The sequence below is a fragment of the Pseudomonas sp. CF161 genome (genome assembly GCF_000416215.1).
Lineage (GTDB): Bacteria > Pseudomonadota > Gammaproteobacteria > Pseudomonadales > Pseudomonadaceae > Aquipseudomonas.
Genome location: NZ_ATLP01000060.1, coordinates 56,385 through 171,727 on the forward strand (window position 1 = coordinate 56,385; position 115,343 = coordinate 171,727).

97 protein-coding genes and 1 pseudogene (2 of these 98 cut by a window edge) are annotated in these 115,343 nt (G+C 62.1%); 53 read left to right on the forward strand and 45 right to left on the reverse strand.

Annotated features, from left to right (window positions below):
• From aat to infA, 3 genes are all read left to right on the forward strand, one after another.
• Positions 1–305, forward strand: the final stretch of a protein-coding gene (gene aat / locus CF161_RS11405) for a leucyl/phenylalanyl-tRNA--protein transferase (RefSeq protein ID WP_020296729.1). 376 nt of this gene lie to the left of the window's left edge; only the last 305 of its 681 coding nucleotides appear in the window; its start codon lies beyond the left edge, outside the window; its stop codon occupies positions 303–305.
• Positions 306–362: 57 nt separating this feature from the next.
• Positions 363–1,070 (forward strand): arginyltransferase, encoded by a 708-nt coding sequence (locus tag CF161_RS11410; protein ID WP_020296730.1) that lies wholly within the window; start codon positions 363–365, stop codon positions 1,068–1,070.
• 100 nt (positions 1,071–1,170) lie between these two features.
• Positions 1,171–1,389, forward strand: coding sequence for a translation initiation factor IF-1 (gene infA, locus CF161_RS11415; protein ID WP_002553999.1), 219 nt, complete (start codon positions 1,171–1,173; stop codon positions 1,387–1,389).
• A 165-nt stretch (positions 1,390–1,554) separates the two neighbouring features.
• On the opposite strand, the gene clpA is transcribed toward infA, so the two are convergent.
• Both clpA and clpS read right to left on the reverse strand, forming a co-directional pair.
• On the reverse strand, positions 1,555–3,825 hold the full coding sequence (gene clpA, locus CF161_RS11420; RefSeq protein WP_020296731.1) for an ATP-dependent Clp protease ATP-binding subunit ClpA: 2,271 nt from the start codon (positions 3,823–3,825) through the stop codon (positions 1,555–1,557).
• A gap of 29 nt (positions 3,826–3,854) precedes the next feature.
• Positions 3,855–4,217, reverse strand: a complete 363-nt coding sequence (clpS, locus tag CF161_RS11425; RefSeq protein WP_020296732.1) for an ATP-dependent Clp protease adapter ClpS — start codon at positions 4,215–4,217, stop codon at positions 3,855–3,857.
• A gap of 224 nt (positions 4,218–4,441) precedes the next feature.
• On the opposite strand from clpS, the gene cspD reads away from it, so the two are divergent.
• Complete coding sequence (gene cspD / locus CF161_RS11430; RefSeq protein WP_043229223.1) at positions 4,442–4,696, forward strand: cold shock domain-containing protein CspD; 255 nt, start codon at positions 4,442–4,444, stop codon at positions 4,694–4,696.
• A gap of 80 nt (positions 4,697–4,776) precedes the next feature.
• On the opposite strand, the gene icd is transcribed toward cspD, so the two are convergent.
• On the reverse strand, positions 4,777–6,033 hold the full coding sequence (gene icd / locus CF161_RS11435; RefSeq protein ID WP_020296734.1) for an NADP-dependent isocitrate dehydrogenase: 1,257 nt from the start codon (positions 6,031–6,033) through the stop codon (positions 4,777–4,779).
• A gap of 490 nt (positions 6,034–6,523) precedes the next feature.
• On the opposite strand from icd, the gene CF161_RS11445 reads away from it, so the two are divergent.
• From CF161_RS11445 to nuoN, 22 genes are all read left to right on the forward strand, one after another.
• The gene (locus CF161_RS11445) at positions 6,524–8,749 is read left to right on the forward strand and encodes an NADP-dependent isocitrate dehydrogenase (RefSeq protein ID WP_020296736.1); all 2,226 of its coding nucleotides are present in this window, start codon (positions 6,524–6,526) and stop codon (positions 8,747–8,749) included.
• A 73-nt stretch (positions 8,750–8,822) separates the two neighbouring features.
• Positions 8,823–9,269 carry an NUDIX hydrolase gene (locus CF161_RS11450; protein ID WP_020296737.1) on the forward strand — a complete coding sequence of 149 codons (447 nt, stop codon included), beginning with the start codon at positions 8,823–8,825 and terminating at the stop codon, positions 9,267–9,269.
• A gap of 71 nt (positions 9,270–9,340) precedes the next feature.
• Positions 9,341–10,465: a tRNA 2-thiouridine(34) synthase MnmA gene (mnmA, locus tag CF161_RS11455; protein ID WP_020296738.1), complete on the forward strand. Its 1,125-nt coding sequence runs from the start codon at positions 9,341–9,343 to the stop codon at positions 10,463–10,465.
• The gene (gene hflD, locus CF161_RS11460; protein WP_020296739.1) at positions 10,462–11,085 is read left to right on the forward strand and encodes a high frequency lysogenization protein HflD; all 624 of its coding nucleotides are present in this window, start codon (positions 10,462–10,464) and stop codon (positions 11,083–11,085) included. The genes mnmA and hflD overlap by 4 nt, the downstream gene beginning before the upstream one ends.
• Positions 11,086–11,212: 127 nt before the next feature.
• Entirely contained in the window at positions 11,213–12,583 is a 1,371-nt protein-coding gene (gene purB, locus CF161_RS11465) for an adenylosuccinate lyase (RefSeq protein ID WP_020296740.1), read from the forward strand.
• An 86-nt stretch (positions 12,584–12,669) separates the two neighbouring features.
• Positions 12,670–13,836 carry a cupin domain-containing protein gene (locus tag CF161_RS11470; RefSeq protein WP_020296741.1) on the forward strand — a complete coding sequence of 389 codons (1,167 nt, stop codon included), beginning with the start codon at positions 12,670–12,672 and terminating at the stop codon, positions 13,834–13,836.
• On the forward strand, positions 13,829–14,251 hold the full coding sequence (locus CF161_RS11475; RefSeq protein WP_020296742.1) for a GNAT family N-acetyltransferase: 423 nt from the start codon (positions 13,829–13,831) through the stop codon (positions 14,249–14,251). Before CF161_RS11470 ends, CF161_RS11475 begins: the two co-directional genes overlap by 8 nt.
• A gap of 175 nt (positions 14,252–14,426) precedes the next feature.
• Complete coding sequence (locus CF161_RS11480; RefSeq protein ID WP_020296743.1) at positions 14,427–15,182, forward strand: secretin N-terminal domain-containing protein; 756 nt, start codon at positions 14,427–14,429, stop codon at positions 15,180–15,182.
• Between the two features lie 501 nt (positions 15,183–15,683).
• Positions 15,684–17,009: an isocitrate lyase gene (gene aceA, locus CF161_RS11485; protein ID WP_020296744.1), complete on the forward strand. Its 1,326-nt coding sequence runs from the start codon at positions 15,684–15,686 to the stop codon at positions 17,007–17,009.
• 590 nt (positions 17,010–17,599) lie between these two features.
• Positions 17,600–18,013: an NADH-quinone oxidoreductase subunit A gene (locus CF161_RS11490; protein ID WP_003223812.1), complete on the forward strand. Its 414-nt coding sequence runs from the start codon at positions 17,600–17,602 to the stop codon at positions 18,011–18,013.
• Between the two features lie 10 nt (positions 18,014–18,023).
• A complete protein-coding gene (locus CF161_RS11495; RefSeq protein ID WP_020296745.1) occupies positions 18,024–18,698 on the forward strand; it encodes an NADH-quinone oxidoreductase subunit B family protein in 675 nt (224 codons plus the stop codon).
• A gap of 72 nt (positions 18,699–18,770) precedes the next feature.
• Positions 18,771–20,552, forward strand: coding sequence for an NADH-quinone oxidoreductase subunit C/D (gene nuoC / locus CF161_RS11500; RefSeq protein ID WP_020296746.1), 1,782 nt, complete (start codon positions 18,771–18,773; stop codon positions 20,550–20,552).
• Between the two features lie 2 nt (positions 20,553–20,554).
• Positions 20,555–21,052 (forward strand): NADH-quinone oxidoreductase subunit NuoE, encoded by a 498-nt coding sequence (gene nuoE / locus CF161_RS11505; RefSeq protein ID WP_007970445.1) that lies wholly within the window; start codon positions 20,555–20,557, stop codon positions 21,050–21,052.
• Positions 21,049–22,404: an NADH-quinone oxidoreductase subunit NuoF gene (nuoF, locus tag CF161_RS11510; protein ID WP_020296747.1), complete on the forward strand. Its 1,356-nt coding sequence runs from the start codon at positions 21,049–21,051 to the stop codon at positions 22,402–22,404. Before nuoE ends, nuoF begins: the two co-directional genes overlap by 4 nt.
• Positions 22,405–22,539: 135 nt before the next feature.
• Complete coding sequence (gene nuoG / locus CF161_RS11515; RefSeq protein WP_020296748.1) at positions 22,540–25,254, forward strand: NADH-quinone oxidoreductase subunit NuoG; 2,715 nt, start codon at positions 22,540–22,542, stop codon at positions 25,252–25,254.
• Positions 25,251–26,258: an NADH-quinone oxidoreductase subunit NuoH gene (gene nuoH, locus CF161_RS11520; protein ID WP_020296749.1), complete on the forward strand. Its 1,008-nt coding sequence runs from the start codon at positions 25,251–25,253 to the stop codon at positions 26,256–26,258. The genes nuoG and nuoH overlap by 4 nt, the downstream gene beginning before the upstream one ends.
• 11 nt (positions 26,259–26,269) lie before the next feature.
• Positions 26,270–26,818, forward strand: a complete 549-nt coding sequence (nuoI, locus tag CF161_RS11525; RefSeq protein ID WP_007920177.1) for an NADH-quinone oxidoreductase subunit NuoI — start codon at positions 26,270–26,272, stop codon at positions 26,816–26,818.
• Positions 26,819–26,827: 9 nt separating this feature from the next.
• Positions 26,828–27,328 (forward strand): NADH-quinone oxidoreductase subunit J, encoded by a 501-nt coding sequence (gene nuoJ / locus CF161_RS11530; protein WP_020296750.1) that lies wholly within the window; start codon positions 26,828–26,830, stop codon positions 27,326–27,328.
• A gap of 18 nt (positions 27,329–27,346) precedes the next feature.
• Positions 27,347–27,655 (forward strand): NADH-quinone oxidoreductase subunit NuoK, encoded by a 309-nt coding sequence (gene nuoK / locus CF161_RS11535; RefSeq protein ID WP_020296751.1) that lies wholly within the window; start codon positions 27,347–27,349, stop codon positions 27,653–27,655.
• Entirely contained in the window at positions 27,652–29,505 is a 1,854-nt protein-coding gene (gene nuoL / locus CF161_RS11540; RefSeq protein ID WP_020296752.1) for an NADH-quinone oxidoreductase subunit L, read from the forward strand. Before nuoK ends, nuoL begins: the two co-directional genes overlap by 4 nt.
• A gap of 39 nt (positions 29,506–29,544) precedes the next feature.
• A complete protein-coding gene (gene nuoM, locus CF161_RS11545) occupies positions 29,545–31,077 on the forward strand; it encodes an NADH-quinone oxidoreductase subunit M (RefSeq protein WP_020296753.1) in 1,533 nt (510 codons plus the stop codon).
• Between the two features lie 7 nt (positions 31,078–31,084).
• The gene (gene nuoN, locus CF161_RS11550; protein ID WP_020296754.1) at positions 31,085–32,548 is read left to right on the forward strand and encodes an NADH-quinone oxidoreductase subunit NuoN; all 1,464 of its coding nucleotides are present in this window, start codon (positions 31,085–31,087) and stop codon (positions 32,546–32,548) included.
• Between the two features lie 356 nt (positions 32,549–32,904).
• Here the strand turns inward: nuoN and CF161_RS11555 are convergent, their stop codons facing one another.
• The 6 genes from CF161_RS11555 to CF161_RS11580 are packed head-to-tail and all read right to left on the reverse strand — an operon-like array spanning position 32,905 to position 38,841.
• A complete protein-coding gene (locus CF161_RS11555) occupies positions 32,905–34,647 on the reverse strand; it encodes an ABC transporter substrate-binding protein (RefSeq protein WP_020296755.1) in 1,743 nt (580 codons plus the stop codon).
• A gap of 49 nt (positions 34,648–34,696) precedes the next feature.
• Positions 34,697–34,969, reverse strand: coding sequence for a DUF2160 domain-containing protein (locus CF161_RS11560; protein WP_020296756.1), 273 nt, complete (start codon positions 34,967–34,969; stop codon positions 34,697–34,699).
• A 10-nt stretch (positions 34,970–34,979) separates the two neighbouring features.
• The gene (locus CF161_RS11565; RefSeq protein WP_020296757.1) at positions 34,980–35,774 is read right to left on the reverse strand and encodes a carbohydrate ABC transporter permease; all 795 of its coding nucleotides are present in this window, start codon (positions 35,772–35,774) and stop codon (positions 34,980–34,982) included.
• A 12-nt stretch (positions 35,775–35,786) separates the two neighbouring features.
• Positions 35,787–36,653 carry a carbohydrate ABC transporter permease gene (locus CF161_RS11570; RefSeq protein ID WP_020296758.1) on the reverse strand — a complete coding sequence of 289 codons (867 nt, stop codon included), beginning with the start codon at positions 36,651–36,653 and terminating at the stop codon, positions 35,787–35,789.
• A complete protein-coding gene (locus CF161_RS11575) occupies positions 36,650–37,747 on the reverse strand; it encodes an ABC transporter ATP-binding protein (protein WP_020296759.1) in 1,098 nt (365 codons plus the stop codon). The genes CF161_RS11570 and CF161_RS11575 overlap by 4 nt, the downstream gene beginning before the upstream one ends.
• Positions 37,747–38,841 carry an ABC transporter ATP-binding protein gene (locus tag CF161_RS11580; RefSeq protein WP_020296760.1) on the reverse strand — a complete coding sequence of 365 codons (1,095 nt, stop codon included), beginning with the start codon at positions 38,839–38,841 and terminating at the stop codon, positions 37,747–37,749. The genes CF161_RS11575 and CF161_RS11580 overlap by 1 nt, the downstream gene beginning before the upstream one ends.
• A gap of 317 nt (positions 38,842–39,158) precedes the next feature.
• Here CF161_RS11580 and CF161_RS11585 point away from each other — a divergent pair, with 317 nt between their 5' ends.
• Positions 39,159–40,997: a sigma-54-dependent Fis family transcriptional regulator gene (locus CF161_RS11585; protein ID WP_020296761.1), complete on the forward strand. Its 1,839-nt coding sequence runs from the start codon at positions 39,159–39,161 to the stop codon at positions 40,995–40,997.
• A 73-nt stretch (positions 40,998–41,070) separates the two neighbouring features.
• Here CF161_RS11585 and cysS read toward each other — a convergent pair whose 3' ends face one another.
• A complete protein-coding gene (gene cysS / locus CF161_RS11590) occupies positions 41,071–42,453 on the reverse strand; it encodes a cysteine--tRNA ligase (RefSeq protein ID WP_020296762.1) in 1,383 nt (460 codons plus the stop codon).
• Positions 42,454–42,471: 18 nt separating this feature from the next.
• Positions 42,472–44,172: a glutamine--tRNA ligase/YqeY domain fusion protein gene (locus tag CF161_RS11595; RefSeq protein ID WP_020296763.1), complete on the reverse strand. Its 1,701-nt coding sequence runs from the start codon at positions 44,170–44,172 to the stop codon at positions 42,472–42,474.
• 277 nt (positions 44,173–44,449) lie between these two features.
• On the opposite strand from CF161_RS11595, the gene CF161_RS11600 reads away from it, so the two are divergent.
• Positions 44,450–44,953 carry a peptidylprolyl isomerase gene (locus CF161_RS11600; protein WP_020296764.1) on the forward strand — a complete coding sequence of 168 codons (504 nt, stop codon included), beginning with the start codon at positions 44,450–44,452 and terminating at the stop codon, positions 44,951–44,953.
• Complete coding sequence (lpxH, locus tag CF161_RS11605; protein WP_020296765.1) at positions 44,950–45,699, forward strand: UDP-2,3-diacylglucosamine diphosphatase; 750 nt, start codon at positions 44,950–44,952, stop codon at positions 45,697–45,699. Before CF161_RS11600 ends, lpxH begins: the two co-directional genes overlap by 4 nt.
• Before the next feature lie 45 nt (positions 45,700–45,744).
• Here the strand turns inward: lpxH and CF161_RS11610 are convergent, their stop codons facing one another.
• From CF161_RS11610 to CF161_RS11640, 7 genes are all read right to left on the reverse strand, one after another.
• Positions 45,745–47,274 (reverse strand): DHA2 family efflux MFS transporter permease subunit, encoded by a 1,530-nt coding sequence (locus CF161_RS11610; RefSeq protein ID WP_020296766.1) that lies wholly within the window; start codon positions 47,272–47,274, stop codon positions 45,745–45,747.
• Between the two features lie 65 nt (positions 47,275–47,339).
• On the reverse strand, positions 47,340–48,542 hold the full coding sequence (locus tag CF161_RS11615; RefSeq protein ID WP_020296767.1) for an efflux RND transporter periplasmic adaptor subunit: 1,203 nt from the start codon (positions 48,540–48,542) through the stop codon (positions 47,340–47,342).
• A 14-nt stretch (positions 48,543–48,556) separates the two neighbouring features.
• On the reverse strand, positions 48,557–50,026 hold the full coding sequence (locus CF161_RS11620) for an efflux transporter outer membrane subunit (protein ID WP_020296768.1): 1,470 nt from the start codon (positions 50,024–50,026) through the stop codon (positions 48,557–48,559).
• Positions 50,023–50,496 carry a MarR family winged helix-turn-helix transcriptional regulator gene (locus CF161_RS11625; protein WP_020296769.1) on the reverse strand — a complete coding sequence of 158 codons (474 nt, stop codon included), beginning with the start codon at positions 50,494–50,496 and terminating at the stop codon, positions 50,023–50,025. The genes CF161_RS11620 and CF161_RS11625 overlap by 4 nt, the downstream gene beginning before the upstream one ends.
• Before the next feature lie 278 nt (positions 50,497–50,774).
• Positions 50,775–54,446 (reverse strand): translocation/assembly module TamB domain-containing protein, encoded by a 3,672-nt coding sequence (locus CF161_RS11630; RefSeq protein ID WP_020296770.1) that lies wholly within the window; start codon positions 54,444–54,446, stop codon positions 50,775–50,777.
• Positions 54,443–56,170 (reverse strand): autotransporter assembly complex family protein, encoded by a 1,728-nt coding sequence (locus CF161_RS11635; protein WP_020296771.1) that lies wholly within the window; start codon positions 56,168–56,170, stop codon positions 54,443–54,445. Before CF161_RS11635 ends, CF161_RS11630 begins: the two co-directional genes overlap by 4 nt.
• Before the next feature lie 65 nt (positions 56,171–56,235).
• Positions 56,236–56,886, reverse strand: coding sequence for an N-acetyltransferase (locus tag CF161_RS11640; protein WP_020296772.1), 651 nt, complete (start codon positions 56,884–56,886; stop codon positions 56,236–56,238).
• 174 nt (positions 56,887–57,060) lie between these two features.
• Between CF161_RS11640 and xthA the strand changes: the two genes are divergently transcribed.
• Complete coding sequence (gene xthA / locus CF161_RS11645) at positions 57,061–57,873, forward strand: exodeoxyribonuclease III (protein ID WP_020296773.1); 813 nt, start codon at positions 57,061–57,063, stop codon at positions 57,871–57,873.
• 59 nt (positions 57,874–57,932) lie between these two features.
• Here the strand turns inward: xthA and CF161_RS11650 are convergent, their stop codons facing one another.
• Positions 57,933–58,259, reverse strand: coding sequence for a YegP family protein (locus tag CF161_RS11650; RefSeq protein ID WP_020296774.1), 327 nt, complete (start codon positions 58,257–58,259; stop codon positions 57,933–57,935).
• Between the two features lie 253 nt (positions 58,260–58,512).
• On the opposite strand from CF161_RS11650, the gene CF161_RS11655 reads away from it, so the two are divergent.
• Positions 58,513–59,895: a substrate-binding domain-containing protein gene (locus CF161_RS11655; protein WP_043229192.1), complete on the forward strand. Its 1,383-nt coding sequence runs from the start codon at positions 58,513–58,515 to the stop codon at positions 59,893–59,895.
• Between the two features lie 53 nt (positions 59,896–59,948).
• Here the strand turns inward: CF161_RS11655 and CF161_RS11660 are convergent, their stop codons facing one another.
• A complete protein-coding gene (locus tag CF161_RS11660; RefSeq protein ID WP_020296776.1) occupies positions 59,949–61,178 on the reverse strand; it encodes an acyl-CoA dehydrogenase in 1,230 nt (409 codons plus the stop codon).
• A gap of 179 nt (positions 61,179–61,357) precedes the next feature.
• Between CF161_RS11660 and CF161_RS11665 the strand changes: the two genes are divergently transcribed.
• The 3 genes from CF161_RS11665 (at position 61,358) to CF161_RS11675 (ending at position 63,786) form a co-directional block, all read left to right on the forward strand.
• A complete protein-coding gene (locus tag CF161_RS11665; RefSeq protein ID WP_020296777.1) occupies positions 61,358–62,293 on the forward strand; it encodes a LysR family transcriptional regulator in 936 nt (311 codons plus the stop codon).
• Between the two features lie 115 nt (positions 62,294–62,408).
• Complete coding sequence (locus CF161_RS11670) at positions 62,409–62,813, forward strand: MerR family DNA-binding transcriptional regulator (RefSeq protein ID WP_020296778.1); 405 nt, start codon at positions 62,409–62,411, stop codon at positions 62,811–62,813.
• A 73-nt stretch (positions 62,814–62,886) separates the two neighbouring features.
• Positions 62,887–63,786 (forward strand): hydroxymethylglutaryl-CoA lyase, encoded by a 900-nt coding sequence (locus CF161_RS11675; RefSeq protein ID WP_020296779.1) that lies wholly within the window; start codon positions 62,887–62,889, stop codon positions 63,784–63,786.
• Positions 63,787–64,411: 625 nt separating this feature from the next.
• Here CF161_RS11675 and CF161_RS11680 read toward each other — a convergent pair.
• A complete protein-coding gene (locus CF161_RS11680) occupies positions 64,412–66,106 on the reverse strand; it encodes an AMP-binding protein (RefSeq protein ID WP_020296780.1) in 1,695 nt (564 codons plus the stop codon).
• Between the two features lie 258 nt (positions 66,107–66,364).
• On the opposite strand from CF161_RS11680, the gene CF161_RS11685 reads away from it, so the two are divergent.
• The 4 genes from CF161_RS11685 (at position 66,365) to CF161_RS11700 (ending at position 72,027) form a co-directional block, all read left to right on the forward strand.
• Positions 66,365–67,528 carry an isovaleryl-CoA dehydrogenase gene (locus CF161_RS11685; RefSeq protein WP_020296781.1) on the forward strand — a complete coding sequence of 388 codons (1,164 nt, stop codon included), beginning with the start codon at positions 66,365–66,367 and terminating at the stop codon, positions 67,526–67,528.
• A gap of 106 nt (positions 67,529–67,634) precedes the next feature.
• Positions 67,635–69,239 (forward strand): carboxyl transferase domain-containing protein, encoded by a 1,605-nt coding sequence (locus tag CF161_RS11690; protein ID WP_020296782.1) that lies wholly within the window; start codon positions 67,635–67,637, stop codon positions 69,237–69,239.
• 17 nt (positions 69,240–69,256) lie between these two features.
• Positions 69,257–70,072, forward strand: a complete 816-nt coding sequence (locus CF161_RS11695) for a gamma-carboxygeranoyl-CoA hydratase (RefSeq protein WP_020296783.1) — start codon at positions 69,257–69,259, stop codon at positions 70,070–70,072.
• A complete protein-coding gene (locus tag CF161_RS11700; protein ID WP_020296784.1) occupies positions 70,072–72,027 on the forward strand; it encodes an acetyl/propionyl/methylcrotonyl-CoA carboxylase subunit alpha in 1,956 nt (651 codons plus the stop codon). Before CF161_RS11695 ends, CF161_RS11700 begins: the two co-directional genes overlap by 1 nt.
• Before the next feature lie 52 nt (positions 72,028–72,079).
• On the opposite strand, the gene CF161_RS11705 is transcribed toward CF161_RS11700, so the two are convergent.
• Positions 72,080–72,745: a LexA family transcriptional regulator gene (locus CF161_RS11705; protein ID WP_020296785.1), complete on the reverse strand. Its 666-nt coding sequence runs from the start codon at positions 72,743–72,745 to the stop codon at positions 72,080–72,082.
• Positions 72,746–72,875: 130 nt separating this feature from the next.
• Here CF161_RS11705 and CF161_RS11710 point away from each other — a divergent pair, with 130 nt between their 5' ends.
• Together CF161_RS11710 and CF161_RS11715 are read left to right on the forward strand one after the other, a co-directional pair.
• Positions 72,876–73,217, forward strand: coding sequence for a DUF6124 family protein (locus tag CF161_RS11710; RefSeq protein WP_020296786.1), 342 nt, complete (start codon positions 72,876–72,878; stop codon positions 73,215–73,217).
• 490 nt (positions 73,218–73,707) lie between these two features.
• Positions 73,708–74,859 carry a M14-type cytosolic carboxypeptidase gene (locus CF161_RS11715; RefSeq protein WP_020296787.1) on the forward strand — a complete coding sequence of 384 codons (1,152 nt, stop codon included), beginning with the start codon at positions 73,708–73,710 and terminating at the stop codon, positions 74,857–74,859.
• 42 nt (positions 74,860–74,901) lie between these two features.
• Here CF161_RS11715 and CF161_RS11720 read toward each other — a convergent pair whose 3' ends face one another.
• Positions 74,902–75,348 carry a helix-turn-helix domain-containing protein gene (locus tag CF161_RS11720; protein ID WP_020296788.1) on the reverse strand — a complete coding sequence of 149 codons (447 nt, stop codon included), beginning with the start codon at positions 75,346–75,348 and terminating at the stop codon, positions 74,902–74,904.
• Positions 75,349–75,452: 104 nt separating this feature from the next.
• Between CF161_RS11720 and CF161_RS11725 the strand changes: the two are divergent.
• A pseudogene (locus tag CF161_RS11725) lies at positions 75,453–76,767 on the forward strand (MFS transporter); the annotation flags it as partial.
• Here the strand turns inward: CF161_RS11725 and CF161_RS11730 are convergent.
• Positions 76,672–77,211: a cytochrome b gene (locus CF161_RS11730; protein WP_020296790.1), complete on the reverse strand. Its 540-nt coding sequence runs from the start codon at positions 77,209–77,211 to the stop codon at positions 76,672–76,674. The pseudogene CF161_RS11725 and the gene CF161_RS11730 sit on opposite strands and share 96 nt — an antisense overlap.
• Positions 77,208–78,296, reverse strand: a complete 1,089-nt coding sequence (locus tag CF161_RS11735; protein ID WP_020296791.1) for a catalase family peroxidase — start codon at positions 78,294–78,296, stop codon at positions 77,208–77,210. The genes CF161_RS11730 and CF161_RS11735 overlap by 4 nt, the downstream gene beginning before the upstream one ends.
• 168 nt (positions 78,297–78,464) lie before the next feature.
• On the opposite strand from CF161_RS11735, the gene CF161_RS11740 reads away from it, so the two are divergent.
• Together CF161_RS11740 and CF161_RS11745 are read left to right on the forward strand one after the other, a co-directional pair.
• A complete protein-coding gene (locus CF161_RS11740; protein WP_020296792.1) occupies positions 78,465–78,971 on the forward strand; it encodes an RNA polymerase sigma factor in 507 nt (168 codons plus the stop codon).
• Positions 78,968–79,720 (forward strand): anti-sigma factor, encoded by a 753-nt coding sequence (locus CF161_RS11745; protein WP_020296793.1) that lies wholly within the window; start codon positions 78,968–78,970, stop codon positions 79,718–79,720. Before CF161_RS11740 ends, CF161_RS11745 begins: the two co-directional genes overlap by 4 nt.
• Before the next feature lie 15 nt (positions 79,721–79,735).
• On the opposite strand, the gene CF161_RS11750 is transcribed toward CF161_RS11745, so the two are convergent.
• The 7 genes from CF161_RS11750 to CF161_RS11780 all read right to left on the reverse strand — a co-directional run bounded on the left by CF161_RS11750 (position 79,736) and on the right by CF161_RS11780 (position 86,349).
• Positions 79,736–80,725, reverse strand: a complete 990-nt coding sequence (locus CF161_RS11750) for a spore coat U domain-containing protein (protein WP_020296794.1) — start codon at positions 80,723–80,725, stop codon at positions 79,736–79,738.
• A 28-nt stretch (positions 80,726–80,753) separates the two neighbouring features.
• The gene (locus CF161_RS11755; RefSeq protein WP_020296795.1) at positions 80,754–83,111 is read right to left on the reverse strand and encodes a fimbria/pilus outer membrane usher protein; all 2,358 of its coding nucleotides are present in this window, start codon (positions 83,109–83,111) and stop codon (positions 80,754–80,756) included.
• A gap of 196 nt (positions 83,112–83,307) precedes the next feature.
• Positions 83,308–84,102: a molecular chaperone gene (locus tag CF161_RS11760; protein ID WP_020296796.1), complete on the reverse strand. Its 795-nt coding sequence runs from the start codon at positions 84,100–84,102 to the stop codon at positions 83,308–83,310.
• Between the two features lie 43 nt (positions 84,103–84,145).
• Entirely contained in the window at positions 84,146–84,646 is a 501-nt protein-coding gene (locus tag CF161_RS11765; RefSeq protein ID WP_020296797.1) for a spore coat protein U domain-containing protein, read from the reverse strand.
• A 4-nt stretch (positions 84,647–84,650) separates the two neighbouring features.
• Entirely contained in the window at positions 84,651–85,187 is a 537-nt protein-coding gene (locus CF161_RS11770; RefSeq protein ID WP_020296798.1) for a spore coat U domain-containing protein, read from the reverse strand.
• A 20-nt stretch (positions 85,188–85,207) separates the two neighbouring features.
• Complete coding sequence (locus CF161_RS11775) at positions 85,208–85,747, reverse strand: spore coat U domain-containing protein (RefSeq protein ID WP_020296799.1); 540 nt, start codon at positions 85,745–85,747, stop codon at positions 85,208–85,210.
• A gap of 101 nt (positions 85,748–85,848) precedes the next feature.
• Positions 85,849–86,349, reverse strand: a complete 501-nt coding sequence (locus CF161_RS11780; protein ID WP_020296800.1) for a spore coat U domain-containing protein — start codon at positions 86,347–86,349, stop codon at positions 85,849–85,851.
• 307 nt (positions 86,350–86,656) lie between these two features.
• On the opposite strand from CF161_RS11780, the gene zapE reads away from it, so the two are divergent.
• Both zapE and CF161_RS11790 read left to right on the forward strand, forming a co-directional pair.
• The gene (zapE, locus tag CF161_RS11785; RefSeq protein WP_043229226.1) at positions 86,657–87,796 is read left to right on the forward strand and encodes a cell division protein ZapE; all 1,140 of its coding nucleotides are present in this window, start codon (positions 86,657–86,659) and stop codon (positions 87,794–87,796) included.
• A gap of 92 nt (positions 87,797–87,888) precedes the next feature.
• Positions 87,889–89,202, forward strand: a complete 1,314-nt coding sequence (locus tag CF161_RS11790; RefSeq protein WP_020296802.1) for a leucine-rich repeat-containing protein kinase family protein — start codon at positions 87,889–87,891, stop codon at positions 89,200–89,202.
• Positions 89,203–89,253: 51 nt separating this feature from the next.
• Here the strand turns inward: CF161_RS11790 and CF161_RS11795 are convergent, their stop codons facing one another.
• Together CF161_RS11795 and CF161_RS11800 are read right to left on the reverse strand one after the other, a co-directional pair.
• Positions 89,254–89,958: a YebC/PmpR family DNA-binding transcriptional regulator gene (locus tag CF161_RS11795; protein ID WP_020296803.1), complete on the reverse strand. Its 705-nt coding sequence runs from the start codon at positions 89,956–89,958 to the stop codon at positions 89,254–89,256.
• Positions 89,959–90,079: 121 nt separating this feature from the next.
• On the reverse strand, positions 90,080–90,940 hold the full coding sequence (locus tag CF161_RS11800) for a LysR substrate-binding domain-containing protein (RefSeq protein ID WP_020296804.1): 861 nt from the start codon (positions 90,938–90,940) through the stop codon (positions 90,080–90,082).
• A 115-nt stretch (positions 90,941–91,055) separates the two neighbouring features.
• Here CF161_RS11800 and CF161_RS11805 point away from each other — a divergent pair, with 115 nt between their 5' ends.
• The 3 genes from CF161_RS11805 (at position 91,056) to CF161_RS11815 (ending at position 93,812) form a co-directional block, all read left to right on the forward strand.
• Positions 91,056–92,165 (forward strand): 2-aminoethylphosphonate--pyruvate transaminase, encoded by a 1,110-nt coding sequence (locus CF161_RS11805; RefSeq protein ID WP_020296805.1) that lies wholly within the window; start codon positions 91,056–91,058, stop codon positions 92,163–92,165.
• Between the two features lie 88 nt (positions 92,166–92,253).
• Positions 92,254–93,081 (forward strand): phosphonoacetaldehyde hydrolase, encoded by an 828-nt coding sequence (phnX, locus tag CF161_RS11810; protein ID WP_020296806.1) that lies wholly within the window; start codon positions 92,254–92,256, stop codon positions 93,079–93,081.
• Positions 93,082–93,263: 182 nt separating this feature from the next.
• A complete protein-coding gene (locus tag CF161_RS11815; RefSeq protein ID WP_020296807.1) occupies positions 93,264–93,812 on the forward strand; it encodes a cytochrome b in 549 nt (182 codons plus the stop codon).
• Here the strand turns inward: CF161_RS11815 and CF161_RS11820 are convergent.
• Both CF161_RS11820 and CF161_RS11825 read right to left on the reverse strand, forming a co-directional pair.
• Complete coding sequence (locus CF161_RS11820) at positions 93,809–94,738, reverse strand: 1-aminocyclopropane-1-carboxylate deaminase/D-cysteine desulfhydrase (protein ID WP_020296808.1); 930 nt, start codon at positions 94,736–94,738, stop codon at positions 93,809–93,811. The two genes, CF161_RS11815 and CF161_RS11820, sit on opposite strands and share 4 nt — an antisense overlap.
• 155 nt (positions 94,739–94,893) lie before the next feature.
• Positions 94,894–96,933, reverse strand: a complete 2,040-nt coding sequence (locus CF161_RS11825; RefSeq protein ID WP_020296809.1) for an NADPH-dependent 2,4-dienoyl-CoA reductase — start codon at positions 96,931–96,933, stop codon at positions 94,894–94,896.
• Between the two features lie 210 nt (positions 96,934–97,143).
• On the opposite strand from CF161_RS11825, the gene CF161_RS11830 reads away from it, so the two are divergent.
• The 3 genes from CF161_RS11830 to CF161_RS11840 all read left to right on the forward strand — a co-directional run bounded on the left by CF161_RS11830 (position 97,144) and on the right by CF161_RS11840 (position 100,721).
• Positions 97,144–98,274 (forward strand): carbon-nitrogen hydrolase family protein, encoded by a 1,131-nt coding sequence (locus CF161_RS11830; RefSeq protein ID WP_020296810.1) that lies wholly within the window; start codon positions 97,144–97,146, stop codon positions 98,272–98,274.
• A gap of 3 nt (positions 98,275–98,277) precedes the next feature.
• Positions 98,278–99,318: an AraC family transcriptional regulator gene (locus CF161_RS11835; RefSeq protein ID WP_020296811.1), complete on the forward strand. Its 1,041-nt coding sequence runs from the start codon at positions 98,278–98,280 to the stop codon at positions 99,316–99,318.
• A gap of 332 nt (positions 99,319–99,650) precedes the next feature.
• A complete protein-coding gene (locus CF161_RS11840; protein ID WP_020296812.1) occupies positions 99,651–100,721 on the forward strand; it encodes a hypothetical protein in 1,071 nt (356 codons plus the stop codon).
• Here the strand turns inward: CF161_RS11840 and CF161_RS11845 are convergent.
• Entirely contained in the window at positions 100,718–101,206 is a 489-nt protein-coding gene (locus tag CF161_RS11845; protein ID WP_020296813.1) for a MarR family winged helix-turn-helix transcriptional regulator, read from the reverse strand. The genes CF161_RS11840 and CF161_RS11845 overlap by 4 nt on opposite strands.
• Positions 101,207–101,365: 159 nt before the next feature.
• On the opposite strand from CF161_RS11845, the gene aceE reads away from it, so the two are divergent.
• The gene (aceE, locus tag CF161_RS11850; RefSeq protein WP_020296814.1) at positions 101,366–104,038 is read left to right on the forward strand and encodes a pyruvate dehydrogenase (acetyl-transferring), homodimeric type; all 2,673 of its coding nucleotides are present in this window, start codon (positions 101,366–101,368) and stop codon (positions 104,036–104,038) included.
• A gap of 7 nt (positions 104,039–104,045) precedes the next feature.
• On the opposite strand, the gene CF161_RS11855 is transcribed toward aceE, so the two are convergent.
• Both CF161_RS11855 and CF161_RS11860 read right to left on the reverse strand, forming a co-directional pair.
• Complete coding sequence (locus CF161_RS11855) at positions 104,046–104,894, reverse strand: DUF2242 domain-containing protein (RefSeq protein ID WP_020296815.1); 849 nt, start codon at positions 104,892–104,894, stop codon at positions 104,046–104,048.
• Between the two features lie 81 nt (positions 104,895–104,975).
• On the reverse strand, positions 104,976–105,884 hold the full coding sequence (locus CF161_RS11860; RefSeq protein ID WP_020296816.1) for a LysR family transcriptional regulator: 909 nt from the start codon (positions 105,882–105,884) through the stop codon (positions 104,976–104,978).
• A gap of 124 nt (positions 105,885–106,008) precedes the next feature.
• On the opposite strand from CF161_RS11860, the gene CF161_RS11865 reads away from it, so the two are divergent.
• Positions 106,009–107,214, forward strand: coding sequence for an MFS transporter (locus CF161_RS11865; protein WP_020296817.1), 1,206 nt, complete (start codon positions 106,009–106,011; stop codon positions 107,212–107,214).
• 63 nt (positions 107,215–107,277) lie between these two features.
• On the opposite strand, the gene CF161_RS11870 is transcribed toward CF161_RS11865, so the two are convergent.
• From CF161_RS11870 to tig, 6 genes are all read right to left on the reverse strand, one after another.
• Positions 107,278–109,149, reverse strand: a complete 1,872-nt coding sequence (locus CF161_RS11870; protein ID WP_020296818.1) for a SurA N-terminal domain-containing protein — start codon at positions 109,147–109,149, stop codon at positions 107,278–107,280.
• Positions 109,150–109,378: 229 nt separating this feature from the next.
• A complete protein-coding gene (locus CF161_RS32215; protein ID WP_020296819.1) occupies positions 109,379–109,708 on the reverse strand; it encodes an HU family DNA-binding protein in 330 nt (109 codons plus the stop codon).
• A 94-nt stretch (positions 109,709–109,802) separates the two neighbouring features.
• The gene (gene lon / locus CF161_RS11885; protein WP_020296820.1) at positions 109,803–112,199 is read right to left on the reverse strand and encodes an endopeptidase La; all 2,397 of its coding nucleotides are present in this window, start codon (positions 112,197–112,199) and stop codon (positions 109,803–109,805) included.
• Positions 112,200–112,359: 160 nt separating this feature from the next.
• Positions 112,360–113,643: an ATP-dependent Clp protease ATP-binding subunit ClpX gene (gene clpX, locus CF161_RS11890; RefSeq protein WP_020296821.1), complete on the reverse strand. Its 1,284-nt coding sequence runs from the start codon at positions 113,641–113,643 to the stop codon at positions 112,360–112,362.
• 106 nt (positions 113,644–113,749) lie between these two features.
• Positions 113,750–114,391 (reverse strand): ATP-dependent Clp endopeptidase proteolytic subunit ClpP, encoded by a 642-nt coding sequence (gene clpP, locus CF161_RS11895; RefSeq protein ID WP_016965272.1) that lies wholly within the window; start codon positions 114,389–114,391, stop codon positions 113,750–113,752.
• A 93-nt stretch (positions 114,392–114,484) separates the two neighbouring features.
• Positions 114,485–115,343: the 3' portion of a trigger factor gene (tig, locus tag CF161_RS11900; RefSeq protein WP_020296822.1), read on the reverse strand. It continues 452 nt past the right edge of the window; only the last 859 of its 1,311 coding nucleotides appear in the window; the start codon falls outside the window, past its right edge; it ends in the stop codon at positions 114,485–114,487.

A 115,343-nucleotide genomic window follows, 5' to 3' on the forward strand; every position in this document is an offset into this window, starting at 1 on the left:
CACGGGGCCACGCCCACTCGGTGGAAGTCTGGGACCAGGGCGAACTGGTTGGCGGGCTGTACGGTTTGGCGATGGGCCAGCTGTTTTTTGGTGAGTCGATGTTCAGCCGAGCCGACAATGCATCGAAATTCGGCTTTGCCACCCTGGTCAAACACCTGCATGAGTGGGGATTTGTGCTGATCGACTGCCAGATGCACACCAGCCACCTGCAAAGCCTGGGTGCGCGCGCCATCACCCGCAGTGACTTTGCCGGCTATCTGCGTCAGCACCTGGATCAACCCAGCCGCGCCACGTGGGTTTGCTGAGCGATTTTTGCACCTGTGGCTTACACTTAATTCAAAGCTTATTCCGAGGGTTGACTCATGACCGAGTTGGCGCGTTTGAAGTTCTATGCCACTCAACCCCACTCTTGCAGCTACCTGCCCGATGAACAGGCCACCACCCTGTTTCTCGATCCTAGCCAGCCAATGGATGTGCATGTCTACGCAGACCTGTCGGAAATGGGCTTTCGCCGCAGTGGCGACCATCTGTATCGCCCGCATTGCCAGAACTGCAACGCCTGCGTTCCCGCGCGCATTCCCGTCGCGCAGTTTTTGCCCAATCGCCAGCAGAAACGCATTCTCAAGCGCAACAGCGAACTGAGCGTGAAGGCGGTGAAGCCTGCATTCAGCGAAGAATATTTCGAGCTGTACCGCCGCTACATCGAACAGCGCCATGCCGATGGCGATATGTTCCCGCCCAGCCGCGACCAGTTCTCCACGTTCCTGGTGCGCGACCTGCCGTTCTCCCGCTTCTACGAATTCCGCCTCGAAGGTCGCCTGCTGGCCGTGGCCGTGACCGATTTGCTGCCTAATGGCTTGTCGGCGGTCTACACCTTTTACGAGCCGGACGAAGAGCGTCGCAGCCTGGGACGCTACGCGATCCTGTGGCAGATCAGCGAAGCCCTGCGCCTGGGGCTGGAAGCGGTCTACCTCGGCTACTGGATCAAAAACTGCAAAAAGATGAACTATAAGACCCAATATCGCCCTATCGAGCTGCTGATTAACCAGAGATGGGCGACCCTCAGTTAGAAGGTCTTGGCTTAAACCCCATTTTTCGGGCACAATGCACGCCGCTTTTGCCTGGCGCAGTTGCACCGGGCCATTCATTGGATACCGAGGGCTTTACTGCATGTCGAAAGAAGACAGCTTCGAAATGGAAGGCACTGTCGTCGACACCCTGCCCAACACCATGTTTCGTGTGGAGTTGGAAAATGGGCACGTCGTAACCGCGCATATCTCCGGCAAGATGCGCAAGAACTACATTCGTATTCTTACCGGTGACAAAGTGCGCGTCGAGCTGACGCCCTATGACTTGAGCAAAGGGCGCATCACTTACCGCGCTCGCTAAGCAAGTCAATACAAGACGCCCGGTTATGCCGGGCGTTTTTGTTCGCGTCGAGAAAACCTGACAGGCGCCGGACCGGCTTACCCCGCGCAGATCAATGCGCTGCGCACGCCCCAGATAGCACAAAGGCACCTTGCGGTGCCTTTGGCTGTTTTGCATCGATTGCGATCACGCCATTTCTGCGGTGGTCTCGAAGTCGAAGGTCAGCTCGCCGTCCTTGATGTCGATGTGAACCACACCGCCATGATCGGCCAACTCGCCAAACAGGATCTCCTCTGCCAGCGGACGCTTGATCTTGTCCTGGATCAAGCGCGCCATTGGCCGCGCGCCCATGGTCACGTCGTAACCACCCGCCGCCAGCCAGCTGCGAGCAGCATCGGTTACTTCCAACTGCACGCGCTTGTCTTCCAACTGCGCCTGAAGCTCGGTAAGGAACTTGTCCACCACGCTTTTGATGACCTCATGACTGAGGCGACCAAACTGGATAATGGTGTCCAGGCGGTTGCGGAATTCCGGCGTGAAGCTCTTCTTGATCACTTCCATGGCATCGGAAGAGTGATCCTGATGAGTGAAGCCGATCGAGGCCCGCGCGGCCGTTTCGGCACCGGCGTTGGTGGTCATGATCACGATCACGTTACGGAAGTCAGCCTTGCGCCCGTTGTTATCGGTCAGGGTGCCGTGGTCCATCACCTGCAACAGCAGGTTGAAGACTTCCGGATGCGCCTTCTCGATCTCATCGAGCAGCAATACGCAATGCGGCTGCTTGGTAATCGCTTCGGTCAGCAAGCCGCCCTGGTCGAAACCGACATAGCCGGGAGGTGCACCGATCAAACGCGATACGGTGTGGCGCTCCATGTACTCGGACATGTCGAAACGGACCAGCTCGATCCCCAGCGCCTTGGCCAACTGCCGCGCCGCCTCGGTCTTGCCCACCCCGGTAGGACCGGCGAACAGGAAGGAACCGACCGGCTTGTCCGGCGACTTGAGGCCCGCACGGGACAGCTTGATGGCGGTAGACAGCGAGTCGATTGCAGCATCCTGACCGAAGACCGTCAGTTTCAGGTCGCGCTCAAGATTGCGTAACAGCTCCTTGTCGGAACTGGTGACGTGCTTTGGAGGAATACGCGCAATTTTCGCGACGATATCTTCCACCTGCGGCACTTCAATACGTTTGACGCGCTTTTCGACCGGTTGCAGGCGTTGATAGGCACCCGCCTCGTCGATCACATCAATGGCTTTGTCCGGCATGTGCCGATCATTGATATAGCGCGACGCCAACTCCGCGGCAGCGCGCAGCGCTTCATCGCTGTACTCGATGCCGTGGTGCTGCTCGAAGCGTCCTTTAAGGCCACGCAGGATACCGATGGTGTCTTCAACCGAAGGTTCGGACACATCGACTTTCTGGAAGCGCCGCGCCAAGGCACGGTCTTTCTCGAAGATCCCACGGAACTCCTGGAAGGTGGTCGAGCCAATGCAACGAATGTCACCCGAGGACAGCAGCGGTTTCAGCAAATTGGAGGCATCCATCACGCCGCCAGATGCCGCACCCGCACCAATAATGGTGTGGATTTCGTCGATAAACAGGATCGCTTGTGGGCGTTTTTTCAACTCGCCAAGCAACGCCTTGAAGCGTTTCTCGAAGTCGCCACGGTACTTGGTCCCGGCCAGCAAAGCGCCCAGGTCCAGGGAATAAACCACGCTATTGGCCAACAGATCAGGCACCTGATTGTCGACGATACGCTTGGCCAGGCCCTCGGCGATGGCTGTCTTGCCGACACCCGCCTCACCCACCAGCAACGGGTTGTTCTTGCGACGACGCGCAAGGATCTGCGCCACCCGCTCAACCTCAAGCTCACGCCCCACCAACGGATCGATCCGACCCTGGCGTGCGAGTTCATTGAGATTACTGGCATAGGCATCCAGAGGATTGCCCGAAGAAGAAGACTCACCACCCTCTTCGTCCTGCATATCTTGCTCACCTTCAGAGTGATCGCCATGCCCCGGCACCTTGGAGATGCCATGGGCGATGTAGTTGACGACATCGATGCGGGCAACGCTCTGCTGTTTCAGCAGGAACACGGCCTGACTCTCTTGCTCACTGAAGATTGCGACCAGCACATTGGCGCCGGTCACTTCCCGCTTGCCCGAGCTCTGTACGTGGAAGACAGCGCGCTGCAATACCCGCTGAAAGCCCAGGGTTGGCTGGGTTTCACGATCCTCGTCATGCACGGGGATCAAGGGCGTGGTGGAGTCGATGAACTCCTGCAGATCATGCTTGAGTTTGTCGAGGTTAGCTCCGCAGGCACGTAAAACAGTGGCGGCGGCCTCATTATCTAAAAGAGCCAACAAAAGGTGCTCAACCGTCATGAACTCATGACGCTTCGAGCGGGCCTCCTTGAAGGCGAGATTGAGGGTGACTTCGAGCTCGCGGTTTAACATAGCTTCACCTCATACCCAAGTGGTCGGCGTTAACCGTCCTTCTCGATTTCACAGAGTAGCGGATGCTGGCTTTCCCTGGCGTACTGGTTGACCTGCATGGCCTTGGTCTCGGCGATGTCGCGGGTAAACACTCCACATACTGCCCGTCCTTCTGTGTGAACGGCCAGCATTACCTTGGTCGCCAGCTCGCGATTCAGGTTAAAAAACACCTCGAGCACTTCGACGACGAAATCCATCGGTGTGTAGTCATCATTGAACAAAACCACCTTGTACATGGGCGGCGCCTGCAATGCAGGCTTAGCTTCCTGTACAGCCAAGCCAGCGGAATCGTCGTCGTGTAGATCCGGGCGATCCTGATTGAATGTTAGTCGAATCTGGCTGAATGCATGCATGGAAAGAAAGGTTCGTTAGTTGTGCAAATACAGTGGTGGGGGCACCTCAGGACGATTTCAACTCCGACCGCCGGGTCACCTTGACTATCGGCAAAACGGTGTTACAACCAATAGAGCCCACATTGGGTAAAAAAGGTCCGCGCAGTCAACCTTATTTATCAGGTCCCAGTGCGGATGAACGGATGATACTCCAGTGATGGAGTCTGTTGCAGAGGGATATGAGTATGGCAAGCGGCAAGGTCAAGTGGTTCAACAATGCCAAGGGCTACGGTTTTATCAATGAGGAAGGCAAGAGCGACGACCTTTTTGCCCATTACTCGGCCATCGACATGGATGGCTATAAAACCCTGAAAGCCGGGCAGCCCGTGAGCTTCGAGATCATTCAAGGCCCCAAGGGCTTGCATGCCGTGAAGATTACCGAGCTCAAGCTGCCAGGCGAAACCAGCCATGAAATACAGCATGAAACAGCCTTGAGCTGAGACTCGCCAGCATCCGGACATAAAAAAACCGGCCGACTCAAGGGATTGAGTCGGCCGGTTTTGTTTTAGCCGTCAATCACTCACATGTGCGAGATCAGCGCATCACCGAACGCGGAAGACGACAGCAGCTTGGCGCCGTCCATCAGACGCTCGAAATCATAGGTCACGGTCTTGGCCGAGATGGCGCCGTTGGTGCCCTTGATGATCAAGTCGGCCGCTTCGGTCCAACCCAGGTGGCGCAGCATCATTTCTGCGGAAAGAATCAGCGAACCCGGGTTCACCTGGTCTTTACCAGCGTACTTCGGTGCGGTGCCGTGGGTAGCCTCGAACATGGCGATGGTGTCGGACAGGTTGGCGCCTGGCGCGATACCGATACCCCCCACTTCTGCCGCCAGGGCGTCGGACAGGTAGTCGCCGTTGAGGTTGAGGGTCGCGATCACATCGTATTCGGCCGGGCGCAGCAGGATCTGCTGGAGCATGGCGTCGGCGATGGCGTCCTTGACGATAACGTTCTTGCCGGTTTTAGGGTTCTTGAACTGCATCCACGGGCCGCCGTCGAGCAGGGTCGCGCCGAACTCTTCGGCCGCCACTTCGTAGGCCCATTCCTTGAAGGCACCTTCGGTGAACTTCATGATGTTGCCTTTGTGCACGATGGTCAGCGAGTCGCGGTCATTGTCGACCACATACTGCAGCGCCTTGCGCGCCAGGCGCTTGGTGCCCTGCAGGGAAACCGGCTTGACGCCGATGCCGCAGTTTTCGTCGAAACGGATCTTGGTGACGCCCATTTCTTCTTTAAGGAATTTGATGACCTTGGTCGCTTCCGGCGAACCGGCTTTCCACTCGATGCCGGCGTAAATGTCTTCCGAGTTCTCACGGAAGATGGTCATGTCGACGTCGCCTGGTTTTTTCACCGGGCTTGGCACACCTTCGAACCAGCGTACCGGGCGCAGGCAGACATAAAGGTCGAGTTGCTGGCGCAGAGCTACGTTCAGGGAACGGATACCCCCACCAACCGGCGTGGTCAGCGGGCCCTTGATGGACACCACGTAATCCTTGACTGCGTCCAGGGTTTCCTGAGGGAGCCAGGTGTCCTGGTCGTACACTTGAGTAGCCTTCTCGCCGGCATAAACCTCCATCCAGGAAATTTTGCGCTCGCCGCCGTAAGCCTTCTTAACAGCAGCATCTACAACCTTGATCATGACCGGGCTGATATCAACGCCAATACCATCACCTTCAATAAAAGGGATGATCGGGTTGTTAGGAACATTGAGAGAATGGTCTGCGTTGACGGTGATTTTGTCGCCGACTGCTGGAACCTGAATCTTCTTGTATCCCATGCTGAACTCCGTTGTGTGGATTGAACATCTGGCTGCGTTCGAGCGTACCCCAGTTGAATCTGCACGGAAACCTCAGCTTCCCGTCATCTGCCGGGAAGTTGCACAGTTCGCCGCGTACAAGCCTGAAATCAAAGGGAAAAGCGCCAAACTTGAGCACATCGGTCAACTCTACGCCCCCACCGCGCCTGCGACCTTTAGACCAATGGACGAGCAGCGCCCTCTATGAACCATCGGCGTTTTGCCAGCTACCTATGTATAATGCCGCCGCTGACCACAGAGTCACGACGGCTGACCTCTCTAAGACGAGGCTTTCCGCCCGAAAAGCCGAGCTGTTACCGCAGCTCACCCGCTTGACGCTCGACTGATGCACCCAACATCACCGCGAAGAAATCTCGACATTCGGCTCATGGACGACTTTGAACGAACGCGCTTACCCGGCGCACCTCGAGTTTCTGCGCACGCTTTAGCAAAGAAGAGAGTTAATCCGAATATGCCCACCCGTTCGAAGATCATCTATACCTTCACCGACGAAGCCCCTGCACTCGCCACCTACTCACTGCTGCCTATCGTAGAAGCCTTCACCGCTTCCGCTGATATTGCCGTGGAAACCCGCGACATCTCGCTGGCTGGCCGCATCCTCGCAAGCTTCCCCGAGCAACTGGGCGCCAAAGCCGTGCCGGACCACCTCGCCGAACTGGGCGACCTGGCCGTTACGCCGGAAGCCAACATCATCAAGCTGCCGAACATCAGCGCCTCGGCTCCACAGCTGCAAGCCGCGATCAAAGAGCTGCAGGACCAGGGTTACGCCCTGCCGGACTACCCGGAGACTGTCACCAGCGACGCCGACAAAGAAACCAAGGCCCGTTACGACAAGGTCAAGGGCAGCGCGGTAAACCCGGTGCTGCGTGAAGGCAACTCCGACCGTCGCGCTCCACTGTCGGTCAAGAACTACGCGCGCAAGCACCCGCACAAAATGGGCGCCTGGGCCAAAGATTCCAAATCCCACGTGGCTCACATGAGCAATGGCGACTTCTACGGCAGCGAAAAAGCCGCCCTGATCGAAGCCGCCGACAGCGTTAAAATCGAGCTGATCGCTCAAGACGGCACCCACACCGTCCTGAAAGAAAAAACCGCCGTGCAAGCCGGCGAGATCCTCGATTGCGCGGTCATGAGCAAAAAGGCCCTGCGCGCCTTTGTCGCCGCCGAAATCGAAGACGCCAAGAAACAAGGCGTGCTGCTGTCGGTGCACCTCAAAGCCACCATGATGAAAGTCTCCGACCCGATCATGTTTGGTCAGATCGTTGCCGAGTTCTACCAGGACGCCCTGGCCAAGCACGCTGACGTACTGAAAGAAATCGGCTTCAACCTGAACAACGGTATCGGCGACCTGTACGCCCGCATCAAGGCCCTGCCAGCCGAGCAGCAGGCGCAGATCGAAGCTGACATCCAGGCCGTCTACGCTGCACGCCCTTCCCTGGCGATGGTCAACTCCGACAAAGGCATCACCAACCTGCACGTGCCGAGCGACGTGATCGTTGACGCCTCGATGCCGGCCATGATCCGTGACTCCGGCAAAATGTGGGGCACCGACGGCCAACTGCACGACACCAAGGCACTGATCCCGGATCGCTGCTACGCCACCATCTACCAGGCGGTGATCGAAGACTGCAAGCAACACGGCGCCTTCGACCCAACCACCATGGGCAGCGTGCCGAACGTCGGCCTGATGGCGAAAAAAGCCGAAGAGTACGGCTCCCACGACAAGACATTCCAGATCAAGGCTGACGGCGTGGTTCGCGTCACCGACGGCAAGGGCAACCTGCTGCTGGAACAGAAAGTCGAAGCCGGCGATATCTTCCGCATGTGCCAGACCAAAGACGCGCCGATCCAGGACTGGGTCAAGCTGGCCGTCAACCGTGCTCGCGCCAGCGCCACTCCGGCCATCTTCTGGCTGGACCCAATGCGCGCCCACGACGGTGTGATGATCGAGAAAGTTCAGGCCTACCTGAAGGATCACGACACCACCGGTCTCGACATCCGCGTGATGTCGCCGGTAGAAGCCATGAGCTTCACCCTGGCCCGCACCCGTGAAGGCAAAGACACCATCTCGGTCACCGGCAACGTGCTGCGCGACTACCTGACTGACCTGTTCCCGATCATGGAACTGGGCACCAGCGCCAAGATGCTGTCGATCGTGCCGCTGATGAATGGCGGCGGCCTGTTCGAAACCGGCGCCGGCGGTTCGGCTCCGAAGCACGTGCAACAGCTGCTGGAAGAGAACTTCCTGCGTTGGGACTCCCTGGGTGAGTTCCTGGCTCTGGCCGCTTCCCTGGAGCACCTGGGCAACACCTACAACAACCCCAAGGCGCTGGTACTGGCCAAGACCCTGGACCAGGCCACCGGCCAGTTCCTGGACAACAACAAGTCGCCTTCGCGCAAAGTCGGCAACATCGACAACCGCGGCAGCCACTTCTACCTGGCGCTGTACTGGGCTCAAGCCCTGGCGGCCCAGACCGAAGACGCCGCACTGCAAGCGCAGTTCAGCACCCTGGCCAAGACCCTGACCGCGAACGAGGCGACCATCGTTGCCGAGCTCAATGCGGTCCAGGGCAAGCCAGTGGACATCGGCGGCTACTACAGCGCCAAGCCTGAGCTGGTGAGCAAGGCCATGCGCCCTAGCGCCACCCTCAACGCGGCCATCGCCGCGCTGGTGTAAGCAAGACCGAACCCACAAACCCCGGCCGCGCGCCGGGGTTTGTGCTTCTGGCACCTTTTCAGGAGCGCCTTTCATGGAATGGCAACCCCACATCACCGTCGCCACCATTGTCGAAGACAACGGCCGCTTCCTGTTCGTCGAGGAATATCAGGACGAACAGGCCGTACTCAACCAGCCCGCCGGGCACCTGGATCCCAACGAAAGCCTGTCCCAGGCCGCCGTGCGCGAAACCCTGGAAGAAACCGGCTGGGACGTGGAGCTGACCGGCGTCGTCGGCCTCTACCTCTATACCGCCCCCAGCAATGGCGTGACCTACCAGCGCGTGTGCTTCGCCGCCAAGCCGCTCAAACATCACCCGGACTATCAGCTGGATGACGGCATAATCGGCCCGCGCTGGCTGACCCGTGACGAACTGCTCGAACAACGCGCACACTGGCGCAGCGAGCTGATCATCCGTTGTGTCGATGATTACCTGGGCGGCCAACTGCACAGCCTTGAGCTGATTCGCCCGGCGCTTTAACCGCAGTTTTAGCCTTGCAGGCCTCAGCCTGTTAGAATCGCGTCCTTTTTCAAGACACCCATTGAATTCCTATGCGTGATCCAGCCCCTTCTGACACCCAAAAGAAGCGCGTCATCGTCGGCATGTCCGGCGGCGTGGATTCTTCCGTTTCCGCCCTCCTGCTGATCGAGCAGGGCTACCAGGTGGAAGGCCTGTTCATGAAGAACTGGGAGGAAGACGACGGAACGGAATACTGCACCGCCATGGACGACCTCGCGGACGCCCAGGCCGTGTGCGACAAGATTGGCATCAAGCTGCACACCGCCAACTTCGCCGCCGAGTACTGGGACAACGTGTTCGAGCACTTCCTGGCCGAATATAAAGCCGGACGCACGCCGAACCCGGACATCCTCTGCAACCGGGAAATCAAGTTCAAGGCGTTCCTCGATTACGCCATGATGCTCGGTGCCGACCTGATCGCCACCGGCCACTATGTGCGCCGTCGCGACCTCGACGGCCGTACCGAACTGCTCAAGGGCCTGGACCCGAACAAGGACCAGAGCTACTTCCTGCACGCCGTCGGTGGTGAACAGATTGCCAAGACCCTGTTCCCCGTAGGCGAACTGGAAAAACCCGAAGTTCGGGCCATTGCCGAGAAACACGACCTGGCCACGGCCAAGAAAAAGGATTCCACCGGCATCTGCTTTATCGGCGAGCGCCGCTTCAGCGACTTCCTCAAGCAGTACCTGCCCGCCCAGCCCGGCGAAATCAAAACCACCGAAGGTGAAATCATCGGCCGCCACCACGGCCTGATGTACCACACCATCGGCCAGCGCCAGGGCCTGGGCATCGGCGGCCTGAAAGACGCCAGCGACGAGCCCTGGTACGTGCTGCTCAAGGACCTGGAGCACAACGAGCTGATCGTCGGCCAGGGCAATGATCACCCATGGCTGTTTTCCCGCGCCCTGCTCGCCTCCGAGATCTACTGGGTCAACCCGGTCGACCTCAGCGAACCACGGCGCCTGACGGCCAAAGTCCGCTATCGCCAGGGCGACCAGCCCTGCACCCTGGAAAAAACCGCCAACGGCTATCGTGCGACCTTCGACGACCCGCAACGCGCGGTGACCCCAGGCCAATCCGTAGTGTTCTATGACGGCGAAATTTGCCTGGGTGGTGGCGTGATCGAAGTAGCAGAGCCTTGGAGCAGCAAGGCATGAGCCCGACTCAGGAGCAACTGACGGCGCTGGGCGGCGTGTTTCTGGCGGCGGTCCTGGTCGACAAGATCGCCAAGACCGGCCAGGTCACCGAAGCCGGCCTGAGCTGCATGCTCGGCAGCCTGCTGATCCGCGACCCCAAGGACACCCTGGAAGTCTACGGCGGCGACGACATCAACCTGCGCGAAGGCTATCGTGCATTGATCGGCGCCCTGGAGCGCGACCCCAGCACCCTGCAGCGCGAGCCCCTGCGTTACGCGCTGTCGATGCTCGGCCTTGAGCGGCAACTGGCCAAGCGCGAAGACCTGTTGGAGACCATCGGTAAGCGCTTGCCGCAGATCCAATCCCAGGTTGAGCACTTCGGCCCGGCCCACGAAAACGTGATCGCCGCCTGCGGTGCGCTGTATCAGGACACCCTGAGCACCCTGCGCCAGCGGATCCAGGTACACGGCGACATGCGCAACCTGCAACAGCCAAGCAACGCCTCGAAAATCCGCGCCCTGCTGCTGGCCGGGATCCGCTCGGCACGTCTGTGGCGCCAATTGGGCGGCCACCGCTGGCAACTGGTCATCAGCCGTCGCAAATTACTCAAAGAGCTTTATCCGTTGATGCGCAGCAGCTGAGCTGCGCCCGCAAGCGCTGTTTGCACGTCGTTACGCGTAAGACGCTGGTCAGTTGGCAACGGACCAGCGGTTTTTTTCATGTATGATACGCGCCCCATTTCGTTGCCCGACTGTCCGAGAACACCCCATGCAGCTTTCTTCGCTCACTGCGGTTTCCCCTGTTGACGGCCGCTACGCCGGCAAAACCCAGGCCCTGCGCCCTATTTTCAGCGAGTACGGCCTGATCCGTGCCCGCGTCCTGGTTGAAGTGCGCTGGCTCCAGCGCCTGGCCGCTCACCCCGCAATCGGCGAAGTGCCGGCGTTCTCTGCCGAAGCCAATGCCGTGCTGAATGCCCTGGCCGAAAACTTCGCCCTGGAGCACGCCGAGCGCGTCAAGGAAATCGAGCGCACCACCAACCACGACGTCAAAGCCATTGAGTACCTGCTCAAGGAACAGGCCGCCAAGCTGCCTGAATTGGCCAATGTCAGCGAATTCATCCACTTTGCCTGCACCAGCGAGGACATCAACAACCTGTCCCACGCCCTGATGCTGCGCGAAGGCCGTGATGAAGTGATGCTGCCGCTGATGCGCCAGACCGCTGACGCCATTCGTGAGCTGGCCATCCGTTTCGCCGACGTACCGATGCTGTCGCGCACCCACGGCCAACCGGCTTCGCCGACCACCCTGGGCAAAGAACTGGCGAACGTGGTCTACCGCCTTGAGCGCCAGATCGCTCAGGTCGCTACCGTTCCGCTGCTGGGCAAGATCAACGGCGCCGTAGGCAACTACAACGCACACCTTTCGGCCTACCCGGAAATCGACTGGGAAGAAAACGCTCGCGCCTTTATCGAAGACGAGCTGGGCCTGGGCTTCAACCCCTACACCACCCAGATCGAACCCCACGACTATATTGCCGAGCTGTTCGACGCCATTGCCCGCTTCAACACCATCCTGATCGACTTCGATCGCGATATCTGGGGCTACATCTCCCTGGGCTACTTCAAGCAGCGCACCATCGCTGGTGAAATCGGCTCGTCGACCATGCCGCACAAGGTCAACCCGATCGACTTCGAAAACTCCGAAGGCAACCTGGGCATCGCCAACGCGCTGTTCCAGCACCTGGCGAGCAAACTGCCGATTTCCCGCTGGCAGCGCGACCTGACCGACTCCACCGTACTGCGCAACCTGGGCGTCGGTTTTGCCCACAGCGTGATCGCTTATGAAGCCAGCCTCAAAGGCATCAGCAAGCTGGAGCTCAACGCCCAGAAAATCGCTGCCGACCTGGACGCCTGCTGGGAAGTCCTGGCCGAGCCGATCCAGACCGTGATGCGTCGCTACAACATCGAAAACCCCTACGAAAAACTGAAAGAGTTGACGCGCGGCAAGGGCATCAGCCCTGAAGCACTGCAAACTTTCATCGATGCCCTCGACATGCCTGCCGCCGCCAAGGCCGAGCTGAAAAAGCTGACCCCGGCGAACTACATCGGCAACGCTGTAGAGCAAGCCAAGCGCATCTGATCGACCGCTATACCCGTTTGAGACGCCCGGCAGCGCCGGGCGTTTTTATTCCCGTCTGAAAAGTGCTTTTTTTCAATAGGTTACACATGAATCCTGACATTCCTCTTCAACTGCTGGGCGGCATCACCGCACGTGAATTCCTGCGCGACTACTGGCAGAAAAAACCACTGCTGATCCGTCAGGCCATTCCTGATTTCGAAAGCCCGATCGACGCCGACGAGCTGGCCGGCCTGGCCCTGGAAGAGGAAGTTGAATCGCGCCTGGTGCTCGAGCACGGCGAGCATCCCTGGGAATTGCGCCGCGGCCCGTTCGCCGAAGACGAGTTCAGCAAACTGCCGGAGCGCGACTGGACCCTGCTGGTGCAGGCTGTTGACCAGTTCGTCCCGGAAGTGGCCGAGCTGCTGGAGAACTTCCGGTTTCTGCCAAGCTGGCGCATCGATGACGTGATGATGAGCTTCGCCGCACCGGGTGGCAGCGTGGGTCCGCACTTCGACAACTACGACGTATTCCTGCTGCAAGGCCATGGCCAGCGCAACTGGAAAATCGGCCAGATGTGCGACTCCGAGAGCCCGCTGCTGAAACACGCTGACCTGCGCATCCTGGCCGACTTCGAAGAGACCGCCGAATGGGTCCTGGAACCGGGCGACATGCTCTACCTGCCGCCGCGCCTGGCGCACTGGGGCGTTGCAGTGGACGACTGCCTGACCTACTCGGTGGGCTTTCGCGCACCCAGCGCCGCCGAAGTCCTGACCCACTTCACCGACTTCCTCAGCCAGTTCCTGCCTGATGAAGAGCGCTACACCGACGCCGACGCGACCCCGGTCAGCGACCCGCACCAGATCCAGCACGATGCCCTCGATCGCCTCAAAGGCTTGCTCGCCGAGCACATGAGCGATGAACGCCTGCTGCTGACCTGGTTCGGCCAGTTCATGACCGAGCCACGCTACCCGGAACTGGTCGTGGGCCCGGAACTCGAAGAAGAAGACCTGCTGGGCAGCCTGGAGCAAGGCGCCGTCCTGATCCGCAACCCGAGCGCGCGCCTGGCCTGGTCGGAAGTGGATGAAGACCTGTTGCTGTTCGCCAGCGGCCAAAGCCGTCTGCTTCCGGGTAAACTGCGCGAGCTGCTGAAAATGGTTTGCGCCGCGGATGCACTGCACGTCGACAACCTTGGCCCGTGGCTGGCCGATGAAGATGGCCGCAACCTGCTGTGCGAACTGGTCAAGCAAGGGAGCCTGGGGTTTGCCGATGAATAAGATTCGCGTACGTGTCGCTGACTGGCAAAAGGATAACGCCGAGATCCGGCGCATTCGTGAAGCCGTGTTTATCGCTGAGCAGTCCGTACCACCTGAACTGGAGTGGGACGCCGACGACGACAGCGCGGTGCACTTCCTGGCCTTTGAAGGTGACTTTCCAATCGGCACCGCGCGCCTGCTGCCAGACGGCCATATCGGCCGGGTATCAGTCCTCAAGGACTGGCGCGGCCTGAAAGTCGGCGACGCACTGATGCAAGCGGTGATCGGCGAAGCTGAAAAGCGCGGCCTCCAGCAGCAGATGCTCAGCGCCCAGGTCCAGGCCACGCGGTTCTATGAGCGCCTGGGGTTCAGCATTGTCAGCGAGGAGTTCCTCGAGGCGGGCATCCCCCACGTCGATATGGTGCGCGGCGCCTGATCCACAGGCCTCAATAGCGACAACAAGACGCCCCGGCATCCGGATATTCAGCACGCTAAGCTGGACCCAGGACGCCGGGGCGTTTTGCCATCTGCGATTCAACTTGCCCCTCCCCGGGCCGACAAACTGTCAAACTCAAGGCTTTACGCACCCCCCATCTGCGGAGATAACGGATATGTCCCTACGCACCCTGCTCACGACGCTGCTGCTGACCTTCAGTTTCTCGGTCATGGCGGCCACCGAGATCGTGCCCCTGAACCACCGCACCAGCGCAGATTTGCTGCCAGTGGCGCAGAACTTCCTGGGCAAGGACGGCAAGGTCAGTGCCTACGGCAACCAACTGATCGTCAATGCCGAACCCGGCAAGATCGAAGAACTTCGCACCTTTATCGCCCAGCTCGACACCGCCGCCAAGCGCCTGCTGATCACCGTCGACACCAACGAAAACAATAGTCAGGACAACCAGGGCTATTCGGTGAATGGCGCCCCGCAGGCGCGCATCATCAACCGCAGCACCGAGAGCCGCGATGGCGGCATCCAGCAGATCCAGGCCAGCGAAGGCATACCGGCACTGCTCCAGGTCGGGCAAAGCGTGCCGCTGACCACCACCCAGCCCGACGCCTACGGCCGTCCGCAGAACCAGACCCAGTACCGCAACGTCACCCAGGGTTTCTACGTCACCGCCAGCGTGACCGGCGACACCGTGCACCTGAGCATCAGCACCAACCGTGACCGCATGAGCCAGGAACGTCCCGATGTAGTGAACGTGCAAAGCACCGACACAACCGTCAGCGGGCGCCTCGGCGAGTGGATCACCCTGGCCGGCGTCAATCGCCAGACACAAGCCGACAAACAGGGCCTGGGCCGCAGCTACTCGACTCAAGGCCGGGATGACATGACCTTGCGAGTCAAGGTCGACGCCTTGGACTAAAGCACCAAAAACTGACTGATTAGTCGTATTAGACCAAAGATGTAGTGCCATAAAAAAAGCACTACAAAACATTTGACGAGCTAAAAAACCGAAGGCATGATGGCCTCGCTCCCGCTAATCAGGGGCCCTGGCAAGGGCCTTCGGATCGCCGCTCTAACCTACCCACCTGAGCCGATTCGTGTCTGTACCGCCCACAAGGCGTGTTTGACGAGATTGCGACTGGAACGAAGTTGTCCCGAGGGACGGAAGCGTAATTAGGTAGAACGGCAACACACTGCTGGAACGCATAAAGGCCCACGATGCCCGGACGCGCCCGACAGCTGGCCCTCACCTGCTCACTTTCCCCTCGAGCCCATCGTTCACCCGTCGCGATCCCCGCCAAACCCGACTTGACCACCTAAGCTTCTGGTCAGCGAGCAGCCATCTACGCATCCTTCAACCCTGCGTAACTGGCGGAGCGAGAATTTTCCACCCCAGACCTATGCGACGAGGTTTATCTCCATGGCACTGACACGCGAACAGCAAATTGCAGCCCTTGAAAAAGACTGGGCTGAAAACCCGCGCTGGAAAGGCGTGACACGCGCTTACTCCGCTGCTGACGTCGTCCGTCTGCGCGGTTCGGTTCAACCTGAGCACACCCTGGCACGCATGGGCGCCGAGAAGCTCTGGAACCTGGTGACCCAAGGTGCCAAGCCGTCCTTCCGCCCTGAGAAAGATTTCGTCAACTGCATGGGCGCCCTGACCGGCGGCCAGGCTGTACAACAAGTCAAAGCCGGTATCCAGGCCATCTACCTGTCGGGCTGGCAAGTCGCTGCAGACAACAACTCTGCAGAATCGATGTACCCCGACCAGTCGCTGTACCCGGTGGATTCGGTTCCAACCGTGGTCAAGCGCATCAACAACTCGTTCCGTCGCGCCGACCAGATCCAGTGGAAAGCCGGCAAGAACCCAGGCGACGAAGGCTACATCGACTACTTCGCCCCAATCGTGGCTGACGCCGAAGCCGGTTTCGGTGGCGTGCTGAACGCTTACGAGCTGATGAAGAGCATGATCGAGGCAGGCGCCGCCGGCGTTCACTTCGAAGACCAGCTGGCATCGGTGAAAAAATGCGGCCACATGGGCGGCAAGGTACTGGTCCCCACCCAGGAAGCCGTGCAGAAACTGACCGCAGCTCGTCTGGCTGCTGACGTTGCCGGTACTCCGACCATCATCCTGGCACGTACCGACGCGAACGCTGCTGACCTGCTGACGTCCGACTGCGACCCGTACGACCAGCCATTCGTGACTGGCGAACGTACCCAGGAAGGCTTCTATAAAGTACGCGCCGGCCTCGACCAGGCTATCGCTCGCGGCCTGGCTTACGCTCCGTATGCCGACCTGATCTGGTGCGAAACCGCCAAGCCAGACCTGGATGAGGCCCGTCGCTTCGCCGAAGCGATCAAAAAGGAATACCCGGACCAACTGCTGTCGTACAACTGCTCGCCTTCCTTCAACTGGAAGAAAAACCTGGACGACGCGACCATCGCCAAGTTCCAGCGCGAACTGTCCGCCATGGGCTACAAGCACCAGTTCATCACCCTGGCCGGCATTCACAACATGTGGCACAGCATGTTCAACCTGGCGCACGACTACGCCCGCAACGACATGACTGCCTACGTGAAACTGCAAGAGCAGGAATTCGCCGACGCCGCCAAGGGCTACACCTTCGTGGCTCACCAGCAGGAAGTGGGCACTGGCTACTTCGACGACATGACCACCGTGATCCAGGGCGGCACCTCGTCGGTTACCGCACTGACCGGTTCGACCGAAGAAGAACAGTTCCACTGATCGCGTTTCAAGCCTGAATCGGCCATTGCAGACCCGCTACACACCTAACTGCAATGCCGCACCTCTGACGCCCCGACTGGTTCGGGGCGTTTTTTTGCCCAGGTTTTCCCTGGCGATCAGGCCGAAGCTCACCAGCATCAGGCACTCGCCGCCCCAGCCGCTGCACGATCAGCTCAATCCGGCAAAACATTGATCCAGAGCGGTGTTCAGGCAATTAAAAAAAGGTAAAAGGTCGGCGTTCGCTACTTGCAGTAACACGCATATAAAAAACAACTTTCCCGCCAGCCACCCGTACAACAGTTTAAAAATCACTCCAAATAATATTGATTATCATTTAGCCCATATAATATTCGTTACAGCTACCGCAAAACATAATTAACCAAATGCCCGCTAATGCCCGCATCGCCTGGCTTACGGGGCTTGCGAGGTGACCTATGTCCTTATTCCAATAAACAATTTCGCTATAGAGATTTTACTTGCCCGTTGTTTAGCCATAAAATCACCGCGATTGATTGCGCTGCGACATATCGTCACTGCTTTATTTCTTTATCAAGCTCAGAGACCTTTGCTCTCTGTTAAGGATTACCAGCATGCCCGAAGCGACAGGACTCATGGCCCACAACTGGGGCTTTGCCATTTTCCTTCTGGGTGTCGTCGGCCTTTGCGCCTTCATGCTCGGCGTCTCCAGCCTCCTCGGGTCAAAAGCCTGGGGCCGCAGCAAAAACGAACCGTTCGAGTCCGGCATGCTACCTACCGGTGGCGCCCGCTTGCGGCTCTCAGCCAAATTCTATCTGGTCGCGATGCTGTTCGTGATCTTCGATATCGAAGCCCTTTTTCTCTTTGCCTGGTCTGTGTCCGTCCGCGAAAGCGGCTGGACCGGATTCGTCGAAGCTCTCGTTTTCATAGCAATTCTGTTGGCAGGTCTTGTCTACCTATTTCGAGTGGGCGCCCTTGATTGGGCTCCGGAAGCTCGTCGTAAGCGGCAGGCGAAGCTAAAACAATGAGGCTTTGGCGATGCAATACAATCTCACCAGGATCGACCCCGATGCTCCTAACGAGCAGTATCCGATCGGCGAGCGGGAAACCGTTTCCGATCCGTTAGAAGATCAAGTCCACAAAAACATCTACATGGGCAAGCTGGAAGACGTGCTGAACGGTGCGGTCAACTGGGGACGTAAGAACTCCCTGTGGCCGTACAACTTCGGCCTTTCCTGCTGCTATGTGGAAATGACCACCGCCTTCACGGCGCCCCACGACATCGCGCGCTTTGGCGCCGAGGTTATCCGGGCATCGCCGCGCCAGGCGGATTTCATGGTTATTGCCGGAACCTGCTTCATCAAGATGGCGCCGATCATTCAGCGTCTCTACGAGCAAATGCTCGAGCCGAAGTGGGTTATCTCCATGGGTTCGTGCGCCAACTCCGGTGGCATGTACGACATCTACTCCGTGGTTCAGGGGGTGGATAAATTCCTGCCCGTGGACGTCTACGTGCCTGGCTGCCCGCCTCGCCCCGAAGCTTTCCTGCAAGGCCTGATGCTGCTGCAGGAATCGATCGGCAAGGAGCGTCGCCCACTTTCCTGGGTCGTCGGCGATCAAGGCGTATACCGCGCCGAGATGCCTTCGCAAAAGGAACAGCGCCGCGAACAGCGTATTCAGGTCACCAACCTGCGCAGCCCAGACGAAGTCTGATCCAGCTCTGTTCTTACAAAGAAACGAGAAACTGGCTTCATTCTTTACGTTGACCCAAAGCGATAAAAAACCATGACTACAGGCAGTGCTCTGTACATCCCGCCTTATAAGGCAGACGACCAGGATGTGGTCGTCGAACTCAATAACCGTTTTGGCCCTGAGGCGTTCACCGCCCAGGCCACCCGCACCGGCATGCCGGTGCTGTGGGTTACCCGCGCCAAACTTGTCGAAGTCCTGACCTTCCTGCGCAACCTGCCCAAGCCGTACGTCATGCTCTATGACCTGCACGGCGTGGACGAGCGTCTGCGCACCAAGCGCCAGGGCTTGCCGGGCGCCGACTTCAGCGTCTTCTATCACCTGCTGTCGATCGAACGTAACAGCGACGTGATGATCAAGGTCGCCCTGTCCGAAAGCGACCTCAGCCTGCCGACCGTGACCGGTATCTGGCCCAACGCCAACTGGTACGAGCGCGAAGTCTGGGACATGTTCGGCATCGACTTCCCGGGCCACCCTCACCTGTCGCGCATCATGATGCCGCCGACCTGGGAAGGTCACCCGCTGCGCAAGGACTTCCCGGCGCGCGCCACCGAATTCGACCCGTTCAGCCTGACCCTGGCCAAGCAGCAACTGGAAGAAGAAGCCGCACGCTTCAAGCCGGAAGACTGGGGCATGAAACGCTCCGGGGCCAACGAGGACTACATGTTCCTCAACCTGGGTCCGAACCACCCTTCGGCCCACGGTGCGTTCCGCATCATCCTGCAGCTGGACGGTGAAGAGATCGTCGACTGCGTGCCGGACATCGGCTACCACCACCGTGGTGCCGAGAAGATGGCCGAGCGCCAGTCCTGGCACAGCTTCATCCCCTACACCGACCGTATCGACTACCTCGGTGGGGTGATGAACAACCTGCCGTACGTGCTCTCGGTCGAGAAGCTGGCCGGCATCAAGGTGCCGGAGAAGGTCGACGTCATCCGCATCATGATGGCCGAGTTCTTCCGTATCACCAGCCACCTGCTGTTCCTGGGGACCTATATCCAGGACGTCGGCGCCATGACCCCGGTGTTCTTCACCTTCACCGACCGCCAGAAGGCGTACACGGTGATCGAAGCCATTACCGGTTTCCGCCTGCACCCGGCCTGGTATCGCATCGGTGGCGTCGCCCACGACCTGCCGCGTGGCTGGGACAAGCTGGTCAAGGACTTCGTCGAATGGCTGCCCAAGCGCCTCGACGAGTACACCAAGGCCGCCCTGCAGAACAGCATCCTCAAGGGTCGTACCATCGGCGTTGCCGCCTACAACACCAAGGAAGCCCTGGAATGGGGCGTCACCGGTGCCGGGCTGCGTTCCACCGGTTGCGACTTCGACCTGCGTAAAGCGCGTCCATACTCCGGCTACGAGAACTTCGAGTTCGAAGTGCCGCTGGCCGCCAACGGCGATGCCTATGACCGCTGCATGGTCCGCGTCGAAGAAATGCGCCAGAGCATCAAGATCATCGACCAGTGCATGCGCAACATGCCGGAAGGCCCGTACAAGGCGGATCACCCGCTGACCACGCCGCCGCCCAAAGAGCGCACGCTGCAGCACATCGAGACCTTGATCACGCACTTCCTGCAAGTTTCGTGGGGCCCGGTGATGCCGGCCAACGAATCCTTCCAGATGATCGAAGCGACCAAGGGCATCAACAGTTATTACCTGACGAGCGATGGCGGCACCATGAGCTACCGCACCCGGATTCGTACCCCAAGCTTCCCGCACCTGCAGCAGATCCCTTCGGTGATCAAAGGCAGCATGGTCGCGGACTTGATCGCGTACCTGGGTAGTATCGACTTCGTTATGGCCGACGTGGACCGCTAAGCATGAACAGCACGCTTATCCAGACAGACCGTTTCGCCCTGAGCGAAACCGAGCGCTCGGCCATCGAGCACGAGCTGCATCACTACGAAGACCCGCGCGCGGCGTCTATCGAAGCCCTGAAGATCGTCCAGAAGGAACGTGGCTGGGTGCCCGATGGCGCCCTGTACGCCATCGGCGAGATCCTCGGCATCCCGGCCAGCGACGTTGAAGGCGTGGCGACGTTCTACAGCCAGATCTTCCGCCAGCCGGTCGGCCGTCACATCATCCGCGTCTGCGACAGCATGGTCTGCTACATCGGCGGCCATGAGTCGGTGGTCAGCGAGATCCAGAGCAAGCTCGGTATCGGCCTCGGCCAGACCACCGCCGACGGCCGCTTCACGCTGCTGCCGGTGTGCTGCCTGGGCAACTGCGACAAGGCGCCGGCGTTGATGATCGACGACGACACTTTCGGTGACGTACAGCCTGCTGGCGTCGCCAAACTGTTGGAGGGCTACGTATGACCCTGACATCCTTCGGCCCTGCCAACCGCATCCAGCGCAGCGCAGAAACCCACCCCCTGACCTGGCGTCTGCGTGACGACGGCGAGCCGGTCTGGCTCGACGAATACCAGGCCAAGAACGGTTATGCCGCGGCGCGCAAGGCGTTTGCCGACATGTCCCAGGACGATATCGTCCAGACCGTGAAAGACGCAGGCCTCAAGGGCCGCGGTGGTGCAGGCTTCCCCACGGGCGTGAAGTGGGGGCTGATGCCCAAGGACGAGTCCATCAACATCCGCTACCTGCTGTGCAACGCGGATGAAATGGAACCCAACACCTGGAAAGACCGCATGCTGATGGAGCAACAGCCCCATCTGCTGATCGAAGGCATGCTGATCAGTGCCCGCGCACTGAAAACCTACCGTGGCTACATCTTCCTGCGTGGCGAATACACCACCGCCGCCAAGCACCTCAACCGTGCCGTGGAAGAAGCCAAGGCCGCAGGCCTGCTGGGCAAGAACATCCTGGGCAGCGGCTTCGATTTCGAGCTGTTCGTCCACACCGGTGCCGGGCGTTACATCTGCGGTGAAGAAACCGCACTGATCAACTCCCTCGAAGGCCGCCGCGCCAACCCGCGCTCCAAGCCGCCCTTCCCTGCCGCCGTAGGCGTGTGGGGCAAGCCAACGTGCGTGAACAACGTCGAGACCCTGTGCAACGTGCCGGCGATCATCGGCGACGGCGTGGACTGGTACAAATCCCTGGCCCGCGAAGGCAGTGAAGACCACGGCACCAAGCTGATGGGCTTCTCCGGCAAAGTGAAGAACCCAGGCCTGTGGGAGCTGCCATTCGGCGTGACCGCGCGCGAGCTGTTCGAAGACTACGCCGGCGGCATGCGCGACGGCTTCAAGCTCAAGTGCTGGCAGCCAGGCGGCGCCGGTACCGGCTTCCTGCTGCCTGAACACCTGGACGCACAAATGTACGCCGGCGGCATCGCCAAAGTCGGCACCCGTATGGGTACCGGCCTGGCCATGGCGGTGGACGACAGCGTCAACATGGTGTCCTTGCTGCGCAACATGGAGCAGTTCTTCGCCCGCGAATCCTGCGGCTTCTGCACCCCTTGCCGCGATGGCCTGCCATGGAGCGTCAAGCTGCTGATGGCCCTCGAGAAAGGTGAAGGGCAAGCCGGCGATATCGAGACCCTGCTGGGTCTGGTCGGTTTCCTCGGCCCAGGCAAGACCTTCTGTGCTCACGCACCGGGTGCCGTGGAGCCGCTGGGCAGTGCCATCAAATACTTCCGTCCAGAGTTCGAAGCCGGCATCGCGCCTACCAGCGCCGCCGTCCCGCCTCTGGCCCGACCGATCGTAGTCGGCGCGTAACGCTTAAAAAGGCGAAGGGTCCGTACTCTTCGCCTTCTCATGTGCTGACGCCTTGAAGGCTGTGTTGATGCACATGAATAACAAGATTCCATTAGCCACGCCCGCTGACAACGGGCCAACGAAGAACTTTGAACCATGGCCACTATCCACGTAGACGGCAAAGCGCTCGAAGTCGATGGGGCGGACAACCTGTTACAGGCGTGTCTGTCACTAGGCCTCGACATCCCTTATTTCTGCTGGCACCCCGCTCTTGGTAGCGTCGGTGCCTGTCGCCAGTGTGCGGTCAAGCAGTACACCGACGAGAACGACACCCGTGGTCGTATCGTCATGTCCTGCATGACGCCAGCCACCGACAACACCTGGATCTCCATCGAAGATGAAGAATCCAAGGCGTTCCGCGCCAGCGTTGTCGAATGGCTGATGACCAACCACCCGCACGACTGCCCTGTGTGCGAAGAAGGCGGTCACTGCCACCTGCAAGACATGACGGTAATGACGGGCCACAACGAACGTCGTTACCGCTTCACCAAGCGCACCCACCAGAACCAGCAACTGGGCCCGTTCATTTCCCACGAAATGAACCGCTGCATCGCCTGCTACCGCTGCGTGCGCTTCTACAAAGACTACGCCGGCGGCACCGACCTGGGCGTATTCGGCGCCCACGACAACGTGTACTTCGGTCGCGTTGAAGACGGCGTGCTCGAAAGCGAGTTCTCCGGCAACCTCACCGAGGTCTGCCCGACCGGTGTGTTCACCGACAAGACTCACTCCGAGCGCTACAACCGCAAGTGGGACATGCAGTTCTCGCCGAGCATCTGCCATGGCTGCTCCAGCGGTTGCAACATTTCCCCGGGCGAGCGTTACGGCGAACTGCGGCGCATCGAGAACCGTTTCAACGGTTCGGTGAACCAGTACTTCCTCTGCGACCGTGGCCGTTTCGGCTATGGCTACGTCAACCGCGAAGACCGCCCACGCCAGCCATTGCTCGCCGGTGGCGCCAAGCTGACCCTCGACGAAGCCCTGGATAAAGCCGCCGACCTGCTGCGCGGCCGCAACATCGTCGGTATCGGTTCGCCCCGCGCCAGCCTCGAAAGCAACTACGCGCTGCGTGAACTGGTAGGCGCCGAGCACTTCTACTCCGGTATCGAAGCTTCCGAGCTGGAGCGCATCCGTCTGGTCCTGCAAGTGCTGAACGACAGCCCGCTGCCAGTGCCGAACATGCGCGACATCGAAGACCACGACGCGATCTTCGTCCTCGGCGAAGACCTGACCCAGACCGCTGCCCGCATGGCCCTGGCCCTGCGCCAGTCGGTCAAGGGCAAGGCCGAAGACATGGCCGATGCCATGCGCGTCCAGCCTTGGCTCGACGCCGCGGTGAAAAACATCGGCCAGCACGCGCTGAACCCGCTGTTTATCGCCAGCCTGGCTGAAACCAAGCTCGACGATATCGCCGAAGAGTGCGTGCACGCCGCACCGGACGACCTGGCCCGCATCGGTTTCGCCGTGGCCCACGCCCTGGACGCCAGCGCCCCAGCCGTCGACGGCCTGGACAGCGAAGCCCTGGAACTGGCCAAGCGCATTGCCGACGCCCTGCTCGCGGCCAAGCGCCCGTTGATCATCGCCGGCACCTCCCTGGGTTCCAAGGCACTGATCGAAGCCGCCGCCAACATCGCCAAGGCCCTGAAGCTGCGCGAGAAAAACGGTTCCATCAGCCTGATCGTGCCGGAAGCCAACAGCCTCGGCCTGGCCATGCTCGGCGGCGAATCGGTGGACGCTGCCCTGCAAGCGGTGATCGACGGCAATGCCGACGCCATCGTGGTCCTGGAAAACGACCTGTACACCCGCACCGATTCGGCCAAGGTCGATGCCGCGCTAAATGCCGCGAAAGTGCTGATCGTCGCCGATCACCAGAAGACCGCCACCAGCGACCGCGCACACCTGGTCCTGCCAGCGGCCAGCTTCGCCGAAGGCGACGGCACCCTGATCAGCCAGGAAGGTCGCGCCCAGCGTTTCTTCCAGGTGTTCGATCCGAAGTACATGGACGCCAGCATCCTGGTCCACGAAGGCTGGCGCTGGCTGCATGCCCTGCGCGCCACCCTGCTGAACCAGCCGATCGACTGGACCCAGCTCGACCACGTAACGGCTGCCGTCGCCTCCAGCGCACCGCAACTGGCCCGTATCGTCGACGCTGCACCGTCCGCCGCGTTCCGCATCAAGGGCATGAAACTGGCCCGCGAACCGCTGCGCTACTCCGGTCGTACCGCCATGCGCGCCGATATCAGCGTGCACGAGCCACGTACCCCGCAAGACCCGGACACCGCGTTCGCCTTCTCCATGGAAGGTTACTCGGGTTCGGTTGAGCCTCGTCAGCAGGTGCCTTTCGCCTGGTCGCCGGGCTGGAACTCGCCACAGGCCTGGAACAAGTTCCAGGACGAAGTCGGTGGTCACATTCGCGCGGGCGACCCGGGCACCCGCCTGATCGAAACCCAGGGCGACAAGCTGAACTGGTTCGCCAGCGCGCCACGGGCCTTTTCGCCGGCCCAGGGCACCTGGCAAGTGGTGCCGTTCTATCACCTGTTCGGCAGCGAAGAGAACTCTTCGAAAGCCGCCCCGGTGCAGGAGCGCATTCCCGCTGCCTACGTGGCCCTGGCCAAGTCCGAAGCGGACCGCCTGGGTGTCAACGACGGCGCCCTGCTCAGCCTGAACGTGGCAGGCCAGACCCTGCGCCTGCCGCTGCGTATCAACGAAGAACTGGGCGCTGGCCTGGTTGCCCTGCCTGCAGGTCTGGCGGGTATTCCACCGGCGATTTTCGGCAAAACCGTTGATGGTCTGCAGGAGGCAGCGCAATGACCTGGTTCACCCCTGAAGTGATCGACACCATCATCGCGGTGGTCAAGGCCATCGTGGTGCTGCTGGCCGTGGTGGTTGCCGGCGCCCTGCTCAGCTTCGTCGAACGGCGCCTGCTGGGCTGGTGGCAGGACCGTTACGGTCCGAACCGCGTCGGCCCATTCGGCATGTTCCAGATCGCTGCCGACATGCTGAAAATGTTCTTCAAGGAAGACTGGACCCCGCCGTTCGCCGACAAGGTGATTTTCACCCTGGCGCCGGTTGTGGCCATGAGTGCCTTGCTGATCGCCTTCGCGATCATCCCGATCACCCCGACCTGGGGCGTCGCGGACCTGAACATCGGCCTGCTGTTCTTCTTCGCCATGGCCGGTCTTTCGGTCTACGCGGTGCTGTTCGCCGGCTGGTCGAGCAACAACAAGTTCGCCCTGCTGGGTTCCCTGCGGGCTTCGGCCCAGACCGTGTCCTATGAAGTGTTCATGGGCCTGGCGCTGATGGGCATCGTGGTCCAGGTCGGCTCGTTCAACATGCGCGACATCGTCGAGTACCAGGCGCAGAACCTGTGGTTCATCATTCCGCAGTTCTTCGGCTTCTGTACCTTCTTCATCGCTGGCGTGGCCGTGACTCACCGTCACCCCTTCGACCAGCCGGAAGCGGAACAGGAACTGGCCGACGGTTACCACATTGAATACGCCGGCATGAAATGGGGCATGTTCTTCGTCGGCGAGTACATCGGCATCATCCTGATCTCGGCCCTGCTGGTGACCCTGTTCTTCGGTGGCTGGCACGGTCCGTTCGGCATCCTGCCGCAACTGGCCTTCGTCTGGTTCGCCTTGAAGACCGCGTTCTTCATCATGCTGTTCATCTTGCTGCGCGCCTCTATTCCGCGTCCGCGTTATGACCAGGTGATGGACTTCAGCTGGAAATTCTGCCTGCCGCTGACCCTGATCAATTTGCTGGTGACCGCTGCGGTTGTGTTGTTGAACACGCCAGCGGGCGCGGTTCAGTGAGGATTTGACCCATGTTCAAATATATTGGCGACATCGTTAAGGGTACTGGTACCCAGTTGCGCAGCCTGGTGATGGTTTTCGGCCATGGCTTCCGCAAACGCGACACCCTGCAGTACCCGGAAGAAGCCGTGTACCTGCCACCGCGCTACCGCGGCCGCATCGTCCTGACCCGTGATCCCGACGGCGAAGAGCGCTGCGTAGCCTGCAACCTGTGCGCCGTGGCGTGCCCGGTGGGTTGCATCTCGCTGCAGAAAGCTGAAACCGAAGACGGTCGCTGGTACCCGGACTTCTTCCGCATCAACTTCTCGCGCTGCATTTTCTGCGGCCTCTGCGAGGAAGCCTGCCCGACCACCGCGATCCAGCTCACGCCGGATTTCGAAATGGCCGAGTTCAAACGTCAGGACCTGGTTTACGAGAAAGAAGATCTGCTGATCTCCGGCCCCGGAAAAAACCCTGATTACAACTTCTATCGTGTTGCAGGTATGGCCATTGCCGGTAAGCCAAAAGGCTCCGCGCAAAACGAAGCCGAGCCGATCAACGTGAAGAGCTTGCTGCCTTAAGGAAGAAAGATGGAATTCGCTTTCTATTTCGCGTCAGGTGTTGCCGTTGTGTCCACATTGCGTGTGATCACCAACACTAACCCTGTGCACGCCCTGCTCTACCTGATCATTTCGCTGATCGCCGTGGCCATGACGTTCTTCAGTCTCGGTGCGCCGTTTGCCGGCGTGCTGGAAGTGATCGCCTATGCCGGCGCCATCATGGTGCTGTTCGTGTTCGTGGTGATGATGCTGAACCTGGGCCCGGCCTCGGTTCAGCAAGAGCGCATCTGGCTCAAGCCCGGCATCTGGATCGGACCGGTGATTCTCAGCGCCCTGCTGCTGGCTGAACTGCTGTATGTGCTGTTCAGCCACCAGAGCGGCGCCAGCATCGGTCACACCGCCGTGGACGCCAAGGCCGTGGGCATCAGCCTGTTTGGTCCTTACCTGCTGGTGGTCGAACTCGCCTCGATGCTGCTGCTTGCTGCAGCGGTCACGGCATTCCACCTGGGCCGCAACGAGGCGAAGGAGTAACTCATGCCTACTATCTCTATGGGTTCTATCCCGCTGGAACATGGCCTGGCAGTCGCCGGCATCCTGTTCTGCCTGGGCCTGGTCGGCCTGATGGTGCGCCGCAATATTCTCTTCGTGTTGATGAGCCTGGAAATCATGATGAACGCCGCTGCCCTGGCGTTCATCGTGGCCGGTGCCCGTTGGGCGCAGCCGGATGGACAGATCATGTTCATCCTGGTGATCAGCCTTGCAGCCGCCGAGGCCAGTATTGGCCTGGCGATCCTGCTGCAGCTGTACCGCCGCTTCCATACGCTCGATATCGACGCTGCCAGTGAGATGCGCGGATGAACCTTATCTTTCTGACTTTCGTATTCCCCCTGATCGGTTTCCTGCTGCTGTCGTTCTCCCGTGGACGCCTCTCGGAAAACCTCTCTGCCCTGATCGGCGTCGGCTCCATCGGCCTCTCGGCCATCGTGGCGGCCTATGTGATCTGGCAATTCAACGTCGCTCCGCCCGAGGCTGGCCACTACACCCTGGTGCTGTGGCAGTGGATGGCGGTGGAAAACTTCACCCCCAACTTCGCCCTGTACATCGACGGCCTGTCGATCACCATGCTCGGCGTCGTGGTCGGTGTCGGCTTCCTGATCCACCTGTTCGCGTCCTGGTACATGCGCGGCGAAGCCGGTTACTCGCGCTTCTTCGCCTACACCAACCTGTTTATCGCCAGCATGCTGTTCCTGGTCCTGGGCGATAACCTGTTGTTCCTGTACTTCGGTTGGGAAGGCGTGGGCCTGTGCTCCTACCTGTTGATCGGTTTCTACTACAGCAACCGCAACAACGGTAACGCGGCACTCAAGGCTTTTATCGTCACCCGTATCGGCGACGTGTTCATGGCCATCGGTCTGTTCATCCTGTTCCAACAGGTGGGCACGCTGAACATCCAGGAACTGCTGGTGCTGGCACCACAGAAGTTCCAGGCTGGCGACTTCTGGATCACCCTGGCGACCCTGATGCTGCTGGGCGGTGCTGTCGGTAAATCCGCGCAACTGCCATTGCAGACCTGGCTGGCGGACGCGATGGCCGGCCCGACTCCGGTATCGGCACTGATCCACGCCGCGACCATGGTCACCGCGGGTGTCTACCTGATCGCCCGTACCCACGGCCTGTTCACCCTGGCGCCGGAAATCCTGCACCTGGTGGGCCTGGTCGGCGGCGTGACCCTGGTCCTGGCCGGCTTTGCCGCGCTGGTACAGACGGACATCAAGCGGATCCTCGCCTACTCGACCATGAGCCAGATCGGCTACATGTTCCTGGCCCTGGGCGTCGGCGCCTGGGACGGCGCGATCTTCCACCTGATGACCCACGCCTTCTTCAAGGCCCTGCTGTTCCTTGCTTCCGGTGCGGTGATCGTTGCCTGCCACCACGAGCAGAACATCTTCAAGATGGGCGGCCTGTGGAAAAAACTGCCGTTGGCCTACGCCAGCTTCATCGTCGGCGGCGCGGCCCTGGCGGCCCTGCCTCTGGTGACTGCGGGCTTCTACTCCAAGGACGAAATCCTCTGGGAAGCCTTCGCCAGCGGCAACCATGGCCTGCTGTACGCCGGCCTGGTCGGTGCGTTCATGACTTCGCTGTATACCTTCCGCCTGATCTTCATCGCGTTCCACGGTGAAGCGAAGACCGAAGCCCACGCCGGTCACGGCATCGCTCATTGGCTGCCGCTGTCGGTGCTGATCGTATTGTCCACCGCCATTGGCGCGATGATCGTTCCGCCGCTGCACGGCGTGCTGCCACAGAGCGTTGGCCATGCCGGCGGCGAAGCCAAGCACAGCCTGGAAATCGCCTCGGGCGCCATCGCCCTGGCCGGTATCCTGCTGGCAGCCCTGTTGTTCCTTGGCAAGCGTCGTTTTGTGACCGCCATCGCCAACAGCGGCATCGGGCGTCTGCTCTCGGCCTGGTGGTTCGCCGCCTGGGGCTTCGACTGGATCTACGACAAACTGTTCGTCAAGCCGTATCTGGCCATCAGCCACGTACTGCGCAAAGACCCGCTCGACCAGACCATCGGTTTGATCCCGCGTATGGCCAAAGGCGGACACAACGCCCTGAGCCGTACCGAAACCGGTCAACTGCGTTGGTATGCCGCCTCGATGGCTGCTGGTGCCGTGCTGGTTATCGGCGCCATCGTGCTGGTAGCGGTCTGACATGAACCTTGCGAACTTGCGAAAGGAATTGAGCCCGTCATGATTCTGCCTTGGCTAATCCTGATCCCCTTCATCGGCGGCCTGCTGTGCTGGATGGGTGAGCGCTTCGGCGCCACCCTCCCCCGCTGGATTGCGCTGTTGACCATGACCCTGGAACTCGCTCTCGGCCTCTGGCTGTGGGCCCATGGTGACTATTCATTTGCACCGGCGCCGGGCGCCGATCCGACCTGGGCGCTTGAGTTCAAGCACGTCTGGATCCAGCGCTTCGGCATCAGCGTGCACCTGGCGCTGGACGGCCTGTCGCTGCTGATGATCCTGCTGACCGGTCTGCTGGGTATCCTCTCGGTACTCTGCTCCTGGAAAGAGATTCAGCGTCACGTGGGCTTCTTCCACCTGAACCTGATGTGGATCCTGGGCGGCGTGGTCGGCGTGTTCCTCGCCCTCGACCTGTTCATGTTCTTCTTCTTCTGGGAAATGATGCTGGTGCCGATGTACTTCCTCATCGCGCTCTGGGGTCACAGTTCTTCGGACGGCAAAAAGACCCGTATTTATGCGGCGACCAAGTTCTTCATCTTCACCCAGGCTTCCGGCCTGATCATGTTGGTGGCGATCCTCGGTCTGGTCCTGGTCAACTTCAACACCACCGGCGTGATTACCTTCAACTACGCCGACCTGTTGAAAACCAAGATGTCGCTGACCACCGAGTACATCCTGATGCTCGGCTTCTTCATCGCTTTCGCGGTGAAGCTGCCAGTGGTGCCGTTCCACTCCTGGCTGCCTGATGCTCACGCCCAGGCGCCCACCGCCGGTTCCGTGGACCTGGCGGGCATCCTGCTGAAGACCGCTGCCTATGGTCTGCTGCGCTTTGCCCTGCCGCTGTTCCCGAACGCCTCGGCCGAGTTCGCCCCTATCGCCATGACCCTGGGTCTGATCGGTATTTTCTACGGTGCGTTCCTGGCCTTCGCCCAGACCGACATCAAGCGCCTGATCGCCTTCTCCAGCGTTTCGCACATGGGCTTCGTGCTGATCGGGATCTATTCCGGCAGCCAGCTCGCCCTGCAAGGCGCGGTGATCCAGATGCTGGCCCACGGTGTTTCGGCAGCCGCGCTGTTTATCCTCAGCGGCCAGTTGTACGAGCGCACCCACACCCGCGACATGCGTGAAATGGGTGGCCTGTGGTCGAAGATCGCCTACCTGCCGGCCATCAGCCTGTTCTTTGCCGCCGCTTCCCTGGGCTTGCCGGGCACTGGCAACTTCGTCGGCGAGTTCCTGATCCTGATCGGCACCTTTGTCGCCGCGCCATGGATCACGGCGATTGCTACCTCGGGCCTGGTGTTCGGTTCGGTCTACTCGCTGATCATGATCCACCGTGCCTACTTCGGCCCGTCCAAGTCGGATGCGGTCCTGCATGGCATGGATGCTCGCGAACTGATCATGGTGCTCGGCCTTGCGGTGTTGCTGATCTACATCGGCGTCTACCCGCAACCGTTCCTCGATACCTCTGCCGCCACGATGCATGGCGTGCAGCAATGGCTCGGTACCGCCTTCACTCAACTCGCTTCGGCACGGTAAGAGCGCTATGGAATTCACGATTCAACACTTTATCGCGCTAGCGCCGTTGTTGATCACCAGCGCCACGATCATCGTGGTGATGCTGGCGATCGCATGGCGCCGCAACCACTCGCAGACCTTCCTGATCTCCGTGGCCGGTCTGAACCTGGCCTTGCTGTCGATCCTCCCGGCCTTGAAAGTCGCGCCACTGGCCGTGACCCCACTGCTGCAGATCGACGCGTTCGCCTGCCTGTACATGGCGTTGATCCTGGTCGCCACCCTGGCCTGTGTGACCCTCGCCCACGCCTACCTCGGCGATGGCGGTACCGGTTACCCGGGCAACCGTGAAGAGCTGTACCTGCTGATCCTGATGGCCGCCGCCGGTGGCCTGGTCCTGGTCAGCGCGCAGCACCTGGCGGGCTTGTTCATCGGCCTGGAGCTGCTGTCGGTACCGGTCTACGGCCTGGTGGCCTATGCCTTCTTCAACAAGCGGTCCCTGGAAGCCGGCATCAAGTACATGGTGCTGTCGGCCGCCGGTTCCGCGTTCCTGCTGTTCGGCATGGCCATGCTCTACGCCGATGCCGGCAGCCTGAGCTTCGTCGGCATCGGCCAGGCCATCGCGGCCACCGGCCTGCCAAGCTCCCTGGCGCAGTTGGGCCTGGGCATGATGCTGATCGGCCTGGCGTTCAAACTGTCGCTGGTGCCGTTCCACCTCTGGACCCCGGACGTCTACGAAGGTGCTCCGGCACCGGTGGCGGCGTTCCTGGCTACCGCTTCCAAGGTGGCGGTGTTTGCAGTGATGGTGCGCTTGTTCCAGATCTCGCCAGCGGCCAGCAGCGGCGTGTTGAGCACCGTGCTCAGCGTGATCGCCGTGGCGTCGATCCTGTTCGGTAACCTGCTGGCGCTGACCCAGAGCAACCTCAAGCGTCTGCTGGGTTACTCGTCCATCGCCCACTTCGGTTACCTGCTGATCGCCCTGGTGGCGAGCAAGGGCCTGGCCCTGGAAGCCATCGGCGTGTACCTGGTCACCTACGTCATCACCAGCCTCGGCGCATTTGGCGTGATCACCCTGATGTCCTCGCCTTACAAAGGCCGCGACGCAGACGCCCTGTACGAATACCGCGGCCTGTTCTGGCGCCGTCCGTACCTGACCGCCGTACTGACCGTGATGATGCTGTCCCTGGCCGGTATCCCGCTCACCGCAGGCTTTATCGGCAAGTTCTACATCATTGCCACCGGTGTCGAGTCGCACCAGTGGTGGCTGGTGGGTTCCCTGGTACTGGGCAGCGCCATCGGCGTCTTCTACTACCTGCGCGTGATGGTCACCCTGTACCTGATCGAGCCGAACCTGCGTCGCCACGATGCGCAATTGCACTGGGAGCAAAAGGCAGGCGGCGTGATGCTGCTGGCCATCGCCCTCCTGGCGTTCTTCCTCGGCGTCTACCCGCAACCGCTGCTGACCCTGGTCCAGCAGGCAGGCCTCGCGGGCTGATCGCTCAAGGGCGAACTGCAGCACAACAGAACGGCGCCTTCGGGCGCCGTTCTGCATTCAGGCCCTGCCCTTCTTACCCGGCATTTACAGAAAAACCCTTCAACCTTTGCCAACCTGCCTGACAGCCAATCTCCGGCCCAGGCAGTAAGGTTGAGCCACAGGCTAATAAACCGAGTGGGGGTGGGTGATGAAACGGCAAAGATTCTCGCAACGACTGGAAGGCCTCGACGCCCCGGCTGATGGACGTCCAGGCGGCAAAGGCCAGCCCGGCAGCGCCGAGCGATGGGGCACGACTAGCAAACGCCACACAGAAAAACGGCACCCGAAGGTGCCGTCTCTGTCGCAACCGGCCGCTATTATTTGCGCGCCGCCTCCCACGACTTGATCAGTTCGTTGTAGCTCACGGTCTCGCCCTTGGGCTTCTCGTTGGCCAGTTTCGGTTTCGGCGCGCCGGGTTGATCGAACCAGTATTGCGCGTCGCGCTCGGGGTTCATTTTCGGCCCGCACACCGGTTGCACTTTCGAGCGCTCAAGCCGGGTCATGATCGCGTCCTGGTCCTTGGCCAGGCCATCGAGGGCTTGTTGCGGGGTTTTCTCGCCGCTGGCGGCTTCCGAAATATGGCTCCACCACAACTGCGCCAGACGAGGGTAGTCCGGCACGTTGGTGCCGGTCGGGGTCCATTGCACCCGGGCCGGGCTGCGATAGAACTCCACCAGGCCACCGAGCTTCGGCGCCAGGTCGGTCATGGCTTGCGAGTTGATGTCCGATTCACGGATCGGCGTCAGGCCGACGATGGTTTTCTTCAGCGACACGGTTTTCGAGGTCACGAACTGTGCATAGAGCCAGGCCGCGAGTTTCTGTTTCTCAGGGGTGGATTTCATGAAAGTCCAGGAGCCCACGTCCTGATAACCCAGCTTCATGCCCTCTTCCCAGTAGGGCCCGCGCGGCGAAGGTGCCATGCGCCATTTCGGCGTGCCGTCGGCGTTCATCACCGCCAGACCCGGCTTGGTCATGTCGGCGGTGAAAGCGGTGTACCAGAAGATCTGCTGGGCGATGTTGCCCTGGGACGGCACCGGCCCGGACTCGGAGAACGTCATGCCGGCCGCTTCCGGTGGTGCATAGGCCTTGAGCCAGTCGACGTACTTCTGCGTGGCGAACACCGCTGCCGGGCCGTTGGTGTCGCCGCCACGGGTCACGCTGGAGCCCACCGGGTGGCAGTCCTCGACGCGAATCCCCCACTCGTCCACCGGCAAGCCGTTGGGCAGGCCCTTGTCGCCGCCACCGGCCATGGAGAACCAGGCATCGGTGAAGCGCCACCCCAGGGACGGGTCCTTCTTGCCGTAGTCCATGTGGCCGTAGACCCGCTTGCCGTCGATCTCCTTGACGTCCTCGGTGAAGAACTTGGCGATGTCTTCATAAGCCGACCAGTTGACCGGCACCCCCAGCTCGTAGCCGTATTTTTCCTTGAACTTGGCTTTCAGGTCCGCGCGTTCGAACCAGTCGGCGCGGAACCAGTAGAGGTTGGCGAACTGCTGGTCCGGCAGTTGGTAGATCTTGCCGTCTGGCGCGGTGGTAAAGGAGATGCCGATAAAATCCTTGATATCCAGGGTCGGCGAGGTGAAGTTCTTGCCTTCATTGGCCATCAGGTCGGTGATGGATTCGGTCTTGCCGTAGCGAAAGTGCGTGCCGATCAGGTCCGAATCGTTCACCCAGCCATCGTAGATATTTTTGTCGGACTGCATCTGGGTCTGCAGTTTTTCCACCACATCGCCTTCTTGCAGCAAGTCGTGGGTCAGCTTGATCCCGGTGATTTCGCTGAAGGCCTTGGCCAGCACCTTGGACTCGTACTCGTGGGTGGTCAGGGTTTCCGAGACCACGTTGATTTTCATGCCACGAAACGGCTCGGCGGCCTTGATGAACCACTTCAGCTCTTCCAGCTGCTGGGCTTCGCTCAAGGTGGACGGCTTGAATTCGCTGCCTATCCATTTCTTCGCCGCGTCTTCATAGGCGTCGGCCCAGGCCGTAGCGCTCAACCCGCTGAGAGCCAGCATGGCTGCCAATGAAACGCTATGTCGCAGCTTATTGTTTTTGTCGAACATAGAGACCTCCTGGTTAAATTTCGGAGCGGGGTCGCCGAACACCGCACAGCTAACCCCAACGCATCACAGCCAACAGCCACACCAGGGACAGCGCGGACGCCACCCAAATGCTCCAGTCGGTCAGGCCAATCACCATCAGGTGCAGGTAGGCACTGCCGAGAAGACCAATAAACAGCCGATCGCCACGGGTGGTGGCAATCGGTAACAAGCCCCGTCGCGGGATGCTGGGCGAGCGCAACTCCCAGGTGGTCATGCCGGTGAGGATCAAGGCGATTGCGACAAAGAACGCTGCCGTGGGCGTGGTCCAGGCCATCCATTCCATCATCAGTTCCTCAGACCCGGCCCAGGGCAAAGCCCTTGGCCACGTGGTTGCGAACAAACCAGATCACCAGCATGCCCGGCAGGATGGTCAGCACCCCGGCCGCCGCCAGTACCCCCCAGTCGATGCCTGAAGCCGACACCGTGCGGGTCATGACCGCAGCGATCGGCTTGGCATTGACCGAGGTCAGGGTGCGCGCCAGCAGCAGCTCGACCCAGGAAAACATAAAGCAGAAAAACGCCGTGACGCCGATCCCCGAGCCAATCAGCGGGATGAAAATTTTGATGAAGAACTTGGGAAAACCATAGCCATCGATGTAGGCGGTTTCGTCGATTTCCTTGGGCACCCCCGACATGAACCCCTCGAGGATCCACACCGCCAGCGGCACGTTGAACAGGCAGTGGGCCAGCGCCACCGCAATGTGGGTGTCGAACAAGCCGATGGAGGAATACAGCTGGAAAAACGGCAGCAGGAACACCGCCGGCGGCGCCATGCGGTTGGTCAGCAGCCAGAAGAACAGGTGCTTGTCGCCAAGGAACCGATACCGGGAAAACGCGTACGCCGCCGGCAGCGCCACGCTGAGGGAGATCACCGTATTCAGGCTCACGTAGTACAGCGAATTGAGGTAACCGCTGTACCAGCTGGGATCGGTAAAGATCACCTTGTAGTTGGCCAGGGTGAAATCCTGGGGGAACAGCGTCAGGCCGCCAAGGATTTCGCTGTTGCTCTTGAAGGACATGTTCAGCAGCCAGTAGATCGGCACCAGCAGAAACAGAATGTAGACCAGCAGAGGAATGACCTTCTTCATGGGAGTCTGGCCTCAACGGTTGGCGTCGGAGTGGGTCATGGCGGTGTAGAACAGCCAGGACACCAACAGGATGATGAGGAAGTACACCAGCGAAAAAGCCGCCGCCGGGCCAAGGTCGAATTGGCCGACGGCCATTTGGGTCAGGGTCTGGCTGAGGAAGGTGGTGGCATTTCCCGGACCGCCGCCGGTGAGTACGAAAGGCTCGGTGTAGATCATGAAGCTGTCCATAAAGCGCAGCATCACCGCGATCAACAGCACACTCTTGAGCTTGGGCAACTGGATATGTCGGAATACCGCCCAGCTCGAAGCCCGATCGATCCGCGCCGCCTGGTAGTACACATCCGGGATCGCCCGTAGTCCCGAATAACACAGCAGCGCCACCAGGGAGGTCCAGTGCCAGACGTCCATCACCAGCACCGTGACCCAGGCGTCCATGGTGTTGGCCGCGTAGTTGTAGCTGATGCCCATGGCATTGAGGCTCGACCCCAGCAGACCGATATCGGCGCGGCCGAAAATCTGCCAGATGGTGCCCACCACGTTCCACGGGATCAGCAGCGGGATCGCCAGGATAATCAGCACCAGCGACGACCAGCGGCCCTTGGTCGGCATGGTCAGGGCGATGCCGATCCCGAGGGGGATTTCGATCAGCAGCACACAGGCCGAATAGATGAACTGGCGCAGCAGCGAGTCATGCAGGCGCGGGTCGAGCAGCACCTGGCGGTACCAATCGGCACCGACAAAATAACGGCTCGACTGATCGAAGATGTCCTGCACCGAATAGTTGACCACGGTCATCATCGGGATCACTGCACTGAAGGCCACCAGCAGGAACACCGGCAGCACCAGCCACCAGGCCTTGTTGTTCTGCACCTTGTTCATGGCAGCACCTCCAGCAGGTAATCGTCGGCATAGACCATCAGCCACTGCGCCGGAAAACTGATGTACGCAGTGCCCTGGGGCACGGGCTTGTCTTCGGCCAGGCGCACCTTGAGCAGTTGGCCATCGAGCTTGAGGGTCATGATCTTGTAGGTGCCGAGGTCTTCGACATGTACGACAGCGGCCTGCAACGCGTCATCAAACGGCTCGTCCCACACATGGACGAATTCCGGGCGGATGCCGATCTTGAGGGTGGTCCATTGCGACTCGGCGATGCGTTGCTGCAAGGCCTCGGACAGCGCCAGGTGGGTACTGGCGAAACCGACGCCCCCAGGTTGCGGCTGGACCTGGATCAGGTTCATCCCGGGGCTGCCAATGAAGTAACCGACAAATGTGTGGCTGGGTCGCTCGAACAACTCCCGGGGCGTGCCGAATTGCACGATCTGCCCGCCGTACATCACGGCGATCTTGTCGGCGAAGGTCGAGGCTTCAAGTTGGTCGTGGGTCACGTAGACCATGGTGATGTTGAATTGCTCATGGATCTGCTTGAGCTTGCGCCGCAGTTTCCACTTCAGGTGTGGGTCGATCACCGTCAACGGTTCATCGAACAGGATCGCCGACACGTCATCGCGCACCAGGCCCCGGCCCATGGAGACCTTCTGTTTCTCGTCGGCGGTGAGGTTGCGCGCCTTTTTATCCAGCAGGGCCTGCAAATCCAGGACTTCGGCGATTTCCTGGACCTTGCTGTGGATCCTGGCCTCGGCCATGCCCTGGTTCCGCAGGGGGAAGGCCAGGTTGTCGAACACCGTCATGGTGTCGTAGACCACCGGAAACTGGAAAACCTGGGCGATGTTGCGTTTCTCCGGGGTCAGCTGATTGACCACCTTGGCATCGAACAGCACCTGGCCCTCGGACGGGCTGAGCAACCCGGAAATGATATTGAGCAAGGTCGACTTGCCGCAGCCGGACGGCCCCAGCAAGGCATAGGCCCCGCCCTGCTCCCAGACATGGCTCATCTCGCGGATCGCATAGTCTTCAGGCCCGGCCGGGGTCCGACTGTAGCTGTGGGCAAGGTTGTGCAAACGGATCTCGGCCATCAGGCAACCCTCGCGACACGACGACTGGGGGCCTGGACCAGACGGCCCTGGGCATCGAACACAAACAGCTTGTGGGTCGGGATATAAATGCGGATCGGCGCGTCGACGTCGTACTCGTGCACCCCGGGCAAATGCAGCACCAGCAGGAAGTGCTCGTTGCGCACATGGAGGAAGGTCTCGGAGCCGCTGATTTCCGCCACCTCGACGGTCACCGCCAACTCCAGGTCATCGTCATTGCTCGGCACCAGGGAGATATGGCTGGGGCGCACGCCGAAACGGAACTCGCCCTCGCCCACCGGGCGTAAATCGACGTTCAGCGGGAAGTGCACGAAATTGGCGAAGCTCACTTCATTGCCGGCGATGCGCCCAGGCATCAGGTTGATCGGCGGTTCGGAGAACAACTCGGCGGCCAGCACCGTTTGCGGCTGGTGGTAAACCTCGGCGGTCTGGCCGCTCTGCACCACCCGGCCTTCGTGGAGGATGGTGGTGGTGCCACCCAGGGCCAGGGCTTCGTTGGGCTCGGTGGTGGCATAGATGGCAATGGTGTGGCGCGCCTTGAACAGCTCGCGCATTTCCTGGCGCAATTCTTCGCGCAGCTTGTAGTCGAGGTTGACCAGGGGTTCATCGAACAGGATCAGGTCGGCATCCTTGACCAGCGCCCTGGCCATGGCCGTGCGCTGCTGCTGGCCGCCCGACAACTCCAGGGGGTAGCGCTGCAGGAACTTCTCGATGCGCAACATCTGCGCGGTTTCCAGCACCTTGCTGCGAATCTGCTCGGCCGAGACCCCGGCCTGGCGCAGCGGCGAGGCGATGTTCTCGAACACGGTCATGGTCGGGTAATTGATGAACTGCTGATAGACCATCGACACATTGCGCAGGCGCACCGGGCGCTGGGTCACGTCGACCCCGTTCATCAGGATGCGACCGCTGTCAGGCTTGTCCAGGCCGGCCATCAGCCGCATCAGGCTGGTCTTGCCGGACAGCGTGCGGCCGAGCAGGACATTGAAGGATCCGGGTTGGAAACTGAGGCTGGCGTCATCGATCCAGGTCTGGCCTTCGACGACACGGCTGACGTGTTCCAGGGTAAGTGACATGGCTCGGCCTTTTTATTATTGGAGTCAAGCGACCGGGACAGCAGAGCGAGTTTCGTGCCAATCACCCGGGGTTGCAGCAAGCCATTGATAAGGTTCGGTTTTGCGCAAACAGGGGGCCGCCGCGTTTTCACTGCTGAACAGAAATGAACAGCTCTGGCTGAACACTTGAACAGCTGCGCGGTTGACAATGAACAATTGTGAACAACACTGGGTAGACGCTTTCTGCAACCCAAGGCTTGTGCTGCGGCCACCGCCTGCGGCGCCAGCAAGCCCGACACGCTGTCTTCAATAAGAAAAATAATAAGAGACCCACGGCCATGAGCGCTCCTGCCCCGCTGTTGCCCCATGACACCATCATCAAGGACTCCTGGCGGCGCTGCCGCGCGTTCGGCCTCGACCATCAAAGCTCCCCGGTGTTCGATCAACTGCCCGCCGAGCGCATCGCGCAACTGCTCGAAAGCCAGCATTCCCTGGTGCAGACCACGCATCAGGAAGTGCTGCCCTATTACGAGAACATCCTCAGCAACTCCAATTGCCTGATCATGCTGGCCGACAACCGGGGCCAGGTCCTCACCTCCTGGGGCACCCAGCGCTTTATCGAGCCGCGCCTGGCCCACGGCTTCAATACCGGTGTCAGTTGGCGGGAAGACTGCACCGGTACCAACGCCATCGGCACCGCCCTGGCCTGCGAGCAGGCGGTGCACATCGAGCACGACGAGCATTTTCTCAAGGCCAACCGCTTCATGACCGGCTCCGCCGCACCGATCTTCGACACCGAGCGCCGGGTGATCGCGGTGCTGGATGTGTCCAGCGACAGCTACCTGCCGCCCTCCCACACCCTGGGCATGGTCAAGATGATGAGCCAGACGGTGGAGAACCGGCTGATCCTCAATCTGTTCCACGGCCAGCACTTCCAGCTGACCTTCAACACCGGGCTGAACAACCTCGACAGCCAATGGGCCGGGCTGCTGATCTTCGACGACAGCGGCCAGGTGCTCTCGGCCAACCGGCGCGCCGACAACCTGCTGGGGATCAGTCTGTCGCGTGTGGCCATCGACAGCTTGTTCCAGGTGTCGTTGCTGGAACTGCTCAACCAGCCCGAAGGCCAGCCCTTCGCCCTGCAGGCCGCCGGGCGCAATCGCTTCCATTGCCTGCTCAAGCGTCCCCGGCACAGGCCGGTCCAGGCCCGGGTATTTGCCCAGCCCAGCGCCGCCCCGACGCCCGTCCCGGCGTCGGCCCTCAGCCTCAACGCCCTGCACTTTGGCGACAGCCGGGTTGAAAAAGCCGTGCGCCAGGCCGAGCGCCTGCTGGAAAAAGACATCCCGCTGCTGATCCACGGTGAAACCGGGGTCGGCAAGGAAGTGTTCGTCAAAGCCCTGCACCAGGCCAGCTCGCGCAGCAAACAGGCGCTGATTGCGGTGAACTGCGCGGCGATCCCCGCCGAACTGGTGGAGTCCGAGCTGTTCGGCTATGAAAAAGGGGCGTTCACCGGGGCCAGCCTCAAAGGCAGCATCGGGCTGATTCGCAAGGCCGACAAAGGCACGCTGTTTCTCGATGAGATCGGCGATATGCCGCTGCCGACCCAGGCGCGCCTGCTGCGGGTGCTACAGGAGCGCTGCGTGCAGCCGGTGGGCAGCAGCGAGCTGTTCGCGGTGGATATCCGGATCATCTCCGCCACCAACCGCTCCCTGCGCGAACAGGTGCAGCTCGGCCGCTTCAGGGAAGACCTGTATTACCGCATCGGCGGCCTGACCCTGGAACTGCCGCCCCTGCGCGAACGCAGCGACAAAGCCGCGCTGTTCCAGAAAATCTGGGAACAGCAGCGCGAACCCAGCCAATGGGCCGGGCTCAGCCGCGAGGTACAGGCCCTGTTCGAACGCCACCCCTGGCCCGGCAACTTGCGCCAGGTCAGCAGCGTGATGCAGGTGGCCCTGGCCATGGCCGAGGAACAACCGGTGCGCCCGGAGCATTTGCCGGATGATTTCTTTGTCGACCTGGAGATGGAAGCGGTCGAAACGCCGGTAGTGGATGGGCATGACGCCGAGGACCTGAATCAGATGCTCCAGGCGGTGGGCGGTAACATTTCTCACCTGGCCCGGCGCCTGGGTGTAAGCCGCAACACCCTCTACAAGCGGCTGCGCCAGCTACAGGGCTGAGCGCGGCGACGGCAAGGCTGCTGGCAAACAAAAACCCGCACCAGGCGGGTTTTGTTTGTAGCTATGACTGCAATCAGTCAGCCAGACGCCAGGTGGTGCCGCCCTTGCCGTCTTCCAGGACCACGCCCATGGCGGTGATCTGGTCGCGGATACGGTCGGATTCCGCCCAGTTCTTGTCGGCACGGGCTTGCAGGCGAGCCTGGATCAGCGCTTCGACCTCAGCCGCATCGACCCGCCCTTCGGCACCGGCCTGCAGGAAGTCATCGGCTTCCAGTTGCAGCACGCCGAGCACACTGGCCAGCTCTTGCAAACGCGCCGCCAGACCGGCCGCCGCATTAAGATCGCTCTCACGCAGACGGTTGATCTCGCGCACCATCTCGAACAGCACGGCGCAGGCTTCAGGGGTGCCGAAGTCGTCGTTCATCACCTGGGTGAAGCGTTCGACAAAGGCTTCGCCACCGGCCGGGGCCACTTTCGGCAGGCCTTTGAGCGCGTGGTAGAAACGCTCCAGGGCACCTTTGGCGTCCTTGAGGTTGTCTTCCGAGTAGTTGATCGCGCTGCGGTAATGGCTCGACACCAGCAGGTAACGCACGACTTCCGGGTGGTACTTGGCCAGCACGTCGCGAATGGTGAAGAAGTTGTTCAAGGACTTGGACATCTTCTCGCCATTGATGCGAATCATCCCGCAATGCATCCACGCGTTGGCGTAGGTCTTGCCGGTGGCCGCTTCGCTCTGGGCGATTTCGTTTTCATGGTGCGGGAACTCAAGATCGCTGCCGCCGCCATGAATGTCGAAGGTCTCGCCCAGGCAGCAGGTCGACATCACCGAGCATTCGATGTGCCAGCCCGGACGGCCGTCGCCCCACGGCGAAGGCCAGCTTGGCTCGCCCGGCTTGGTGCCTTTCCACAGCACGAAGTCCAGCGGGTCCTGTTTCGACTCGTCGACTTCGATCCGTGCGCCGATGCGCAGGTCTTCGATCTTCTTGCGCGACAGCTTGCCGTAGCCCATGAACTTGGCGACGCGGTAATACACGTCGCCATTGCCCGGAGCGTAGGCGTAGCCCTTGTCGATCAGGGTCTGGATCATGCTCAGCATGCCCCGAATGTGATCGGTGGCACGGGGTTCCAGGTCCGGCTTGAGGATATTGAGGCGCGCCTCGTCCTCGTGCATCGCGGTGATCATGCGCTCGGTCAGCGCGTCGAACGGCTCGCCGTTCTCCCGCGCGCGATTGATGATCTTGTCTTCGATGTCGGTGATGTTACGCACGTAGGTCAGGTCATAACCGCTGAAACGCAACCAGCGGGTCACCAGGTCAAAGGCAACCATGCTGCGGCCGTGGCCGATGTGGCAGTAGTCGTACACGGTCATGCCGCACACGTACATGCGCACTTTGTTGCCATCCAGCGGTTTGAAGACTTCTTTGCTCTTGGTGAGCGTGTTGTAGATCGTTAGCACTTTAGTTCCTTGACTGAATCACTGGCCCCAGGAGTCGCGCAGGGTCACGGTACGGTTGAATACCGGCTGACCGGGTTTCGAGTCCTTGATATCCGCGCAGAAGTAACCTTCGCGCTCGAACTGGAAACGGTCTTCCGGCTGTGCGTTGCCCAGCGAGGGTTCGGCACGACAACCAGTGAGCACTTGCAGGGAGTCAGGGTTGATGTTGTCCAGGAAACTGGCGCTGTCCTCGGCCTTCTCCGGGTTCGGAGAACGGAACAGACGATCGTACAGGCGCACTTCGCACTCGACGCTGGCGGCAGCCGGCACCCAGTGCACCACACCCTTGACCTTGCGGCCTTCAGGGTTCTTGCCCAGGGTCTCTGGGTCATAGGAGCAGCGCAGTTCGACGATGTTGCCCTCGGCGTCCTTGATCGCTTCATCGGCGCGGATCACGTAGCTGCCGCGCAGGCGCACTTCACCGTTGGGCTCCAGGCGCTTGTAGCCTTTTGGCGGCTCTTCCATGAAGTCGTCACGGTCGATGTAGATCTCACGCGCGAACGGCAGCTTGCGTACGCCCAGCTCTTCTTTCTGTGGGTGACGCGGCAGTTCGAGGTCTTCGACCTGGCCTTGCGGGTAGTTGGTGATCACGACTTTCAACGGACGCAGCACGCACATGGCGCGCGGGGCGTTCGCGTCGAGGTCCTGACGGATGCTGAACTCGAGCATGCCGTAATCGACCACACCGTCGGAGCGGTTGGTGCCGACCATCTCGCAGAAATTACGAATCGACGCCGGGGTATAGCCGCGACGACGGAAGCCCGACAGGGTCGACATGCGCGGGTCGTCCCAACCGTTGACGTGCTTCTCGTCCACCAGTTGCTTGAGCTTGCGCTTGCTGGTGATGGTGTAGTTCAGGTTCAGGCGGCTGAACTCGTACTGGCGCGGGTTGGCCGGCACCGGCAGGTTCTCCAGGAACCACTCGTACAGCGGACGATGGCTTTCGAACTCCAGGGTGCAGATCGAGTGGGTGATGCCTTCGATGGCGTCCGACTGACCGTGGGTGAAGTCGTAGTTGGGGTAGATGCACCACTTGTCACCGGTCTGGTGGTGGTGGGCGTGGCGGATGCGGTACATGATCGGGTCGCGCAGGTTCATGTTCGGCGAGGCCATGTCGATCTTGGCCCGCAGCACCCGTGCACCGTCCGGGAACTCGCCGGCGCGCATGCGGTTGAACCAGTCGAGGTTTTCTTCGACGCTGCGCTCGCGGAACGGGCTGTTCTTGCCCGGCTCGGTCAGGCTGCCGCGGTATTCCTTGGCTTGCTCGGGGCTCAGGTCGTCGACATAGGCCTTGCCGGCCTTGATCAGCTCCACCGCCCAGTCGAACAACTGGTCGAAGTACTTCGAGGCATAGCGCACTTCACCGGACCATTGGAAACCCAGCCACTTGATGTCGCTTTCGATGGCGTCGATGTATTCCTGGTCTTCCTTGGCCGGGTTGGTGTCGTCGAAGCGCAGGTGAGTCACGCCGCCGAATTCCTGGGCCAGGCCGAAGTTCACACAGATCGACTTGGCGTGACCGATGTGCAGGTAACCGTTGGGCTCAGGCGGGAAGCGGGTCACGATCTGCGTGTGCTTACCCGAGTCCAGGTCCGCCTGGATGATCGGGCGCAGGAAGTTGACCGGTACGGCCGGTCCAGTCTTGGAATTCGAGGTAGGGTCGACAGTGGGCTTGCTCATAGGATCCTTGAACGTACAAGTGCGCGGCCGGGTGCGGCCTGATCAATCAAAAACGGACACTATAGCCGATGCGGCCAAGCGCCTGACAGCGCCGCTTGGAAAACTGCGGCTATTAATGCAACTCAAATGAAAAAACAGCCTCGAATTTCGTGCGCCTCACGCTAAACTGCGCACCGTGGCTGATTTCAGCCCGTACGGTTCGGGGCCCGCAGGCCGTATCAGCGCCCCGAGACCCACGAATTCCTTGAACCACGCACTACTTGAAAGAGTACCGATCATGACCCAAGTCAAACTGACCACCAACCACGGCGACATCGTGCTGGAACTGAACGCCGAGAAAGCCCCGGTCACCGTGGCCAACTTCATCGAATACGTTAAGGCCGGCCACTACGAAAACACCGTGTTCCACCGTGTCATCGGCAACTTCATGATCCAGGGCGGCGGTTTCGAGCCAGGCATGAAAGAAAAGAAAGACAAGCGCGCCAGCATCCAGAACGAAGCGGACAACGGTCTTTCCAACGACAAGTACACCGTGGCCATGGCTCGCACCATGGAGCCGCATTCGGCCTCCGCGCAGTTCTTCATCAACGTCGCCGACAACAGCTTCCTCAACCACAGCGGCAAGACCACCCAGGGCTGGGGCTACGCAGTCTTCGGCAAAGTGGTTGAAGGCAGCGACGTGGTCGACAAGATCAAGGGCGTCTCCACCACCATGAAAGGCGGCCACCAGGACGTACCAGCAGACGACGTGATCATCGAGAAAGCCGAGATCATTGAGTGATATTGCTGATTTCAGACTTGCATCTGGAACAGGAGCGCCCGGACATCACCCGGGCGTTTCTGGATTTACTCGGCGGGCGTGCCCGCGAGGCACAGGCGCTGTACATCCTCGGTGATTTCTTCGAGGTGTGGGTCGGCGACGACGCCATGAGCCCCTACCAGCTTTCCATTTGCCAGGCCCTGCGGGAATTGAGCGACAGCGGTACGCAGATTTTCCTGATGCATGGCAATCGCGACTTCATGCTCGGCAAAGCCTTCTGCAAGGCGGCCGGCGCCACCCTGCTCAAGGACCCGAGCGTGGTCGACTTCTACGGTGAGCCGGTGCTGTTGATGCACGGTGACAGCCTCTGCACCCGTGACGAAGCCTACATGCGCCTGCGCCGCTACCTGCGCAACCCGCTCACCCTGTGGATTCTGCGGCACTTGCCGTTGCGCACCCGGCACCGGCTGGCGCGCAAGCTGCGCAACGAAAGCCGCGCGCAAACCCGGATGAAAGCCAACGACATCGTCGATGTGACACCCGAAGAAGTACCGCGGGTGATGCAGGCGTTTGGCGTCCACACCCTGGTCCACGGCCACACCCACCGCCCTGCCATCCACAAGCTGCAACTGGGCGAGCAGGCGGCCAAGCGCATCGTGCTGGGGGATTGGGATCGTCAGGGTTGGGCCTTGCAGGTCGACGAGCAGGGTTTCCAACTGGCGGCGTTCGATTTCGTACCGACTCAGCTAGCCCTTCCCAGCCAGTAAGCCCCCTGTGGTGAAAGAGCGTGCTCCATCACCACAGGTTGCGCCTCAGTGGCCGCCTGAAGCCGGACCGGCCTTGGCTGCAAACGGCGGTTTGGCCAGCCAAACCAGCAGAATCAACCCCATGAACACCCAGCCCAACAGGGTGAAGTAGTCGACGGTCGACAGCATGTAGGCCTGGCTGGTCAGCACCTGGTCCAGTTGCGCATAGGCCTTGGTGCTGGCCCCGCCGAGGTTGTTCAGGGCCTCGCGGGTCGCGGGGTCGAAGGTGCTGATGCTTTCGCTCATATAGGCGTGGTGCTGGTCGGCCCGACGGATCCAGATCCAGGTGGTGAGCGACGCTGCAAAGCTGCCGCCCAGGGTCCGCAGGAAGGTCGCCAGGCCCGCACCGTCGGCAATCTGGTGCGGTGGCAGGTCCGACATCAGGATGCTCAGGGTCGGCATGAAGAACAGCGCCACCCCGATCCCCATAAACAGCTGCACCAGGGCGATGTGCTGGAAGTCCACCTCACTGGTGAACCCGGCGCGCATGAAGCAGCTCAGGCCAATCGCCAGGAACGCCAGCCCGGCCAGCAGCCGCAGGTCGAACTTGTGGGCGTACTTGCCGACAAAAGGCGACATCAGCACCGGCAGGATACCGATCGGCGCCACCGCCAGCCCGGCCCAGGTGGCGGTGTAGCCCATCTGGGTCTGCAACCACTGCGGCAGGATCAGGTTGATGCCGAAGAACCCGGCATACCCGCCCACCAGCACAATGGTGCCGATGCGAAAGTTGCGATAGGCGAACAGCCGCAGGTTGACCACCGGGTGACGGTCGGTCATTTCCCAGATCACGAACACCGCCAGGGCAATCACCGAAATCAGCGTGCCGATGACGATGAAGTTGGATTCAAACCAATCCAGGTCGTTGCCCTTGTCCAGTACCACCTGCAGCGCGCCGACGCCGACGATCAGGCTCAGCAGGCCGATGTAGTCCATCGGCTGGCGACTGGTGACCACCGGCCGCGCCTTCAGTTGCTGCTTGACCACCCAGGCGGCAAACAGACCGATCGGCACGTTGATAAAGAAGATCCACGGCCAACTGTAACTGTCGGTGATCCAGCCACCGAGGATCGGCCCGGCAATCGGCGCGACCACCGTGACCATCGCCAGCAGCGCCAGGGCCATGCCCCTTTTCGCCGGCGGATAGACCGCGATCAACAGGGTCTGGGTCATCGGGTACAACGGTCCCGCCACCACCCCCTGCAACACGCGAAAGCCCACCAGCTCGGGCATCGAGGTGGAAATACCGCACAGAAACGAGGCCAGCACAAACAGAATGGTGGCCCAGATAAACAGCTTCACTTCGCCGAAACGCCGGCTCAACCAGCCGGTCAGCGGCAAGGCGATGGCGTTGCTCACGGCAAACGAGGTGATGACCCAGGTGCCCTGCTCGGAACTCACCCCCAGGTTGCCGGAAATGGTCGGCAAGGCCACGTTGGCGATGGTGGTATCGAGCACCTGCATGAACGTCGCCAGGGACAGGCCGATGGTACTGAGCAGCAGGCTGGGCGGCGTGAAAGACGCGTTATTGCTCATCGCGAATCCTTTGGAACGAGGCTGGCGCCGCGGCCCTCAAGGGCCGCGACTGGCGGATTGGCGGATCAGCGCTGCGCGGTCTTGCCGATGGCAGCGCTGTTGTCGTGGATCAGGCGCGCGATCATGGCGTCGGCTTCGCCCAACTGGCGGTCGTAGATGTTGGTGCTGAACGAGGCTTTTTGCGGGGGTTGCTGGGCCAGTACCGGGCCGCTCTGGTCGTGCAGGTTGACGTTGACCAGGGTCGACAGGCCGACCCGCAGTGGGTGCTGCGCCAGCTCCTCGGCATTGATGTGGATGCGCACGGGCACCCGCTGCACGATCTTGATCCAGTTACCGGTGGCGTTCTGCGCCGGGAGCAAGGCAAAGGCACTGCCGGTGCCAGCCCCCAGGCTGTCGATGGTGCCGCTGTATTTGACATCGCTGCCGTAGAGGTCGGCTTCGATATCCACCGGCTGGCCGATGCGCATGTCACGCAGCTGGGTTTCTTTGAAGTTGGCGTCGATCCACAGCTGATTCAGCGGGATGACCGCCATCAACGCAGTGCCGGGCTGGACCCGCTGCCCCAGTTGCACGGTGCGCTTGGCCACATAACCGGTGACCGGTGCAATCAGCGTGCTGCGGGCGTTGGTCAGGTAGGCCTGGCGCAACTGGGCGGCGGCGGACTGCACGTCCGGGTGCGACGAAACCACGGTGTCGTCCACCAGGGCATTAGTGGTGTTGAGTTGCTGCTGGGCGTTGGCCAGGGCGTTTTGCGCCGAGGTCAGGTCATCCCGGGCATGGGACAGCTCTTCCTGGGAGATCGCGCCGCTGGCGGCCAGGTTTTTCCGCCGATTGAAGTTGTCCTGGGCTTTTTGCACCTCGGCTTTCTGCGCCGCCACCTGGGCTCTCATGCCGTCGACATTGCTGTACAAGCCGCGCACCTGACGCACGGTGCGAGCCAGGTTGGCCTGGGCACTTTGCAGCCCGACCTGGGCATCATTGGGGTCGAAGTTGATCAGCACCTGGCCTTCATGCACCAGGTCGCCGTCGTCGGCACCGATGCTGACCACAGTGCCGGTCACCAGCGGCGTGATTTCCACCACGTTGCCGTTGACGTAGGCGTCGTCGGTGCTTTCATTCCAGCGCCCGTACAGCTCGTGCCAGGCGAAAACGCCGATGCCGCCGAGGATCACAATCAGCGCCAGGACCAGCAGCATGATTTTGCGCTTGCGCGGATTGCTCGTGTCCGGGGTGTTTTCGGATGTTTGGTTAGTCTCGGCAGTGGCCATGACAAGTCCTCGAATTATTTAGTCTGCGGGGCGGGGGTCGGGGTGGCCGAAGCCAGGTTGCCGGCCTCGAAGCCGCCCCCCAACGCCTGCATCAATTGAATCGACAGGTCGATCTGCTCGGCATTCAGGGTCGCCAGCTGACGCTGCGCCTGCAGCAATTGCTGCTCGATGCTGAGCACGTCCAGGTAGTTGCCGATGCCGGAACCGAAACGCTGGACCACGGTGTTGTAAGACTCCTGGGCAATATCGGTGGCATGTTGCTGGGCGGCGATCTGCCGGCCGATATCGCGCAACTGGGAAATGCTGTCGCTGACATCCCCCAGGGCGGTCACCAGGCTTTTGTTGTACTGGGCCACCGCCAGGTCGTAGTCGGCATCCCGCGCGTCGAGGTCGGCGCGCAAGCGGCCACCGTCGAAAATCGGTAGCGAAATCGTCGGCGCAATGTTGAAGAAACGGCTGGCGGAACCGAACATCGCATCTCCCAACAGGGCCTGGGTGCCGGCAGCGGCACTGAGGTTGAGGTTGGGGTAGAAGCGGGTCTTGCCGGCGTCGATGCTTCTGCCTGCGGCCTCGACCCGCCAGCGGGCGGCGATCAGGTCCGGGCGACGGCCCAGCAGTTCGGCGGGCAAGGTGGAAGGCAAGGCCACGGCGCTGGCCTGCAACACCTTGGGCCGGGCGATTTCATTGCCCCGGTCCGGGCCCTTGCCGAGCAGCACGGCCAGGGCGATCTTGGCGCTTTGCAGTTTTTTCTCGGCATCGATCAGGGTGGCCTGGGAGCTGGCCTCCAGGCTTTCGGTCTGCTGGTACTGATACTGGCTGTCAATGCCGGAGTTGAGGCGCTTCTGGCTCAGGTCGAGCATCTGCTGGGTGCGCTTGAGGTCGTCATTGGCCAGGTCGTGGACGATGTGTGCCTGGCCCAGGTCGCTGTAGGCCCGGGCCACGTCGGCGGCCAGGGTCAGTTGCGCGGCCTGGCGGTCGATTTCTGCAGCCCGGGCCTGACCCAGCGCGGCTTCCCAGGTGGCACGCTGGCCGCCCCAGAGGTCGAAGTTGTAATTGAAGTTCAGCCCCAGGCTGCGCACCGTGCTGTAGGTGCCGCCTTGCCCGCTCGGGTCCTGGTCGCGGGCCAGGCGCGAACGGCTGACGCTGCCGCTGGCATCCAGGGTCGGCATGCGCGAAGCATCGGCGGCGTAGGCCGCGGCGCTGGCCTGATGGGCCCGAGCGCTGGCGATCTGCATATCCGGGCTGTCGTGCAGGGCTTCCTGGATCAGGCCGTCAAGCTGTGGGTCGCCCAGGCTTTTCCACCAGTCATTCTTTGGCCAGGCCGCGGGCGACAGGGTCACGCCCGTGAGGGACTGCCCGGCCTTGAGGCTCTTGGCATCGAGGCTCACGCCTTCGGTATCGAGGCCGCTGTAGCTGGCACAGCCGGCCAAGCTCATGGCCAGCAGCACCAGGCTGACGCGGTTACGCAAGGTTTTACTGCTCATTTATCACCTACCCGCAACACGGTGATCGGGTCACCGGCTGCCAGCAAAATTTTCTTGAGGATCTGTTCCAGTGTTTCCAGCTCTTGCGGGCTGATGGCGCCCGCCAGCTGATTCATGGCCTGCGCGCCGATGTGGGGCAAACGGTCCGCGAGCTTCTGGCCTTCTTCGGTGAGCACCAGCTGCACCTGGCGCCGGTCGCCTTCGGAGCGCCGACGGGCGAGGAAATCCTTCTGCTCCAGGCGGTCGAGCATGCGCGTCATCGAACCGCTGTCCAGGGACAGGTGGCGGCACAGCTCGGCCGGGGTGTCGACGCCGAACTGAGCCATGATGATCAGCACCTTGAACTGCGCCGCCGTGATGCCGTGGGGCTCCATATGGGTGTCGATGATCCGGTCCTTGAGCAACGCAGCACGCCCGAGCAGCAGCCCCAGGTGGCAGTTTTGGAAGTTGTCCGGCGTGTAATGCTTCATCTGACCACCCATTAGCTGCCTAGGCAGGGAAAGTATGTCGAGATGTTACTGCCTAGGCAGCGAATGTCAAAGCAATAATTAGCATGCTTTGTATTTTGCTGGATAAACGGCATGGGGGACGGTGGTGGCCACCGTGGAGAGTCAGGTGTTCAGGAGGTGAAAGGCCCGTAGCCGCTGCCGAGCCCGGGAGGCTGCGCTGGCCCGGGCGGACGCCGTGGCGCGTCAGGTGTCCGGGCGCTAACCCCTTCAGGCACCACGGAGGCAGCAGCTACCGCACTTCAAAAATCGCGCTTGTAGAAAATATCCAGGGAACTGGCCACGCCACTGGCGGCTTCCAGGTACACCTTCTTGCTCAACTTGTAGCGCAAGGCGATGGTGTTGGCCGGTTCGAACACGCCGACGCCGTAGCGCAGGCTGAGTTTCTCCGAGATATTGCCGCTGGCGACCACCGCCGTATTGGTGCCGCTGCCCTGGGTGTCGAGCTGGAAGTCCTGGATCCCGAGGTTTTTCGCCAGGCTGCCGGTGAAGTTGGAACTGCCCATCAACCCCAGCCCCAGCGCCGCCTGGGCCAGCATATTGTTGTCCTCGCCGGTGGAACTCAGCGGCCGTCCCAGCACCAGGTAGGACAGCGCCTGCTCCTGGCTCATGGCCGGTTCGGAGAAGATCTGCGTCACCGGCTGTTCGGCGCTGCCGCTCAGGCGGATCCCGGCGATCACGTCGTCGGTCTGGCGAATCGCTTCAATATCCAGGTACGGCTGATCGATGGGCCCGGCGAACAACAGCCGCGCCCGGCGCACGGTCAGGCGCTGGCCATAGGCCCGGTAGCGCCCGTCGTTGAGCCACAGCTCACCACGTGTGTCCATGTTGTCACCGATATGCACATGCCCCTGCAGGTTGGCGGTCAGGCCGAAACCGGCAAAGCTCAGTTTGTCTTCGCCCACCACCACATCGACATCCATCGCCATGGCCATCGGCGGCTTACCCTCGGCGGTCTGCTGCCCGATGATCACCGTGTCGTCCGAAACCTTGACCGTCGACGGCGGCAACTCGCGCACCTTGATCTCGCCCTTGGGCACATGAACCTTGCCGGCAATCGCCAGTTTGTCGCCCTGCATGGAGATTTTCAGGTCCGGCGCCACTTCCAGCACCGCGTAGGGCTCGACGGTCACCGGCAACTGCGAGCCCTTGAGATTCAGGTCCACCGCCAGCGCCTGACCCCAGGCGACTGAGCCCGTGAGGCTGCCCTGCCCGGCCTTGCCGCTTTTCCAGGCGCCATTGAGTTGCACGCTCTCACCGGCGATCTGCGCCTGCAGTTGCAAGTCCTCCAGACTGATCGGCAGCTCGGAACCGGAAACCTCGCCATCACTGAGGGTCAGGTTGCCATTGACCTGAGGGGCCAGCAGCCCGCCCGACAGGCGCCCGCTGCCATTGAGGTTGCCCGCCAGCTTCTCGACCATCGGCACAAACGGCCGCACCACCGCCAGGTCCAGGCCGCTCAAGCGGAAGTCCCCGGACAGCGCCTTGTTTTTCGCCAGGGGATTGATCTGCGCCTGCACCAGCAACTCGCCAAGCTTGCCGCCGGCGAACTCGAGGCGGGTGTCGATGCGCTTGGGGTTGAGCGTGGTGTTGAGTTTCAGGGCCTGGTACGGGAAGTCCAGCCACTGCTGCTTTTCCTTGATACGCAAGGTGCCGCCGCTGGCGTCCACCACGATCTGGCCTTTGGGCCCGCTGGCCGGCACGTCCAGTTGCAGGTCGGCATTGAGCTGGCCCTTCCAGGCAAAATCCTTGGGCAGCCACTGCGCCAGGCTGTCGATGGGGAATTGCTTGAGGTGATAGCGCAGCTTGGGCTCAGGCATCAGGCGTTGATCCTCGCCGCACAGGCTGGCCGCGCCGGACGCCCAGCAATGGGCGCCGAAGTTGAGCTTGCCGTCGGCCAGGTACTCCAGTTTCGCCGGGGCTTGCAGCTTCCAGTCCTGGCCACCGCTCTGGATCTCGCCGCTGGCCAGGCGTCCGCGCCAGTTGCCCTGATTGAGGACGCCATCCAGGCCCAGGGCCAGTTTCAGCAGCGGGCCTTGCAGGTCCAGTTGCAGCTTCTGGTTCTTGATATCGCCCTGGCCGGCCAGGGTCAGGCTGCCCAGCTGGGTATCTCCGACCTGGATCCCGCTGCCCTTGAGGTCAAGGCGGGCCTTTTGCCCGGCGTCGAGATGGGCGGCAAGCACCAGGCTTTGCAGGCGGTTATCGACAAACGCCAACTGCTGGCCTTGCAGGTCGAGCTTGCCCTGGGGCGCGTTCAAGGTCCCGGCCAGGTCGAGGCGACCATTGGCCTGGCCGCGCAACTGCGGCCACAGCTGACCCAGGCGCGGCAGCTTGATATCCAATTGCCCGGCAAGTTTCTGCTGCAGGCTGGCGGAGCCATTGATGCGGTTATCCCCCAGGCGGATATCGAGGGTGCTCAGGGTCCACTGCTGCCCCTGGCCATCGGCCTTGGCCTGCAACACCGCAGGCTGGCCACGCAGCTTGCCCTTGAGGTCGAGGTCGGCATTGAGCTTGAGCTGTTCGTTCTTCAGTTGCCCCTGGCTGCGCAGCGGGCCCGCGAGCGTGCCCGGCAGCTCCGCCAGCCAGTACGCCGGGTTGATCGCCGACAACTGCAGCGCCGTGTCCCAGGCGATGCCATCGGCGAATTGCAGTTTCAGGTGGCCCTCGGCCTTGCCCTGCCCGGCCGCCAGCTTGAATTCAGGGAGAAAGATCTGGGTCAGGTCGCCACTGAACGGGCTGCCGAGGCTGAAGGCGCCGGCCGGCCCATCGAGGTCACCCTGGAAGTTGCCCAGGTAATGGCCGTCGCGGTACGACACTTCGGCATTGAAGGTGCGCACCGCCACCGCGGGCTCGTCAATCACCGGGTACAGGCGATGCCAGGGGAAATCCAGCCAGGCGACCTTGCCCTCGGCGCTGAAGCCTTCGCTCCAGTCCAGCGCGCCGGTCAGCTTCAGGCTTTGCTTGTCGTTGGCGGTCAGGTCCAGGGCGGCGATCTGTGCACCGTTGGCGTCGACCTTGCCGGTCAGCACCAGGGCCACCGGCCCCTGCTCGGCCGGCAAGCTGGCGCTGCCCTGCAATTGATAGCCGTGTTTCAGGTCGCCCTGGCCGGTCAGCAGCAGCTGATTGAGCATCAGGGTGTCCGGCAGCTCGGCGCTGGCCTTGAAAGCATCGGCGGTAATACGGACGTGGGCCGGCAGGTTTTCCACCAGCGGTTGCAGTTCGCCGCTGAGCTGGCCCTGCAAATAACCGCTGCTGTCGGCGTGCACGTTCAGGGTCTTGAGCAGATCGCCTTCGACCTTCAGCGCCAAGGCCCAGGGCTCGTTGCCCGGGGCCGGCAGGGTCAGGTTGCCGCTGGCCTGCAGGGGCCAGTTGCCGCTAGGGTGCAGCAGCCCGGACAGGTTCAGGCTCAGGTCGTCGCGCTGCAGTTGCAGTGAGTCGATCTGCAAGCCCTGGGCGGTCCACTGCGCGGCCAGTTGCAGGCCTTTGAGTTGCTCGCTGCCGTTAAACAGCAGGTTACCGACCCGCACCTGCCCCAGTTCGATCGCCAGCGGCAATTGCAGGTCCGGCAGGCTGATGGGGCCGCTGCTGTCGTCGCTGCCCGGGGGGAATTGCAGACTGACCTGCTCCACATCCAACTGTTCGATACACAGGGTCATGCGCAGCAGGCACGATGGCGACCAGGCAAACTTCGGCGCCACCAGCTCGACCCGGCTGCTGCCTTGCTCCCACAACAGGTGATCGGCGCTCCACTGGCTCCCCAACTGCCCGGTGAAATTTTCCACGCTCAAGCCTGGCACCCGGCCCAGGGCCCAACGGCTGCCAGCCTGGGTGCCCACAAGCAGGTACACACTCACTACCAGCAGCAACAGCAGCGCCACCATCGCCAGCAGCGTTATTTTCAAACCACGCTTCACAGCTCCGGCCCCATGGAAAAGTGCAATCGAATACCACCGTCATCATTCAGCGCGTGGGCCAGGTCGAGGCGAATCGGCCCCACCGGTGACACCCAGCGCACGCCAAGGCCGACCCCGGTCTTGAGGTTCGGCAGTTCGAGCTTATTGAAGGAGTTGCCCTGGTCGACGAAGGTCGCGATGCGCCACTTCTCGGCAATCGAATACTGATACTCGACACTGCCGGCCACCATGTAGCGCCCACCGATACGGTCGCCGTCGGAGTTTTCCGGGGACAGGCTCTGATAGTCATAACCGCGCACACTCTGATCGCCACCGGCAAAGAAACGCAGGGACGGCGGGATCGATTTATAGCCGTTGGTGGCACTGCCACCGAACTGCACCCGCCCCAGGAAGCGGTGGTTATCCCAGACCGTGGTCAGCCCCTTGAGCAGCACCGTGCCGTACAGCAGGTTGGTGTCGGAGGCCAGGCCTTCCTTGGCCAGCTTGGTGTCGAATTGCAGGCGATAACCGTTGTGCGGGTCGATGCGGTTGTCACTGCGCAGGTAGGAATACGTCAGGCCGGGCATCAACAGGTTGCTCAGGCCCGAGTCATCCCCCAGGCGATATTCTTCGCGCTGCCATTTCAACGACACCACGCGCTGCCAACCACTGGGCAGCTTGCTGTGCCATTCGGGGCCGAGGGTCAGCAGTTTGCTGAGGGTGTCGGTGTTGGCGATTTCTTCATTCTGATAGCCACCGGCAAAACGCAGTTTGTCGGTGAGCGGCGGATCCAGCGGGATGTCGTACCACAGCCCGACGTTTTGCCGGGGCGCCGAAACCTCGGCCTCCCAGCCGTAGCTGTGGCCCTGCGGATTGACCCAGTGCCGGGTCCAGTTGGCCTTGGCCCGAGGCCCGACGTCGGTGGAGAAACCCAGGCCCAGGCCCATGGTCCGGGGCTTGCGGGTTTCCAGCCGGACCGCCACCGGGATCACGTCGTTGGCCGCGGCTGTAGGCGCTGCGTCGACCCGCACGCCCTCGAAATAACCACTCGACTGCAGCGCCTGGTTGAGTTCGGCAATCAGCTCGGAGTCGTAGGGTGCACCGGCCTTGAACGGCACCATGCGCTGCAGCAGCTCTTCATCGAACGGCGCATCGCCGGCGAAGCTGACCTTGCCCAATGCATAGCGCGGGCCGCTGTCGTACACCAGTTCGATATCCGCGACCCCTGCCTGGGGATCGACCGCCAGCCGTTGCCGGGTGAAACGCCCGCTGAAAAACCCATAGCGCGAGGCCTGATTCTGGATCAGGTGCTTGGCATCTTCGTAGTGACCGTGGTTGAGCACGGCCCCGGTTTTGAGCTGGTCGCTCTTGGGCACCCGGAAGGCCTTGAGGCTGGCCGCCGGGCCTTCGATACGCACGACGACGTCGCGCAGGTGCACGGGCTCGCCGGGGTCGATATTCAAAACCAGACGTGGCTTTTCGCCACCTTTGACGTCGCTGCTGATCTGCGGCTGATAGTAGCCGAGGGCCTGGGCGGCCTTGCGCGCCTGCTCCTCGGCGCCGCGACTGAAGCGCAGCAAGGCCTCTTCGTCACGGTCTCCGACACCGCCAATGTAGCCCTCCACATTGGCCTTCAACTCGTCATTGGCCGGCTTGACCCTGACATCCAGTTCGCTTTGCGCCAGCGCCGCACAGCTTGTAAACAGCAGCAACAGGCTGCTGGTGATTCTTCCAGGAAACTTCATAGGCGCGGATGCTATCACGAGCTTGGGAGCGTGATAGAACCCACCGCCCCCGGAAAAGTTCTATCTCAAGCTGTTGCGCTGTGCAACACCTGGGGATTGGCGTGAAAAAAAACGTGCTCGCGAATCGGCCCCACGGCGATTTCGCCGATCTCTTCATAGCCTTGGCGCTTGTAGAACTCCAGGTAGCGCGGGTTGCCGGTGTCGAGCACCACGCCCTGGGAGTTTTCGTCCACCGCGCACCAGTTGTGCACGGCGGTCAGCAGTTGCTCGCCAAAGTGCTGGCCCTGGAATTGCGGGTGAATCCCCAGCAGCGGCAACACGTGCACCGCGTCGCTGGGCAAACAGGCGCTGACTGCGGCGTGGTAGTCCAGGTAACGCCGGGTGCAGCGAAAGCCGGTGCTCAGTACCATGCGCAGGCGCCAGGCCCAGCTTTCGGTGATCCCCAGCCGGCGCTGGGGCGGTGCGATCAGGGCAATGCCGATCAACCGATCGTTGACCAGCAGGCCGATGGCCGGCAGATCCTGCAGAAAATGCTGTTTGACCAGTTCCCGGACCGTGGCCCGCACGCGCTGCTCATACCCCGGGCGCTCGGACTCGAACAGAAAACCGAAGGTCGGTTCATGCCGGTAGGCCTGGTACAACAGCGAACGCGCCTCCCGCGAGTAGCCGCTGTCGAGCATGTGGATATCGGCGATGGCAGTGGATGTTTCAGGCATTGCGGTTGACTCCCCTGGACCCGGCTCAAATGGCCGCGCTCTTGTTGTTACGAGCCTTTTCGTCCGGTGATCGTTCCCCGGTCCAAGGACATTAGCAGCGCATCCGGGCTGCTGCCACGCTGGTGGCGCTGCGACTTGTCGGCTAGCATCGCTGTTTTGCCAGGACCGCCGACCATGAAAATCGTCTCGTTCAACATTAACGGGCTACGTGCCCGCCCTCATCAGCTGGCGGCGCTGATCGAGAAACACCAGCCGGATGTCATCGGCCTGCAGGAAACCAAAGTCTCGGACGAGCAGTTCCCCCTGGCCGATGTCCAGGCCCTGGGTTACCACGTGCATTATCACGGGCAGAAAGGCCATTACGGTGTCGCCCTGCTCTCGCGTCAGGCGCCCCTGAGCCTGCACAAGGGGTTCGAAGGCGATGACGAAGAAGCCCAGCGGCGTTTTATCTGGGGCACCTTCGCCGACGCCGATGGCACCCCGGTGACCATCATGAACGGCTACTTCCCCCAGGGTGAAAGCCGCGACCACCCAACCAAATTCCCGGCCAAGCAGCGGTTCTACAACGACTTGCAACAGCTGCTGGAAAGCCGCTTCAGCAACGACCAGCCCTTGATCGTCATGGGCGATGTGAACATTTCCCCGGAAGATTGCGACATCGGCATCGGCCCGGAGAACATGAAGCGCTGGCTGAAAACCGGCAAGTGCAGCTTCCTGCCGGAAGAACGCGAGTGGATGGCACGCCTGAAGAACTGGGGCCTGGTGGACAGCTTCCGCCACCTCAACCCGGAGGTCAGCGACCGCTTCAGCTGGTTCGACTACCGCAGCCGCGGCTTCGAGGATGACCCCAAGCGCGGCCTGCGCATCGACCTGATCATGGCGTCCAACGGCCTGCTGCCACGGGTCAAGGATGCCGGAGTCGACTACGAACTGCGCGGCATGGAGAAACCCTCCGACCATGCGCCGATCTGGCTCGAGCTGAGCTGATTCACCGGCCTTCGCCCAGGCACAAAAAAGCCCATCGCAAGATGGGCTTTTTCATGGGGTCAGCGCAGCTCGATATGCGGTGTGGTGCCAGCGGCCATGATGGCTTCGATGGCGATCTCGCGGGTCGGCTCCGAATCATAGAGGTGGCTGGCGATGATCACCTCCTGGCCGGCCTTGAGCTTGAAGTACGACTTGCCGCCCTGGGAAATCTTGCGCACATAGCGCTCAGCAGATGCGCAATGACGACGAAACAACGCAATGGCTGCTTCGGCAGTGTCTCGACACGGGTAGCGGTTGCTTTGCAGCAGGGTCTTTGCTTCCTTGGACTTCAACAGGAATCTGCATTCGCCACTGTCATACTGCTTCAGCTCGAACCAGGCACTCATTTCCAACTCCTTTGAACAACGAAATAGCAGCAACATGCTGCAGGGGAGCCTGTCGGGGATGCAGGCTTGGCAGCGCTTCCAATCCCCGCCAGACAAAGTTTTCGACTCTATCTATCCCCCCATAGAAGGTCTTTAGGACATATCTGAAAGTGCGCCGGATCCCTCCCGAAACATCAGCCGCCGGCTGTCACATCCGCGTCACCTCCCTGACTTAATCTCGCCGCAACTCCCCTCCATAGAAGGCCGGTAGCGCATGCCCCGCGTGTTGACAGTCAGTGAACGAGATATCTGGTGCCGGACCCTCAGCATGTTGCTGATCGGTTTTGCCTGCTACGCCCTGCCCTGGTCGGTGTTCGCCGCCCTGCCGCTGGGCAGCGACAACAGCAGCGTGCTGCGTATCCAGGGTTCCAACACCATTGGCGCCAAACTCGGCCCGGCCCTGGTCAAGGGCTTGCTGGAGGAACAAGGGCTGCACAAAGTGCGGATCGAAGCCACGGGCAAGGACAACGAGCAGCGGGTGGTGGGCCAGACCAGCCAGGGCCGGCCCGTGCGGATTGACGTCGCCGCCCACGGTTCCAGCACCGGTTTTGCCGCCCTGAAAAATGCCAGCGCCGACCTCGCCGCCGCCTCCCGCGCCATCAAGGACAGCGAACTGGTGGAGCTGGAAGCCCTGGGCGACTTGAAAAGCCCGGGCGCCGAGCAGGTGATCGCCATCGACGGCCTGGCAATCATCCTCAACCCCCATAACCCGCTGACCCAATTGAACACCGAGCAACTGGCGCGCGTGTTCAGTGGCGAGGTCAAGACCTGGGAAGAACTGGGGGGCGTCGGCGGCGCCATTCATTTATATGCCCGCGATGATCAATCCGGGACCTACGACACCTTCAAGGAGCTGGTGCTCAGCCGCCGCGGCAAGGCCCTGGGCAGCGCGGCCAAACGCTTCGAATCCAGCGAGCAGTTGTCCGATGCGGTCAGCCAGGATCCCCAGGGCATCGGTTTTATCGGCCTGCCCTACGTGCGCCAGGCCAAGGCCGTGGCCATCGTCGACGGCGAGTCGCAAGCCATGCAGCCGCTCAACAGCCTGATCGCCACCGAAGACTACCCACTGTCGCGGCGCCTGTATTTTTACCTGCCGCCCAATGGCCACAACCCCTGGGCCAAGGCGCTGGTGGACTTCGCGCAAAGCGCCAAAGGCCAGGCCATTGTCGCCGCCAACGGTTTTGTCGCGCAGACGGTGCAAGCCATGAGCGTGACGGCCAGCCCGCAGATGCCCGAGGGTTACCAGGCCATCGTGCGCCAGGCGCAGCGGCTGACGGTCAACTTTCGCTTCGAGGAAGGCAGCGCCAGCCTGGACAACAAGGCACGCCAGGACCTGAACCGGGTGCTGGATTTTCTCAAGCAGCACGCCAAGCTCGATCGACAGGTGACGCTGGTGGGGTTTGGCGATGCCAAGAGCGATACCGCCCGCGCCGCGCTGCTGTCCAAGCTGCGGGCCATGGCCGTGCGTCGGGAACTGGTGAAAAGCGCAGTGGTCCTGCGCGAGATCCAGGGATATGGCGCGCAGATGCCGGTGGCCGCCAACACGGCGGACGAGGGCCGGATCAAGAATCGCCGGGTTGAAGTCTGGGTCTACTGAAGGCCGGCAACCCGGCAGCGCGAGGCCCAGCCGGCCCCGCGACGCCTGAGTGATCAGTGGCTGCTGCGCAGCATCTCCTTGGGCACGTATTTGCCGATTTCGAACTTGCCGATCGCGGCGCGGTGCACTTCGTCCGGGCCGTCGGCCAGGCGCAGGGTGCGCTGCATGGCGTACATATAGGCCAGCGGGAAGTCATTGGAGACCCCGGCCCCGCCGTGGATCTGGATCGCCCGGTCGATCACCTTCAAGGCTACGTTCGGTGCCACCACCTTGATCTGGGCGATTTCGCTTTTCGCCACCTTGTTGCCGACGGTGTCCATCATGTACGCGGCCTTGAGGGTCAGCAGGCGCGCCATGTCGATCTCCATCCGCGAATCGGCGATCTTGTCGATATTGCCCCCCAGGCGTGCCAGGGGTTTGCCGAACGCGGTGCGGCTAACCGCACGCTTGCACATCAGTTCCAGGGCGCGCTCGGCCATGCCGATCGAACGCATGCAGTGGTGGATGCGCCCCGGGCCCAGGCGCCCCTGGGCGATTTCGAAGCCCCGGCCCTCACCCAGCAACACGTTCTCGTAAGGCACCCGCACATTGTCGAACAGCACTTCGGCGTGGCCGTGGGGCGCATCGTCGTAGCCGAACACTGGCAGCGGCCGCACGATCTTCACCCCCGGGGCATCCACCGGCACCAGGATCATCGAGTGCTGCTGGTGACGCGGCGCGTCCGGATTGCTCAGGCCCATGAAAATCAGGATTTTGCAGCGCGGGTCGCAGGCACCCGAGGTCCACCACTTTTTGCCGTTGATCACCCACTCGTCACCATCGCGCACGGCGCGGGCGGCCATATTGGTGGCGTCGGACGAGGCCACATCCGGCTCGGTCATGGCAAAGGCCGAACGAATCTCGCCGCGCAGCAGTGGTTCCAGCCAGCGTTGTTTCTGTTCTTCGTTGGCGTAGCGCACCAGCACTTCCATGTTGCCGGTGTCTGGCGCCGAGCAGTTGAAGGGCTCGGGGCCCAGCAGCGAGCGGCCCATGATTTCCGCCAGGGGCGCGTATTCGAGGTTGGTCAGGCCGGCGCCGAGTTCCGACTCGGGCAGAAACAGGTTCCACAAGCCCTCGGCCTTGGCCTTGCGCTTGAGCTCTTCCATGATCGCGGTCGGCTGCCAGCGGTCACCTTCGGCGACCTGACGTTCGAACACCGCTTCAGCCGGGTAGACGTAAGCGTCCATAAACGCGGTGACGCGCTCACGCAGTTCCTGAACCTTGGGGGAGTAGGCGAAATCCATGGGCAGCTACCTTCTTGAGGGAGGTGGTTGAGGGCATGGAATCGATGCTAGAACAGCTTACGAAAATTTACCTAGCCTATTCTCGGCGTGTATTAACATTCATCACCGATATATGATCGGCTGATCGGCAAGGCCCACCGGCCCTATCAAGACGCCCCCAACAATAAGAGTGCAGCGCCATGAATCTGAGCAAGGTAGACCTCAACCTCTTTATCGTTTTCGACGCGATCTACACCGAAGCCAACCTGACCCGCGCCGGGCAAATCGTCGGCATCACCCAGCCGGCGGTGTCCAACGCCCTGGCCCGCCTGCGCGAGACCTTCAACGACCCGTTGTTCGTGCGTACTGCCCAGGGCATGGTGCCGACGCCGATGGCGCAGAACATTATCGGCCCGGTGCGCAACGCCCTGTCGCTGCTGCGGGTGTCGGTCCAGGAAAGCCGCATCTTCAACCCGCTGCAGGCGGTCAAGACCTACCGCATCAGCATGACCGACCTCACCGAGGCGGTGATCCTGCCCCCGCTGTTCCAACGCCTGCGGCGCCTGGCGCCGACCGTGATCATCGAAAGCTTCCTGTCCAAGCGCCGGGAAACCACCAAGGAACTGGCCGCCGGCCGCCTGGATTTTGCGGTCGACGCCCCGCTCAACACCGACCCCCAGGTGCGCCACGTCAAGCTGATGGAAGACCGCTATGTGTGCGCCATGCGCAAGGGCCACCCCATGGCCGGCAAGGAAAAACTCAGCCTCGATGATTACCTGTCGCTGACCCACATTCATATTTCCAGCCGTCGCAGTGGCCTGGGTCATGTCGACCTGGCACTGGGCAAGATGGGGATCCAGCGCAAGATCGCCCTGCGCTCCCAGCATTACCTGATGGCCTCCCAGGTGCTGCAGCAGACCGACATGGTCATGACCGTGCCGGAACGCTTTGCCCGGCGCCATGAACTGCACGCCTTCAATCTGCCGGTCAATGACGTGCCACCGGTGGAAACCCACCTCTACTGGCACGAAAGCACCGACCAGGACCCGGCCAACCGCTGGATGCGCGAGCAGATGATCGAGCTGTGCCAGCAGGTCACCGCCCACGAGAAGAAGCTGGACAAGCAGGCGGTCTGAGGGACGCAGCGGCTTTTTTGGCGGCAGGCCTGGCGCGCCTGCCGGCGAGAAGTCTGCTTGACGTATACGTCAACCAGGAATTAGCTTAGCGCCAAGACTTTTCTTGAGCGCCCCCATGAGCAGCCAGACCTACAGCATCTCCGACCTCGCCCGCGAGCTCGACATCACCACCCGGGCGATCCGCTTCTATGAAGAACAAGGCCTGCTGGCCCCCGAGCGTCGCGGTCAGGAGCGCATCTATTCGCCCCGGGACAAAGTCAGCCTGAAGCTAATCTTGCGCGGCAAGCGCATCGGTTTTTCCCTGGCCGAGTGCCGCGAGCTGATCGAACTCTACGACCCCAGCAGCGGCAATCAGAAACAACTGCACAGCATGCTGGCAAAAATCGCCGAACGCCGCGACCAGCTGGAACAGCAACTGCTGGATATCGAACAGATGAAACTGGAACTCGATACCGCCGAGGAACGCTGCATCCAGGCCCTGGAGCAAACCATCGAGAACCAGAAGAACGCCGTCCAGTAACAGGCCCTTCGACCCGCCCCAGCGCAACGGCCCCGCGCCGCCCTACGCCATCCCTTATAAAAGGTGCACCTGAATGTCACTCCCAAGCCATGTACGCCTGATTGAAGTCGGCCCTCGCGACGGCCTGCAAAACGAAGCCCAGCCCATCAGCGTCGCGGCCAAGGTGCAGTTGGTGGACGCCCTGACCGCCGCCGGCGTCGGCTATATAGAAGTCGGCAGTTTCGTCTCGCCCAAATGGGTGCCGCAAATGGCCGGCTCGGCCGACGTCTTTGCCCAGATCCAGCGCAAGCCCGGCGTGATCTATGGGGCCCTGGCGCCCAACCTGCGCGGATTTGAAGACGCCCTGGCGGCGGGGGTCAAAGAGGTGGCGGTGTTCGCGGCGGCCTCGGAAGCGTTTTCCCAACGCAATATCAATTGCTCCATCAGCGAGAGCCTGGAACGCTTCGTGCCCATCATGGACGCCGCCAAACAGCACGGCGTGAGCGTGCGCGGTTACGTGTCCTGCGTGCTCGGCTGCCCGTACGAAGGCGATGTGGCACCCGAGCAAGTGGCCCTCGTGGCCCGCGAGCTGTACGCCATGGGCTGCTACGAAGTGTCCCTGGGCGACACCATCGGCACCGGTACCGCCGGCGCTACCCGCCGGATGTTCGAGGTGGTGGGCGCCGACGTGCCCCGCGACAAACTCGCCGGGCACTTCCATGACACCTACGGCCAGGCCATGGCCAACATCTACGCCAGCCTGCTGGAAGGCATTGCGGTGTTCGACAGCTCGATCGCCGGCCTCGGCGGCTGCCCCTATGCCAAGGGCGCCAGCGGCAACGTCGCCAGCGAAGACGTGCTGTACCTGCTCAATGGCCTGGGCATCGAGACCGGCATCGACATGGAGCGCCTGATTCTGGCCGGTGAGCAGATCTGCACCGTGCTCGGCCGCGCCAGTGGCTCCCGCGTGGCCCGGGCGCGTAACGCCGGTTGAGGGGCGCGGTGTTACCGGCCCCGATGGAGTGGGGCCGAAACGAGTAACACGGAAACAGTTTGTCGAATTTCCAGCGGCACAGTTCGCGCAACAAAATATTAAGTCTTTGATTTTAAAGGACTTTAAAAAGTTGGCACGGCTTCTGCTATCTCTATTGCATAACAAGAATAAAAAGCAGCAAACCTAATAAAAATAAGACGTAACGACTCTGACATAACAAAAACAACACGGCAGAGACGCAGCTAACAGATTTTTTTGGAGAAGGTGTGCTTTTCAGGGTGCTCTCAGGAGTAACCCGCAACCGGGCAGAGAACAATAAAACTACCTTCAGGTAGCTCCCGAACTGGTTGGATCGCTTGGCGAGAAAGTAGATCAGCGCTCAAAAAAATACGTTTGCTCTTGACCCCGGATGGGGGTCGCCCAAAACAGCAGCACGGGTAACGGTTACCAAAAACAACAACAGACCGCCCCGCAATAATAAAAAAAGAGCACGCAACGACAAATTAAAGGGGAGCTTCGGCTCCCCTTTGTGCTTTCCGGCATTACGCTTTTTGCGCCCCTTCCCCCTTGCATAGCGCTGCACGCCGGCACCCGCGATACCCCCTGCAGATGCCGACGCTCGCCCTCAAAGCCGCTCGCGCAACTCCTCGATGCTGATTTCACGCATGCGAAACTTCTGGATCTTGCCGGTCACGGTCATGGGGAATTCTTCGACGAACTTGAAGTAACGCGGCGTCTTGAAGTGCGCAATGCGCTCCTTGCACCAGGTTTGCAACTCCAGCTCGTTGGCAGTATGGCCGGGGTGGAACTTGATCCAGGCCACGATCTCTTCGCCGTATTTGTCACACGGGATGCCGATCACCTGCACATCGGCCACTGCCGGGTGGGTGAAGAAGAACTCTTCCAGCTCCCGCGGGTAAATATTCTCGCCACCGCGAATGATCATGTCCTTGTTGCGCCCGGCAATGCACACATACCCCTGCTCGCTCATGGTTGCCAGGTCGCCGGTGTGCATCCAGCCTGCGGGGTCGATGGCTTCGGCGGTGCCCTGGGGGTTGTTCCAGTAGCCGAGCATCACGCTGTAGCCACGGGTGCACAGTTCGCCGATGGTGCCGCGGGGCACGAGGTTTCCGGCCTCGTCGATGATTTTGCTTTCCAGTTGCGGCTGGGTGCGCCCGACCGTGGTCACCCGCAGTTCCAGCTCGTCGGCCGGGCCGGTCTGCAACGACACCGGGCTGGTTTCGGTCATGCCATAGGCGATCTGCACCTCGCTCATGTGCATCTCGCTGATCACCCGGCGCATCACTTCAATCGGGCAAGTGGCCCCGGCCATGATCCCGGTGCGCAGGCTCGACAGGTCGAATTCGGCGCGGCGCGGCTGGTCGAGCATGGCAATAAACATGGTCGGCACCCCGTACAGCCCGGTGGCGCGCTCTTCGGCCACGGTGGCCAGGGTCAGCAATGGGTCGAAGGCATCGTTGGGATAGATCATGGTGGTGCCATGGGTGATGCAACCGAGGTTGCCCATGACCATACCGAAGCAGTGGTACAGCGGCACCGGGATCACCAGGCGATCTTCGTGGGTCAGCCCCAGGCTTTCGCCGACCATGTAACCGTTATTGAGGATGTTGTAGTGGCTCAGGGTCGCCCCCTTGGGGAAACCAGTGGTGCCGGAGGTGTACTGGATGTTCACCGCCTGGTCGAAATCCAGGCTGCGTTGCCGCTCCTGCAACTGCTCGATACTCACGCCCGCACCCAGCGCCTCCAGCTGCGACCAGGGCAGAAAGCCCGAGGGCGGCTGCGCATCGAGGCTGATGACCCCACGCAGGTCCGGCAGCCGCTCACTCTGCAGGCGGCCGATGGATTGCTCGGCCAACTCCGGCACCAGCCCCTGAAGCATGGCGTGATAGTCGGAGCTTTTGAACGCCCCCGCGCACACCAGCCACTGGCAGCCGGATTGCTTGAGCACGTATTCCAGTTCGGAACTGCGGTAGGCCGGGTTGATGTTGACCAGGATCGCGCCGATCTTGGCGCTGGCGAATTGGCTGATGCACCACTGCGCGCAGTTGGGGGCCCAGATGCCGAGGCGGTCCCCGGTCTTCAGGCCCAGCGCCAGTAACGCCCGGGCATGCAGGTCGACGGCGGTGGCCAGTTGTCGCCAGGTGTAGCGCAGTTGCTGATGTCGCACGACCAGCGCTTCTCCCTGGGGAAAGCGCGCGACGGTGTTATCGAACGCCTGACCGATGGTCAGCGCCAGCAAGGCCTGGTCTTGCGATCCACGGCTGTAGCTATGGCTCGGTTGGGAACCTGGTTGATCCATGATGACCCCTATTGTCTTTATTAGTGGGTATACCGGAGCGAAACATCGGTGTGAGAACCTGCCCACGATTTGCGGGTGAACCGGTTCTCAAGGAGGCTGGCTCCAATTGAAAACGCTGCTACTCTGGCTCAAGTTGACGTTTACGTAAAGGGTGATTGACAGCCACTGATCGCAAGTTTACGTTAACGTAAAGGTGAGAGCCCATCCGCCCCGCTCTCTCACGCCCATCCTCAATAAAAACAAGCTTGAAGGTGCCCCATGAGCTATCCGACCCTGAACTTTGCCCTCGGCGAAACCATCGACATGCTTCGCCACCAGGTCCAGGCCTTCGTCAAGGCCGAGCTGGCGCCACGAGCGGCACAGATCGACGTCGATAACCTGTTCCCTGCCGACATGTGGCGCAAATTCGGCGACATGGGCCTGCTGGGTATCACCGTCGCCGAAGAATACGGTGGCGCCGGCCTGGGGTACCTGGCCCACGTGGTGGCCATGGAAGAAATCAGCCGCGGTTCGGCCTCCGTGGCCCTGTCCTACGGCGCCCACTCCAACCTCTGCGTCAACCAGATCAACCGCAACGGCAACCACGAACAGAAAACCCAGTACCTGCCCAAACTGATCAGCGGTGAACACGTTGGCGCCCTGGCCATGAGCGAGCCCAACGCCGGCTCCGACGTGGTCTCGATGAAGCTGCGCGCCGACAAGCGCGGCGACCGCTACGTGCTCAACGGCAGCAAGACCTGGATTACCAATGGTCCCGACGCCAACACCTATGTGATCTACGCCAAGACCGACCTGGAAAAGGGCCCTCACGGCATCACCGCGTTCATTGTCGAGCGTGACTGGAAAGGCTTCAGCCGCAGCAACAAGTTCGACAAGCTCGGCATGCGCGGCTCCAACACCTGCGAACTGTTTTTCGACGATGTCGAAGTGCCGGAAGAAAACATCCTCGGTGTCCTCAACGGCGGCGTCAAAGTGCTGATGAGCGGCCTGGACTACGAACGCGTGGTGCTCTCCGGCGGCCCGACCGGGATCATGCAGGCCTGCATGGACCTGGTGGTGCCCTACATCCACGACCGCAAGCAATTCGGCAAAAGCATCGGCGAGTTCCAGCTGATCCAGGGCAAGGTCGCCGACATGTACACCCAACTCAACGCCAGCCGTGCCTACCTCTACGCGGTTGCCCAGGCCTGCGAGCGCGGCGAAACCACGCGCAAGGATGCCGCCGGGGTGATCCTCTACAGCGCCGAGCGCGCGACCCAGATGGCCCTCGACGCGATCCAGATCCTGGGCGGCAATGGCTACATCAACGAATTCCCGGCGGGCCGTCTGCTGCGGGACGCCAAGCTCTATGAAATCGGCGCCGGCACCAGCGAAATCCGCCGCATGCTGATCGGCCGCGAGCTGTTCAACGAAACGAAGTAGGAGCAGCGGCGAGCGACCAGCCTCAAGCGGCAAGCCATGGCTGCCTTAACATCGACTTACTCTTGCAGCTTGAAGCTTGTCGCTTGAAGCTGCCGTAGGGCCTCCTATGATTCTGAAGTCTCAGCTCCACCCAAAATCCCCCGAGTTCGCGCAGAACGCCGCCAGCATGCTGGCCCAGGTCGACGCGCTGCACACCCTGCTCGCCCAGGTCCAGCAAGGCGGCGGCGCCAAGGCCCAGGAGCGCCATACCTCACGCGGCAAGTTGCTGCCCCGCGAGCGGATCAACCGCCTGCTCGACCCCGGCTCGCCGTTTCTGGAAATCAGCCCGCTGGCGGCCTACGAGGTGTACGGCGAAGACGTGCCGGCGGCCGGAGTCATCGCCGGCATCGGCCGGGTGGAAGGTGTCGAATGCATGATCGTGGCCAACGATGCCACGGTAAAAGGCGGCTCCTATTACCCGCTGACCGTGAAAAAACACCTGCGGGCGCAGACCATCGCCCAGCAGAACCGCCTGCCCTGCATCTACCTGGTGGACTCCGGCGGCGCCAACCTGCCACGTCAGGACGAGGTGTTTCCGGACCGCGAGCACTTCGGGCGGATCTTCTTCAACCAGGCCAACATGAGTGCCCAGGGCATCGCCCAGATCGCCGTGGTCATGGGTTCCTGCACCGCCGGTGGGGCCTATGTGCCGGCCATGGCGGACGAAGCCATCATGGTCCGCGAACAGGCGACCATCTTTCTCGCCGGCCCACCCCTGGTCAAAGCCGCCACCGGTGAAGTGGTGAGCGCCGAGGACCTGGGCGGGGCCGATGTGCACTGCAAGATCTCCGGGGTCGCCGACCATTACGCCGACAGCGATGAACACGCCCTGGCGCTGGCGCGACGCAGCGTGGCCAACCTCAACTGGCGCAAACAGGGCGAGGTGCAGCAACGCCCCCCCATCGCCCCGTTGTTTGCCAGCGACGAGCTGTACGGGGTCATCCCGGCGGACGCCAAACAACCCTTCGATGTACGCGAAGTGATTGCGCGCCTGGTGGACGGCTCGGTGTTCGATGAGTTCAAGGCGCTGTTTGGCACCACCCTGGTCTGCGGTTTCGCGCACCTGCATGGCTACCCGATCGCAATCCTCGCCAATAACGGGATCCTGTTCGCCGAAGCCGCGCAAAAAGGCGCGCACTTTATCGAACTGGCCTGCCAGCGCGGCATTCCGCTGCTGTTTCTGCAGAACATCACCGGCTTCATGGTCGGCCAGAAGTACGAAGCCGGCGGCATCGCCAAGCACGGCGCCAAGCTGGTGACCGCCGTGGCCTGCGCCAAGGTGCCGAAGTTCACGGTGATCATCGGCGGCAGTTTCGGCGCGGGGAACTACGGCATGTGCGGCCGCGCCTACGACCCGCGGTTTTTGTGGATGTGGCCCAACGCCCGCATCGGCGTGATGGGTGCCGAGCAGGCGGCCGGGGTCCTGGTGCAGGTCAAGCGCGAGCAGGCCGAACGCAGCGGCCAGGCATTCAGCGCCGCCCAGGAAGCCGAGATCAAACAACCGATCCTCGACCAGTACGAGCACCAGGGCCACCCCTACTACTCCAGCGCACGGCTGTGGGACGACGGCGTCATCGACCCGGCGCAGACCCGCGACGTGCTGGCCCTGGCGCTGTCCGCCTCCCTCAACGCCCCCATCGAACAGAGCCGCTTCGGCGTGTTCCGCATGTGACCCGGAGCGAGACCAAAATGACCGACTTCAACACCCTGGAACTGCTGACCGACCCCCGTGGCTTTGCCACCCTATGGCTCAGCCGTGAACAGAAAAACAACGCCTTCAACGCAGAAATGATCCGCGAGCTGATCATCGCCCTCGACCAGGTGCAGAGCGATGCCAGCCTGCGCTTTCTGCTGCTGCGCGGACGGGGCAAACACTTCAGCGCCGGGGCCGACCTGGCCTGGATGCAGCAATCGGCGGAGCTGGACTACCACACCAACCTCGACGACGCCCGGGAACTGGCGGAGTTGATGTACAACCTGGCCAAACTGAAGATCCCGACCCTGGCCGTGGTCCAGGGTGCGGCCTTTGGCGGCGCCCTGGGCCTGATCAGTTGCTGCGACATGGCGATCGGCACCGACGAGGCGCAGTTCTGCCTCTCGGAAGTGCGCATCGGCCTGGCGCCGGCCGTGATCAGCCCATTTGTGGTCCAGGCCATCGGTGAGCGCGCTGCACGCCGCTACGCCCTGACCGCCGAGCGTTTTGGCGGCCAGCGGGCCCGTGAAATAGGCCTGCTGGCGGAAAGCTACCCGGCCACCGAACTGGCGCAACAGGTCGAACTGTGGATCGACAACCTGCTGCTCAACAGCCCGGCCGCGATGCGTGCCAGCAAGGACCTGCTGCGTGAAGTGGGCAACGGCGCCCTGACCCCGGCCCTGCGTCGCTACTGCGAAAACGCCATTGCGCGGATTCGGGTCAGCGCCGAAGGCCAGGAAGGCCTGCGCGCCTTCCTGCAAAAACGCCCGCCCAGCTGGCAGGCCGAGACGACCACCAAGGAGCCACGTTGATGAGCGCCCCTGTTCTTACCACCCTGCTGGTGGCCAACCGCGGTGAAATCGCCTGCCGCGTGATGCGGACCGCCAAAGCCCTGGGCCTGACCACCGTGGCCGTGCACAGCGCCACCGACCGCGATGCCCGGCACAGCCGCGAAGCGGATATCCGCGTCGACCTGGGCGGCAGCAAGGCCGCTGACAGTTACCTGAAAATCGACAAGCTGATCGCCGCGGCCAAGGCCAGCGGCGCCCAGGCGATTCACCCCGGCTATGGCTTTCTCTCGGAAAACGCCGGCTTTGCCCGGGCCATCGAAGCCGCCGGCCTGATCTTCCTCGGCCCGCCCGCCTCGGCCATCGACGCCATGGGCAGCAAATCGGCAGCCAAGGCCCTGATGGAAGTCGCCGGCGTGCCCCTGGTGCCCGGCTACCACGGCGAAGCCCAGGACCTGGACACCTTCCGCAACGCCGCCGAGCGCATTGGCTACCCGGTGCTGCTCAAGGCCACGGCGGGTGGTGGCGGCAAAGGCATGAAGGTGGTGGAAGAGGTCAGCCAACTGGCCGAGGCCCTAGCATCGGCCCAGCGTGAAGCGCAGTCTTCGTTCGGCGACTCGCGGATGCTGGTGGAAAAATACGTGCTCAAGCCGCGCCACGTGGAGATCCAGGTGTTTGCCGATCAACACGGCAATTGCCTGTACCTCAACGAACGCGACTGCTCGATCCAGCGTCGCCACCAGAAAGTCGTCGAAGAAGCCCCGGCCCCGGGCCTGAGCCCGGAACAACGCCAGGCCATGGGGGAAGCCGCGGTCCGCGCCGCTCAAGCCATTGGCTATGTTGGCGCGGGCACGGTGGAGTTCCTGCTGGATTCGCGCGGCGAGTTTTTCTTTATGGAGATGAACACCCGCCTGCAGGTCGAGCACCCGGTGACCGAAGCCATTACCGGCCTCGACCTGGTGGCCTGGCAGATCCGTGTCGCCCAGGGCGAGCCTCTGCCCATGACCCAGGACCAGGTGCCGCTGCGGGGGCACGCGATCGAAGTGCGGCTGTACGCCGAAGACCCGGGCAACGACTTCCTGCCGGCCACCGGGCGCCTGGCCTTGTACCGTGAATCGGCGGCCGGACCGGGGCGCCGGGTCGACAGTGGGGTCGAGCAAGGCGACAGCGTGTCGCCCTTCTACGACCCGATGCTGGGCAAGCTGATTGCCTGGGGCGAGGACCGCGAACAGGCGCGCCTGCGCCTGCTGGCGATGCTCGATGAGTTCGCCATCGGCGGCCTGAAGACCAACCTCGCCTTCCTGCGGCGCATCATTGGCCACCCGGCGTTCGCCGCCGCCGAACTCGACACCGGTTTTATCCCGCGCTACCAGGAACAACTGCTGCCGGCACCGACTGCCCTGGATGACGAATTCTGGCAAGCGGCGGCCCAGGCCTACATCCAGAGCCAGCCCGACCGGGTCCGTGACGATGACCGCCACTCGCCGTGGGCCAGCGCCAGCGGCTTTCGCAGCGGCTTGCCGGTTCAGACCGTGCTGCACCTGAGCTGCGATGGCCAGGACCAGGCGATCCAGCTGGGGGCGCCAAGCCCGGCGCTGGAGCTCAAGGACCAGACACTCAGCGTCGAGCATCAGGGCCTGCGGCGCCAACACCGGGCGATTCGCCAGGGCGACGCGCTGTACCTGCAGTGGCAGGGGGAAATGCGCAGCATCAGCCTGTACGACCCGATCGCCGCAGTGGACGCCAGCCATGGCCAGCAAGGCGGCCTGACGGCCCCGATGAACGGCAGTATCGTGCGCGTGCTGGTACAGCCCGGGCAAAGCGTCGAGGCCGGAGCGCAACTGGTGGTGCTGGAAGCCATGAAGATGGAGCACAGCATCCGCGCCCCGCACGCCGGGGTGATCAAGGCGCTGTATTGCCAGGAAGGCGAGATGGTCAGTGAAGGCAGCGCCCTGGTGGAACTGGAATCTGCCGAGTAGAAAGCCAAGAACCGTTCCCACTGCAATGTGGGAACGGTCCTTATTTTGCTGGTTAGAATTTCGCGGTAGCCTGCATCACCACACCAATGATCCGACACTCATCGCTGTAGAGCATCTTCGGATAGGTGGGGTTGAGCGGCACCAGGAACCGCTGCCCGCCCTCCTCCACCAGCTTGCGGAAGATTGCGTCGTCATTGCCCGGGCATTGCACGATCACCAGCTTGCCGGGGACGGCCTCCACCGCGGTGTCCACCAGCACCAACATGTCCTGGCCGATACTGACGCCACTGGGCGCGATCATCGCGTCGCCCACCACCACCAGCCAGAACGCCGCGCCCTGAGCCTGGTAGTCCGACAGCTCGTAGCGTTCGGCCGTATAGAGCGCCTGCCCGTCTTCACGAACCTCGCCGACTTCGCGCCAATCACTGACCGGGTAGCGAAAGTACGGGTTGTACTTTTCGATCAGCGACGGTTCGTCGGTCAGCGGCAGGCCTTCGTCATCCACCAGGGGCTTCTCGCGAATCACCAGGGCGACCTCGAGAAAGCCCATGCCGATTTCGTCGAGCACGCGGTTCATGTCCTCGATCTTGGGCTGGCGGCGTTTGCTCAGCCAGTGGCCAATGCCGCCCTGGGACATGCCCAGGCGCTCTGCGAGTCGTTCTTGTGTGACCTTGCGGCCTTTCATGTTGGCTTTAACCAACTCGATCCATTTGTCCATGGCCGGAACAATACGTTGTGTATTCCCGCCCTCAACACACAACTTGTAGTATTTGAAATCTCGTCACAAATACAATAAGTATTAGTCTTGTCAGGACCTCTTTCTTCTTTTCAACAGGGCAGATTGATCCATGAATACAACTCGCAAGGACGTGCCGGAAACCGACTCCGAGAGCCACCTGAGCTCACTGCAAGGCAGCCACGCCGCTCGACGGGCGATGGACTATTACTTGAAACCGATTATTTCCGAGTCAGTGGAGCCCGAGCGGCTGTTCGAGGTCAGGCGCTCGATCAGCAGCGAGGAAGCCATGATTCACGCGTCCGACCTGCTGCGCTGTGCTGCCGCCACCGCGTACGAGGCGGCCAACCACCTGCGCGGCACGCACCGCGACCTGACGTTTTCCGTGGTGCACTTGATCGACCTGGCCAAGGCGCTGGTGGACCGGTGCGTGGAAGGCACCAAGGAAGAATGATGGGAAACGGAACATGGGCGCCGTTCCGGTCGCGAAATGGCCGGACAGCGAACAAATGAGAAAATATTTTCTATCGGGAAGGGAAAAACATTTGACTTGCAAATGATAATGATTATTATTGCATGCAGCTGGTCGCGAGATCAGTCGATAAACCAAGGGACCTTAGGTCGGACTCTTGGAATATCTCCTCATCAGGCTAATCACGGTTTTTGACCCGGCTTTTTGCCGGGTCTTTTTTTTTGCCAGTTATTCTGGCTAGGCTTCAGGCTAATGAAGTCGGGTACAGCTGAATTCGGTGGCGGCGATGATATCAAAAGAATATCTCATTGCAATAGAACGCCCGTCGCAAAAGGCCCAACTATCGTAAAACAGCGCTTGAGAATCAATCGCATAGCCTCTAAGCTGCTTTCGCGTCAAGGACGACGCCCCCTACTTTATTCGCGCCCAGTGTGTAAAGTACGGCCATAAAAATCATATTCAGGAATCGATTATGACCGTGGCCAAAAGCTCTTTTCAGATCTCTGCCGACTTCGACAGCGGCAACATCGATGTACTCGATATCAGCGATCCCCTCCAGGCTTCCCTGGCCATCCGTCCCGATACCCGCAGCCCGCACTTCCAGTGGTTCCACTTCAAGGCCAGCGGCCTGCACGTCGGCCAGGAACACTGGTTTCGCCTGACCAACGCCAGCAAATCCTCGTACAGCAGAGCCTGGACCGGCTATCAAGCCGTAGCCTCCTACGATCATGTGAACTGGTTTCGCATCCCGACCATTTTCGAAGGCGACGCCCTGCGCTTCAATCTTGAAGCCACCCAGACCCACGCCTGGTTCGCCTACTTCGAACCCTACAGCCGCGGCCGCCATGACTGGCTGATCGAACAGGCGCTGAGCAAGGCCGGCACCGAACTGCTGGCCACGGGCAAAAGCGTCGAGGGCCGGGACATCCAGCTGTTGCGCAAAGGCAGTGGCGTCGAAGGCCAGCGCAAGATCTGGATCATCGCCCAGCAGCACCCCGGCGAACACATGGCCGAGTGGTTCATGGAAGGTGTGCTCGAACGCCTGCAACGCCATGACGATGCCGAACTCAATACCCTGCTGGCCGGGGCCGACCTGTACCTGGTGCCGAACATGAACCCCGACGGTGCCTTCCATGGTCATCTGCGCACCAACGCCATGGGCCAGGACCTGAACCGCGCCTGGCAGAACGCCAGCCAGGAGTTGAGCCCGGAAGTGGTGTTCGTCCAGCAGCAAATGCAGAAATACGGCGTCGACCTGTTCCTCGACGTGCATGGCGACGAAGAGATTCCCCATGTGTTTGCCGCCGGCTGCGAAGGCAACCCGGGCTACACCCCGCGCCTGGAACAGCTTGAAGAGCAGTTCCGCAGCCACCTCAAGCACCAGACCCGGGACTTCCAGACCACCCACGGCTACCCGCGCTCGCAGCCGGGCCACGCCAATATGACCCTGGCCTGCAACAGCGTCGGTGAGCAGTACGATTGCCTGTCGCTGACCCTGGAAATGCCCTTCAAGGACCACGACGACAATCCCAACCCCTACACCGGTTGGTCCGGCAAGCGCTCGATGCAGCTGGGCAAGGACGTGCTGAGTACCTTCGCCAGCCTGGTCAACAACCTGCGCTAACCCCGCTGTGCGGCTGCATGAGGCGACTCAGGCAGCCGCGCTTCACTGCGCCGGCAGGCGCAGGCAATCATCCGGCCCCAGCAGGCGCCCATCCGCCGCACGCAGCTCCAGCGCCTGCACCGGCTGCCCGTTCTCGCGGTCGACCACCCGTGAATGCGCCTCCCCCGCCTCGTAGAAAAACGCCTCGCCCCACTGACGCAAGCCGATGATCAAGGGGAACAGGCCCTTGCCCTTTTCCGTCAGCACGTACTCCTGGTAGGCACTGCCATCGGACGCCGGCACCACCTGGAAAATCCCGTGGTTCACCAGGGTGCGCAGGCGCGCGGCGAGGATGTTCTTGGCCATGCCCAGGTTGCGCTGGAACTCGCCAAACCGGCGGATGCCATCAAAGGCGTCACGGACGATCAGCAACGACCACCAATCACCGATGGCATCCAGCGAGCGGGCGACCGGGCATTCGGCGCCTTCCAGACGTGTGCGTTTGACCATGGGTGGGGTTCGCTCCGGGCTTTCAGAAAAGTGGTTGCAATATAAAACCAGTCTCTCTAGGGTACAAGTGGTTTCATAACGCAACCACTTACAGCGAGCCCAGCATGTCACACCAAACGTTGCCCCCATCCGAACCTCCCCTGTCTGCCCCCGGCATCCGCGCCTCGGTGGTGCTGCTGTTCGCCGTCGCCTGCGGCCTGGCAGTGGGCAATGTGTATTACGCCCAGCCGTTGCTGGACGCCATGGGCCAGGCCTTTGGCATGCCGGCGGCCAGCGTCGGCGGCGTGGTCAGCCTGACTCAGGTGGGGTACGGGCTGGGCCTGTTGCTGTTGGTGCCCCTGGGGGACCTGCTCAACCGCCGGCGCCTGATCGTCGGCCAGACCCTGCTCTCGGTCGTGGCGCTGCTGGTGGTGGCGCTGGCCCCGAGCAGTACCTGGCTGCTGCTGGGCATGGCCTGCTGCGGCTTGCTGGCGGTGGTGACCCAGGTGCTGGTGGCCTACGCCGCCAACCTCGCCGCGCCCCATGAGCGGGGCCGGGTGGTGGGCATGGTCACCAGCGGTATCGTGATCGGCATCCTGCTGGCCCGCACCGTGTCCGGCAGCATGGCCGACCTCGCGGGCTGGCGCTCGGTGTACCTGCTGTCGGCCGGGCTGACCCTGCTGATGGCGGTGCTGCTGTGGCGAGTGCTGCCGAAAACCGAACAGGTTGATCCGCTCGATGTTCAGCCTGTTTCGCGAAGAAAAGGTCCTGCGCGACCGGGCGCTGCTGGCGATGTTGATCTTCGCCGCCGGCACCGTGCTCTGGACCCCGCTGGTGCTGCCCCTGAGTGCCCCGCCGCTGTCGCTGTCCCACACCGAGATCGGCCTGTTCGGCCTGGCTGGCGCCGCCGGAGCCCTGGGCGCTGCCCGGGCCGGAGCCTGGGCGGATCGCGGTTGGGCGCAGTGGACCAGCGGCCTGGCCCTGGCCCTGATGCTGGCCTCCTGGCTGCCCATCGCGTTTACCCAGTCCTCACTGTGGGCGCTGCTGGTGGGCGTGATCACTTTCGACCTGGGCTTGCAGGCGGTGCATGTCACCAGCCAGAGCCTGATCTACAGCGTGCGCCCTGAAGCCCAGAGCCGCCTGGCTGCCGGTTACATGGTGTTTTATTCGATCGGCAGTGCCGGCGGCTCGATCGCCTCGACCACCGTGTACGCCTGGGCCGGCTGGACCGGAGTCTGCCTGTTGGGCGCGGCGATCAATGGCGTTGCGCTGTTGTATTGGCTGTGGAGCCTGGCGCCGCAAAAGCAGGCACTGTGTGCCTCCTGAAACGACGCCCGCGGCCCCTCAGCCCTTGCCGCGCAGCATGCTTTGCAGCACCCCGTCACGCCGGACCCAGCCGTGAAACAGGGCCGCCGCCAAATGCAGCAGCACCGTCAGGAACAACAGGTAGGCGAGCAGACCATGGGCCTTGCGCAACACGGCAAAGACCTGGGCATTGGCCGGCAGGATCGACGGCAGTTGCCATGAACTGCCGAGCATCACCGGGTCTCCCGCGGCCGAGATCATCGCCCAGCCCAGCAACGGCAGGATCAGCATCAGTGCATACAGCAGCAGATGCGAAGCCTTGGCCGCCAGCACCTGCCAGCCCGGCAGGTCGGCGGGCAGCGGCGGCTGCCGGGTGGAAAAGCGTACAAACAGACGCACGATCACCAGCAGCAAAATCGCAATGCCCAGGGGCTTGTGCAGGTGGATCAGCCATTCATGGCGCTCGGACACCGAGGCCACCATGCCGGCGCCGATAAACAGCATGGCAATGATCATCAGCGCCATCAGCCAGTGCAGCAGCCGCGCCAGGGGCGCGAAATGGTTCGGTTGGGCGCTCATGGGCGGGACTCCTCGGACGGCAATTGGCTGACTTCACTGGTGCGGCGCAGATAGGAACTGGCGTACGCCGCCGAACGCGCGGCCAGCAGCGGGTCGTCGGAGCCTTCGATCCCGGCGGGCAGGACCAACGGGTCATAGTTGATGTCGCGGCATTCGCCATTGTTTTGCGCCTGGGTGCTTTGCAGCACCAGGGTCCCGGCATTCAGCACCTTGCGCTCGGCGGGCCAGGCCTTGCTCGCATCGACCGTGGGGTCTCCGGGGTTGGCCAGGGTGATCATCAACTGCCATTTCAACGGCCCGGCCGCGAGGCGCTTGACCAGGTCCTGCTGCAGGAAGTCAGCCCCCTGGGGAGCATTGGCCTCGGCAGCGTCTCGGGCCTGCGGCACCACGCCCCAACGTACCGCCTGGCGCTGACCGCTGGCGTTCACCAGGTAAAACGCATTGATGCCGTTGTAGGTCTCGGTGGCGTAGCTGGCCGAGGGCTTGGCGCCCTTGACCCATTGCAGGAACGGCGCCGTCTCCGGATGGCCGGCAAAGAATGCCGGCATGCTGGCCGGGTTGGGCTTGCCGGTGGCCGGGTCGGGCGAACTGGCCTGCTGCATTTGATAGAAGGCTTCGGGCGTTCCCACCGGGAACACCGGCATGCTGTTCATCCCCGTACGCCATTGCTGGCCGTTGGCCTGGGTGAAACGCAAGGCCAGGCTGCGGATCGGCACGCTGCTGTCGGGCGCATAGGGGTTGCCGCTGGGCAAGGCGAACCGCCCGACCACCGGGGTCCGGGCTGCGCTGAAGACCTGGGCGCTGGAATAGGCGCGGGCCTCGGGGCTGCTCTCGAAGTAGCCGATCACGCACACGCCCTTGGCGTGGTTGCGGCGAAATCCGGGATGCACCCCGTTGTTTTTCTCCAGCACGTCCACCAGGGCCTTGGGCGTCAGCCGCTGTGGGTCCAGGGTGCCGCGCACGTAGGCGAAGGCGCCGGCCACGGCGACCACCACCAGGGCGATTCCGGCCAGGCGCAGAATCAGGCTGCCGGTGCCCAGGGACGGCGGAGTGGGCGGCGAAGGCGGTGTCGGGTGATCAACCATGAAAAACTCCAGGGCCGTGGGCCGCAGGTGGCAAGGATCAGACAGACGCAGGGCAACGGGCTTTATTCCATGGCGCGGTGTTTATTTTTCCGCCTGGGGAATAACCTCAGGCGTCGGGCGTCTTCCTAGGCTCAAGCGTAGTGACTGGCCAAAAACCTGCAGGAACCCATGAACGAACTCGATCAACCGTTGCGCCTGCTGATTCCCCGGCTGCGGCGCTTTGCCCTGTCGCTGACGCGCAACCCCAGCAGCGCCGACGATCTGGTGCAGGCGTGCCTGGAGCGGGCGCTGACGAGTTGGGCCGACAAACGGCCCGACGGCGACCTGCGCGCCTGGCTGTTCGCGATCCTCTACCGGCAGTTTCTCGATGCCCATCGCCGTTCCCGGCGTTACGCGCGAATGCTGGAGTTCTTTACCGGCCGCGACGACAGCCAGCCCTCAACGGAGCGCACGGTCCTGGCCCAATCGGCCCTGGCCGCCTTCGACCGCCTGAGCACCGAGCAGCGCGCCCTGCTGCTGTGGGTTTCGGTCGAGGGCTTGAGCTACAAGGAGGTAGCCGAGATTCTCGACGTCCCCACCGGCACCGTGATGTCGCGCCTGTCCCGCGCCCGCCAGGCCCTGCGCCAGCTCACCGACGGCGAAATCCACAGCCCATCTTTGCGGATACTCAAATGATCAGCCTGCCCCCCAGCGAACACGACCTGCACGCCTACGTCGACCATCGGCTCAGTGACAGCGACCGGCGCCTGCTGGAAACCTACCTCGGCGCCCACCCGGAACTGGCCGCCCAGGTGCAGGCCTGGCAGCAGGACGCCCAGCACCTGCGCGCGGCCCTGGGCGGCGCCTTGCAGCACGCGCCAAACCCGCAGTTGGACCCGGTGCTGATCCGTCAGCGTCTCAAGCGCCAGGTGCGGCGCCAGCTGGCCAGCGCGGCGTTGCTGCTGATTGCCGTCGGCCTCGGCGGCTTCAGCGGCTGGCAGGCGCGGGAGATGACCCTGGCCAACGGCACGCCACCGATGACCGATGCCCTGCAAGCCTACCGCCTGTTCGCCCAGGAGCAGATCCTGCCAGCTGATTTCAAGGTGGATGACAGCCGCGCGATGCAAACCTGGCTCGACCGCTACTTCACCCAGGCCACTCGCCTGCCGGACCTGCAAAACGCCGGGTTCAAGGCCGTCAGCGCACGCCTGCTGAGCACCGAGCAAGGACCCGCGGCCATGGTGCTGTACCAGGACCCCGACGGGCGCAAACTGAGTTTCTACATTCGCCCGCCGGGCCCGCAGAACACACTACTGCCCCGGGGCAGTCGCCGCGAGGGCGAGTTGCAGGCGGTGTACTGGTCCGACAGCGGCTACAACTACGCCATGGTCAGCCCGACGGACTCGCCAGCGGCGCAGATGCTGCAACAGACCCAACGCTTTTAAGCCCTGGCCGGAGCGTCAAAAGCCCACATCCAGCACCACGTTGTCGAGGTAGGTGCCCGCCGGTGGCGTGGGCTGGTCGGTGTAGATTTTGGCGTTGTAGTTGAAGATCTGGCTGCCAGTGCCCAGGCCGTTGCCGGGGAAGACCTCAGCGTCGGTACTGGCACGCCGCGCCGCGCCGACACTGCCCCAGCGGGTGCTGCCGGCGCTTTTGAAGATGTCGTAGGCCAGGTAGTTGCTGCCGGAAATCATCTGCCGCCGCCCGCCCGTGCCGAGCGGTTGCTGGCCATCGCTCAGGCCCACGGTGTAGGCGCTGCCCTTGGTGCACATGAGGTTGATGGTCTGCCCGGTAACGGTGGCGAACGCGCTGATCACCGGGGCGCTGCCGAAGCTGATGTTGGGCGCGGTGATCACGCAATCGTTGGACACGGTCATGGTGACGGTCAGGGACTTGGTCCCGCTGCCGATGTCCCGCCCCAGGCATCCGCCCAACACCGCGATCCCGGAGCAGTAGTTCCAGTTCCAGAAGATGCTCAGGGTTTCGGTATAGACCCCCGCCGCCACGTTGCTCCCGGTGATGCTGCCCAGGTAGATCGGCACCTGCTTGGCCACGGTCGGGCTGCCCAGCAGCCCCAGCAGATCGATAATCGAATTACGCGCGAAATCGAATGGTGTGCCCCGGGTAATCGGATAGCTGGTGCTGTTGTTGGCATACAGGGTGTAGCCGATGACGTCGCCCGTCGGCCCCAGCAGGCCGCTCTGGGTCGAGGTGATGGTGGCGTAGAAATGGTCATTGCTGGCCAGCAGGGACAACAGCGAGCCGGTGCAGCTCAAGCCGGCGTTGAGGCTGGAACTGGGCTGGCTGGTGGTGCGCACGGCAATCGAGCTGATGCTGCCGAACGCCGCCGGGCTGGTGGTGACCGTGGTGCACAAGGCCAGTGCCGGATACGGCAGCAGCAGCGCCAGGCCGCCCAGCACCCCTGTCCAGCGGTGGGTTTGCCCTTGCATGTCGAAACTCCTTATTGCGTGTCCGGCCTCATTGGCACAGCAAGGGCCCGATGAGCGGCACCTGCTGCTGTTGCATATCGACGGGAAATTGCGCACTGCAGGTCTGGCCGTCGGCCAGGGTCACGTGCAGGGTGTTTTGCGGCGCCAGGTTCTCCAGGTACACCAGGCCGTCCCAGCCGACCACGGCCCAGGTCCCGCTCTGCTCATGCTGGACGCTGCTGCCCAGGGGCAATTCCTGCTGCCGGGCGTCCACCAGCACCACGCTGGCGGCGATGATCCGGCTCAATGGAAACTCCAGCAGGTAGCCGCTGCCGCGCCGCACGGCGATCCGTTGCTCGACATTCGGGCTCTGCACGTTGGCCGGCAGGTTCAACGGGTCGATTTCGTACTTGCCGCGGTAGTAGGCACTGCTCCAGGGCACCAGCAGGTGGCCGTTCTTGTCAGTCTGGCCCACCAACTGGTTCTCGTAGCGCACCGGGATATCCCGGTAACCGCCGGTACTGACCACCACAAAAGCGTCGTCGATGCGGTTGGCGGCGAACACCTGGCGGTCCATCCACACCAGCGAACCGCTGGCATCGGCCCAACGGCTCTGGGCTTCGCTGCTGCCATAGACCCCGGCCTGCAACTGCACCGATTGCAGGCGCCAGGTCAGGTCGGCCTGACGGTAGGCCGGGCCGTCGCCATGGGCATAACCGAGGTTGAAACCGACCCCGCCCTCGCTGGGCACCGAGCGGCTGTAGTTGACCCGCTGGCGATTCTCACCGGCCTTGCTGCGCTCGTTGCCGATGCTCAGGCTGCCGCGCAGGTCGAAGGGGATCACCAGTTGCGCCTGCATCGCCCAGTCGCTGTCACCGATCTCGCGGTTGGCCGACAGGTAGAAGCTGCTGTTGCCCCACAGTGACTTGCTCCAGGTCAGGTTGAGCAGCCGGGTGCGCGAATCATCGGCGGCGCGCACATCGAAATAGCCCGCACCGAGGCTACCGTAACGCTCGAGGTTGAGGCTCAGGGTGACTTGCTCGCTGCGCTGGCTGAGGCTGGCATAGGGGCTGTCGACCACGGTCAGGTCGGCATAGCGCTCATGGCGCTGCATGCGTTGGTAGGCCAGGCTGTAGCGCTGGCTGCTGTATTGATAGCCGAAGCTGAGTTGCTGGCCGCCATCGCCGTCGAAGCGGCTTTGGCTGAGGGCGGTGTTGAGCACGCCGAAATTGCCCAGGCGCAGGTTGCCCCCCACCCCACCGAGGGTCAGGGAGTCCGAGGCTTCGGCGTGGCTTTCCAGGGTCAGGCTGTCGCTCAGGCCGTAACGCAGGCTGCCCGAGGTCACGCCGGGGCCATAACCGAAATCGCGCACGGTGTAGTCCCGGCGCAGGGTCCCGGCGGTCACCGAGAAATCCGTCAGGCCTTTTTGCAACAGGGTGCTGGTGACGTAGAACGGCACCGTGGTCGATACCTGCCGCCCCAGGGCATCGGTGGTCACCACCACCGCCTCCCCCGCACCGTTGATAAACGGAATGTTGGTCAGGGTATAGGGACCGGGTTGCAGGTCGGCGCTGCTGGACTTGTAGCCATTGATAAACAGATCGACCGAGGACGGCACCGCCGCTTCCCCGGCGAACTGCGGCAAGGGGTAGGTCACCAGGTCCGGGCGCACGCCAAAGTCCCGGGACAGTTGCACCCCGCCCAGGCGCACCGAGTTGCTCCAGGGCAACGCGCCGCTGACCAGGTCCCCGGCCTCGTAGGTCAGCATCCGCACATCGTCGGAGTAATGCCACGTGGTGTCGTAGCGCCGATAGCCGTTATTCAGGCTGCCGTTGCCCGCGCCGGACAGCGTGCGCCGATACTGCCCGGTATTGGACAGCGTGCCCCAGCTGTCGAACAGCCGCACTTCGTTCCAGGCCGCGAGGTAGGTGCCGGCATCATCGGTGTCATTGAGGTACAGGTCGTAATTGAGCAAACCACCGAAGCTGGTGCGGGCCTCGGTCTGCGGATAGGCCTGGCGGCTGCCGACCCACTGCTCGGGCAACCAGTTCGCCGGCACATTCAACAGCAGGCGCTGGCCCTGGCTATCGTACTCGCTGTGCAGCCCCGGCAGGCTGTCCAGATCGATCTCGTCGGGCAAGGTCTCGGGCAGCTTCATGCCGCTGGCCCGCAGCACGCTGACCGGCAGCAGAAAATGCCCGGCCCGCTGCTGCACCGGCACCACCTGCCCGGTATTGAGCTGATTGACCACCAGTTCCAGATACAGCTGAGCATCGGTTACGGCCTCCAGGCTCGTGGGCGGTGGCGGCAGGTCGCCGGCCTGGCTCTCAGGCGCCAGCAGCAACCCGCACAGGCCGCTGGCCAACCAGGTTGAACGCCAGAAACAGCGAGCCGACCCCAGGCTCATGTTGATTGTGCGTCCATCTATGGACATCTCCATCCCGAGACAAGCGGTCAGCCTTGTCCCTGCCCCCTGGCGAGCACTCCGGCTGCGGCCAGTTGTGTGACTTGGTCCTTATGCGGGGCGCACGCCCCCGCAGCCGCGCAGCCACCGAAAGCGCGCAAGCCGGCGTCAGGACCACCTGGTGAATCAGCTCATCGGGTTAGCGGGTCGGTGGCAGGCTCTGCACCTGTGGCGCGCCATTGACCCGCCATTGCAGGGTCGAGTCGCCGGCCAGGGCCTCGGGGGCCGGCCAACGCATCACCGCCCCCGGCAGCACGTACCCCAGCAGGCCCTCGACCAGGGGCTTGGCCTGCCCCGCCTGCTTGAACGCCACATCGGTCAGCCGCGCATGCACCGCGCCCTGGTTGCGCACCTCGACATAGGAGCGCCCGTCCGCCGCCACTTTGCGCCAGCTCAGGTCCGGCACTCCGGCCCCCTTGGGGTCGCGCTTGCGGGTGGTGTCTTCCTTGCTCCAGAGCCCCGGTCCGTAGGCAAACAGCGGCACCGAATAGCGCATCTGGAAACGAATGGCCGCAGCGGTCTTGTTGTCACCGTTGGCCGCGACCGGCGCGGCCGACGGGATTTCATCGATGATGATGCGGTAGGCCAGCTCCTGGCCCGGTGGCACGTCGCGGGTTCGGGTCAGGCGCACCAGTTGCTTTTGCCCGGGCTCGATCTTGGCCACCGGCGGGCTGCCGATGACGTCGCGCTGGTTCTGGTACTGGTCGGCGAAACCGCTCTGGTTCCAGGCAAAGACCCGGATCTGCAGGTTCGCGGTCTCGGTGCCGCGGTTTTCCAGCCACAGGGCACTGGCTTGCTGGTCCGCTTCGAGCACCGGGTCAATCGGCCAGATCAGCACCGAGCTGGCGGCCTGCACCTGGCTCGCCCCCAGCAGCACCAGCCCCAACAGGGCGCAACGCGCGCGCCGCACCCGCGCAAATAAAGGTGAAGACATGCTGCCACTCCTTATGCCCTAAGGCCTTGATCCCTCAGCTCCATCACCACGACAGCTGCACCTGCAGCACATCGCTGTATGTCCCCCCAGGCTGATTGCCCGGCAACTGCACCTGCCCATAGATCGGCAGGCTGATGTTATTGGCATCGCTGTAGGCCACCGCCACGCTCTGGCCGATACCCAGGCTCTGGCTGTAGGCCGCATCGCGAAACAACTGATAAGCCACCCGCGCACTGCCGCTATTGAGCTGCATGTGCCGCCCGCTGCTGTTGTACTGCCCACCGTCGACGGTCATGTTCAGGGTCACCCCCGGCGTGCATTGCAGCTGCACCCCGCCGCTCAGCGCGACCCTCACGGTGCTGGTGGACAGCGCCGACAGGCTGCCGAACCCCAGGTTGCCGTAGTTCGAGCCCCCGCCCACCACCAGGCAGCCGGCGGTCACGGTGGCGCTGACCTGGAAGCTCTGGCTGGTCACCGCCGCCAGTGGCGGCGGGACACTGCAGGCACAGAGCACTGCCAGGGCCGCACAACGGTGGCGGGCCATGGCATCAGAACGTCAGTTCGACGGCGATGGTGTCGCTGTAGTTGCCCGCCGGCAGCCCGGCCTTGCCCACTGCCTTGCCGTACAGGTTGACGGTCTGGGCCACCCCGGTGCTGCTGGCGAGGGTGATCACCCCGTCAATGGCCAGCAACTGCGAGTGCCCGGTATCGGTGTACAGGTCGTAGGGCACGAAGTTGCCATTGCCATCGGCCAGGGCCCGCGAGCCGCCGCTGGACTGGCCGTCATGGGACCCGGCACGGACCTTGATCGCCGGGGTGGTACCGGACGAGCAGAGAATCGACAGCGCACCGCCGCCACCGCCGAGCACCTGGCCAGCGGCCTCGGTGAACAGGCTGTTGGCGGTGCCGAAGCTCAAGGTACCGAAGTTCAACGACGAGCTGCCGCCGACACCATTGACCTGGCAACTGCTGATCAGGGTCAGGGTCGAGTTGATCTGGCCGGTGACGGTGGTGGCGGCCTGGGCCGTTGAAACCATGGCCAGGCCCAGCAATGACCAGCCGATTCGAGAGACAAGCGCGTGCATGATGTCCTTCCTCTTTTGAGTTACCAATCCAGGGTGATCGTCAGGATGTCGGTGTAGATCCCCGCCGGAACCGCACGGGTATTTGCGACCACCGAGCCGAACACCGGTATGGGCACCTGGGTTCCGTTGGTCGCCGCAAAATTGCGTTGCTGGCCGATGCGGTAACTGTCGGTTCCGGAAGCATCGACAAACAAACGATAGGGAATGGTCTGCCGGCCGTTGCTCAAGCGCCGGGTGGTGCCGTCGCCGTTGAGGCCGCCATTGATGGTCACGGTGAAACCGCTGACCGAGGAATTGCACGAGACATGCAGCGGGTCGTCGGCGCGGTCACTGAGGCTGGCGTTGATCGGGCGGCTCCAGGTCGGGCCCTGCTGGCCGAAATCCAGCACCCCAGGATCGCTGACCGGGCTCCCCGGCACATCGCCGGTGCCACTGCTGACCTGGCAACTGGCGGTGATCACCAGGCGCGCGTCGATCTGCCCGGTGATCGCCGCGTATGCGTCGTCAGCCAGCAGCAACAAGGCACCCAGCGCGACCGTGGTCCAGGTTCTGCGTGTCATTGCGCCCATCCTAATTCCATCAGGACTCCTGCACTGGCCGCTCACCGCGAGCGGCTTCCCTGCCTGTCCGGATCCACCGGAACAGCGCTATCCACCTGGCTTTACCAGGTGACCGTGACCTTCACCACATCGGAATAGAGGCTGGCGCGGGGGACACCGGCCAGCGGTTCGATACGTCCATATAAAGGCAAGTCCACACTCCCCGAGTCGGGCACCCGGCCACTGACCGGCACATTCACCGGCAGGGCAATACGGCGGGCGGCGTCCTGATACAGGCGGTAGGGGATGGGTGGGGTCGAGGGCTCATTGCTCGCCAGGTAACGCACGTCGCCCGCGCCGCCATGCAGGCCACCGTCGACGCGCAGTTGATAAGGGGTGTCCGGGTTGCATTCCAGGCGTGGCAGGCGGCCGTTGATCAGGGCCGCGCCCAAGGGGCCGGCGCGGTCGTCCAGGCGCGCGGCGCTGCCGAAGTCGAGCACGCCAAGCTGCTCGATACCGGCCTCGCGTGGCTGACCGATCAACTGGCAGCCGCGCTGCACATCGACCCGCACCTGTACGTGCAGGTCTGCGGCCCATGCGTTGCTGGCGAGCAGCGCGCTCATGGCTGCCAAAACCGAAAATCCATTCAAACCCCAGTCCTTTTGAGGAACCCGTTCTGGGCTGAAGGTTAGCCAGCGAACGATAAACGTCCAGTCGCACCGGACGATTGGATCCATTGAAAATGGACTGACCTGAGCCTGAAAAGGGGTTTAGCCCAGGTTTTACGGGGCATAAAACCTGTACAAGCAGTAACGTTCTGTCTCATTTATTTTCGGGTTTTGCATGAGACTGGATGCACAGTTTTGGATTGGTTAAATTAGCGCGCCAGTTCCAGGGGGAGCGGCTCTGCAACAGATCGGGGTGAATTCATTGGCCGCCTTACCGCCAAACCGCTCGCAACGCACATCCAAATGGCCACGCCTGCGCTCGCTGCTGGGCAAGGCGTTCGCCCGGCCGGCGGCTAACAGCGCCAGCAGCCGATTGATCCACGACTACTTCCGGCACAAGGCCCAGGACCAGGGCTATACCCTGAGCCACAGCCAGCAGCGGGTGATCGATTGCATGGCGCAACTGGCCAGCGCCCTGCTCCAGGGCCATGGCCAGCAGGTGCGCAGCCTGTACCTGCACGGCGCGGTGGGCCGGGGCAAGAGCTGGCTGCTGGACGGATTCTTCCGCGCCATCCCCCTGGAGCAGAAACAGCGCCTGCACTTCCACGACTTCTTCGCCCAGCTGCACCAGGGCATGTTTCGCCATCGGCAGCAGACGGACGCCCTGGAAACCACCCTCGACGAGTTGCTGGAGCACTGCCAGGTGCTGTGCTTCGACGAGTTCCATGTGCATGACATCGGCGATGCAATGCTCATCACCCGCCTGTTCAAGGCCCTGTTCAAGCGCGGCATCGTGCTGCTGGTGACCTCCAACTACCCGCCCGAGGGGCTGCTGCCCAACCCGCTGTACCACGCACGCTTCAAACCGGTGATCGAGCTGATCAACGCGCGCATGCAGGTGATGGAAGTCGGCGGCCCCCACGACTATCGCAGCCAGGCCCGCACCCACACCCAGCAGGTGTTCACCCAGGGCCACTACATCTGGCCCGGCACGGCACAACAGCGCCAGGCCCTGCAGTTGCCGGACCGCAATACCGCCGCCTTTGCCCTGACGGTAGGCGCGCGGGTGTTGCAGGCGCGATTGTGCGACCAGCGCAGTGTCCGTTTCGAATTCAGCGACCTGTGCGACCAGCCGACCGCCGTCATGGATTACCTGGAACTGAGCCGGCGCTTTGATACCTGGATCATCGATGAGCTGCCGGACCTGGGTGAATGTTCGATTGCCGCCCAGCAGCGCTTTATCAACCTGATCGACGTGCTCTACGACCAGGACAAGCGCCTGCTGCTGATCGGCGAACTGCCCCTGCGCGAAAGCCTGGGCGGCAACGCCATCGACCTGGCGCGAACCCGCAGCCGCCTGGGGCAACTGCTGGAAATCGGCCCCCAGACCCCGCTCGGCTGAGGCAGTGATCGCCGCCCCCAGCGCCAGCCGCTATCATGGCGCCCTTTTGTGCGGCTCCAGGGTCGCCTTCCTGCCGAGTGTCGGAGCTGTTCATGAATACCCTTGCTCAACTGCAAGCCGGCCAATTGGCGGGCATCAAGCGCCTGGACCTGAGCGCCGGGCTGACCGAGTTCCCCCGGGAAATCTTCGACCTGGCAGACTCCCTGGAGATCCTCAACCTCAGTGGCAATGCCCTGAGCAGCCTGCCCGATGACCTGCACCAACTGCCGCACCTGCGGGTGCTGTTCTGTTCCGACAACCTGTTCAGCGAACTGCCGGCCTGCCTCGGCCAGTGCGCCCAACTGAGCATGATCGGCTTCAAGGCCAACCGTATCGAGCAGGTGCCAGCCGCTGCCCTGCCACCGCAGCTGCGCTGGCTGATTTTGACCGACAACCGCATCAGCGAGCTGCCTGACGAACTGGGCCGACGCCCGCTGCTGCAAAAGCTGATGCTGGCGGGCAACCGTCTGACCCAACTGCCGCCGAGCCTGAGCCAGTGCCACAACCTGGAGCTGCTGCGGATCGCTGCCAACCAATTGCGTGAATTGCCGCCGTTCCTCCTCGCCCTGCCACGCCTGACCTGGCTGGCCTACGCCGGCAACCCGCTAGAGTCCGAGGCCGATGCCGCGGCGCTGGAGGCCACGCCGAACATTCCCTGGAGCGAGCTGCAATTGCAGCAACGCCTGGGCGAAGGCGCCTCGGGGGTGATTTATCAAGCCCAATGGCAACCTGCCGGGCAAGCCGCGCGGGCGGTGGCGGTCAAACTGTACAAGGGCGAGATGACCAGCGACGGCTCGCCGCTGCATGAAATGAACGCCTGCATCACCGCTGGCCGGCACCCGAACCTGATCCGCGTCGAAGGCCGCGTGGTCGGGCACCCCGAGGCGCAAAATGGCCTGGTGATGCAACTGATCGACCCCAGCTACCGCAACCTGGCGGGGCTGCCGAGCCTGGCCTCCTGCTCGCGGGATATCTACGCCGACACCGAGCGTTTCGATGGCCCAGTAACCTTGCGCATCGCCCGTGGCATCGCTGCGGTCGGCGCCCACCTGCACGCCCAGGGCATCACCCACGGCGACCTGTACGGGCACAACACCTTGTTGAATCAGCAGGGCGATTGCCTGCTCGGGGATTTTGGCGCGGCCTCGTTCCACGTGACCCAGGACACGGCTCAAACCCGAGCCTTGCAACGGATCGAAGTGCGGGCCTTCGGCATTCTGCTGGAGGAGTTGCTGCAACGCACCGACAGCGGTCTGCGCGACCCACAACGAGAGGCTCTGGAGCAACTGGTCAGCCGCTGCTGTCAGCCAGAAGTGCTGGCGCGGCCGGGTTTTGAAGAGGTGCTGGAGGTATTGCGCGGGGTTTGACTGGGGCAACCCTGGCAGCCGCTGAACTGAACGGCCGCCAGGGTCTGCGTCTTAGCCGGCCAGACCGACGAACATGTCTTGCACGTCGTCATGGTTGTCCAGGCCTTCGAGGAAGGCTTCGACTTCGGCCATCTGCTCGTCGGTGAGGCCGCTGACCGGGTTTTTCGGCTGGTAGCCGAGCTTGGCCGAAAGCACGGTGAAGCCTTGCTCGGGCAGGGCTTTCTGCACGGCGTCCAGGTCCGCAGGCTCGGTCAGGAACAGGGTCGCGCCGTCTTCACCTGGCTCGAAATCCTGGGCCCCGGCTTCGATGGCCGCCAGCTCAGGGTCGGCGTCCGGGCTGTCGGGCGATGCTTCGATCATGCCGACGTGGTTGAAGTCCCAGGCCACAGAGCCGGAAGCGCCGAGTTGGCCCTTGCGGAAGGCCACGCGGATTTCAGCGACGGTGCGGTTGATGTTGTCGGTGACGCATTCAACGATCAGCGGCACCTGGTGCGGGGCGAAGCCTTCGTAAGTCACGCGATGGTATTGCACGGTTTCGCCCAGCTGGCCGGAACCTTTCTTGATGGCACGCTCCAGGGTCTCACGGGGCATCGAGGCCTTTTTCGCCTGCTCGACCACCAGACGCAGGTGCGCGTTGGTCGAGGTGTCTGCGCCGTTGCGTGCGGCGATGGTGATCTCTTTCACCAGCTTGCCGAAGATCTTGCCCTTGGCGTTGGCTGCTGCTTCTTTGTGTTTAACCTTCCACTGTGCGCCCATTACTCACTCTCTTGATCGATGGCGTCGAGTTGGATTTGGCCGACGCGATGGGCAAGTTTACCCGTCCTCAAGGCGCCAATCGACCAAAAAGTCAGATCGGCGATGGCGCCAGGGCGGGCCCTTACTCCGTCGCCAGCTCGAAGAACGCCTGGATCAGGCGCAACTCCCGGCGCCGCTCCATGCACCCCAGCCAATGCCGGTTGACCAGCCCCTGGCCAATGATCGGCAGCGCCCGCACCCGGGGGTCGGGGCTGACCTCCACCGACGACACCACCCCCACCCCCAACTGGGCCGCGACCGCCTCGGTCACGGCCTCGCGGCTGTCCAGCTCCAGCAACACCCGAGGGTTGACCTGGGCCAGGGCGCAGGCCTGGTCAAACGTGCGGCGAGTGGTCGAGCTTGGCTCACGCAAGACCATGATCACCTGGTCCAGCTGTTCCAGAAGCACGCCTTCGGGCCGGGCCAGCCATGGATGACCGGCCGGCACCAGGGCGCAGATCCGCGACTCGCTCAAGGCATGCAAATGCAGGCCTTTGCGCGGCTCGACTTCGGTCAGTACGGCGATATCGGCATGTTCGGACAGCAGCGCCGCCAGGGTTTCCTGGGCATTGCCCAGGCGCAGGTTGACGGTGATGCCCGGATACCGCTCACGCAGGCGGGCCAGCAGCGGCATCACCAGGTGCGGCCCATCGGCTGCCACCTCCAGGCGCCCGCTCAGCAACTGGCGGTTGGCTTCCAGCAGCGCCTGGGCCTCTTCGGACAAACTGAACATGGCCCGGGTAATGGCCGCCAGCTTGATGCCCTCCTCCGTCAGTTCGACCCGGCGCGCGGTCCGCCGCAAGAGGGTGATCTGGTAGTGCTCCTCCAGCGCCTTGATGTGCCCGGTGACCGCCGGCTGGCTGATAAACAGCCGCGCCGCGGCCCGGGTAAAGCTGCCTTCACGGGCCACGGCATCGAATGCGCGGAGTTGGAATAAATTCATATCTATCAGCCTCACTTATCGCTGGCATCACAACAAACAATTTGATTGATGACAAGCCAAACTGCAATTTAGGCCCCGTAGATTTCACCCCAAAGCGCACCTGCGAGGACCCCGCATGACCACTGCCGCCCCCCTCCTGCTCACCCCCGGCCCCCTGACCACCTCGGCGCGCACCCGTCAGGCGATGCAGGTGGACTGGGGCTCATGGGACGAAGGCTTCAACCAACTGACCGCCAGCCTCTGCGAGCACTTGCTGACCATCGTCAACGGGACCGACAGCCACCATTGCGTGCCCCTGCAAGGCAGCGGCACCTTTGCCGTGGAAGCCGCCATCGGCACCCTGGTTCCGCGCGATGGCAAGGTCCTGGTGCTGATCAACGGCGCTTATGGCAAACGCCTGGCGAAGATCTGCGAGGTGCTCGGCCGCGCCCATGTGACCTTTGAAACCGCCGAAGACCAACCGACCACCGCGGCCGATGTCGAGCGGCTGTTGCAGGCCGACCCGGGCATCACCCATGTGGCGCTGATCCATTGTGAAACCAGCACCGGCATCCTCAACCCGCTGGCGGACATTGCCCAGGTCACGGCCCGCCATGGCAAGCGCCTGATCATCGACGCCATGAGCTCGTTTGGCGCGCTGCCGATCGATGCCCGGCAGGTGCCATTCGACGCCCTGATCGCCGCCTCCGGCAAATGCCTGGAAGGCGTGCCGGGCATGGGCCTGGTCTTCGCCCGCAAGGAGGCCCTGGCCCAGGCCGCCGGCAACAGCCACTCCCTGGCCATGGACCTGTTCGACCAGCACAGCTACCTGGCCAAGACCGGCCAATGGCGCTTCACCCCGCCGACCCACGTGGTCGCGGCGCTGCACGAAGCGCTGTTGCAGTACGCCGAAGAAGGCGGCTTGCCGGCGCGCCATCAGCGTTACGCCGATAACTGCCAGGCCCTGATCGAAGCCATGGTCGCCCTGGGTTTTCGTCGCTTTCTACCGGCCCAGATCCAGGCGCCGATCATCGTCACCTTCCATGCCCCCCAAGACCCGCGCTACCAGTTCAAGGCGTTCTACGAGCGGGTCAAGGCCAAGGGTTTCATCCTCTATCCCGGCAAGCTGACCGAGGTCGAAACCTTTCGCGTGGGCTGCATCGGCCACATCAACCCGGCGCAGATGCAGGCTGCGGTGGCCGCCATCGCCCTGGCGCTTGAAGAAATGCAGGTGCTGGAGATCTGACACCCCAGCCCGCAGCAAACACACCGACTGCCCTTTAAACACCGGCCTCCGGCCGACGCGGATCAACCGCCTCTAACAGGACTTCGCCATGAGCTACAACACCCCCAGCCACCTGCAAGCCGCCATCCTCGACTGGGCCGGCACTGTGGTCGACTTCGGCTCCTTTGCGCCGACCCAGATCTTCGTCGAAGCCTTCGCCGAGTTCGATGTGCAGGTGTCCATCGAAGAAGCCCGCGGCCCGATGGGCATGGGCAAGTGGGATCACATCCGCACCCTGTGCAACCTGCCGTCGGTGGCCGAGCGCTACCGCAAAGCCTTCGGCCGTGCCCCGAGCGATGAGGATGTCACGGCCATCTACCAGCGTTTCATGCCGCTGCAGATCGAAAAGATCGCCGAACACTCGGCCCTGATCCCCGGCGCCCTGGACACCATCGCCCAGTTGCGCGAGCAGGGGCTGAAAATCGGTTCGTGCTCCGGTTATCCGAAGCAGGTGATGGATAAGGTGGTGCAGCTGGCGGCAAAAAATGGCTACGTCGCCGACCATGTGGTGGCCACCGATGAGGTGCCCAACGGCCGCCCCTGGCCTGCTCAGGCCCTGGCCAACGTGATTGCCCTGGGCATCGAGGATGTGGCGGCCTGCGTCAAGGTCGACGACACCGTGCCCGGCATCCTCGAAGGTCGTCGCGCCGGCATGTGGACCGTGGCCCTGACCTGCTCCGGCAACGCCCTGGGCCTGAGCTACGAGGCCTATCGCGCCCTGGACGGCGAGACCCTGGCCAGCGAGCGCAAACGTATCCACGCCCTGTTCGCAAGCTCGCGCCCGCACTACCTGATCGACACCCTCGCCGACCTGCCCCAGGTGGTCGCCGACATCAACCAGCGCCTGGCCCGAGGCGAGACACCCCAGGGCTGCTGATCGGCTCCTTACCCACCGAAACGGCAGCCTGTTGCGGGGCTGCCGTTTTTTTACGGGTTTTTCATGCGGCGCGGCCTAAACCTCGTACCCGGTCAAGGCAGACCGGCTCAAACAGGATTACAGTTAAAGCACTCCGTCGTTCAAGAACGGAGGTTTCAGCCCTGATGAGTGAGGAAAGTCGTATGCCCTGGAAGAACTCCGATGCTCGATACAGCACGGTCTCTATCACCTTGCACTGGCTGATGCTGGTGCTGCTGGCGGTGGTTTACGCCTGCATTGAGTTGCGCGGCATCTTTCCCAAAGGCAGTGGCGGGCGGACGCTGATCAAGGAAGCCCACTTCATGCTCGGCCTGACGGTGTTTTTGCTGGTCTGGCTGCGCCTGTTTGCACGCAGCCTGGGGGTGGCACCGAAAATCGTGCCGACACCGCCCAACTGGCAGCAGTGGCTGGCCAAGCTGATGCACTGGGCGCTGTACCTGTTCATGATTGCCATGCCGATCCTGGGTTGGCTGATCACCAGCGCCGAAGGGCATCAGGTGATGTTCTACGGCATCGACCTGCCGCTGCTGATCGCCGAAAACAAGCCGCTGGCCAAGCAGATCGAAGGCTGGCACGTACTGGGCGGCACCATCGGCTACTGGCTGATCGGCCTGCATGCCCTGGCCGGGCTGTATCACCACTACTTCATGCGCGACAACACCCTGCTGCGGATGCTGCCCAAACGCAGCTAAGCAGTGCCGGACATGCCCCGGCGGCCCTGTAGGCCGCCGGTGTGGACAAACACCAGGCGGGTTCCCCGGGCAAAACGCTGCGCCTCGACCGCCTCCCGCAACGCCAGCAAGGCCTTGCCGGTGTACAGCGGCTCCAGCGCAATACCACTCTGACCTTCACTGGCCTCGATAAACCCCAGCAACGGCGGGTCGACCTTGGCAAAACCACCGCGACTGGCGTCAAGCAACTCGTAGCCCGATGCCGCGTGCCCAGCCTCGCCCAGGATCCGTTCGACGTTCTGCGCCACCCCATGATCGTCCGGCACCGCCAGCGCGCCATACACCGGGTGCGCGCCATGTTCGGCCAGCACCAGGCCGGCCAGGGTGGTGCCGGTGCCGCAGGCCAGCCACCAGCCGTGATAATCCGCCCAACCGAGCCCACTCAACTGCTGGCGCACCTGCGCCACCAGCCCCCCGCAACCCCGCGCCCCGGGCAAGCCGCCGCCGCCCTCGGGCACCGGGTACAGGTGGGGGTATTGGGTTTGCCAGGGAGCCCAGAACCCGGGCTCATGCCGCGCCCGATAGCCGCCATAACCGAGCCAGTGCAGGTGCATGCCCATGCGTTTGAGGTCGAGCACGGTGGGGGTGTCTTGCGGATGACCGCGCAGCAAGCCGGCGGTGGCGAAACCAAAGCGTTGCCCCGCCGCGGCGAGGGCATGCAGGTGATTGGAGTGGGCACCGCCGAGGCTGATGATTCCACTGGCCCCGGCCTGGCGCGCCGCCGCCAGGTATTCAAGCAACTTGAACCACTTGTTGCCGCTGATCAGTGGATCGATCTGCTCCAGGCGCAGTACCGCCACCTCGACCCCGGCCTGGGCCAGCCAGTCCAGGGTCAAGCGTTGCAGCGGTGCCTGGGGTAGCCAGTCGAAGGAATCGGGGAAGGACATCGGCGCGCGGTTCGGCTAATAAAGGGAGCGCAGTCTAGCAGGGGCGTGCCCCCCGGGGGTCAGGGCCTCAGCGGCTACAAGGTCCATGCCTGTCGCCGCTGCCGAGCCCGCGAGGCGGCGCTGGCCGTCATGACCAACGCCCCGCCCGCGCCCGATTACAATGCCGCTGCCAACCGCGATCCCTGATTGATCGCACGCTTGGCATCCAGCTCCGCCGCCACATCTGCGCCTCCGATCAGGTGCACGTTCTGCCCGGCAGCGAGCAGGCCGTCCTGCAACTCGCGCAATGGATCCTGGCCGGCGCAGATCACGATGTTGTCCACCGCCAGCACTTGCGGCTCGCCGCTGTCGCCGATGCGGATATGCAAGCCGGCGTCGTCGATCTTCAGGTATTCAACGCTGTTGAGCATCTGCACCTGCTTGTTTTTCAGCCCGGTGCGGTGGATCCAGCCGGTGGTCTTGCCCAGGCCGTCGCCCACCTTGGACGCCTTGCGCTGCAACAAGAAGACCTGGCGCGCCGGGGCATGGGGCTGGGCCTTGATCCCGGCCACGCCGCCACGGGCCTGCAACTGGGTGTCGATGCCCCACTCTTTCCAGAACGCTTCACGGTCCTGGCTGGTGGCAACGCCCTGGTGCACCAGGAATTCCGACACATCGAACCCGATACCGCCGGCGCCGATCACGGCCACGCTCTTGCCCACCGGCTTGCGTTCCAGCAGCACGTCCAGGTAACTCAGGACCTTGGCATGTTCCACCCCCGGGATCGCCGGCAGGCGCGGGGCGATGCCGGTGGCGAGGATGATTTCGTCATAACCGCCGGCCACCAGTTGCGCCACATCCACCCGTGTGTTCAGGCACAGCTCGACATGGGTGGTCTGCAGTTTGCGCTTGAAGTAGCGCAGGGTTTCGAAGAACTCCTCCTTGCCCGGCACGCGCTTGGCCACGTTGAACTGGCCGCCGATTTCACTCGCCGAATCGAACAGGGTCACCTGGTGCCCACGCTCGGCCGCCACCGTGGCAGCGGACAACCCGGCAGGGCCGGCACCGACCACGGCGATTTTCTTGATCTGCTGCACCGGCAGGTAATTGAGCTCGGTTTCATGGCAGGCCCGCGGGTTGACCAGGCAACTGGTGAGCTTGCCGCCAAAGGTATGGTCCAGGCAGGCCTGGTTGCAGCCGATGCAGGTGTTGATCTCATCGGCGCGGCCTTCGGCGGCCTTGTTGACGAAGTCCGGGTCGGCCAGGAACGGCCGGGCCATGGACACCATGTCGGCATCGCCTTCGGCGAGGATCTGCTCGGCGACTTGCGGGGTGTTGATGCGGTTGGTGGTGATCAGCGGAATCGTCACCTCACCCCGCAGCTTGGCCGTGACCTTGCTGAATGCGGCACGCGGCACCTTGGTGGCGATGGTCGGGATCCGCGCTTCGTGCCAGCCGATCCCGGTGTTGATCAGGGTGGCGCCGGCCTGCTCGATGGCCTTGGCCAGTTGCACGATTTCTTCCCAGGAGCTGCCGCCTTCCACCAGGTCGAGCATCGACAGACGGAAAATAATAATGAAATTCGGGCCTACGGCTTCGCGCACCCGACGCACGATTTCCACCGGCAGGCGCATGCGGTTTTCGTAGCTGCCGCCCCAACGATCGGTGCGATGGTTGGTGTGGGCCGCGAGGAACTGGTTAATGAAATAACCTTCCGAGCCCATGATTTCGACGCCGTCGTACTCGGCCTTCTGCGCCAGGGTCGAGCAGGTGACGAAGTCGCGGATCTGCTTCTCGATGCCTTCCTCGTCCAGTTCCTTGGGCTTGAACGGGTTGATCGGTGCCTGGATCGCGCTTGGCGCCACCTGTTTCGGGCTGTAGGCATAGCGTCCGGCGTGGAGGATCTGCATGCAGATCTTGCCGCCCGCCTCATGCACCGCGCGGGTCACGATCTGGTGCTTGAGCGCCTCTTCCTCGGTGGTCAGCTTGGCCGCACCGGAGTACACGCCGCCTTCGTCGTTGGGGCCGATACCGCCGGTCACCATCAGGCCGACACCGCCCCGGGCGCGCTCGGCGAAGTAGGCCGCCATGCGCTCGAAGCCGCCGGGTTTTTCTTCAAGCCCGGTGTGCATCGAGCCCATCAGGGTACGGTTGCGCAGGGTGGTAAACCCCAGGTCCAGCGGGGCCAACAGGTGCGGGTAGTGAGCGGCGGCCATCGGTAACTCCACATCGAGCGTTCACGGAAAAAATGCGGAAGCTCTGCGGCTTCCATCAGTCATGCTCGACAGACTAAGAGCAGCGCAGCGGCCGCTCAATGACCGTAACTGACAACTTATTGATCCAAATGCGCAGCGCCCCTTGGCAAGCGTCGGCATGGGCCCTACCCTAGTCGACGAATCCTGCACACGGCCGCTGACTGTTTTCCCATGCGCAAACTTCTCTATTTCACCGCCTCCATGGCCCTGATCGCCGCCCTCACCAGCTATGCCATCTGGACCCGCGAGCGTCCGGTCGGGCACTACTTGTCGGACCTGCGCATCAACCTCGCCGTGGACCAGGGCCAGCCCGCCGACCATGGCAACCTGCTGGGCATCCAGCCCGAGCTGTTCCCCACCGATTATCAAAGCCCCGAGCGCCTGCACCGCAAGCTCGCGGCCTACCTGCAACAAGCCCGCGACAAGGGCCTGCTGAATGAAAAAACCATCGTCGTACTGCCCGAGCACGTGGGCACCTGGCTGATGGTCAGCGGCGAGAAAAACGAGCTGTACCAGGCCGCCACCCTGAAAGAAGCCATGAACTGGCTGGCGGTCAGCAACCCACTGCCCTTCCTGCGGGCCCTGATCGTTGCCAAGGGTGACAGCCGCCTGCAAGACGCCCACCTGCGGATGAAAGCCAAGGCCATGGCCCGGGATTATCAACAGCTGTTTGGCGGCCTGGCCAAGGAGTTCCAGGTGACCCTGGTGGCCGGCTCCATCGTGTTGCCGGAACCAAGCGTCAACCAGGGCACCCTGCAGATCGGCAGCGGCGCGCTGTACAACAGCAGCCTGGTATTTGGCCGCGATGGCCTGCCCATCGGCCAGCCACAACGCCAGCTGTACCCGGACTTCACCGAGCGCGGTTTTATCAGCCCCGCCAAGGACCAGGCCGTCAACGTCGTCGACACCCCCGCCGGGCGCCTCGGGGTGTTGATCGGCAGCGACAGCTGGTACCCGGACAACTACCGCAGGCTCGACGAGCAAGGCGCGCAACTGGTCGCCGTGCCGGCGCTGGTCATCGGCCCTGGCACCTGGGACAAGCCATGGCGCGGCTACAAGAACGAAATGACCCCCAGCGAGATCAGCCTCAAACCCGGCGAACTCAGTGAAGGCGAAGCCTGGCATCGCCTGACCCTGACCGCCCGCGCGCCCAGCAGCCAGGCCACAGCTGGGGTCAGCGTGTTCCTGCGTGGGCAGTTCTGGGACCAGCGCAGCACCGGCCAGAGCTTTATCAGCAGCCCCGAGCAGACCTATGCCGACGACGCAGCCCGCGGCGCCCGCCTGTTGAATATCTGGTTGTAGGCCATGAAACCGCAGCCCATGCGCCTGGGTGATCTATCGGTGGGCTTCGTCCACAGCCTGGCCGACGCCATGGGCAGCCATGGCCTGGACCCCTTGCCACTGCTGGCGCAATACGGGCTGGACGCGGCGCGATTGGGCGAAGCCGGCGCCCGGCTGTCGATTCCGCGTTACATGCGTCTGGGCCACGCGGCAATTCAGCTCACCGGCGACCCGGCCCTGGGCCTGCGCATGGGCCAACTCGGCCGTCTCAGCCAACTCGGCCTGGCCGGGGTCACTGCCGCCCAGGCGCCGACCGTGCGCGAAGCCGCGCGTTGCCTGACGCGCTTTGAAGCCTTGTACGGCTCCAACTACCGGGGCCATTCGAGCTTTCACGAAGACGCCGACGGCGCCTGGCTGCGCTTCTATTCCATCAGCCCGTACAACGCCTACAACCGTTTCGTGGTCGACTCGATCATCGCCGGCTGGCTGCAACAGCTGTCCAGCCTGAGCCCGCAGCCGATCAAGGCCGAACAGATCGACATCGAATTCGCCGCCCCGCACTACCACGCCGACTACGCGCGGCTGGGCACCTGCCCGATCCAGTTCGGCGCCGAACACAATCAACTGCGCCTGAGCCAGGCCAGCCTCGCCCGGCGCAACCCCGAGCACTGCCCCAGTACCTGGCGCCTGCTGCTGCAATTGTGTGAACGGGAGCTGGAGCAATTGACCCGTACCCGCAGCCTGCGCGAGCGCATCACTCAGTTGCTGGGGCCGTTGCTCAATGGCGGTCGCGAACCCGACCTGGAAGAAGTGGCGGCACGCCTCAAGCTGCCGACCTGGACCCTGCGGCGCAAGCTGGCCGAAGAAGGGACTCAGTTTCGCGCCATTCTCAACGACACCCGTCGTGATCTGGCCATGACCTACATTCGTGACACCGAACTGGCATTCGGTGAAATCGCCTACCTGCTGGGCTTCGCCTCAGCCGAGGCCTTTCAACGCGCATTCAAGCGCTGGAGCGGCCAGACGCCCGGCGAGTTTCGCCGCAGCCACCGGCATTTCGCCTAAAAAAAAGCCACCGGCCTTACAGCTCGGTGGCGTCTTCTGTCGGGTCCAGCGGGTCCAACTCAAATGCCTGGTACTCCAGCAGTTCTTCCTGGTAATCGTCCATTGCGTCGTCCTTTGCCGTTGTATGAATAACCTGTTGCTTAATGACCTTCGCCCTCAGCATAAAGTGCCGGGATGACAGAAAAAATACTGCACGCTCCCTGCTGATAAAACGTAACAGGCGGCAACGGATTTAGCTCGGCCAATTTAGATGCAACTGCAATCATTGCAATTGCAATGATATTGGCATTTCCGCTAGGGTAGCCGCCTGACCTCTCCAGACGGCGCGCACCATGACCTCATCCCGCTTCGATTTCCCTTCCCCATCCCACGCCGGCCAGGCTGCCCGTGCCTGCATCGACAGCCTGACCCTGGGCAGCCCGGCAACGCCAGCGCGCTCGCCGCTGTTCACGGTGATGGAGATCGCCAATACCCTGGAGCTGGACCGCAGCGTGGCCAATCAGGCCTGGGTGGTGCGCAACAACGCCCGGCAAGGCGCATCGACCCGCATCAGCGCCTGGTCGTTGCGGTTCTCCCGGGACACCCGGGAAAAACCCCTGCTCTACCTGCACAGCGCCCATTCTTCGGCGCAGCTGTGCGCGGTTTCCGCCGAGTCGGCGCGGCGCGGCATTCTCTGCAACGACAATGAAACCCTGGCCACCTCCTGGCCCAAGGGCGCCGATCCGTCCCTGCCGCTGTGGCTGGCCAACAACCCGGATTGCCTGCCCTTCGACCCGGCCTCGGGCGACGAAACCCGGGCAATTGTCCTGGAAGCGCTGCACCGCTTGTATGTCGAGGGCCAGCCCGGCTTCTACTACCTGGCCCTGCATGACCACGAGCAGGGGCCGAGGCTCGGTGCCCAGGACCGGGGGGACGCCTTGCAGGGCATGTACAAAGTCGCCGAATCCGGCCCGCTCGACGCCAACCTGCGGGTGCGTCTGCTGGGGGCCGGCCAGGCCTTTGAAGAGGTGCGCCAGGCAGCGCTGCTGCTGGAGCAGGACTGGGGGGTCGCCAGCCAGCTCTGGAGCTGCCCCAGTTACACCCGCCTGGCCCGCGAAGCGGCAGCCGCCGAGCGCTGGAATCGCCTGCATCCGGAAGCCGACAAGCGCAGTGCCCACCTGATGCGCTGCCTGGGGCACAGCCGCGACCCGGTCCTGGCGGTGACCGGTTACGGCCAGGCGGTGACCGACCAACTGCGCGGTTTCGTGAAGGCACCTTTCGTCGCCCTGGGCGCCGGCTCGGCGACCGCCCACAGCCCGAGCCGGCAGTGGATCGTAGCCCTGGCGCTCAAGGCCCTGGCCGATGAGCAGCGCCTGCCGACAGCCAAGGTCGAGCAGGCGTTGCAGCGTTACGGCTTGCGCTAGGCGGGGCGTGAGCGCCGGGTGCCCGGGCGGACGTCCGCGCCACTGGTGGAGGCCCGAGCCAGGGCGGCAGTGCGTTCCAGGGCATCGGCGAAGCTGTGTTTCTGCTGCTCGTCGAGCTGGGAAAGAAACAGCTCGGCCACTGCACTTTCGTAGATTTTCCACATCTTTTTGCGCAGTTTCCGCCCCTCTTCGGTGATGGTCACGAACGCGGCACGCCCATCGCCGTCGCAGCGCGAACGTTGCACCAGGCCTTCGTTTTCCAGGCGGTCGACCAGTCGCGTCAGGTTGTAGCGCTCGATGGCCAGCACATCCGCCAGTTCGTGCATGCGCCGGGTGCCTTCGGGTCCGCTTTCCAGGCCCCACAAGGCGTCGTACCAGGCGTAGGCCGGCAGCCCGGCATCCGCCAGGCGGCGCTCGATTTCACGAATGACCGTGCGGTGAGCCCTGACAAAACGGAACCAGACATCGGGCTCATTTGAAGACATGCAACACCATCCGCGGGACTGAAGAGGGTTGCAATAGTAGCGCATGCCGGGATAGATTCGGCCATGTAGTTGCAATTGCAATTACATTTATCGGCACGCACGCCCTCCCGATCCCACAAGGATCCGCGCGCTGGAACCCCGCTCAACCTGGAGCCAGGCATGACCCAGAACAACATCGCAACGCTCGACCACGATCCCCAGGAAACCCGCGAATGGCTCGACTCCATCGAGTCCGTGCTGAGCGCCGAAGGCCGGCCGCGGGCCCATTACCTGATCGATCAATTGCTGGATTTCGACGTTGCACGACATGGCGATTTCTACGGTCGGGTGACCACCCCTTACATCAACACCATCGCGCCCGAGCGCCAGTTGCCCTACCCCGGCAACCTCGACATCGAGCGCCGGATCAACGCCTTTATCCGCTGGAACGCCATGGCCATGGTGCTGCGCGCCGGCAAGCACTCGGGGGTCGGTGGCCATATCGCCACCTACGCCTCCGCCGCGGTGTTGTATGACGTGGGTTTCGATCACTTCTTCCGGGGCCGCACCGACAGCTTCGACGGCGACATGGTGTACATCCAGGGTCACTCCTCGCCGGGCATCTACGGCCGCGCCTACCTCGAAGGCCGCATCGACGAAGCCCAGCTCGACAACTTTCGCCGCGAATCCGCTGGCAACGGGATCTCGTCCTACCCCCATCCGCGATTGATGCCGGACTTCTGGCAATTTCCCACCGTGTCCATGGGCCTGGGCCCGATTACCGCCGCCTACCAGGCGCGCTTTATGCGCTACCTGGAGTTCCGTGGCCTCAAGCAGCACCAGGGGCGCAAGGTCTGGGCCTTCCTCGGCGATGGCGAGATGGACCAGCCGGAATCCCTGGCGGCGATCTCCCTGGCGGGCCGGGAGAAACTCGACAACCTGATCTTCGTGGTCAACTGCAACCTGCAACGTCTCGACGGCCCGGTGCGGGGCAACGCCAAGGTGATCCAGGAATTCGAAAGCCTGTATCGTGCTGCCGGCTGGAACGTGATCAAGGTGATCTGGGGCAGTGGCTGGGACGCACTGCTGGACAAGGACCGCAGCGGCCTGCTGCGCCAGCGCATGATGGAGTGCGTGGACGGTGACTATCAGAACTACAAGTCGCAGAACGGCGCCTACGTGCGCGAGCACTTCTTCGGTAAATACCCGGAACTGCTGGCGCTGGTAGCGGACCTCTCGGACGACGAGATCTGGAAGCTGTCACGCGGTGGCCATGACCCGGACAAGGTCTACAACGCCTACGCTGCCGCCATGCGCCACCCTGGCCAGCCGACGGTGATCCTGGCGAAAACCGTCAAGGGCTTCGGCATGGGCGAGGCTGGCGAAGGTCAGAACATCAACCACCAGTTGAAGAAAATGGGCGCTGACGCAGTCAGGGCTTTCCGCGACCGCTTCGAACTGCCGGTCAGCGACGAACAACTGGCCGACCTGCCCTACCTCAAGCCTGCCGCCGACAGCCCGGAGGGCCGCTATTTCGCGGCACGACGCGACAGCCTGGGCGGCCATATCCCGTCCCGCAGCAGTCAGGCACCAGCCCTGGCCATCCCGCCACTGACAGCCTTTGCCACTCAACTTCAGGACACCGGCGAGCGAGCGATTTCCACCACCATGGCCTTTGTGCGCATTCTCGGCACGCTGCTCAAGGACCCACAGATCGGCAAGCTGGTGGTGCCGATCGTGCCCGATGAGTCGCGAACCTTCGGCATGGAAAGCCTGTTCCGCCAGATCGGTATCCACTCGGCGGTCGGCCAGCTGTACACCCCGCAGGACGCCGGGCAGTTGAGCTACTACAAGGAAAGCAAGGACGGCCAGATCATGCAGGAGGGGCTCAATGAATCAGGGGCCATCTCATCCTGGATCGCCGCCAGCACCTCCTACAGCAACCACGGCCTGATGACCCTGCCGTTCTACATCTTCTATTCGATGTTCGGCTTCCAGCGGGTCGGCGACCTGACCTGGGCTGCCGGTGATGCCCGGGCTCGCGGTTTCCTGCTGGGCGCCACCGCCGGGCGTACCACCCTGATGGGCGAAGGCCTGCAACACGACGACGGTCACAGCCATGTGCTGGCCTCGGTAGTGCCGTGCTGCGTCGCCTATGACCCGACCTTCGCCTACGAATTGGCGGTGATCATTCAGGAAGGCATGCGCCGCATGTACGTCGAGCAGGAAGACGTCTACTACTACATCACCCTGCTCAACGAAAACTATCCCCACCCGGCCATGCCCGAAGGTGTTCAGGACGGGATCATCAAGGGCCTGTACCGATTGAGTACCGGCGCCTCCAAACCCGGGCAGCCGCGCGTGCAATTGATGGGCAGCGGTTCGATCCTGCGCGAGGTGATGGTCGCCAGCGAGTTGCTGCTCAAGGATTTTGCCGTGGCCAGCGACGTCTGGAGCGCCACCAGCCTCACCGAACTGCGGCGCCAGGGCCATGAAGTGGAGCGCTGGAACCTGCTGCACCCGGAGCAGGCACCCCGTACCAGCCATGTGCAGGACTGCCTGGCCGGCCAGGTCGGGCCCCTGGTGGTGGCCACCGACTACATGAAGATCTTTGCCGACCAGATCCGGCCCTTTGTCGAGCAGCGACGCTTCGTCGCCCTGGGCACCGACGGTTTTGGCCAGTCAGACACCCGGGAAGCCTTGCGTACATTGTTCGAGGTGGATCGGCACTTTATCGTGCTGGCGGCGTTGAAAGCCCTGGCTGACGACGGCGAAATCCCCTACAGCCGGGTCTCGGAAGCTATCAGCCGCTATGGGATCGATATCAACAAGAGCGATCCCATGGCGGTCTGACGCAGTTCTATCGAGGCATTGCCGGAATCGGCTCGCTCGGCGGTGGCAGGTTGCTCGGAGGAGGCGGTGTCACCACTTCGGGGGCCGGCACCGGCTCGCTGGTTGCACCGGTTTCGGCCGGTGCAACGGGAGCGATGGGGGCCGCTTCCGGCGGTGGCGCCATGGGCTCGGAAACACTCGGCTCAACCGCCGCCGGTGCTAGCGCTGCCGGCTCGGCCGCCGGGGTGGGCGCAGGTACTGTCGGCGCGGGCTCGGCAGCAGCCGGCTTGGGCTCGGGAACGCCAAGATCGGTCTTGGGCTTCTCGACAATGTGCGCGGCTTTCTTCGCCTCAGGCGGCAGGAACAGCTCCACCAGGGCAAAGTAGCGGTCGTAGAACTTGGCCGAGGACACGGTTTCGCTGGCCACCTTGACCATCGAATCATCGGTCGAGCCGATCGGCATCGACACCGAACCCAGCACCCCGACCCCAAGGCTCGCGGAGTTGTTGACCTTCTTCAGCGCATAGCGGTCCTGCAAGGCGTTGGCGAACATGGTCGAGTGATGGTCGACGCTGCCATCCTGGGCGCAGACCACGCTGAAGCTGATCTCCAGGTGGGTTTCGCCGGTCTGCTGGAAGCTCTTGTGACCACTGACCAGCTTCGGATCGCTGCTGGTGATGATGTAACCCTGACTGAGCAAGGCCCGGCGCGCCGCTTCGCAGGAGGCGGTATCGCTCACCGGGTAATTGCGGGAAAAGGTGCCGGAATCGTCGAAATTCTCATGCTCGTAAATGGCGGTCTTTTGCGTCGAGCAACCCGCGATGGCCGCCAATAGCAGCACCAGTCCGGCAGCCGGCATGTGAAATGATCTGAACATCGAAAATCCTGAGGAAAACAGTCCGGGGCGTATTGTGCAACAGAACCACGCGACAGAGCGCGCGGATTGATGTCTTAAAATTTATACAGAATGACTGACCGCGTATTCCGGGAAAAGTCGCACAGATAAATGATCGATCAGCGCGCGCACCTTGGCTGCCGCGTGACGACTCGACGGCCAGAGGATCCAGAAAGTGCCGCTGTAATCCAGGTGCTCATCGAGCACCTGCTGCAGCGCCCCTTGCTCCAGCGCCTCGCGCACCATGAAATCCGGCAGGCAGGCAATCCCCAGGCCACGGCGCACGGCATGCTCCACCGCCTCGATCGACGTGCTGACAAAACGGGTCGGCAAGAGCACTTCCGCGGCCCCCGGCAGGCGGCGCAGGGGCCAGGGCTCGAGCTTGCCGGTGTGATGGAAGGTGTGGCGCAAACAGGCATGGGACGCCAGGTCTGCCGGGTAGAGCGGCACTCCATGGGCCTCGAAGTAACCCGGGGTAGCCACCAGCATCTGGCGAAACTCGCCCAGCTTGCGCGCCATCAACCGCGAATCCCTGGGATTGCCGGTGCGCACCACCGCGTCAAAACCCTCCTCGACCACATCCACCATGCGGTCCGTCAGGTCGATATCCAACTCGATCTCCGGATACAGCTGCATGAAATCCGCCAGTACCGGCATCAGTAGACCGTGCACCTGGGGCAGGCTGATACGCAGCCTGCCTCTCGGGGCACTGGAGGATTTGCACAGTTCGAACTCGGCGGCTTCAACCTCCGCGGTGATCCGCCGGCAACGTTGAAGAAACCCCGCGCCCTCGGCGGTCAGGGTGATGCTGCGGGTGCTGCGATGAAACAAACGGGTGGCCAGCCGCTCTTCGAGCCGGGCAATGCTTTTGCCGACGGCCGAGGAAGAGACCCCCAGCACACGCCCAGCTTCCGTAAAGCTGCGGGTTTCCGCCACCTGCACAAACACCGAAATACTGCCGAGCCAATCCATCGCCCACTCCGCGCATTAAGGACATGGATGTCCGATAAGTTCGGAACCTTAGCCTATTTTTCTAATAGGCACAGCGCCCTACTCTCAAGCCCGCACTTCTGCATACTCCACCGGGCCTGAAACCATGACCGAATCCCTTGTCACCGCCGACCTGCTGGACACCGAGTCCAAACGTTGCGAACGACTCCCCATCAGCGGCTTGCTGGCGCTGGCCACCGCCGGCTTCATCACCATCCTGACCGAGGCCCTACCGGCCGGATTACTGCCGCAGATGAGCCTGGACCTCAAGGTGTCCCAGGCTCTGGTCGGCCAGTTGGTGACCTTTTACGCCCTCGGCTCGCTGCTGGCGGCAATCCCCCTGGTGCTGCTGACCCAAGGCTGGCGCCGTCGCCCGCTACTGCTGACGGCGATCGGTGGTTTTGCCGTGGTCAACAGCGTCACCGCCCTGTCGGATAATTACACCCTGACCCTGATCGCCCGGCTGTTTGCCGGGGTGTTCGCCGGGTTGCTCTGGGCCTTGCTGGCCGGCTACGCCAGCCGCATGGTGGCACCACGTCTGCAAGGTCGGGCGATTGCCGTGGCCATGCTCGGCGCGCCGCTGGCGTTGTCCCTGGGTATTCCAGCAGGCACCCTGCTCGGCAATGTCCTGGGTTGGCGCTTGAGCTTTGCCATCATGACCCTGCTGACCCTGGTGCTGATCGGCTGGGTGCGCTTTCAGGTGCCGGACTTTCCCGGGCAACGCGCAGAAAAACGCCTGTCGCTGACCCGGGTATTTACCTTGCCCGGGATAAGACCGGTGCTGTTCGTGACCTTTGCCTTTGTCCTCGGCCACAACATTCTCTACACCTACATCGCACCGTTTCTGCAGGCGGCCGGTATCGCCGGGCAGATCGAACGGGTACTGCTGGTGTTTGGATTGGCGGCCGTGGCGGGCATCTGGGGCGTGGGCCTGCTGATCGACCGCTGGGCTCGGCAACTGGTGCTGATCAGTTGCAGCCTGTTTATCCTGTGTGCGCTGATTCTGGCCTTCTACAGCCAGTTGCCCCTGGCCATTTACACCGCTGTGGCGATCTGGGGCGTGTCATTTGGCGGGCTACCGACCTTGCTGCAAACAGCCCTGGCGAAAACCGCCGGGGATTCGGCAGACGCCGCTCAGTCGATGCTGGTGACCGTGTGGAACCTGGCCATCGCCGGCGGTGGACTGGCAGGTGCGGTGCTGCTGGAAGGCCCGGGGGTCGCAACGTTCTCCTGGGTGATCATCGGCCTGCTGCTGATGTCGCTATGGGTCACCGCGAACGCCAGGCGCCACGGTTTCCCTGCCCTGGGCTAAAAAAAAGACCCCGTCCTTGCGGACGGGGTCTTTTAGTGTTGCTTCAGTGCCGCAGTACAGTCATCAGTAACGCTTGATGTCTGCCTGGCTCTCCAGCTGCTTGCGGTAGGCGGCAAAGTCTTGCTGCCCCACACGCGATGCCAGGAAGCGACGGTACTGAGCCTTCTCTTCTTCAGTCGGCGCAGCCGCCTCGTTCACCCCGTTCAACTGCAGGATCACCAGGCTGCCATCTGGCAGGGTCACGCTGCTGAAGGTCGGCTTGTCCTTGGCTTCAGGCTTGCTCATGCGGAACAACGCCTGAAGCACAGTAGGCTCAACCCCTTCCTGGCCACGGGTAACCGCTTCGCTGACTTTCCAGCTCTGGCCATCCACCGGCTTGTTCAACGGCGTCTTGCCATCGCGCAGGCTGGCGATCAAGGCTTCGGCCTTGGTCTTGGCGGCAGCACTGGCGTGCTCCTTGGCCAATTGGGTACGGATGCTGCCGGCAACGCTTTCCAGCGGCAGTTGCTCAGGCTTGCGGTGTTCCTTGGCGCGCAGGACCACTACGGTTTCCGGGTCGAGCTCAATGGCGGTGCTGTTGGCACCTTCATCAAGCACTTCCGGGCTGAAAGCAGCCTGGATCACGTTGCGATTGGCCGCGATACCGTCACCGCCTTCACGGCTGAATGGCGCGGAGGTGTGCACGGTCAGCTTCAGTTCCTGAGCCGGTTGGGCCAGGTCCGAGGCTTCGAACGACGAGTCTTCCAATTGCTTGGTGGCCTCGACAAAACGCTGCTCGACCTGCTGGGTTTTCAGCTCGCGGGTCAGCTTGTCTTTGAGGCTGGCGAAGCTTGGAACTTCCGGAGCTTCAACACCCAGCAACTTGATCAAGTGGAAACCGAACGAGGTGCGCACCGGTGCCGACACCTGATCCTTGGCCAGCGCGTACAACGCCTGCTCGAAGACCGGGTCATAGACGCCAGGGCCGGCGTAACCCAGGTCACCGCCATTGCTGGCCGAGCCCGGATCCTGGGAAAACTCCTTGGCCAGAGCCTCGAAGCTTTCACCCTTGGCCAGACGTGCCTGGATCTCTTCGATCTTGGCTTTGGCCTGGGCCTCGTTCACCTTGTCGTTGACTTCGATCAGGATGTGCGCGCCGCGACGCTGCTCAGCCAGGTTCGAGGTTTCTTTCTGATACTGCGCCTGCAGATCTTCATCCTTGACCGTGACCTGATCGAAGAAAGCGGATTTCTTCAGTTCCAGGTAATCGATCACGACTTGATCCGGAGTCATGAACTCCTTGGCGCGTTCGTCGTAGTAAGCCTTGACTTCGTCGTCAGTCACTTTGACCGCGGAAGGGTCAGCCTTGACGGTCAGGGAAGCGAAATCACGGGTCTGTTTTTCCAGACGCGCGAATGCCAGTACCTGGGCATCGGTGACAAAACCGCTGCCCGCGAGACCTGCACGTACCTGGCCGATCAGCATTTCCTGAGCCAGCATCTGACGGAATTGCAGGCGGCTATAGCCCAGTTGACGAATCACCTGGTCGAAACGCTCAGGGCTGAACTTGCCATCTACCTGGAATTCAGGTGTTTGCAGGATCACTTGATCCAGTGCGGCTTCAGAGAAAGCGAACTTGGAATTTTCGGCGCCTTGCAGCAGCAGCTTGCGGTCGATCAGCCCTTTCAAGGCAGCCTCGCGCAGCATTTTTTCGTCAAGCAAGGAAGCATCGAAATCTTTGCCCAGCTGTTGCATCAGCTGGCGACGTTGCATGTCGACCGCTTGGCTCAGCTCGCTCTGAGTGATTTCCTCACCGTTGACCTTGGCCGCGTCCTGGCTGGTGGTAGTGGCTTTGAAAATGGCATCGAAACCGGTAAGGGCCATCAATGCGACGATGACCCCGATAATGGTCTTGGCAATCCAGCCTTGTGAATTGTCCCTGATATTCTGCAGCATGCGTCCCCCAGAAACGGTCGTACTTCAAATTAAGCAACCGTGGAGCGTGGGTAGAGTCCGGATAGAAGAAAGGCGCATCCGAGGATGCGCCTTCTCGTAACTGGCGGAGCGGTCGGAGGCTCGAACCTGCGACCCCCGGCGTGAGCCGATATTCTAACCGGCTGGCTAACCGCTCCGCGGCCAGATCGGGAATGACCCCGACCCGGGTGGGTAAAGGCTTGAACGAAGCTTAGTTAACGGCTTCTTTCAGAGCTTTACCGGCTTTGAAACCTGGTTTTTTAGCTGCAGCGATTTCCAGCGTCTTACCGGTCTGAGGGTTACGACCAATGCGAGCAGGACGATCGGTAACAGAGAAAGTACCGAAACCAACCAGTACCACAGAGTCGCCGGCCTTGAGAGCGCCAGTGACGGATTCGATCACAGCGTCCAGCGCACGGCCAGCAGCAGCTTTCGGGATATCAGCAGATGCAGCGATAGCATCAATCAGTTCCGACTTGTTCACTCTAAGTCCCCTTATATATCTATTTGAGTATGATTCTAAGTTTTTTGGTGAAAGCAAAAACGAGTGCTGAATGGCCTACAGACACTTAAGAGCCGCTTTATAACAAGGGCTCTAAAAAGCTGTCAAGGAAGCCCATCAGGCTAATGCGTACTTAATGCGTACTAATTCTTTCCTTAGAGTCAGAGTCGCGTTTTTCATCCTTTGCAACTATCTCGGGAGCTACATCCGGCAAGGGCTCCGGCGCGTATTGCAGCGCAATTTGCAGGACCTCGTCAATCCATTTAACCGGTTTAATCTGTAGATCCTGCTTGATATTGTCAGGAATTTCTTTCAAATCGCGAACATTCTCTTCAGGAATGATCACGGTTTTGATTCCACCGCGGTGAGCCGCAAGCAATTTCTCTTTCAAGCCACCGATGGCCAATACCTGACCACGCAAGGTGATTTCACCGGTCATGGCTACATCCGCACGCACCGGAATCCCGGTCAGCGCCGAAACCAGCGCCGTGCACATGCCTACGCCAGCGCTAGGACCGTCTTTTGGCGTCGCCCCTTCCGGCATATGGATGTGGGTGTCGCGCTTCTCGTGGAAGTCCAGAGGAATCCCCAGGCTTTTGGCCCGGCTGCGCACTACCGTCAGTGCTGCAGTGATCGATTCGACCATCACATCGCCCAGGGAGCCGGTCTTGATCAACTGACCTTTGCCCGGGACCACAGCCGCTTCGATGGTGAGCAACTCACCGCCGACTTGGGTCCAGGCCAGACCTGTCACCTGACCAATCTGATCCTGCTGCTCGGCCAGGCCGTAGCGGAATTTGCGTACGCCCAGGAAGTGCTCCAGCAACTCGGAAGTGACCTTCACCGAGAAGCGTTTTTCCATGGCGTGCTCTTTCACCGCTTTGCGGCAAACCTTGGCAATCTGACGCTCAAGACCCCGTACACCGGCTTCGCGGGTGTAGTAGCGGATGATGTCGCGGATCGATTCATTGTCGAATTCCAGCTCGCCTTTTTTCAGGCCGTTAGCCTGGATCTGCTTGGGCGACAGGTACTTGACCGCGATGTTGATCTTCTCGTCCTCGGTGTAGCCGGGCAGACGAATCACCTCCATCCGGTCCAGCAACGCTGGCGGAATATTCATCGAGTTGGAGGTGCACAGGAACATCACATCGGACAGGTCGTAATCGACTTCCAGATAATGGTCGTTGAAATTGTGGTTCTGCTCCGGATCGAGCACTTCCAGCAATGCCGAAGCTGGATCGCCGCGCATATCACTGCCCATCTTGTCGATTTCATCGAGCAGGAACAGTGGGTTGCGCACCCCAACTTTTGTCATCTTTTGAATCAATCTTCCCGGCATCGAACCGATGTAAGTGCGTCGATGACCGCGAATTTCTGCTTCGTCACGCACGCCACCCAGGGCCATGCGCACAAATTTGCGGTTGGTGGCATGGGCGATCGACTCCGCCAGGGAGGTTTTACCCACCCCAGGAGGACCCACCAGGCACAGTACCGGACCGCGAATCTTCTTCACCCGCTTTTGCACGGCGAGGTATTCAAGAATGCGTTCTTTGACTTCTTCAAGGCCGTAGTGATCGGCGTCGAGAATGTCTTCTGCGCGCGCCAGATCGAGGCGCACCTTGCTCTGGGCTTTCCAAGGCACCTGGACCAGCCAGTCGATATAGGAACGCACCACGGTCGCTTCAGCCGACATGGGCGACATTTGCTTGAGCTTGTTCAGCTCTGCCTGAGCCTTGGTCAGAGCATCCTTTGGCAAACCGGCAGCATCGATGCGCTTTTTCAGCTCTTCGATTTCGTTGTGACCTTCGTCACCGTCGCCCAGCTCTTTCTGAATGGCCTTCATCTGCTCATTCAGGTAGTACTCGCGCTGGCTGCGCTCCATTTGCTTTTTGACACGACCGCGAATGCGTTTTTCAACTTGCAGCAGGTCGATCTCGGCATCCAGCAAAGCCAGCACGTGCTCGACACGGGCCGACAAATCGATGATCTCGAGGATTTCCTGCTTCTGCTCGATCTTCAACGCCATGTGCGCAGCCATGGTGTCTACCAGGCGGCTTGGCTCATCGATGCTGTTCAGGGACGACAGCACCTCGGCAGGGACTTTCTTGCCCAACTGCACGTACTGCTCGAACTGAGCCAGCAGGCTGCGGACAAAGACCTCCGATTCGCGCTCGGGAGCGTCGACTTCGTCGATCAGGGAAACTTCGGCACGGCAGTGGCCGTCCACTTCGCTGAAGCGTTCGACAGCGCCACGTTGCTCGCCTTCAACTAGCACTTTGACAGTGCCATCAGGCAGCTTGAGCAACTGCAGAACAGTGGCGATGGTACCTACGCGATAGAGTGCATCTTCACCGGGATCGTCATCAGCAGGGTTTTTCTGAGCTAACAGAAGAATCTGCTTGTCGCCCGTCATCGCGGCCTCGAGGGCTTCGATAGACTTCTCGCGCCCCACGAACAGCGGGATAACCATGTGCGGATAAACCACGACATCACGCAATGGCAAGAGAGGCAATTCGATGGTTGTCTTCATGATTTCGCCTCTACGGCGGCCATAAGGCCGTAAACAGATGGAAGTAAGCTTGAAACCAAGATGGGGGCTGCTTTGAAAAAAAACAAGCTCAAAGACAGCACTTTGACAGTAAAAACAAAGGGGCCCGAAGGCCCCCTCTTTTTAAGCAGCAGTGCGACGCTTACGCGTCTGGCGCCACCTTGGCTGCCGGCTCACTGTTCTCATAGATGTACAGTGGCTTGGACTTGCCTTCAATAACGCTCTCGTCGATCACTACTTTACTCACCTCGGACTGCGAGGGGATTTCATACATAGTGTCGAGCAGTACACCTTCCAGAATCGAGCGCAAACCACGAGCACCGGTCTTGCGCTCAAGGGCGCGTTTGGCGACCGACTTGAGTGCATCGGTACGGAACTCCAGGTCTACACCTTCCATCTCGAACAGCTTGGCGTACTGTTTGGTCAGGGCGTTTTTCGGCTCGGTGAGGATCTGAATCAAAGCAGCCTCATCCAGCTCGTCCAACGTCGCCAGAACCGGCAGACGACCGACGAATTCCGGGATCAGACCGAACTTGACCAAATCGTCAGGCTCGACTTCACGCAGGGACTCGCCCACCTTCTTGCCTTCCTCTTTGCTGCGAACTTCGGCGTTGAAGCCGATGCCGCCGCGAGTGGAACGGCTCTGAATAACCTTTTCCAGACCGGAGAACGCACCACCACAGATAAACAGGATGTTGCGCGTATCGACCTGAAGGAACTCTTGTTGCGGATGCTTGCGGCCGCCCTGTGGCGGAACGGAAGCAACAGTACCTTCAATCAGCTTCAGCAATGCTTGCTGCACGCCTTCACCGGAAACATCCCGGGTGATCGAAGGGTTATCAGATTTGCGCGAAATCTTGTCGATCTCATCGATGTAGACGATACCCATCTGGGCTTTCTCTACGTCGTAATCGCATTTCTGCAGCAACTTCTGAATGATGTTCTCGACATCCTCACCTACGTAACCCGCCTCAGTGAGGGTGGTCGCGTCGGCAATGGTGAAGGGTACGTTCAGCAGGCGCGCCAGGGTCTCTGCCAGCAGAGTCTTACCCGAGCCTGTAGGGCCGATCAGCAAGATGTTGCTCTTGCCAAGTTCGACGTCGTCATTCTTTTTGTCACGCTGATTCAAGCGCTTGTAGTGGTTATACACCGCTACCGCGAGAACCTTTTTCGCACGCTCCTGACCGATTACATACTGATCAAGGATGCCGCTGATTTCTTTAGGCGAAGGCAATTTATGCGCGCTGCTTTCAGCCTGTGCTTCCTGCACCTCCTCACGGATGATGTCATTGCACAGGTCGACGCACTCGTCGCAGATAAAGACCGAGGGGCCGGCAATCAATTTGCGCACTTCATGCTGGCTTTTGCCACAGAAGGAGCAATAGAGCAGTTTGCCGTTGTCCTCGCCGTTGCGGGTGTCAGTCATTCGATCGATCCAAATCCGATAGGCTTGCAACACAAGATGAAGGCAATTGCGGGCTTTTTCAAGCCCGCAGGTGGCCAGTTACCCCAACCACCGACATTTGAGTTGCTTAGGCAGGCATTTGACGCTTGTTGATCACGGAGTCGATCAGGCCGTATTCCGCCGCACGCTCTGCGCTCATGAAGTTGTCACGTTCGGTATCGCGCTCGATGGTTTCCAGGCTCTGGCCAGTGTGATGAGCCAGCAGCGAGTTCAGACGCGAACGGATATGGAGAATTTCCTTGGCATGGATGTCGATATCCGACGCCTGACCCTGGAAACCGCCCAACGGCTGGTGAATCATCATCCGCGAGTTAGGCAGGCAATGGCGCTTGCCCGCAGCGCCGCCGGCGAGCAGGAAAGCACCCATGCTGCAGGCCTGGCCGATGCAGATGGTGGAAACGTCGGGCTTGATGAACTGCATGGTGTCGTAGATCGACATGCCTGCAGTCACCGAACCACCTGGTGAGTTGATGTAAAGATGGATGTCCTTGTCCGGGTTTTCCGCTTCAAGGAAGAGCAGTTGTGCCGCCACCAGGTTGGCCATGTAATCCTCTACCGGACCAATCAGGAAGATCACTCGCTCCTTGAGAAGGCGCGAATAGATGTCATAGGCGCGTTCGCCACGGGCGGACTGCTCGATAACCATCGGGACCAGGCCGCCTGCGGCCTGGATGTCAGAGCTCTGCTGATAATAAGAATTGCGGGACATGTCCTGCAGTCACTCCCAAATAGTCATGTCTTGAATACGCATAAGCCAGCGCGAAGGCTGGCTTATGGTGTGTATTTTCGAACGAGTAAAAAATCAGTCGGCTTGTGGTGCTTCTACCGGCTTGACCGCTTCTTCGTAAGAGACCGATTTGTCGGTCACGCTAGCTTTCTGCAGAACAGTATCCACAACTTGCTCTTCCAGCACAACCGAACGGACTTCGTTCAGTTGCTGGTCGTTCTTGTAGTACCAAGACACAACCTGCTCAGGCTCCTGGTAGGCCGAGGCCATTTCCTGGATCAGCTCGCGAACACGATCTTCGTCTGGCTTGAGGTCGAACTGCTTGACCACTTCAGCCACGATCAGGCCCAGCACAACGCGGCGCTTGGCTTGCTCTTCGAACAGCTCGGCCGGCAACTGGTCAGGCTTGATGTTGCCACCGAACTGCTGAACGGCTTGTACGCGCAGGCGGTTGACTTCGTTATCCAGCAGCGCCTTAGGCACTTCGATCGGGTTCGCTTCCAGCAGACCGTCCATGACCTGGTTCTTGATCTTGGATTTGATCGCCTGACGCAGTTCACGCTCCATGTTCTTGCGAACTTCGGCGCGGAAACCTTCCAGACCGCTTTCCTTGATACCGAACTGAGCGAAGAACTCTTCAGTCAGCTCTGGCAGCTTAGGCTCGGACACAGTGTTGACGGTAACGGTGAACTCAGCAGCTTTGCCAGCCAGGTCCAGGTTCTGGTAGTCCTCAGGGAAGGTCAGATTCAGAACACGTTCTTCACCGGCTTTGGCGCCAACCAGGCCATCTTCGAAGCCAGGAATCATGCGGCCGGAGCCCAGAACCAGCTGAGTGCCTTTGGCGGAACCACCAGCGAATACTTCGCCGTCAACCTTGCCAACGAAATCGATGTTCAGTTGATCTTCGTTCTGTGCGGCACGATCGACCGACTCA

What these genes read in the sequence shown, in the direction of transcription:
- clpX (WP_020296821.1), bottom strand. Translation starts at nt 113,643, where the DNA reads ATGACTGACACCCGCAACGGCGAGGACAACGGCAAACTGCTCTATTGC.
- CF161_RS11735 (WP_020296791.1), bottom strand. Translation starts at nt 78,296, where the DNA reads ATGGTTGATCACCCGACACCGCCTTCGCCGCCCACTCCGCCGTCCCTG.
- CF161_RS11600 (WP_020296764.1), top strand. Translation starts at nt 44,450, where the DNA reads ATGACCCAAGTCAAACTGACCACCAACCACGGCGACATCGTGCTGGAA.
- CF161_RS11665 (WP_020296777.1), top strand. Translation starts at nt 61,358, where the DNA reads ATGAATCTGAGCAAGGTAGACCTCAACCTCTTTATCGTTTTCGACGCG.
- CF161_RS11655 (WP_043229192.1), top strand. Translation starts at nt 58,513, where the DNA reads ATGCCCCGCGTGTTGACAGTCAGTGAACGAGATATCTGGTGCCGGACC.
- CF161_RS11765 (WP_020296797.1), bottom strand. Translation starts at nt 84,646, where the DNA reads ATGGCCCGCCACCGTTGTGCGGCCCTGGCAGTGCTCTGTGCCTGCAGT.
- nuoE (WP_007970445.1), top strand. Translation starts at nt 20,555, where the DNA reads ATGAACAGCACGCTTATCCAGACAGACCGTTTCGCCCTGAGCGAAACC.
- nuoF (WP_020296747.1), top strand. Translation starts at nt 21,049, where the DNA reads ATGACCCTGACATCCTTCGGCCCTGCCAACCGCATCCAGCGCAGCGCA.
- CF161_RS11820 (WP_020296808.1), bottom strand. Translation starts at nt 94,738, where the DNA reads ATGTCCTTCCCCGATTCCTTCGACTGGCTACCCCAGGCACCGCTGCAA.
- CF161_RS11710 (WP_020296786.1), top strand. Translation starts at nt 72,876, where the DNA reads ATGAATACAACTCGCAAGGACGTGCCGGAAACCGACTCCGAGAGCCAC.
- hflD (WP_020296739.1), top strand. Translation starts at nt 10,462, where the DNA reads ATGAGCCCGACTCAGGAGCAACTGACGGCGCTGGGCGGCGTGTTTCTG.
- CF161_RS11640 (WP_020296772.1), bottom strand. Translation starts at nt 56,886, where the DNA reads ATGCCTGAAACATCCACTGCCATCGCCGATATCCACATGCTCGACAGC.
- CF161_RS11775 (WP_020296799.1), bottom strand. Translation starts at nt 85,747, where the DNA reads ATGACACGCAGAACCTGGACCACGGTCGCGCTGGGTGCCTTGTTGCTG.
- CF161_RS11815 (WP_020296807.1), top strand. Translation starts at nt 93,264, where the DNA reads ATGCCCTGGAAGAACTCCGATGCTCGATACAGCACGGTCTCTATCACC.
- CF161_RS11475 (WP_020296742.1), top strand. Translation starts at nt 13,829, where the DNA reads ATGAATAAGATTCGCGTACGTGTCGCTGACTGGCAAAAGGATAACGCC.
- CF161_RS11620 (WP_020296768.1), bottom strand. Translation starts at nt 50,026, where the DNA reads ATGAGCAGTAAAACCTTGCGTAACCGCGTCAGCCTGGTGCTGCTGGCC.
- phnX (WP_020296806.1), top strand. Translation starts at nt 92,254, where the DNA reads ATGAGCTACAACACCCCCAGCCACCTGCAAGCCGCCATCCTCGACTGG.
- CF161_RS11855 (WP_020296815.1), bottom strand. Translation starts at nt 104,894, where the DNA reads ATGTTCAGATCATTTCACATGCCGGCTGCCGGACTGGTGCTGCTATTG.
- nuoI (WP_007920177.1), top strand. Translation starts at nt 26,270, where the DNA reads ATGTTCAAATATATTGGCGACATCGTTAAGGGTACTGGTACCCAGTTG.
- CF161_RS11580 (WP_020296760.1), bottom strand. Translation starts at nt 38,841, where the DNA reads ATGTCACTTACCCTGGAACACGTCAGCCGTGTCGTCGAAGGCCAGACC.
- CF161_RS11690 (WP_020296782.1), top strand. Translation starts at nt 67,635, where the DNA reads ATGATTCTGAAGTCTCAGCTCCACCCAAAATCCCCCGAGTTCGCGCAG.
- lon (WP_020296820.1), bottom strand. Translation starts at nt 112,199, where the DNA reads ATGAAGACAACCATCGAATTGCCTCTCTTGCCATTGCGTGATGTCGTG.
- CF161_RS11760 (WP_020296796.1), bottom strand. Translation starts at nt 84,102, where the DNA reads ATGTCTTCACCTTTATTTGCGCGGGTGCGGCGCGCGCGTTGCGCCCTG.
- nuoN (WP_020296754.1), top strand. Translation starts at nt 31,085, where the DNA reads ATGGAATTCACGATTCAACACTTTATCGCGCTAGCGCCGTTGTTGATC.
- CF161_RS11795 (WP_020296803.1), bottom strand. Translation starts at nt 89,958, where the DNA reads ATGGGCGCACAGTGGAAGGTTAAACACAAAGAAGCAGCAGCCAACGCC.
- CF161_RS11660 (WP_020296776.1), bottom strand. Translation starts at nt 61,178, where the DNA reads ATGGATTTCGCCTACTCCCCCAAGGTTCAGGAACTGCGTGAGCGCGTC.
- CF161_RS11790 (WP_020296802.1), top strand. Translation starts at nt 87,889, where the DNA reads ATGAATACCCTTGCTCAACTGCAAGCCGGCCAATTGGCGGGCATCAAG.
- CF161_RS11610 (WP_020296766.1), bottom strand. Translation starts at nt 47,274, where the DNA reads ATGAGCAATAACGCGTCTTTCACGCCGCCCAGCCTGCTGCTCAGTACC.
- CF161_RS11635 (WP_020296771.1), bottom strand. Translation starts at nt 56,170, where the DNA reads ATGAAGTTTCCTGGAAGAATCACCAGCAGCCTGTTGCTGCTGTTTACA.
- nuoC (WP_020296746.1), top strand. Translation starts at nt 18,771, where the DNA reads ATGACTACAGGCAGTGCTCTGTACATCCCGCCTTATAAGGCAGACGAC.
- CF161_RS11780 (WP_020296800.1), bottom strand. Translation starts at nt 86,349, where the DNA reads ATGAGCGCGCTGCTCGCCAGCAACGCATGGGCCGCAGACCTGCACGTA.
- clpS (WP_020296732.1), bottom strand. Translation starts at nt 4,217, where the DNA reads ATGCATGCATTCAGCCAGATTCGACTAACATTCAATCAGGATCGCCCG.
- CF161_RS11695 (WP_020296783.1), top strand. Translation starts at nt 69,257, where the DNA reads ATGACCGACTTCAACACCCTGGAACTGCTGACCGACCCCCGTGGCTTT.
- cspD (WP_043229223.1), top strand. Translation starts at nt 4,442, where the DNA reads ATGGCAAGCGGCAAGGTCAAGTGGTTCAACAATGCCAAGGGCTACGGT.
- clpP (WP_016965272.1), bottom strand. Translation starts at nt 114,391, where the DNA reads ATGTCCCGCAATTCTTATTATCAGCAGAGCTCTGACATCCAGGCCGCA.
- CF161_RS11800 (WP_020296804.1), bottom strand. Translation starts at nt 90,940, where the DNA reads ATGAATTTATTCCAACTCCGCGCATTCGATGCCGTGGCCCGTGAAGGC.
- CF161_RS11445 (WP_020296736.1), top strand. Translation starts at nt 6,524, where the DNA reads ATGCCCACCCGTTCGAAGATCATCTATACCTTCACCGACGAAGCCCCT.
- mnmA (WP_020296738.1), top strand. Translation starts at nt 9,341, where the DNA reads ATGCGTGATCCAGCCCCTTCTGACACCCAAAAGAAGCGCGTCATCGTC.
- CF161_RS11750 (WP_020296794.1), bottom strand. Translation starts at nt 80,725, where the DNA reads ATGCAAGGGCAAACCCACCGCTGGACAGGGGTGCTGGGCGGCCTGGCG.
- nuoJ (WP_020296750.1), top strand. Translation starts at nt 26,828, where the DNA reads ATGGAATTCGCTTTCTATTTCGCGTCAGGTGTTGCCGTTGTGTCCACA.
- CF161_RS11675 (WP_020296779.1), top strand. Translation starts at nt 62,887, where the DNA reads ATGTCACTCCCAAGCCATGTACGCCTGATTGAAGTCGGCCCTCGCGAC.
- CF161_RS11555 (WP_020296755.1), bottom strand. Translation starts at nt 34,647, where the DNA reads ATGTTCGACAAAAACAATAAGCTGCGACATAGCGTTTCATTGGCAGCC.
- CF161_RS11450 (WP_020296737.1), top strand. Translation starts at nt 8,823, where the DNA reads ATGGAATGGCAACCCCACATCACCGTCGCCACCATTGTCGAAGACAAC.
- CF161_RS11860 (WP_020296816.1), bottom strand. Translation starts at nt 105,884, where the DNA reads ATGGATTGGCTCGGCAGTATTTCGGTGTTTGTGCAGGTGGCGGAAACC.
- CF161_RS11845 (WP_020296813.1), bottom strand. Translation starts at nt 101,206, where the DNA reads ATGTCTTCAAATGAGCCCGATGTCTGGTTCCGTTTTGTCAGGGCTCAC.
- nuoK (WP_020296751.1), top strand. Translation starts at nt 27,347, where the DNA reads ATGGGTTCTATCCCGCTGGAACATGGCCTGGCAGTCGCCGGCATCCTG.
- CF161_RS11705 (WP_020296785.1), bottom strand. Translation starts at nt 72,745, where the DNA reads ATGGACAAATGGATCGAGTTGGTTAAAGCCAACATGAAAGGCCGCAAG.
- CF161_RS11740 (WP_020296792.1), top strand. Translation starts at nt 78,465, where the DNA reads ATGAACGAACTCGATCAACCGTTGCGCCTGCTGATTCCCCGGCTGCGG.
- CF161_RS11830 (WP_020296810.1), top strand. Translation starts at nt 97,144, where the DNA reads ATGCGCAAACTTCTCTATTTCACCGCCTCCATGGCCCTGATCGCCGCC.
- infA (WP_002553999.1), top strand. Translation starts at nt 1,171, where the DNA reads ATGTCGAAAGAAGACAGCTTCGAAATGGAAGGCACTGTCGTCGACACC.
- CF161_RS11685 (WP_020296781.1), top strand. Translation starts at nt 66,365, where the DNA reads ATGAGCTATCCGACCCTGAACTTTGCCCTCGGCGAAACCATCGACATG.
- CF161_RS11680 (WP_020296780.1), bottom strand. Translation starts at nt 66,106, where the DNA reads ATGGATCAACCAGGTTCCCAACCGAGCCATAGCTACAGCCGTGGATCG.
- purB (WP_020296740.1), top strand. Translation starts at nt 11,213, where the DNA reads ATGCAGCTTTCTTCGCTCACTGCGGTTTCCCCTGTTGACGGCCGCTAC.
- CF161_RS11570 (WP_020296758.1), bottom strand. Translation starts at nt 36,653, where the DNA reads ATGAACAAGGTGCAGAACAACAAGGCCTGGTGGCTGGTGCTGCCGGTG.
- CF161_RS11870 (WP_020296818.1), bottom strand. Translation starts at nt 109,149, where the DNA reads ATGCTGCAGAATATCAGGGACAATTCACAAGGCTGGATTGCCAAGACC.
- CF161_RS11700 (WP_020296784.1), top strand. Translation starts at nt 70,072, where the DNA reads ATGAGCGCCCCTGTTCTTACCACCCTGCTGGTGGCCAACCGCGGTGAA.
- icd (WP_020296734.1), bottom strand. Translation starts at nt 6,033, where the DNA reads ATGGGATACAAGAAGATTCAGGTTCCAGCAGTCGGCGACAAAATCACC.
- CF161_RS11730 (WP_020296790.1), bottom strand. Translation starts at nt 77,211, where the DNA reads ATGAGCGCCCAACCGAACCATTTCGCGCCCCTGGCGCGGCTGCTGCAC.
- CF161_RS11595 (WP_020296763.1), bottom strand. Translation starts at nt 44,172, where the DNA reads ATGAGCAAGCCCACTGTCGACCCTACCTCGAATTCCAAGACTGGACCG.
- nuoM (WP_020296753.1), top strand. Translation starts at nt 29,545, where the DNA reads ATGATTCTGCCTTGGCTAATCCTGATCCCCTTCATCGGCGGCCTGCTG.
- CF161_RS11490 (WP_003223812.1), top strand. Translation starts at nt 17,600, where the DNA reads ATGCCCGAAGCGACAGGACTCATGGCCCACAACTGGGGCTTTGCCATT.
- nuoG (WP_020296748.1), top strand. Translation starts at nt 22,540, where the DNA reads ATGGCCACTATCCACGTAGACGGCAAAGCGCTCGAAGTCGATGGGGCG.
- CF161_RS11835 (WP_020296811.1), top strand. Translation starts at nt 98,278, where the DNA reads ATGAAACCGCAGCCCATGCGCCTGGGTGATCTATCGGTGGGCTTCGTC.
- CF161_RS11615 (WP_020296767.1), bottom strand. Translation starts at nt 48,542, where the DNA reads ATGGCCACTGCCGAGACTAACCAAACATCCGAAAACACCCCGGACACG.
- CF161_RS11755 (WP_020296795.1), bottom strand. Translation starts at nt 83,111, where the DNA reads ATGAGCCTGGGGTCGGCTCGCTGTTTCTGGCGTTCAACCTGGTTGGCC.
- CF161_RS11770 (WP_020296798.1), bottom strand. Translation starts at nt 85,187, where the DNA reads ATGCACGCGCTTGTCTCTCGAATCGGCTGGTCATTGCTGGGCCTGGCC.
- nuoL (WP_020296752.1), top strand. Translation starts at nt 27,652, where the DNA reads ATGAACCTTATCTTTCTGACTTTCGTATTCCCCCTGATCGGTTTCCTG.
- CF161_RS11625 (WP_020296769.1), bottom strand. Translation starts at nt 50,496, where the DNA reads ATGAAGCATTACACGCCGGACAACTTCCAAAACTGCCACCTGGGGCTG.
- CF161_RS11480 (WP_020296743.1), top strand. Translation starts at nt 14,427, where the DNA reads ATGTCCCTACGCACCCTGCTCACGACGCTGCTGCTGACCTTCAGTTTC.
- CF161_RS11560 (WP_020296756.1), bottom strand. Translation starts at nt 34,969, where the DNA reads ATGGAATGGATGGCCTGGACCACGCCCACGGCAGCGTTCTTTGTCGCA.
- xthA (WP_020296773.1), top strand. Translation starts at nt 57,061, where the DNA reads ATGAAAATCGTCTCGTTCAACATTAACGGGCTACGTGCCCGCCCTCAT.
- CF161_RS11585 (WP_020296761.1), top strand. Translation starts at nt 39,159, where the DNA reads ATGAGCGCTCCTGCCCCGCTGTTGCCCCATGACACCATCATCAAGGAC.
- CF161_RS11840 (WP_020296812.1), top strand. Translation starts at nt 99,651, where the DNA reads ATGACCTCATCCCGCTTCGATTTCCCTTCCCCATCCCACGCCGGCCAG.
- CF161_RS11495 (WP_020296745.1), top strand. Translation starts at nt 18,024, where the DNA reads ATGCAATACAATCTCACCAGGATCGACCCCGATGCTCCTAACGAGCAG.
- CF161_RS11470 (WP_020296741.1), top strand. Translation starts at nt 12,670, where the DNA reads ATGAATCCTGACATTCCTCTTCAACTGCTGGGCGGCATCACCGCACGT.
- nuoH (WP_020296749.1), top strand. Translation starts at nt 25,251, where the DNA reads ATGACCTGGTTCACCCCTGAAGTGATCGACACCATCATCGCGGTGGTC.
- CF161_RS11720 (WP_020296788.1), bottom strand. Translation starts at nt 75,348, where the DNA reads ATGGTCAAACGCACACGTCTGGAAGGCGCCGAATGCCCGGTCGCCCGC.
- clpA (WP_020296731.1), bottom strand. Translation starts at nt 3,825, where the DNA reads ATGTTAAACCGCGAGCTCGAAGTCACCCTCAATCTCGCCTTCAAGGAG.
- aceE (WP_020296814.1), top strand. Translation starts at nt 101,366, where the DNA reads ATGACCCAGAACAACATCGCAACGCTCGACCACGATCCCCAGGAAACC.
- CF161_RS11805 (WP_020296805.1), top strand. Translation starts at nt 91,056, where the DNA reads ATGACCACTGCCGCCCCCCTCCTGCTCACCCCCGGCCCCCTGACCACC.
- CF161_RS11745 (WP_020296793.1), top strand. Translation starts at nt 78,968, where the DNA reads ATGATCAGCCTGCCCCCCAGCGAACACGACCTGCACGCCTACGTCGAC.
- CF161_RS11825 (WP_020296809.1), bottom strand. Translation starts at nt 96,933, where the DNA reads ATGGCCGCCGCTCACTACCCGCACCTGTTGGCCCCGCTGGACCTGGGG.
- aceA (WP_020296744.1), top strand. Translation starts at nt 15,684, where the DNA reads ATGGCACTGACACGCGAACAGCAAATTGCAGCCCTTGAAAAAGACTGG.
- CF161_RS11865 (WP_020296817.1), top strand. Translation starts at nt 106,009, where the DNA reads ATGACCGAATCCCTTGTCACCGCCGACCTGCTGGACACCGAGTCCAAA.
- CF161_RS11715 (WP_020296787.1), top strand. Translation starts at nt 73,708, where the DNA reads ATGACCGTGGCCAAAAGCTCTTTTCAGATCTCTGCCGACTTCGACAGC.
- CF161_RS11670 (WP_020296778.1), top strand. Translation starts at nt 62,409, where the DNA reads ATGAGCAGCCAGACCTACAGCATCTCCGACCTCGCCCGCGAGCTCGAC.
- CF161_RS11410 (WP_020296730.1), top strand. Translation starts at nt 363, where the DNA reads ATGACCGAGTTGGCGCGTTTGAAGTTCTATGCCACTCAACCCCACTCT.
- CF161_RS11565 (WP_020296757.1), bottom strand. Translation starts at nt 35,774, where the DNA reads ATGAAGAAGGTCATTCCTCTGCTGGTCTACATTCTGTTTCTGCTGGTG.
- CF161_RS11650 (WP_020296774.1), bottom strand. Translation starts at nt 58,259, where the DNA reads ATGAGTGCCTGGTTCGAGCTGAAGCAGTATGACAGTGGCGAATGCAGA.
- CF161_RS11575 (WP_020296759.1), bottom strand. Translation starts at nt 37,747, where the DNA reads ATGGCCGAGATCCGTTTGCACAACCTTGCCCACAGCTACAGTCGGACC.